Source organism: Acidobacteriota bacterium, assembly GCA_020349885.1.
Classification (GTDB): Bacteria; Acidobacteriota.
In genome coordinates this window covers 1,604,846-1,720,188 of the sequence record CP070701.1, presented here as the reverse complement: position 1 = coordinate 1,720,188, position 115,343 = coordinate 1,604,846, and the positions used below count along the sequence as shown (strand labels likewise).

The 115,343-nt window shown below is 63.4% G+C and carries 90 protein-coding genes and 1 pseudogene (1 of these 91 cut by a window edge); 43 read left to right on the top strand and 48 right to left on the bottom strand.

What is annotated here, in order from left to right:
- From panB to JSV08_07370, 3 genes are all read right to left on the bottom strand, one after another.
- Positions 1–708: the 5' portion of a 3-methyl-2-oxobutanoate hydroxymethyltransferase gene (gene panB, locus JSV08_07380; protein UCF80325.1), read on the bottom strand. 183 nt of this gene lie to the left of the window's left edge; the window shows 708 of its 891 coding nt (coding positions 1–708); the start codon lies at positions 706–708; the stop codon falls past the left edge of the window.
- 98 nt (positions 709–806) lie between these two features.
- The gene (locus tag JSV08_07375; protein UCF80324.1) at positions 807–1,445 is read right to left on the bottom strand and encodes a deoxynucleoside kinase; all 639 of its coding nucleotides are present in this window, start codon (positions 1,443–1,445) and stop codon (positions 807–809) included.
- 171 nt (positions 1,446–1,616) lie between these two features.
- Complete coding sequence (locus tag JSV08_07370; GenBank protein UCF80323.1) at positions 1,617–2,987, bottom strand: sigma-54-dependent Fis family transcriptional regulator; 1,371 nt, start codon at positions 2,985–2,987, stop codon at positions 1,617–1,619.
- A 93-nt stretch (positions 2,988–3,080) separates the two neighbouring features.
- Here JSV08_07370 and uvrC point away from each other — a divergent pair, with 93 nt between their 5' ends.
- The 3 genes from uvrC to JSV08_07355 all read left to right on the top strand — a co-directional run bounded on the left by uvrC (position 3,081) and on the right by JSV08_07355 (position 9,028).
- Entirely contained in the window at positions 3,081–4,916 is a 1,836-nt protein-coding gene (gene uvrC / locus JSV08_07365) for an excinuclease ABC subunit UvrC (protein UCF80322.1), read from the top strand.
- 116 nt (positions 4,917–5,032) lie between these two features.
- Positions 5,033–7,111 (top strand): PEGA domain-containing protein, encoded by a 2,079-nt coding sequence (locus JSV08_07360; GenBank protein UCF80321.1) that lies wholly within the window; start codon positions 5,033–5,035, stop codon positions 7,109–7,111.
- Positions 7,112–7,255: 144 nt separating this feature from the next.
- Positions 7,256–9,028: an OmpA family protein gene (locus tag JSV08_07355; GenBank protein ID UCF80320.1), complete on the top strand. Its 1,773-nt coding sequence runs from the start codon at positions 7,256–7,258 to the stop codon at positions 9,026–9,028.
- Positions 9,029–9,131: 103 nt separating this feature from the next.
- On the opposite strand, the gene JSV08_07350 is transcribed toward JSV08_07355, so the two are convergent.
- Together JSV08_07350 and JSV08_07345 are read right to left on the bottom strand one after the other, a co-directional pair.
- A complete protein-coding gene (locus JSV08_07350) occupies positions 9,132–10,427 on the bottom strand; it encodes an N-acetylmuramoyl-L-alanine amidase (protein UCF81860.1) in 1,296 nt (431 codons plus the stop codon).
- Positions 10,410–10,591: pseudogene (locus JSV08_07345) on the bottom strand (lectin). The gene JSV08_07350 and the pseudogene JSV08_07345 overlap by 18 nt, the downstream one beginning before the upstream one ends.
- Before the next feature lie 463 nt (positions 10,592–11,054).
- On the opposite strand from JSV08_07345, the gene JSV08_07340 reads away from it, so the two are divergent.
- A complete protein-coding gene (locus JSV08_07340) occupies positions 11,055–12,383 on the top strand; it encodes a glycosyltransferase family 39 protein (GenBank protein ID UCF80319.1) in 1,329 nt (442 codons plus the stop codon).
- A 15-nt stretch (positions 12,384–12,398) separates the two neighbouring features.
- On the opposite strand, the gene JSV08_07335 is transcribed toward JSV08_07340, so the two are convergent.
- The 6 genes from JSV08_07335 to JSV08_07310 form a co-directional block, all read right to left on the bottom strand.
- Positions 12,399–13,343: a methionyl-tRNA formyltransferase gene (locus JSV08_07335; GenBank protein ID UCF81859.1), complete on the bottom strand. Its 945-nt coding sequence runs from the start codon at positions 13,341–13,343 to the stop codon at positions 12,399–12,401.
- Positions 13,344–13,366: 23 nt separating this feature from the next.
- Positions 13,367–14,965: a DUF3552 domain-containing protein gene (locus JSV08_07330; GenBank protein ID UCF80318.1), complete on the bottom strand. Its 1,599-nt coding sequence runs from the start codon at positions 14,963–14,965 to the stop codon at positions 13,367–13,369.
- A 194-nt stretch (positions 14,966–15,159) separates the two neighbouring features.
- A complete protein-coding gene (locus JSV08_07325) occupies positions 15,160–15,456 on the bottom strand; it encodes a cell division protein ZapA (protein UCF80317.1) in 297 nt (98 codons plus the stop codon).
- A 3-nt stretch (positions 15,457–15,459) separates the two neighbouring features.
- Positions 15,460–15,699 (bottom strand): hypothetical protein, encoded by a 240-nt coding sequence (locus tag JSV08_07320; protein ID UCF80316.1) that lies wholly within the window; start codon positions 15,697–15,699, stop codon positions 15,460–15,462.
- A complete protein-coding gene (locus JSV08_07315) occupies positions 15,696–17,774 on the bottom strand; it encodes a phenylalanine--tRNA ligase subunit beta (GenBank protein UCF80315.1) in 2,079 nt (692 codons plus the stop codon). The genes JSV08_07320 and JSV08_07315 overlap by 4 nt, the downstream gene beginning before the upstream one ends.
- 213 nt (positions 17,775–17,987) lie before the next feature.
- The gene (locus tag JSV08_07310) at positions 17,988–19,388 is read right to left on the bottom strand and encodes an ankyrin repeat domain-containing protein (GenBank protein ID UCF80314.1); all 1,401 of its coding nucleotides are present in this window, start codon (positions 19,386–19,388) and stop codon (positions 17,988–17,990) included.
- A gap of 320 nt (positions 19,389–19,708) precedes the next feature.
- On the opposite strand from JSV08_07310, the gene JSV08_07305 reads away from it, so the two are divergent.
- The 5 genes from JSV08_07305 (at position 19,709) to hemG (ending at position 25,862) form a co-directional block, all read left to right on the top strand.
- Positions 19,709–21,214 (top strand): leucyl aminopeptidase, encoded by a 1,506-nt coding sequence (locus JSV08_07305; protein ID UCF80313.1) that lies wholly within the window; start codon positions 19,709–19,711, stop codon positions 21,212–21,214.
- 7 nt (positions 21,215–21,221) lie between these two features.
- Positions 21,222–22,268, top strand: coding sequence for a bifunctional oligoribonuclease/PAP phosphatase NrnA (locus JSV08_07300; protein ID UCF80312.1), 1,047 nt, complete (start codon positions 21,222–21,224; stop codon positions 22,266–22,268).
- Positions 22,269–22,369: 101 nt separating this feature from the next.
- Positions 22,370–23,407 (top strand): uroporphyrinogen decarboxylase, encoded by a 1,038-nt coding sequence (gene hemE, locus JSV08_07295; protein UCF80311.1) that lies wholly within the window; start codon positions 22,370–22,372, stop codon positions 23,405–23,407.
- Positions 23,404–24,378 (top strand): ferrochelatase, encoded by a 975-nt coding sequence (hemH, locus tag JSV08_07290; GenBank protein ID UCF80310.1) that lies wholly within the window; start codon positions 23,404–23,406, stop codon positions 24,376–24,378. The genes hemE and hemH overlap by 4 nt, the downstream gene beginning before the upstream one ends.
- A 20-nt stretch (positions 24,379–24,398) precedes the next feature.
- Complete coding sequence (gene hemG, locus JSV08_07285; GenBank protein ID UCF80309.1) at positions 24,399–25,862, top strand: protoporphyrinogen oxidase; 1,464 nt, start codon at positions 24,399–24,401, stop codon at positions 25,860–25,862.
- Positions 25,863–25,892: 30 nt separating this feature from the next.
- On the opposite strand, the gene JSV08_07280 is transcribed toward hemG, so the two are convergent.
- The 5 genes from JSV08_07280 to pilB all read right to left on the bottom strand — a co-directional run bounded on the left by JSV08_07280 (position 25,893) and on the right by pilB (position 33,227).
- Positions 25,893–27,272 (bottom strand): sigma-54-dependent Fis family transcriptional regulator, encoded by a 1,380-nt coding sequence (locus JSV08_07280; GenBank protein UCF80308.1) that lies wholly within the window; start codon positions 27,270–27,272, stop codon positions 25,893–25,895.
- A 2-nt stretch (positions 27,273–27,274) separates the two neighbouring features.
- Positions 27,275–28,969, bottom strand: a complete 1,695-nt coding sequence (locus JSV08_07275) for a hypothetical protein (protein UCF80307.1) — start codon at positions 28,967–28,969, stop codon at positions 27,275–27,277.
- 101 nt (positions 28,970–29,070) lie between these two features.
- Positions 29,071–30,267: a type II secretion system F family protein gene (locus JSV08_07270; protein UCF80306.1), complete on the bottom strand. Its 1,197-nt coding sequence runs from the start codon at positions 30,265–30,267 to the stop codon at positions 29,071–29,073.
- Between the two features lie 26 nt (positions 30,268–30,293).
- Positions 30,294–31,460 carry a type IV pilus twitching motility protein PilT gene (locus JSV08_07265; GenBank protein UCF80305.1) on the bottom strand — a complete coding sequence of 389 codons (1,167 nt, stop codon included), beginning with the start codon at positions 31,458–31,460 and terminating at the stop codon, positions 30,294–30,296.
- Positions 31,461–31,472: 12 nt separating this feature from the next.
- Positions 31,473–33,227, bottom strand: a complete 1,755-nt coding sequence (pilB, locus tag JSV08_07260) for a type IV-A pilus assembly ATPase PilB (GenBank protein ID UCF80304.1) — start codon at positions 33,225–33,227, stop codon at positions 31,473–31,475.
- Between the two features lie 176 nt (positions 33,228–33,403).
- On the opposite strand from pilB, the gene JSV08_07255 reads away from it, so the two are divergent.
- Positions 33,404–34,606 (top strand): bifunctional 3,4-dihydroxy-2-butanone-4-phosphate synthase/GTP cyclohydrolase II, encoded by a 1,203-nt coding sequence (locus JSV08_07255; GenBank protein UCF80303.1) that lies wholly within the window; start codon positions 33,404–33,406, stop codon positions 34,604–34,606.
- Positions 34,607–34,678: 72 nt separating this feature from the next.
- Here JSV08_07255 and JSV08_07250 read toward each other — a convergent pair whose 3' ends face one another.
- From JSV08_07250 to ndhC, 3 genes are all read right to left on the bottom strand, one after another.
- Positions 34,679–35,326 carry a hypothetical protein gene (locus JSV08_07250; GenBank protein UCF80302.1) on the bottom strand — a complete coding sequence of 216 codons (648 nt, stop codon included), beginning with the start codon at positions 35,324–35,326 and terminating at the stop codon, positions 34,679–34,681.
- On the bottom strand, positions 35,323–35,949 hold the full coding sequence (locus JSV08_07245; GenBank protein ID UCF81858.1) for an NADH-quinone oxidoreductase subunit B: 627 nt from the start codon (positions 35,947–35,949) through the stop codon (positions 35,323–35,325). The genes JSV08_07250 and JSV08_07245 overlap by 4 nt, the downstream gene beginning before the upstream one ends.
- A 96-nt stretch (positions 35,950–36,045) precedes the next feature.
- Positions 36,046–36,402, bottom strand: coding sequence for an NADH-quinone oxidoreductase subunit A (gene ndhC / locus JSV08_07240; GenBank protein ID UCF80301.1), 357 nt, complete (start codon positions 36,400–36,402; stop codon positions 36,046–36,048).
- Between the two features lie 696 nt (positions 36,403–37,098).
- On the opposite strand from ndhC, the gene JSV08_07235 reads away from it, so the two are divergent.
- Positions 37,099–37,899 carry an ankyrin repeat domain-containing protein gene (locus JSV08_07235; GenBank protein UCF80300.1) on the top strand — a complete coding sequence of 267 codons (801 nt, stop codon included), beginning with the start codon at positions 37,099–37,101 and terminating at the stop codon, positions 37,897–37,899.
- Between the two features lie 163 nt (positions 37,900–38,062).
- Here the strand turns inward: JSV08_07235 and JSV08_07230 are convergent, their stop codons facing one another.
- The 3 genes from JSV08_07230 to JSV08_07220 form a co-directional block, all read right to left on the bottom strand.
- Positions 38,063–38,839, bottom strand: coding sequence for a hypothetical protein (locus JSV08_07230; GenBank protein ID UCF80299.1), 777 nt, complete (start codon positions 38,837–38,839; stop codon positions 38,063–38,065).
- A gap of 4 nt (positions 38,840–38,843) precedes the next feature.
- Positions 38,844–39,827, bottom strand: coding sequence for a WG repeat-containing protein (locus JSV08_07225; GenBank protein ID UCF80298.1), 984 nt, complete (start codon positions 39,825–39,827; stop codon positions 38,844–38,846).
- Between the two features lie 118 nt (positions 39,828–39,945).
- Complete coding sequence (locus JSV08_07220; GenBank protein ID UCF80297.1) at positions 39,946–41,667, bottom strand: electron transfer flavoprotein-ubiquinone oxidoreductase; 1,722 nt, start codon at positions 41,665–41,667, stop codon at positions 39,946–39,948.
- Positions 41,668–41,963: 296 nt separating this feature from the next.
- Between JSV08_07220 and JSV08_07215 the strand changes: the two genes are divergently transcribed.
- Positions 41,964–45,209 carry a fused MFS/spermidine synthase gene (locus JSV08_07215; protein ID UCF80296.1) on the top strand — a complete coding sequence of 1,082 codons (3,246 nt, stop codon included), beginning with the start codon at positions 41,964–41,966 and terminating at the stop codon, positions 45,207–45,209.
- Here JSV08_07215 and JSV08_07210 read toward each other — a convergent pair.
- Together JSV08_07210 and JSV08_07205 are read right to left on the bottom strand one after the other, a co-directional pair.
- Positions 45,193–46,875 (bottom strand): formate--tetrahydrofolate ligase, encoded by a 1,683-nt coding sequence (locus tag JSV08_07210; GenBank protein UCF80295.1) that lies wholly within the window; start codon positions 46,873–46,875, stop codon positions 45,193–45,195. The genes JSV08_07215 and JSV08_07210 overlap by 17 nt on opposite strands.
- A gap of 215 nt (positions 46,876–47,090) precedes the next feature.
- On the bottom strand, positions 47,091–47,843 hold the full coding sequence (locus JSV08_07205; GenBank protein ID UCF80294.1) for an rRNA pseudouridine synthase: 753 nt from the start codon (positions 47,841–47,843) through the stop codon (positions 47,091–47,093).
- Positions 47,844–48,231: 388 nt separating this feature from the next.
- Between JSV08_07205 and JSV08_07200 the strand changes: the two genes are divergently transcribed.
- The gene (locus JSV08_07200; protein ID UCF80293.1) at positions 48,232–48,888 is read left to right on the top strand and encodes a hypothetical protein; all 657 of its coding nucleotides are present in this window, start codon (positions 48,232–48,234) and stop codon (positions 48,886–48,888) included.
- Positions 48,889–48,967: 79 nt separating this feature from the next.
- Here the strand turns inward: JSV08_07200 and JSV08_07195 are convergent, their stop codons facing one another.
- The 5 genes from JSV08_07195 to JSV08_07175 all read right to left on the bottom strand — a co-directional run bounded on the left by JSV08_07195 (position 48,968) and on the right by JSV08_07175 (position 58,138).
- Positions 48,968–50,935, bottom strand: a complete 1,968-nt coding sequence (locus tag JSV08_07195) for a glycosyltransferase family 39 protein (GenBank protein UCF80292.1) — start codon at positions 50,933–50,935, stop codon at positions 48,968–48,970.
- A 121-nt stretch (positions 50,936–51,056) separates the two neighbouring features.
- Entirely contained in the window at positions 51,057–52,058 is a 1,002-nt protein-coding gene (locus JSV08_07190) for an undecaprenyl/decaprenyl-phosphate alpha-N-acetylglucosaminyl 1-phosphate transferase (GenBank protein ID UCF80291.1), read from the bottom strand.
- 73 nt (positions 52,059–52,131) lie between these two features.
- Positions 52,132–53,505 carry a tRNA (N6-isopentenyl adenosine(37)-C2)-methylthiotransferase MiaB gene (miaB, locus tag JSV08_07185; protein ID UCF80290.1) on the bottom strand — a complete coding sequence of 458 codons (1,374 nt, stop codon included), beginning with the start codon at positions 53,503–53,505 and terminating at the stop codon, positions 52,132–52,134.
- Positions 53,506–53,803: 298 nt separating this feature from the next.
- A complete protein-coding gene (locus tag JSV08_07180; protein UCF80289.1) occupies positions 53,804–54,460 on the bottom strand; it encodes a lytic transglycosylase domain-containing protein in 657 nt (218 codons plus the stop codon).
- A 159-nt stretch (positions 54,461–54,619) separates the two neighbouring features.
- The gene (locus JSV08_07175; GenBank protein ID UCF80288.1) at positions 54,620–58,138 is read right to left on the bottom strand and encodes a protein kinase; all 3,519 of its coding nucleotides are present in this window, start codon (positions 58,136–58,138) and stop codon (positions 54,620–54,622) included.
- Positions 58,139–58,295: 157 nt separating this feature from the next.
- On the opposite strand from JSV08_07175, the gene rpmH reads away from it, so the two are divergent.
- The 6 genes from rpmH (at position 58,296) to JSV08_07145 (ending at position 63,179) form a co-directional block, all read left to right on the top strand.
- Positions 58,296–58,430, top strand: coding sequence for a 50S ribosomal protein L34 (rpmH, locus tag JSV08_07170; protein ID UCF80287.1), 135 nt, complete (start codon positions 58,296–58,298; stop codon positions 58,428–58,430).
- Between the two features lie 80 nt (positions 58,431–58,510).
- Positions 58,511–58,978 carry a ribonuclease P protein component gene (gene rnpA / locus JSV08_07165; GenBank protein ID UCF80286.1) on the top strand — a complete coding sequence of 156 codons (468 nt, stop codon included), beginning with the start codon at positions 58,511–58,513 and terminating at the stop codon, positions 58,976–58,978.
- Complete coding sequence (yidD, locus tag JSV08_07160) at positions 58,975–59,241, top strand: membrane protein insertion efficiency factor YidD (protein UCF80285.1); 267 nt, start codon at positions 58,975–58,977, stop codon at positions 59,239–59,241. The genes rnpA and yidD overlap by 4 nt, the downstream gene beginning before the upstream one ends.
- Positions 59,238–61,130 carry a membrane protein insertase YidC gene (yidC, locus tag JSV08_07155; protein ID UCF80284.1) on the top strand — a complete coding sequence of 631 codons (1,893 nt, stop codon included), beginning with the start codon at positions 59,238–59,240 and terminating at the stop codon, positions 61,128–61,130. Before yidD ends, yidC begins: the two co-directional genes overlap by 4 nt.
- A gap of 54 nt (positions 61,131–61,184) precedes the next feature.
- Entirely contained in the window at positions 61,185–62,471 is a 1,287-nt protein-coding gene (gene hemL, locus JSV08_07150; GenBank protein UCF80283.1) for a glutamate-1-semialdehyde 2,1-aminomutase, read from the top strand.
- A gap of 216 nt (positions 62,472–62,687) precedes the next feature.
- Complete coding sequence (locus JSV08_07145; protein ID UCF80282.1) at positions 62,688–63,179, top strand: Rrf2 family transcriptional regulator; 492 nt, start codon at positions 62,688–62,690, stop codon at positions 63,177–63,179.
- Positions 63,180–63,215: 36 nt separating this feature from the next.
- Here JSV08_07145 and JSV08_07140 read toward each other — a convergent pair whose 3' ends face one another.
- Positions 63,216–63,953, bottom strand: coding sequence for an SDR family oxidoreductase (locus JSV08_07140; GenBank protein UCF80281.1), 738 nt, complete (start codon positions 63,951–63,953; stop codon positions 63,216–63,218).
- 155 nt (positions 63,954–64,108) lie between these two features.
- Between JSV08_07140 and folK the strand changes: the two genes are divergently transcribed.
- Complete coding sequence (gene folK / locus JSV08_07135) at positions 64,109–64,600, top strand: 2-amino-4-hydroxy-6-hydroxymethyldihydropteridine diphosphokinase (protein UCF80280.1); 492 nt, start codon at positions 64,109–64,111, stop codon at positions 64,598–64,600.
- A 124-nt stretch (positions 64,601–64,724) separates the two neighbouring features.
- Here the strand turns inward: folK and JSV08_07130 are convergent, their stop codons facing one another.
- From JSV08_07130 to mqnE, 11 genes are all read right to left on the bottom strand, one after another.
- The gene (locus JSV08_07130; protein ID UCF80279.1) at positions 64,725–65,267 is read right to left on the bottom strand and encodes a heavy-metal-associated domain-containing protein; all 543 of its coding nucleotides are present in this window, start codon (positions 65,265–65,267) and stop codon (positions 64,725–64,727) included.
- Positions 65,268–65,454: 187 nt separating this feature from the next.
- Positions 65,455–66,354, bottom strand: a complete 900-nt coding sequence (locus JSV08_07125; protein UCF80278.1) for an ABC transporter permease — start codon at positions 66,352–66,354, stop codon at positions 65,455–65,457.
- On the bottom strand, positions 66,351–67,046 hold the full coding sequence (gene ftsE, locus JSV08_07120) for a cell division ATP-binding protein FtsE (protein UCF80277.1): 696 nt from the start codon (positions 67,044–67,046) through the stop codon (positions 66,351–66,353). Before ftsE ends, JSV08_07125 begins: the two co-directional genes overlap by 4 nt.
- 110 nt (positions 67,047–67,156) lie before the next feature.
- Positions 67,157–68,353 carry a PLP-dependent transferase gene (locus tag JSV08_07115; protein UCF80276.1) on the bottom strand — a complete coding sequence of 399 codons (1,197 nt, stop codon included), beginning with the start codon at positions 68,351–68,353 and terminating at the stop codon, positions 67,157–67,159.
- A gap of 256 nt (positions 68,354–68,609) precedes the next feature.
- Positions 68,610–70,202 carry a thrombospondin type 3 repeat-containing protein gene (locus JSV08_07110; GenBank protein UCF80275.1) on the bottom strand — a complete coding sequence of 531 codons (1,593 nt, stop codon included), beginning with the start codon at positions 70,200–70,202 and terminating at the stop codon, positions 68,610–68,612.
- A gap of 492 nt (positions 70,203–70,694) precedes the next feature.
- Entirely contained in the window at positions 70,695–72,431 is a 1,737-nt protein-coding gene (locus JSV08_07105; GenBank protein ID UCF80274.1) for an amidohydrolase family protein, read from the bottom strand.
- 118 nt (positions 72,432–72,549) lie between these two features.
- A complete protein-coding gene (locus tag JSV08_07100) occupies positions 72,550–73,875 on the bottom strand; it encodes an ankyrin repeat domain-containing protein (GenBank protein UCF80273.1) in 1,326 nt (441 codons plus the stop codon).
- Positions 73,876–73,880: 5 nt separating this feature from the next.
- The gene (locus JSV08_07095) at positions 73,881–74,444 is read right to left on the bottom strand and encodes an ankyrin repeat domain-containing protein (GenBank protein ID UCF80272.1); all 564 of its coding nucleotides are present in this window, start codon (positions 74,442–74,444) and stop codon (positions 73,881–73,883) included.
- Between the two features lie 118 nt (positions 74,445–74,562).
- Positions 74,563–75,660: a dehypoxanthine futalosine cyclase gene (gene mqnC / locus JSV08_07090; GenBank protein UCF80271.1), complete on the bottom strand. Its 1,098-nt coding sequence runs from the start codon at positions 75,658–75,660 to the stop codon at positions 74,563–74,565.
- An 8-nt stretch (positions 75,661–75,668) separates the two neighbouring features.
- Positions 75,669–76,532, bottom strand: coding sequence for a menaquinone biosynthesis protein (locus tag JSV08_07085; GenBank protein UCF80270.1), 864 nt, complete (start codon positions 76,530–76,532; stop codon positions 75,669–75,671).
- A 34-nt stretch (positions 76,533–76,566) separates the two neighbouring features.
- The gene (mqnE, locus tag JSV08_07080; GenBank protein UCF80269.1) at positions 76,567–77,694 is read right to left on the bottom strand and encodes an aminofutalosine synthase MqnE; all 1,128 of its coding nucleotides are present in this window, start codon (positions 77,692–77,694) and stop codon (positions 76,567–76,569) included.
- Positions 77,695–77,875: 181 nt separating this feature from the next.
- Here mqnE and JSV08_07075 point away from each other — a divergent pair, with 181 nt between their 5' ends.
- The 7 genes from JSV08_07075 (at position 77,876) to JSV08_07045 (ending at position 89,026) form a co-directional block, all read left to right on the top strand.
- Positions 77,876–79,303, top strand: coding sequence for an MBOAT family protein (locus JSV08_07075; GenBank protein UCF80268.1), 1,428 nt, complete (start codon positions 77,876–77,878; stop codon positions 79,301–79,303).
- Positions 79,303–80,259 (top strand): hypothetical protein, encoded by a 957-nt coding sequence (locus JSV08_07070; protein ID UCF80267.1) that lies wholly within the window; start codon positions 79,303–79,305, stop codon positions 80,257–80,259. The genes JSV08_07075 and JSV08_07070 overlap by 1 nt, the downstream gene beginning before the upstream one ends.
- 133 nt (positions 80,260–80,392) lie before the next feature.
- A complete protein-coding gene (locus JSV08_07065) occupies positions 80,393–82,942 on the top strand; it encodes a HEAT repeat domain-containing protein (GenBank protein ID UCF80266.1) in 2,550 nt (849 codons plus the stop codon).
- An 88-nt stretch (positions 82,943–83,030) separates the two neighbouring features.
- Entirely contained in the window at positions 83,031–84,476 is a 1,446-nt protein-coding gene (gene der / locus JSV08_07060; GenBank protein ID UCF80265.1) for a ribosome biogenesis GTPase Der, read from the top strand.
- A 94-nt stretch (positions 84,477–84,570) separates the two neighbouring features.
- The gene (locus JSV08_07055; GenBank protein ID UCF80264.1) at positions 84,571–85,752 is read left to right on the top strand and encodes a M48 family metallopeptidase; all 1,182 of its coding nucleotides are present in this window, start codon (positions 84,571–84,573) and stop codon (positions 85,750–85,752) included.
- 28 nt (positions 85,753–85,780) lie between these two features.
- On the top strand, positions 85,781–86,215 hold the full coding sequence (locus tag JSV08_07050) for a cytidine deaminase (protein ID UCF80263.1): 435 nt from the start codon (positions 85,781–85,783) through the stop codon (positions 86,213–86,215).
- Positions 86,216–86,290: 75 nt separating this feature from the next.
- Positions 86,291–89,026: a pyruvate, phosphate dikinase gene (locus JSV08_07045; GenBank protein ID UCF81857.1), complete on the top strand. Its 2,736-nt coding sequence runs from the start codon at positions 86,291–86,293 to the stop codon at positions 89,024–89,026.
- 57 nt (positions 89,027–89,083) lie between these two features.
- On the opposite strand, the gene JSV08_07040 is transcribed toward JSV08_07045, so the two are convergent.
- Complete coding sequence (locus JSV08_07040; GenBank protein ID UCF80262.1) at positions 89,084–90,661, bottom strand: NAD(P)/FAD-dependent oxidoreductase; 1,578 nt, start codon at positions 90,659–90,661, stop codon at positions 89,084–89,086.
- Between the two features lie 394 nt (positions 90,662–91,055).
- Between JSV08_07040 and JSV08_07035 the strand changes: the two genes are divergently transcribed.
- From JSV08_07035 to JSV08_06995, 9 genes are all read left to right on the top strand, one after another.
- Complete coding sequence (locus JSV08_07035) at positions 91,056–92,633, top strand: NAD(P)/FAD-dependent oxidoreductase (GenBank protein ID UCF81856.1); 1,578 nt, start codon at positions 91,056–91,058, stop codon at positions 92,631–92,633.
- A 2-nt stretch (positions 92,634–92,635) separates the two neighbouring features.
- Positions 92,636–94,222 carry an NAD(P)/FAD-dependent oxidoreductase gene (locus tag JSV08_07030; GenBank protein UCF80261.1) on the top strand — a complete coding sequence of 529 codons (1,587 nt, stop codon included), beginning with the start codon at positions 92,636–92,638 and terminating at the stop codon, positions 94,220–94,222.
- Between the two features lie 4 nt (positions 94,223–94,226).
- Positions 94,227–95,816, top strand: coding sequence for an NAD(P)/FAD-dependent oxidoreductase (locus tag JSV08_07025; protein ID UCF80260.1), 1,590 nt, complete (start codon positions 94,227–94,229; stop codon positions 95,814–95,816).
- Between the two features lie 42 nt (positions 95,817–95,858).
- Entirely contained in the window at positions 95,859–97,442 is a 1,584-nt protein-coding gene (locus JSV08_07020) for an NAD(P)/FAD-dependent oxidoreductase (protein ID UCF80259.1), read from the top strand.
- Between the two features lie 92 nt (positions 97,443–97,534).
- The gene (locus JSV08_07015; GenBank protein ID UCF80258.1) at positions 97,535–99,118 is read left to right on the top strand and encodes an NAD(P)/FAD-dependent oxidoreductase; all 1,584 of its coding nucleotides are present in this window, start codon (positions 97,535–97,537) and stop codon (positions 99,116–99,118) included.
- Between the two features lie 134 nt (positions 99,119–99,252).
- Positions 99,253–100,839, top strand: coding sequence for an NAD(P)/FAD-dependent oxidoreductase (locus tag JSV08_07010; GenBank protein UCF80257.1), 1,587 nt, complete (start codon positions 99,253–99,255; stop codon positions 100,837–100,839).
- Positions 100,840–101,061: 222 nt separating this feature from the next.
- Positions 101,062–101,787, top strand: a complete 726-nt coding sequence (locus JSV08_07005) for a hypothetical protein (protein UCF80256.1) — start codon at positions 101,062–101,064, stop codon at positions 101,785–101,787.
- A 23-nt stretch (positions 101,788–101,810) separates the two neighbouring features.
- Entirely contained in the window at positions 101,811–102,308 is a 498-nt protein-coding gene (locus JSV08_07000; protein UCF81855.1) for a ribonuclease HI family protein, read from the top strand.
- A gap of 7 nt (positions 102,309–102,315) precedes the next feature.
- Positions 102,316–103,011, top strand: a complete 696-nt coding sequence (locus JSV08_06995; protein UCF81854.1) for a YggS family pyridoxal phosphate-dependent enzyme — start codon at positions 102,316–102,318, stop codon at positions 103,009–103,011.
- A gap of 4 nt (positions 103,012–103,015) precedes the next feature.
- Here the strand turns inward: JSV08_06995 and JSV08_06990 are convergent, their stop codons facing one another.
- From JSV08_06990 to JSV08_06975, 4 genes are all read right to left on the bottom strand, one after another.
- The gene (locus tag JSV08_06990) at positions 103,016–103,654 is read right to left on the bottom strand and encodes a hypothetical protein (protein UCF80255.1); all 639 of its coding nucleotides are present in this window, start codon (positions 103,652–103,654) and stop codon (positions 103,016–103,018) included.
- A gap of 106 nt (positions 103,655–103,760) precedes the next feature.
- Positions 103,761–104,525 carry a type III pantothenate kinase gene (locus JSV08_06985; GenBank protein UCF81853.1) on the bottom strand — a complete coding sequence of 255 codons (765 nt, stop codon included), beginning with the start codon at positions 104,523–104,525 and terminating at the stop codon, positions 103,761–103,763.
- An 11-nt stretch (positions 104,526–104,536) separates the two neighbouring features.
- Entirely contained in the window at positions 104,537–105,409 is an 873-nt protein-coding gene (locus JSV08_06980; protein ID UCF80254.1) for a biotin--[acetyl-CoA-carboxylase] ligase, read from the bottom strand.
- 51 nt (positions 105,410–105,460) lie between these two features.
- Entirely contained in the window at positions 105,461–106,087 is a 627-nt protein-coding gene (locus JSV08_06975) for a threonylcarbamoyl-AMP synthase (GenBank protein ID UCF80253.1), read from the bottom strand.
- 126 nt (positions 106,088–106,213) lie between these two features.
- On the opposite strand from JSV08_06975, the gene thiL reads away from it, so the two are divergent.
- The gene (thiL, locus tag JSV08_06970) at positions 106,214–107,209 is read left to right on the top strand and encodes a thiamine-phosphate kinase (protein ID UCF80252.1); all 996 of its coding nucleotides are present in this window, start codon (positions 106,214–106,216) and stop codon (positions 107,207–107,209) included.
- Positions 107,209–107,430, top strand: a complete 222-nt coding sequence (locus JSV08_06965) for a DUF167 domain-containing protein (GenBank protein ID UCF80251.1) — start codon at positions 107,209–107,211, stop codon at positions 107,428–107,430. The genes thiL and JSV08_06965 overlap by 1 nt, the downstream gene beginning before the upstream one ends.
- On the opposite strand, the gene JSV08_06960 is transcribed toward JSV08_06965, so the two are convergent.
- Together JSV08_06960 and JSV08_06955 are read right to left on the bottom strand one after the other, a co-directional pair.
- Complete coding sequence (locus tag JSV08_06960; GenBank protein ID UCF80250.1) at positions 107,427–108,902, bottom strand: phosphoglucomutase/phosphomannomutase family protein; 1,476 nt, start codon at positions 108,900–108,902, stop codon at positions 107,427–107,429. The genes JSV08_06965 and JSV08_06960 overlap by 4 nt on opposite strands.
- Positions 108,899–110,311: a polysaccharide deacetylase family protein gene (locus JSV08_06955; GenBank protein ID UCF80249.1), complete on the bottom strand. Its 1,413-nt coding sequence runs from the start codon at positions 110,309–110,311 to the stop codon at positions 108,899–108,901. Before JSV08_06955 ends, JSV08_06960 begins: the two co-directional genes overlap by 4 nt.
- Before the next feature lie 145 nt (positions 110,312–110,456).
- On the opposite strand from JSV08_06955, the gene JSV08_06950 reads away from it, so the two are divergent.
- From JSV08_06950 to JSV08_06930, 5 genes are all read left to right on the top strand, one after another.
- Positions 110,457–110,963 carry an NADH-quinone oxidoreductase subunit J gene (locus JSV08_06950; GenBank protein UCF80248.1) on the top strand — a complete coding sequence of 169 codons (507 nt, stop codon included), beginning with the start codon at positions 110,457–110,459 and terminating at the stop codon, positions 110,961–110,963.
- A 5-nt stretch (positions 110,964–110,968) separates the two neighbouring features.
- The gene (gene nuoK / locus JSV08_06945) at positions 110,969–111,268 is read left to right on the top strand and encodes an NADH-quinone oxidoreductase subunit NuoK (GenBank protein ID UCF81852.1); all 300 of its coding nucleotides are present in this window, start codon (positions 110,969–110,971) and stop codon (positions 111,266–111,268) included.
- A 46-nt stretch (positions 111,269–111,314) separates the two neighbouring features.
- Complete coding sequence (gene nuoL, locus JSV08_06940; protein ID UCF81851.1) at positions 111,315–113,429, top strand: NADH-quinone oxidoreductase subunit L; 2,115 nt, start codon at positions 111,315–111,317, stop codon at positions 113,427–113,429.
- Between the two features lie 42 nt (positions 113,430–113,471).
- On the top strand, positions 113,472–115,106 hold the full coding sequence (locus JSV08_06935; GenBank protein ID UCF80247.1) for an NADH-quinone oxidoreductase subunit M: 1,635 nt from the start codon (positions 113,472–113,474) through the stop codon (positions 115,104–115,106).
- A 9-nt stretch (positions 115,107–115,115) separates the two neighbouring features.
- The coding region (locus JSV08_06930; GenBank protein UCF80246.1) for a hypothetical protein at positions 115,116–115,343 on the top strand (228 nt) is incomplete at its 3' end.

The window sequence follows — 115,343 nt, the reverse complement described above, 5'->3', positions numbered from 1 at the left end:
CAGGCCGAGCACGTCGTGGAAAACAAGTATTTGCCCGCCGCAGCCGGGGCCGGCGCCGATGCCGATAGTGGGGATGGAGACGGCCCGTGTGATGTCGCAGGCAAGCTCGCGCGGCATCCCTTCCAGAACGAGCGAAAAAATTCCCGCCTCCTCAAGCGCGCGCGCGTCGTCGAGGAGCGCCTGCGCCTCCGGAGGCACTCTGCCCTGCACCTTGTAGCCGCCCATGCGGTGAAGCGACTGCGGCGTCAGGCCGATGTGCCCCATGACGGGCACCTCGGCGTCGAGGATGGCGCGTACCGCGGGCAGGCGTTTCCGGCCCCCCTCGATTTTCACGGCCTGGGCGCCGCCTTCCTTCACGAAGCGCCCGGCGTTCCGCACGGCCTCCTCGACGCTGGCGTGGTAGGACATGTAGGGCATGTCGGCCACCAGGAGCGCGCGCTTCGCGCCGCGCGCCACGGCGCGCATGTGGTGGAGCATCTCGTCCACGGTGACAGGCAGCGTGTTCTCGTAGCCGAGCACGACCATCGCGAGCGAGTCGCCCACCAGGATGATGTCCATTCCCGCCTCGTCGGCGAGGCGAGCGGAGGCGTAGTCGTAGGCCGTAAGGGCCGCGATGGGCCGCTCGGAGGTTTTCCGCTCGCGGATGCTTGACACGGTGACGCGCTGGCCTGCTCCGGCAGCCGCCGCGTCGCCTGAGTGTGCGTTCATCGTTCGATACTCCTTTCTCCCTGTCCCGATGCCCCGGGTGCGGGTATCGCGGATCAAGGGAACGGGTTTTCGGGGCTAAGCCGTGGACATGGCGGGCGCTACGCTCCACATGGCACGTAGTAGCGCGTGCCCCCGTCCATGACTTCAATTTGCTTCAACAAATCTTCGAGGTCTTCCTTTCGGTGCACGAAATCGATTTCCGACGTGTTCACCACCAGAAGCGGTGTCCGGTTGTAATTAAAGAAGTAATTGTTATAGGCGTCGTTCAGGGCCTTCAAATAGTCCTCCGAGATGCGCCGCTCGAACTCCCGGCCGCGCGCGCGAATGCGCTTCACGAGCACGGAGGTGTCGGCCTGAAGGTAGATGACCAAGTCGGGCCTAGGTACCTCCCGGCTCAAGATGGCGTAGAGGCGCTCGTAGAGCATCAGCTCGCTGTCCGAGAGGTTCACGTACGCGAAGATGCGGTCCTTGTCGAAGAGGTAGTCGGCGACCGTGAGGCGGTCGAAGAGGGGCTTCTGCCGGAGCTTTTGCTGCTGCTGGTAGCGGCTCAGGAGAAAGAAGAGCTGCGTCAGAAAAGCAGCCTCGGCCTCGCCTTCGTAGAAGCTCTCCAAAAAGGGATTGTTGTCCACCTCGTTAATTTTCTCCGCTCCCAGCCGCTCGACCATGAGGTTCACAAGCGCCGTTTTCCCGACGCCGACGGGCCCCTCGACGGCAATGTGATGAAAGCGCACGTTCATCGCTGGTGTTTCTCCCATCCACGCTGCGCGAAAGCGCCCCGCGTGGCTTTAGCCCTTTATGATAGCACGAAGCAAAGTCGAGCAAAAGAGAACTTTCCTAATCCCGACTCAGCAATCAAGGAAACGGCAGGCCGGGTACCGTCCCCGCCCACGCCGGAATGTCGTCTCCGCTCACGAAATCCCGTGGGTCCGGCACTTTGTGGCGAAAGTCTTCGCGCCGAGGCCGAGCGCCTTGGCGGCTCGCGCCGCGTCGCCGTCCGCCGCACGCAGGGCACGCACGATCTTCTCCTTCTCGACGGCGTTCTTTACGCGCTCGACCGCTTCCTTGAGCGCTCCCTCGAGGGGCGCCGAGGCGAGCCAGGACTTCTCGCCGAGAGACGAGGCGCTTTCGAGCATGAGGTGCGCGGGCTCGATGTGCTCCCCGTCGGCGAGGATCACGGCGCGCTCCACGGCGTTTTGAAGTTCTCTCACGTTCCCCGGCCAATCGTAGGCGAGAAGCACCTCCTCGGCGGCCCCGGACAGGGAAAGCCCCTTCTTTCCCGCCTGCCGCGCCGCGCGCTCCAGAAAATGCGCCGCAAGGAGCAAAATGTCGCCGCGCCGCTCGCGCAGAGGGGGAACGGTCAGGGGAAAAACGTTCAGGCGGTAGAAGAGGTCTTCGCGGAAGCGGCCGGCCTTGGTCTCCTCCTCGAGGTTTCGGTTCGTGGCCACCACGAGCCGGACGTTCACCTCGATGGAGGCGAGGCCGCCGATGCGCTCGAACGTTTTCTCCTGGATGACGCGCAACACCTTTCCCTGCAGATTGGGATGGAGCTCCGATATCTCGTCCATGAAGAGCGTGCCGCGGTGCGCGAGCTCGAACTTTCCGATGCGCGCCTCGTGCGCGCCAGTGTAGGAGCCTTTTTCGTGGCCGAAGAGCTCGTTCTCCAGAAGCGCGTCGGGAATGGCGGCGCAGTTGAGCGCGACGAAAGGCGCGTCCTTGCGCGCGCTCAGGGCATGGACGGCGTGAGCAAACAGCTCTTTCCCCGTGCCGCTTTCTCCCTGGAGGAGCACGGTGGCGTCCGTGGTCGCGGCCTTCTGGAGCGCCGCCGCCACCTCCTTGAGGCCCTCCGATTCGCCCACAATCCGCGGCAGGTCGTAGCGCTCGGCCATCTCCTCCTTCAAAAGAAGGTGCTCGTACAGGAGCGCCTGCTCGCGCATGGCGCGCCGGACGACGGCGAGGAGGCGCTCGATGTCCACGGGTTTTTCCAGGAAATCGACGGCGCCGCCCTTGACGGCGCGCACGGCGTCGCCCACCGTGCCGTAGGCCGTCATCACGACCACGGCCGAAGGGGGGTCTACGCCGCGCGCCGCCTCGAGCACTTCGAGGCCGTCCTTTTTGGGAAGCTTCAGATCGGTGAGCACGAGGCGGAAGCGGCGCGCCTTGAGGTGCTCGAGCGCCGCCGCCCCGTCGGCCGCCTCCTCGACGCTGTAGCCCTCGCCCCGCAGCGCCTCGACGAGCGCCTTGCGCAGGCTCGCCTTGTCCTCGACGATGAGAATGTCCATGGGCTAGCTCGATTGTAACATGCGCGGGGGCGCTACGCAGTCCGCCGGCGGCTCCTTTTGCCTCGCCCCCCGGAAACCGCTACATTAAGCAGCATGGAGGCCGCACAGGCGAAGACCCTTCCCGCGGAGCCGGGCGTCTATCTCTTCAAGGACGGCCGGGGAAAGATTCTCTACGTCGGCAAAGCCAAGAACCTGCGCGCCCGCGTCCGCTCGTACTTCACCGGGGGGGCGGCGTCGCCGCGCATCGAGAAGATGCTGCGCGGGGCGGCGGACGTGGAGTGCGTCGTGACGGACAGCGACGTCGAGGCCCTGGGGCTCGAAAACAACCTCATCAAGGAGCACCGCCCGCCCTACAACGTCCTCCTGCGCGACGATAAAACTTACCCTTACATCAAAATCACGACGGGCGAGGCGTTTCCCGAGGCGGTCATCACGCGCCGCGTCGAGCGGGACGGCCACGGCCACTTCGGCCCCTACATCCCGCCCGCCTCGGCCAAGCGGCTCCTGCGGTTCCTGCACACCCACTTCAAGATTCGCCAGTGCACCGGCGACATTTCCAAAAAACGCGCCCGGAGCTGCCTCTACTACCAGCTCCACCAGTGCGACGGCCCATGCTCGAAACTCATCCCGAAGCGGGCCTATCGCCGCCAGGTGGAGGACGCCGTCATGTTCCTGCGCGGGCGGCGCGGAGAGCTCGCGAAGGCGCTCCTTAGGCGCATGGGCGAGGCCTCCGCCGCCATGCGCTACGAGGAGGCGGCGAATTTGAGGGACCTCGTGCGGACGCTCGAAACCACGGCCCCCGGCGTCCAGAAGGCGGCGACGGCCACGGAGAAGGAGGCCGACGTGTTCGGCTTCGCCCGCGAGGCCCAGACTCGCCGTGGGCGGGGCCGCCGGGCGGCGCTCCACGTATTCGTCATCCGCGGGGGCGACATCGTCCACCACCGGCGTTTCGTCTGGAAAAGCCTCGACGGCGCGCCCGCACGGCCGGGAAGCGAGGCGGCTCTAGTCGAGACGGCGGTGTCCCAGTACTACAACCTGACCGACGACGTGCCGCGCGAGGTTCTTCTGCCGTGCCTTCCTCCGGCGCACGAGACCCTCGAGGCATGGCTTCGGGAGAAGCGAAGCCGCCTGCGGCCTAGGCGCACCGCCCTCCGCGTGCGCCTCGTCGTTCCCGAGCGCGGAGAAAAAAAGAAATTGCTTGTGCTCGCCGAGCGCAACGCGCGCCTCTGCCTCGAAGACCCGGCCGTCGCCCTGGCGCAGGAGACTCCTTCCGAGCCCTGGGCCGTGCTCGGGCTCGAAGCCGCGCCGCAGCGCGTCGACGCCTTCGACGTGTCGCACTGGCGGGGCGCCGAGACGGTGGCGTCCATGGTGGTCTGGAAAAACAAAAAGTTCGCCAAGGGCGAGTACCGGCGCTACGGCGTTCGGGAGGCCCCGGCGAGCGACGACCTCGCCGCGATGCGCGAGGTCATCGGCCGCCGCTTCCGCCGCGCCATCGAGGAAGCTTCCGAGATGCCCGACCTCGTGCTCGTGGACGGGGGCGCCGGTCAGGTGGGCGCGGCGCGCGAGGCTCTGAAAGAATTCCACCTCGACCGCCTGCCGCTCGTTGGGCTCGCGAAGCGGGAGGAGCTACTGTATTTTCCGGAGCGCAGGGAGCCGCTTCACCTGCCGCGCACCTCGCCCGTGCTGAGGACGCTTCAGCGGCTGAGGGACGAGGCGCACCGTTTCGCCGTTGCGTACCACCGCAAGCGCCGCGCGAAGCGCACGTTCCAGACGGCGCTCACGGAAATTCCCGGCATCGGCGAGAAGCGCGCCCGACGCCTCCTGAGAATCTTCGGCTCCGCCGAGGCCGTCGCCCGCGCCGAGGAAAGCGCGCTCACGCCGGTGCTCGGCAAGAAGCTGGCGAGGAGGATCAGGGAGGTTTTGAAATGAGGCCGCCGAAAAAGGCACTTTTTCGAGCCCGCGAGGCTTGCCCCGGCGGTCCCGGTCCCTGCCGTGCCGGACATGTGGCAAGATGCCCTCACTTGAGGTAAAATAGGCGCGAAAGTATGCGCATTTTTTGTTGCATTCTCGCCTTGGGCGTAACATGCACGGCGGCAAGCGCCGAAATCCCGCAGACGGGCGATGCGGCGCGCCTGGAAGGGCTTCTCGCCCGCGCGGCCGAGCAGTACGAGGCCCTCGCGCTGGAGGACGCAGCGGCCCTCTTGGGACAGATTCTCGACGACCCGTGGAGCAAGGCGTATCCCGAGGAGGCGCGCCCCATCCTCGTGCGCGCCCACGAGCTGCGGGGCGCGTGCTTCTACAACATGGGCCAATCGGAGCGGGCCGAGAAGGATTTCACCGCTTTGGCGGAGCTGGCGCCGGCCCATGTCTTCGACGCGGCGCTCCCTTCGCGCGCCGCCGACCTTTTCGAGGAAATTCGAAAGAACCGCGTCGCGCGCCTCACGGTACGGAGCGATCCGGCGGGAGCGGCGGTGTTTGTGGACGGCGTGCACGTTGGCGCGGCACCCCTCGAATCGGTGCCCGTTCTTTCGGGGCACCGCGTTGTGCGCATTGAGCTGGAGGGCTTCAAGGAGCACGAGGAGGCGCTTGAGCTCGAAATCGGCGAGCGCGCCGACCTCAAGCCCGTGCTCTCTCCCACGCACCGAAAAGCCCTGTTTCTGACCGCGCCCTCCGACGTCGAAATCCTGGTGGACGGAGAGCTCGCGGGGCGGACCGAAGGACACGCCGCGATGAAATTCGCGGAAGCGGCGGAGAAGCGCGGCATCGCCCTGGAAGAGCTGTCCGCCCCGTTCATCACGCCTCCCCTCACGGAAGGGAGGCACGCGGTGCGCTTCGAGCGACCGTGCTACGAGCCGGCGTCGCTCGACGTGGACATCTCGATCGACCCCGAAGCGCGCCTCGCGCCCGCGGAATTCGACCCCGTGGTGCTCAAGCGAAGCACCGCGGCGCTTGAAATCTCCTCGAAGCCCGAAGGGCTGGAAGTCGCCGTGGACGGCAGGACGCTCGGAAGGACGCCGTTTCGGGCGGAGGACATATGCAGCGGCGAGCGCCGGGTGCGCGTCCGCGACCCGGAGGTGGAAAGCGCGTGGTTTGAAACGGTCACCTTCGCCCGCGACTCGGTCGTGACGCTCGACGTGAGCCCGCGTCCAACGCTTGCTTTCCTAGGAATTTTCCGCGAGGGAACGCTTGAGCGGCAGGAGAAAAAGACAAAAACGCTCGCCAAGGAGCTGCGTGCACTCGGGCGTTACAACCTTCTGGACGTTCCCGGCGAATTCGTCCCCTGGGACAAGGAGAATCCCGAAACGTTCCTCGGACGCGCGATAGGGAAGTTTTCAGCAGCCGAGCTCGCCCTGACGGCGCTCGACCGGGGGCACGAGACCCGCTTTTTCATAGCCGCCGCTCCCAACGCACCGCCCGACGAGTTTCACTCGCGCAGAGCCCTCAAGGATGTGCTTAAAACCGACGTTTCCGTCTTCTCGGCATCGCTCGGAATGAGCGTCATGGACGTCCGCTTCGCCGAAGGGGTCTACGTCTATTACGTGGCGCCGAAGGGGCCGGCGGCAGAGGCCGGAATTGCCCCCGGCGGCGTGCTGCTGGCCGTCGACGGACGCTCCCTCGGTTCCGCGGAGGACTTCCACGCCGCGCTCGAAGCGCTCAAGCCGGGCGAGGAGGTTTCGCTCAGCATGGCGGGCCAAGAGGAGCCGCTGCCCCTGCGCCCCGTGGCCACGCCCACGCTTACAATTCTTTCCGAAACCCACGCGTCGCTCCACTCTTTCGTCTCCCATATGCGCTTCCTGGCGCGAACGGCGCGGGATCCGCTCGAGCGCGAGGTGGCGCTTTTGAACCTGGGCGCCGCTCTCTGCCGCCTCGATCGCCCCGACGAGGCCCTCGAGATTCTCTCCGAGGTGGAGATTCCCGACGCGGCGGACGGCACGAGGCGCGCGGGCATCGGGCACGGGACGCTCCAGTACCTTTTCGGTCTTGCCTACCTGAAGCGCGGCGACACGTCCTCTGCGCACGACGCCCTTCGCGCCGCCGCTTCAAGCGCTTCGACGCTCGAGAGCGACTTCGACCTGCCCGTCGCCTCCCTCGCCGAGCGCCTCCTGCGCCACCTGGAGCCGTAGGATCGCTCCATATTGAGCTATTTCGGCAAAATCCCGGTTTTTCCATTTTCGGCTTGACAAAGTCCCAAGCTTATGGATATACTGCGACCTGTTTTTCGTTGAAGGTATGTGGGAATACATAGCCCCTTCCGAGAGGATAATCTGATGCAGAAGCAACGGGTCTTCTGGTGTGTCTCGGTTTGGCTTGCGTTCTCGTGTATTTTGTGGGCGCGAGAGCCTTTCGAGGAGCGCCCCACGCCAAGCCTTTCCGGCGAAACCGGCCTCTATAAGGTGCTCCGCGCCGACACGCTGTGCGCTCGCCAGCTCACGGTGCAGGTTTCCCTGGAAAACTGGGACCGCGACCCGGGTGATATTTCCTACGACGAGTACGCCCTCTCGTTCGGCTACGGCCTCACGGACAAGCTGGAAGTGAGCCTCAGCCTCCGGGCCGTCGAGCTCGACATGCGCAACCCTACGCCGGAAACCGGTTCCCTTATACCCCCCTTCTTCCGGGGCAAATTCATCACGGAACCCGAGGAAAACGAAGGGACGGGCAATCCCCACATGGGCGTCAAATACAATTTCCTCCCCGAGCGAAAAGGGCGCATCGGCCTCGCCGTGCATGCCTACTTTGAGCTTCCTCGCGGCGACGAAGAACCGAACGCTTGCACCGACAACATAGACAACGACGGGGACGGCATGGTGGACGAATCCGATGAGTGCCTGGGCGGCTTCAAGGGCACGGGCAAGACCGAGTACGGCGGGACGCTCATCGCCACGAAAAAACTCGGCCTCCTGGAGGTATCCCTTAACGCAGGCTACGTCGCGTTTGACAAGACGAGCATCCCGAACCGCTATTCCATGAACGACTGGATTACCTACGGCCTAGGCCTGCGGGTGCCTATAAGGAAGCCTTTCCAGGTCCTCGGCGAGATATGGGGATATTCGCTCGCGGAGGACAAAAAAGTGACGCCCGAGATAGCGGCAAACCTGGAAACACTCCTTGCCCTGACCGCTGGCACCCTGAGTTCCGAGATAGGAAAAGAGATTCCGGACGACGACCGCATCTATTACCATCTGGGCGCCCAGTGGCAGTTCCGAAACGGCGTCACGCTGAGCTGCGCGGGGCGCTATACGAGCATGGACGACATTCTGGACGGTGCCACGATAGACGGCAGAATCAAGGATATTGAAGGCTGGGGCATAATCGCGAAAATCTCCTACACCTCGGGCTGCAAGGTGCGCGAGGTGAAGAAGCCGCGCCCCGACATCATCGCCGAGCGCGAGCTTGCCGAGAAGGAGGTGCGGCCGGAGGTGGAGATGGCCAACCTGCCGCCGCACCTGCGCCTCGAGCCCGAAGTCGAAATCGTCCGCCCCGGCCAGACGGTGCGCATCCGGGGGCTCGGCGAGGACCCCGAGGGCGAGGACTTGGCCTACGCGTGGGCGCCCGAGAAGGGCCGCATCATCGGCGAGGGCCAGGACGTCCTCTGGCAGGCGCCCGAGGACTGCGACGAGCCCGTCGTCATCCGCGGGAGCGTCAGCGACCCCCACGGGGCATCGGCGGGCGCCACTACCATCCTTAAAGTGTTTTGCCCCGAGATTCCAACACCTATCGACCGCGTGTTCTTCGAGTTCGACCGCTACAGCATCACGGAAGAGGCGACCGTCGTCCTGAACCGCATCGCGAAGCAGCTTCTGGACAACCCCAGACTGTGGGTGTACATCAATGGATACACCTGCAACATCGGCAGCGACGCCTACAATTTGGCCCTCTCGAAACGGCGCGCGGAGATGGTCAAGCAGGACCTAGTGCGCCAGGGCGTCCCGCGGGGCCGCATTACGGCGATTGGCCGCGGCGAATCGAATCCGGCCTTCGACAACTCGGTCGAAGAGACGCGCCGCTTCAACCGCCGCGCCGAGTTCCAATTCTCCGAATAAACCGCCGCCCCGCTCTTGAAGAAGGCCCCCGACTTTCGGTCGAGGGCTTTTTTGTCACCGCGAAGCGTCAGCGCACAAATACATACTCCGAAGCACCCGCCCGCTAGGCGGCGCGCTTGCCCCTGCCGCCCGCGTAGTGCGCGCGGAGCGCCTCGACGATGGCCTCGGCCATCGCCTCGCGGAAGGACGGCTTTCGCATGAGCTCGGCGTCCTTGCGGTTGGCGAGGTTGACGGTTTCAAGAAGAATTTTCGTGGGCACGGTGTTGTTTCGAAGCACCGCCGGCACCCACGGGCGGCCCCGCGTGCGGACGATGGCGTCGCGCACGGGATTGTGGGGATGGACGCGGAGCTTGCGCCGGCGCAGCTCGCGCACCAGCGTCTGCGCGAAGCCGTTCGAGTAGCCCTGCGATTTGACTTTGTCCTTGTGGTTCACGCGGACGTAGGGGTGCGAGCGCACTTCGCGGTACTTCGAATAGGGCCGCCCCCGCTTGCTGATCGTCGAGGACACGTAGCGCGCACCCGGAATGTAGACCATTGCTCCCCGCACCGCGGTGTGAAGCGCGTCGGCGTGAAGGCTCAGGAAGACCAAGCGGTCCTCGGAGACGCCGCGCTTGCGGAGCGCCCGGGCGTGGTCGTTCGCCACGTACCACCGCAGGTTCACGAACATGGAGCGCTCCGAGCGGCTAGTGTAGCGGAACGGAGGCGTCGTGAGCACCTCCGTCGCCTTGCTCCTCGACAGGCGCTCCCGGTCGACGGGACGGTATTTGCGCTCGCGGTTTCGGACGACGGGGATGACCGTGGCCTTCGCCGTCTCGCCCAAGAGGCGGTGGACGCGGCACATGATATCGTAAACGTAGTCGCTTTCCCACACGCCGTGGTGCGCGGCCCCGCTGTCAATGCCCCCGTGCCCCGCGTCGAGGAAGACGTAGACGCCTTCGAGGTTCTCCGTGACGGCGCGCGAGCGGTAGCGCGCGGCGCTTGTTTGAATCTCTTCGTATTCGGCGCGGCGGGGATGGCCTTCGGGAAGATACTCGGCGAGGAGCAGGTCGAGCGGAATCTTCACGGCGAAGCCGACGGGGATGGCCGTCACGTCCTCGATGCCGCTCCGCCTGGCAATTTTCAAGGCCGTCTGGTTGACCTCGTCGGCGGAAAGGAGCCCCGTGAAGCGCACCACGACGGCGGAATAGAGCGCCTCGCCCTGCTTGAGACGATAGACCGCGAAAGGCCCACGCGCGTCCTCGCCGTAGCCGAGCTCTGGGTGCCCCTCGCCCAGGACGAGCGGTTCTTCCCCGGAGGGCGCCGCCTCCTCGTCCACGAACGCCGCAAGCAGCAGCGCTCTCGGGACGCGCACCGTCTGCCCGGGCGCGAGGGCGTCGCTTCGCATGTCGTTCGCTTCCATGATCCGGCGGTAGTTCTTCCCGTCGCCCGTGAACCACTCGGCGATGCGCCAGAGCGTCTCGCCGCTCTCGCGGTACGGGACGTCGCGCACGTGGTGCACCCAGGCGCCGTCCCGGTAGCCGTCCCGGGGGAAAAGCGCCTCGACGACCTTGCGCTTGTATTCATTTTTCAGGATCGTGTAGGCGATGCGGACCCTTGTTCCGGCGCGGAGCGTTCGTTGCTTCGAGTCGGCGCGAATTCTTTTCCAGTTCCTCTTGGAGCCGGTGTACCGCTCGGCCAGCCCCTGGTACGTGTCGCCGCGCTTGACGTGGACGGAGAGGAAAAACTCCTTGCCTTCATGAACGGCCTTGAGGGTCTCGTCGATGCGCACCGTGCGCTCCGCGCCGCGCGGCCCGGCCAGGACCCCCGTGAAGGCAAGGGCTATGAGCAAGAGCGCACAGCGCCGCGCACTCTTCCCGCTCCGCCTTTCCTGCCGCATGCTTCGCCCGCTGCAGTTCCTCACAATGGCATCGATTTTACCGCACTGCACGCCTTAGCATAGGCGCAGGCACCCGCAAACGCAACGCTTTTTCTGCAATTCCCCTGCACGGAGGCAAGCCCTCGCTCCGTTCGGCTATACTGAGCATTCATGAAAACGTGGTCGCGGCGAGACAAGAGACTGGTGGCGCTCGTCCTCGCGCTGGGGCTCGTGCTCCGGCTCGTCCCCGCCCTCACGCTCCCGCCGCCCCCCATCGGCGGTGACGCAGTGGTGTACGAGGCCGTCGCATGGAACCTGGCCAACGGGCGGGGCTACACCATGGACGAAGCGCCACCCCACCGCCCCAACCTCTTCCGCCCACCCTCGTACCCCTTTTTCATAGCCTCGGTTTACGCGCTGGCGGGACGCCAGCCCAAAGCGGTATGGATCGCCCAGGGCATTCTCGACGCGATAACCTGCACGCTGGTGTTCGCCATGGCGCGGCGGCTGTTCGCCTCGCGGCCGCTCGCGCTCGCGAGCCTCGCCCTCGCCGCCTGCCTCCTGCCGTCGCAGGTCTACGCGCGCTACCTCATTCCGGACACGTTCGCCGCGTTCCTCTTGGCGCTTCTCGCCTGGCTGTGGCTTCAAGGCAAGCGGAAAGGCCCGAAGCACGGCCTCGCCCTCGGACTTGTGAGCGGCGTTCTGGCCTACGCGCGTCTGGAGTTCTTGCTTTTTCCCGTCGCAATCGGCGCATGGCTGTGGATAGAAAAGCGCCAGTGGCGCTTTCCGGTGTGGCTCGCCGTCGGGTGGCTCGCCGTGGTCGTCCCCTGGACGGTGCGAAACGCCTGGAGCGCAGGGGCATGGACGCCAGCCGCGCGGGGAAACGTGGGCGCGGCCCTCTGGGTGGGAACCTGGGGCGAGGAGGGACGGCTGTGGACCGAGGAAATGCGCGGTGGCGCCATGACCTATGTTCTTCCGCCTGAGGCGTACGACAGCCCCGGGGAAGGGCGGCGGGCCCGTGCGGCCGTCCACGCCTTTAGAAAGTTCGTTTGCGAAGATCCCGACGCGAAGTTCGAGGGGCGCAACCCCGGCGCCGTGCTTCGGGACATGGCGCTCGAGCGCATCCGCCGAAACCCACTCAAGTGGCTTCGCCTGCGCTTCAAGGAAGCGCCTCTCCTCTGGCGGCCTCCTTTCGCCAACTGGGGCGACTGGGTGGCCAACCCCTTCGCGCTCAACGCGTTTTTCGGCTGGACGTTCTTTGCGCTCACTGTCGGATGCATCGCCCTCGCTTGGCGCGACCCGAAGTATCACCCCCTCTGGGTGCCCGTCGTGTACTACGCCCTTGCGCACTTCCCCTTCCACACCGAGTTCCGCTACGGCGCGACCATGTATCCGCTCGTGATGCTCCTGAGCGTCGGCTTCTTCCACGAGCTCCGGGAGCGTCGAGCCCCAGCATGGGCCTACGCCCTGACGGGCCGAAAAAACCGCGCCAAGGCCTAGAGAGCCCCGCTCCCCTTACGAAGGCGCTTTTCCCTCAAAGCGCTGGCCTATGACTTTCGGGCGGCCAGCGAGAAATTCGCGCCCCGACATCGCCCTGCGCCCCTCGGGCTGTATCTGCTCCACCCGGTATGCGCCCTCGCCGCAACGGACGAGAAGGTCGTCGGCCTCGAGGGCGAGAATTTCGCCCGCCGCGGACGGCCCCGACGCTTCCTCTATCGCACGCTCGGCGGGCAGACCGCGTAAAATTTTGACGATGCGGCCTTCGAGATAGCCGAAAGCGCCCGGCCAGGGCGTCATGGCGCGCACGTGGCAGTCCACCGCGCGGGCGCTTCGGTCCCACGGCACGAGGCCGTCCCGCTTCGTGAGCTTAGGGGCATAGGTGGCCTGCGAGTCGTCCTGCGGCTTGGGCGCGAGCGCGCCCGCCTCCCACTGCCGAAGCGTTTCCACGAGAAGCCCCGCTCCCGTCTCCGCCAGGCGGTCGTGAAGCTCCCCCGCCGTTTCGCGGGGAGAGATCTCGCACTCCTTTTGAAGGAGGATGTCGCCGGTATCGAGACTTTTCGCCATCCGCATCGTGGTGACGCCCGTGACGGATTCCCCGTTGCGAATCGCCCAGGAGACGGGCGCGGCGCCCCGGTACTTGGGCAGGAGCGAGGCGTGGACGTTGACGAAGCCCCGCCGCGGGATTTTCAGAAGTGACTCGGGAATAATCTTTCCGTACGCGACCACCACGGCGGCGTCGACCTGCCCCGGCAGAAGGGATTCATCCAGCCCCGCTGGCTGGAGCACGGGAACGCCCGCCTCCTGCGCCGCTACCTTGACGGGCGGCGGCGCGAGCCTGCGCCCCCGCCCCTTCGGCTCGTCGGGCTGCGTGATGACCCGGACGACCGCATGGCCGCTTTCGAGCAGGGCTCGAAGCGAGGGGACGGCAAATTCGGGTGTGCCGAAAAAGACCAGCTTCATCGCCACCTGAGTTTTTCCGTGCTTCACAACGCCGCGCTTGCGGCGCGCACCTCGCGGAATGCGCTTACGCGGATGGGGCGGAAATCGGGGAACTGCTCGCCGAGAGTCCGGGCGACCGTGTTCGCGAGTACGGGCAGGTGAGCATCGCTGAGACGCTTCGGGGCCACGAAAAGATGTATCTCGTGGCCGGTGCGGAAGGCAAAGGCCTCGACGCCCTTGCCGGCGACTTCCCGCGCGGCGGCCTCCATGGCCTGCATGCGCTCAAAGCACTTTTGCAGAGCGTCGTCGGTCGCCCCGGGGCGTCCCTCGACGAGCCCATGCGCCGTCCGGACCACCGCTTCCTCCACGCCCAGGAGAGGCGCGTCGCGGTCCAGCACGTTCGCGACGGCCCGCTGAATTCTTTCCGGCTCGCCGCAGCGCCGCAGCACCTCCACGGCCCGCTCCGCGGCCGTGCCTCGCAGCGTCCGCTCGCCCGACACCTTGCCGATGTCGTGAAGGAGTGCGACCCGCCGCGCGAAGGAGGCGTCTGCACCCAGCTCCGTCGCCATGCGGGAGGCCAGGCGTGTCACGTCCCACGTGTGAGACGCCAGGTCGCAGCCGTGCTCGAGGTAAAACCGAAGTTCCCCGAGTAGCCGTAGCGCCTCGGAAGGCACGTCGTCCACGCCGAGTCTTTCGGCGAACACCTTTCCGTCCTCCTCCACGCCCTCCTCGACGGCGCGGCGGGCTTCCTCAACCGCCTCTTCAATGCTAGTCGGATAGATTCGGCTGCTCTCGATGAGGCGCTCCATGGCGCGTTGCGCCACGGCGCGGCGCCGCGGATGATAGCATGAGAGCATGACGGCCGGACCCGGCGTCGGAGGGGCGTGCGGAAGGTCGTTAACAAACACCTCGACGCCCGTCAGTCTCTCAAAGGTGCGGACGTTCCGCCCGTCGCGGCCGACGATCCTCGCCTTCATCTCCTCGTTCGGAAGAGGCAACGTGAGCGTCGCATGGTACACCGCTGCTTCGGGTGCTTCCTGGGCCAGTGCTGAAGCAATGATTTCGCGCGCGCGGGAGCGCGCTTCGGCGCGCACCTCGCTCCCCCACCGCTCAAGGACCTCGTCCAGGGTTCGGCGCGCGTCGCGCTCCATATGCCGAAGAAGCTCCTGGTGCGCCTGCTTGGCGCCAAGCCCCGCGGCCTGCTCAAGACGGGCGCGCAGTTTCTCCGACTTCGCACCCTGGGCCGCCTCGCGCGCCCCCAGGGCATCCTGGCGCGCCGAGAGAGTCTCCTCCTGATTCTGAAGCGCCGCCTCTTTCTGCGCCACGAACTGGGCGCGAAGCCGCAGGTCCTTCTCCCGGCGCGCGAGGGCTTTCTCCTTCGCGAAGAGCTTATCGCGGCGCTGCCGGATGTCTTCGAGCATGCGCTCGCGCGCCTGCTGAAGCGCCGCCTTCCCCTCTTCCTCCATCCTCGCCAGGAAAGCTTGTCCTTCCTCCATGGAGCGGCGGCGCTCCTCTTCCATGAGGCGGCGATCGCGGGCCAGCGCGTCGCGCTCCCTGAGCCAGCGGCGCACATACCACACGCCCAGATAGGCCGCGGCGAGCAACACCGCAAAGCCCGCACCGACTATAAATGCTTCCGCCATCGCAACACCCTTTTCCTTGTTGACAGCGCTACGGCTCGCTTGCACGAGTCCCGATCCCGCCAAGGCGGGATCGAGGATCCTCGCTCTGCGGGACAAGGCGGACGGGAAACTTTCAGAGGAAAGAATTCAGGAAAGGCGGCCGATTCGTCCCAAAGCCTCGGGACGGCGTCGGAGAAAATCCAGATGTCTCACAGCTATTCTTCCAGACAAGAATCCAAAATGTGGTTAATTTCCTCGATTTTTTCCTCGACGGCTTGGGCGTCCTGCGGTTCGCCGGAACGCTCAAGCGCCTGAAAGTATTCGTCCGCAATGTTCAAAGCAGCCAAAATGGCAATTTTAATCGTGTCGCTAACCTGCATCTGGTCGGCGACGGCGTTCATCTTACCGTCCACGTAAGAAGCAAGGCGCTCGAGCGCCTCGGCGTCATGCACGCCGCGCAGCCGGTACGTCTGTCCAAAAATCTCGACCGTCACCAAGCGTCCCTCTGGCATGGGCTACTCCGGGGTGTTCGCCCCCTCCTCGGCAAGCGCCTGCTCCAAAATCTGCACGCACCGCTCAATGCGCTCCGCCACGGCCTTCCGGTCCACGCCGCCCGCTTCGGTTTCCTCCATGCGCCCGCGCAGGAGGCGGTTCTCCTCAATGACGCGAGCGTTTTCCTCTCGCAGGGCGCGCGCCCGCCCGGCCACCTCGCGGGCCTTCGCCTCAAGCTGCTCTATGGCTTCGCTTACATTCACAGCATTCCCCGCAATTCGAGCCCCAGCTCTTTCTCAAGAGCCTCCGCGATGCGGCGCATCACGCCCGCGACGTCCGCCTCGCTCAGGGTTCTCGCCTCCGGCTGGAACTCCACCTCAAGCGTAAGGCTTCTCCTGCCTTTCGGAAGACTCGATCCTTCATAAACATCCACCACGTCAATGCGCCGCACGTCCGGCCAGCGCGTAGACTTCAGCATAGCATCCACGCGGGCGAAAGGCAACGCGGCGTCCGCCAGGAACGACATGTCGCGCCGGAGCGGATTGAGCCTCGACACGGGAGCGAACACGACGGAAGGCCACGCCCGCTCCCACACGCGCGCAAGCGCCACATGAAAGGCGTACACGGGAACTTCGATGTCCCACGCCCGCGTCACGCGCGAGGCGAGCTCGCCGCACTCGCCCACCCGCTCCTCTCCAGATCCCTCCGGCGCGGAGGAGAGAAAAATCTCGGCGCAGCGATGCGGGTGGTAAAGGGGGTGGGAGGCCCGGCGAAACCCGACCGCGGGGGAGAGGCGCAGACGCTCGAAGAGGCGCTCGACCACGGCCCGAACGTCGTAGAAATCTATCTCTTCAGGCTCGCGGCGCCACTGCCGGGGGGCGCTTGCGCCGCAGGCCACCGCCGCAAGCGCCGGCGACTCGTCGGCCAGGTCGTCGCTGCTCTTCGGCAAGGAGAACGTCGCGCCCATCTCGAACAGCCGCACGTCGCGCGCCCCCCGGTTGAGATTCCGCGCAAGCGAATCGAGGAGCCCCTGGTAGAGGCTTCGGCGCAGAACGGCGATTTCTTCCGAAAGCGGATTGGCGAGAGACACGAGGTCTCGGGAATCACTTCCAAGAAGCTCTTCCCTCTTCGCGTCCACCATGCTGTAGCTCACGACTTCCTGGTAACCGGCCTCGACCACGGCCTGCCGGGCGGCGCGCTCCAGCTTCTCCTCGCGGAGAACGCCGGCGCCGGGCTCGGCGAGGGCGGGAAGCTCGGGTGCAATGCGGTCGTAGCCGTAGTGCCGCGCCACCTCCTCGAAGAGATCTTCTTCCCGCTCCACGTCGCTCCGGAACGTCGGAACGCGCAGGTGCATCACGTCGTCTTTTTCTTCGAGCACCTCGAATCCGAGCCTCCCGAACAATTCCCCCACCCACCTGCGCTCAAGGCCCGGGGCGGACCCGAGGAACGCCTTCAAGCGCTCGCAACGCAAGGAAACCTCCCGCGCGGAAAGGGATTTTGCGACGACGTCGGCCTCGCCGACCACTTCGCCGCCGAAGTTTTCCAGAAGAAGCTCGCAGGTCCGGTCTAGCGCGTGCATCGTGATGCCAAAGTCGGCACCGCGCTCGAAGCGGAGCGAGGCTTCGGTTTTGAGGCCGAGCGTCCTCGCAGTGCGGCAGACGGAGAGCGGATCGAAATGGGCGCTTTCGAGAAGGACGTCCGTCGTCGCCGCCCCGACTTCCGACTCCGCTCCCCCCATCACCCCCGCAAGTGCCACGGGGGCTTTCGCGTCGGCGATGACGAGCGCCGAAGAGGAGAATTTCCGCTCCTGCCCGTCGAGCATAGCCATCGCTTCGCCCTCGCGCGCCCGGCGGACGACGACGCGCCCCTCGCGCAGGCGGGAAAAATCGAAGGCGTGAAGCGGTTGACCCAGCTCGAACAGGACGTAATTGGTCACGTCCACGACGCCGTTGATGGGGCGCATCCCGGCCCGCTCGAGCCGCTCGCGCATCCACGCGGGAGCGGGAGCGTTCCGCAGGCCGCGCACAAGGCGCGCCGAGTAGCGCGGGCACAAATCGGGGGCCTCAACGGTGACCGAAACATTATCCTTCGGCTTGAAAGAGCGCGGCGACGGCGCCTTGAGCGAAAGCGCGTACTTCGCGGCGATCTCCCGCGCGAGCCCCACGTGGTTCATCACGTCGGGGCGGTTCGTCGTGATGTCCACATCGAGGAGCGCGTCCCCGCCGTCCGCCTCCAGCCCGTCGAGAGGAAAGCCCAGCATGGTGAGCGCCTCTCCGAGGGCGGGCGGCGTCGCGGAAATCTCGACGTACTCTCGAAGCCAGTTGTAGCTAAAGCGCATCGGTCATCGCTCCGGTGATTCTCGAAGCCGTGTAGGATAGCACAAAAAGCCGGGGCTGCCGAAAGCGGACACGACTCGGGCAGGCTTGCCCATGTCGGGACTTCGGCGGATTTTCACCGGTGGGGCGGCCTTGCGCAACCGCCCGAATTCACCCCCGAAAAAACAGGGCACCCGCACAGGGGCGCCCCTGCTGGAAACCCGCCGGCCTCCCCGTCACTCCTCTGCCACGGCCTGCTTGAGAATCTCCACAACCTCGGTGTGGCCTTTCTGTGTCGCAGCCATCAGGGCGGTCCGGCTCCATTTATCCTTCGCGTTCACGTCCGCGCCCGCCCCCAGCAAGGCTTTCACTATATCGGCGTGGCCCATCCATGCCGCCCACATCAGGGCGGTCCGGCCGAATCCGTCCCTCACGTTCACGTCCGCTCCCGCCCCCAGCAAGGTTTTCACCATATCGGCGCGGCCCATCCATGCCGCCCACATCAGGGCGGTCCGGCCGAATCCGTCCTTCACGCTCACGTCCGCTCCCGCATCCATTAGGGTCTTCACCGTCTCGGTGCGGTTCTCCTGTACCGCAATCATCAAGGCGGTCTGGCCGTCTTTGTCCTTCGCGTTCACGTCCGCGCCTTGTTCAAGCAATCGTTCCACTTCGGTGGTACCGCCGGCCTTTGCCGCTCCGAGCAGTTTTGAATTAATATCAGCATGTTTGAGAAGCCCCACAATCGCGGTGTGGCCCGAAGATTCAGCCATCATCAGGACGGTCGAGCCGTATTCGTATTCTTTCGCGTTCACGTCCGCTCCCGCGTCAATCAAGGCCTTCGCAATCTCGGCGTGGCCCCCTTTTGCCGCAATCATCAGGGCGGTCCAGCCATTCTTGTCCTTCACGTTTACGTCCGCTCCCGCATCCATCAGGACCCTTACCTTCTCGGCGTGGCCCCCTTTTGCCGCAATCATCAGGGCGGTCTGGCCGTCTTTGTCCTTCGTGTTCACGTCCGCTCCCTGTGCAAGCAATCGTTCCACGTCGGTGGTACCGCCGGCCTTCGCCGCTCCGAGCAGTTTTAAATTAGTATCAGCATGTTCGAGAAGCACCACAATCGCGGTGCGGCCCGAAGATTCCACCATCATCAGGGCGGTCGAGCCGTGTTCGTATTCTTTCGCGTTCACGTCCGCGCCCGCGTTAATCAAGTCCCTCGCAACCCCGGTGAAGCCTGTCACTGCCGCACCCATCAGGGCGGTCCAGCCATTCTTGTCCTTCGCGTTCACGTCCGCTCCCGCATCCATCAGGGTCTTTACCATCTCGGCGTAGCCCTCCATTGCCGCAATCATCAGGGCGGTCCAGCCATTCTTGTCCTTCGCGTTCACGTCCGCTCCCGCATCTACTAGGGTCTTTACCGTCTCGGTGTAGCCCTCCATTGCCGCAATCATCAGGGCGGCCTGGCTGTCTTCGTCCTTCGCGTTCACGTCCGCGCCTTGTTCAAGCAATCGTTCCACTTCGGCGGTATCGCCGATCTTCGCCGCTTCGAGCAGTTTTTCATTGATACCACCGTAGGCCGTCTGCGCGAAAAGCAAGGGGATCAACAACAGAACCATCTTAAGTAAAGGTTTTATGTTCATCATTTGTTGCACTCCTTATTTTCCGATGCTTGCCCCGACCATGTCGGGAGGGTAGATCCGGATGGCGGATAAGCCGCTAGCAGATGGCAGTCATCCGACACCCGACGTCCGTTTGACCATAGACCAATTGATATGCCATTGTGAATCCACAAGAAGATTATCAGAAACGACCTAAAAACGCCAAATCCGATGGATGACCCCGCCGACCGGGGGCAGAATGCTCAGTTTTCACTTGCATTTTCTTGTTCCTGCTCTATAATACTGCCTAACTGAGCATTCATTTTCTGAATACCCCGCACAGGAAAACACACTCGGGGGATTCTATGAACTACCGACTGGAGCCGAATACGCCGCGTAAAATTCAAACGGAGCTCTTGTGCTTCGCAAGGGCGGAAGGCCGTGTGCTCGAAGACAAGCGCCTGGAGCAGGAGCTCAAACGGCGCTCCTTCCAGCCGGGGCTCGGCAAAAGCGTTCTTTTGCCTTCTCCCAGGGGCTACGCGGCCCGGAACATCCTGGTGGTCGGCTTGGGAAAGCCCCGCGAGCATGAGGCGGGCACCTACGCCACCGCGGCGGCGGTCTGCGCGCACCGCGCCGAGGAAATTACCGTTAAAAAGGTTGCGCTCGCCTTTCCCCCCACCGGCGGGACGGAGCACCGCTGGCTGCAGGCCGTCGTCGAAGGCTGCGAGCTGGGCCTGTACCGCTTCAAAAAATACCTTTCCAAGGACCACGACGCGGCCTCGCTGCACGAGGTCAAGATTCGCTTCGAGGGAAGGGGGCGCAAAGCGGCGGGGGCGGCCGTTGAGCGCGGCCGACTCTTTTCGGAGTACACAAAGCTCGCGCGCGACCTCGTGTGCGAGCCTTCGGGGTATCTAACGCCCGAGCGGATGGTCGAGATCGCCGCCCGCGAGGGCCGGAAGGCCGGCCTCAAGGTGAAGGTCATCGACGAAAAGCAGGCCGGGCGCATGGGCATGGGATGCCTCCTCGGCGTCGGACAGGGAAGCGCCCACCCGCCGCGCCTCATCCATCTTTCCTGCCGCGCGTCCCGAAAGGACGCGCCGCGTCTCGGCCTTCTGGGCAAGGGCATCACGTTCGACAGCGGCGGCCTCTCGCTCAAAAGCGCCAAGCACATGGAAACCATGAAGGAAGACATGGCCGGCGCGGCCGCCGTGCTCGCCACGCTCCTCGGTGCGGCCCGCCTGCGGCCCGAGGTGCACCTCGAAGGCGTCATGTGCATGGCCGAGAACATGCCGGGCGGCCACGCCATCCGCCCTGGCGACGTCTTGCGCTCGATGAGCGGCAAGACCGTCGAGGTCGTGAACACGGACGCGGAGGGGCGCCTCGTCCTGGCCGACGGCCTAGCGTACCTGCACCGCCTGAAGGTGAGCGCCGTCATTGACTTGGCCACGCTGACGGGCGCCTGCGTGGTCGCGCTTGGAGAGAAGTGCGCCGGTCTTATGAGCAACGACGCCGAGCTCTCGGAGAGCCTTATCGAAGCGGCCCGCCTCGCGGGCGAACGCATCGCCCCGCTTCCGCTCATCGAGGAATACCGCGAAAGCCTCCGCTCCCCCATCGCCGACATCAAGAACTGCGGCGCCGGCTGGGCAGGGGCCATCACGGCGGCGCTCTTCCTCTCGGAGTTCGTGGAGCCCGGAGTGCGCTGGGCGCACCTGGACATCGCCGGGCCGGCCTACGCGACGAAGGACACGCCGCTCGCCCGCACGGGCGGCACGGGCTTCGGCGTGCGGACCCTTTTGACTTTCCTGACGAGCGAGGCGGCGCTCGCCTCGTTGCGCAAGAAACCGAAGCGGGCGAAAGCGCGCCGCGGATGAAATCCCCATGACGAAGGCACGGAAACGCAGGAAAGCCATGCCGCGCGACGTAACCATGGGAGACGTGGCCCGTCTCATTCGCCAAAACCGCCGCTTCGTCCTCACGACGCACTCTAAGCCCGACGCCGACGGCCTGGGCTCCGAGCTTGCGCTTCATCGCTTCCTGCGACGCATAGGAAAAATTTCCCACATCGTGAACGTATCGGACACGCCGGTCAACCTGCGGTTTCTCTGCTCAAACCAGGACGTGAAGCGCTACCGGCCCCACGTTCACAAGAAAATTCTCCAGCAGGCCGACGTCATAGCCGCCATCGACATCGGGTCCGTGGAAAAGATTGACAAGATGGGCGAGGCCATCCTCACGAGTCCGGCCAAAAAGCTTCTCATCGACCATCATGTCCGGCGCGACCGGACGTTCGACTGGCGCTGGGTGCGCGAGAACGCCTCCTCGTCGGGCGAGATGGTTTACGACCTCATTACCACCTTGGATCCCCGCGCCGTCACGCCCAGCATCGCCCAGCCGCTCTACGCGGCCATCGTCCACGACACCGGCGATTTCAACTACGACCGCACGAACGCCCGCACGTTCCGGGTGGCGGCGGATCTCGTCGAGCGCGGTGTGCAACCCTACCAGGTGTTCAAGGCCACGCGGTGCTGGCGCAGCGTGGAACAACTGCGGCTCATCGCGGAGACGCTCGCCGGTGTTCGCACCACGCCCTCGGGACGCGTGGCATGGTGCACCGCCCCCCAAACGCTCCTTCGAAAGCACCGCGTCAAGCCGCTCAATCTTCCACGCATCATCGACCACGTGCTCACGCTTCAATCCATAGAAGTCGCCGTCCTGTTTGTAGAATTGGCCCGGCGCGAAATCAAGGTGAGCCTTCGCTCCAAGAACTTCGTGGACGTGAGCGCGCTGGCGTGCGAGTTCGGCGGAGGCGGCCATCGAAAAAGCTCCGGTTTCAACATCGCCGCTTCCCTTCCCGGCGCCGTCCGCAAGGTGGTTGCCGCGGCCGAGAAGGCGGCGTCGCGAAAACGGCGCGGGACGCGTCGATAATCGCTCGGGAGGGGCGGCTCCGAAAAAGCCGAGGGAAAAACTGGGGCGCTCAGCCGCCGAACAGCTTGCAAGCTTCTTTCCGAGCCGTTACTCTAAAGTCGGTGCAAGAAACGCCCATCTTCCTGAAGGCATGCCGGCGCGAGCCGGTTTCGGTGACGCCCGTCTGGTTCATGCGCCAGGCGGGGCGTTACATGAAGAGTTACCGCGAGATCCGCAAAAAGACCCCTTTCCTGGAGCTTTGCAAAACCCCGGAGCTCGCGGCGGAAGCAGCGGTTTCGGCGGCGGAGCGCCTCGGCGTGGACGCGGCCATCCTCTTTTCCGACATCCTGCTTCTTCCCGAAGCCATGGGGATGCAGCTCGAGTTTCCGGACAAGGCGGGACCCGTCTTCCACAACCCCATCCGGGAAGCCGACGACCTCAAGCGCCTGCGCGAACCCCGCGTCGAGGAATCCATGGCCTTCGTGTACGAGGCGGTCGAGCAGACGCGGCATGCGCTCCCGGCCCGAACGCCGCTCATCGGCTTCGCGGGTGCTCCCTTCACCCTCGCGGCTTACATGCTCGAAGGAAAGTATTCCCGCTCCTTCGGGCAAGCGAAGTCTTTCATGTACCGGGACCCGGGCGCATGGCACGCCCTGATGGAGCGCCTCTGCGCCGCGCTTGCGCCCTACCTCTGCCTTCAGGTCAAGGCCGGCGCGCAGGCTTTGCAGCTTTTCGACAGCTGGGCCGGACACCTCGGGCCGTCGGACTACAAGGAATTCGTGCTGCCGCATGTGAAGAAACTCGTCGCCGCGCTTCCCGAAAAAATTCCCGTCATCTATTTCGGCGTGGGGACCGGGCCGTTCCTTCATCTCATGAAGGACTGCGGCGCCCAGGTCATCGGCGTCGACCACCACGTGGAGATCGGCCCCGCCTGGAAGGTCATCGGGGACTCGGCCGTGCAGGGCAACCTCGACCCCTGCGTTCTACTCTCGAGCCGAGAGTATCTGCAGAAGAGGGCGAAAGAGATTCTGGAGCAGGTCGGAAAGCGCTCCGGCCACATCTTTAACCTCGGCCATGGCATCATGCCCCAGACGCCGGAGGAAAACGCCGTAGCGCTGGTGGATTTCGTCCACGAGATTTCAGAAAAGCTCCGGCAATGAGCGCCTGCGACAGCGTCCTGCTCGTGGGCTATGGAGGCCCGACCCGGGAAAACGCATGCCGCTGCGAGCCGCCGTGTCCTAGCGCCGCCTACTGCTTCGTCCGGAGCATCCTGCAGTCGGTTTCCCCCCAACCCCCCGACCCCGCGCGCATCGAGGAGGTCGCGCGCCACTACGAGGTCCTCGGAGGGTATTCGCCTTACAACGACCATACTTTCGCGCTGGCCGAATCGCTCGAAAAGAAGCTTCGGGAAAAAGGAAGAACGCTTCCCGTCTACGCGGGCATGCGGTACTGGCCTCCGTGGCTCAAGGACACGCTCCGCGAGATGGGCGTGAAGGGGCACCGGCGCTGCGTCGGGGTGATTCTCGCGCCGCACCAGAGCGCCGCGAGCTGGGACAGCTACATCGAAACGGTCGAAAAGGGAAGACAAGAACTCGGCGAAGCCGCGCCCGCCGTGGACTTTCTTCCCCCATGGTGGAACGAAAAGGGCCTTATCGAGGCCATCAGCGATCTCGCAAGGAAAACATTGGCGCAAACGGATTCCGCGCGGCGGCACAAGGCGAGATTGATCTTCACGGCCCACTCCCTACCGGAATCGGTCGCTGCGCGCAGCCCCTACGTGCAGCAATACGGCGAGACGGCCGCGCTCGTCGCGCAAGCCCTGGGCGTGGGTCGCTACGAATTAAGTTACCAGAGCGCGCCCGAAGGGGTGCGCATTCCATGGCTCGGCCCCGACGTGCGCGACGCCATCCGGCGCGCGGGAGAAGAAGGCGTCGCGGACGTCGTGGTTGCACCCATCGGGTTTTGGTGCGACCACGTCGAGGTGCTCTACGATCTCGACGTTGCGGCGAAGGAGGCGGCCGCGGAGTGCGGCCTGGGCTTCTACCGAGTGCCCACCGTCGGAAACCACCCGGCCTTCGTCGGCATGCTGGCCGAACGCGTCGCCGCACGGGCCGAAGCTTCCTCGATATAGCGCAGAGGCGCTGATTTCCCATGCAAGAGCGCTCCTCTTCCAGCCCTGCCTCCAAGCCGCGGCGCGTTGCCGTCGTGGGAGGCGGCGTCACGGGCCTCGCCGCGTGCCACTTTCTCGAAAAGAAAGCCCGCGAGACCGGCTCGCCGCTCGACATCACGCTCCTGGAAGGCTCGTCGCGGTGGGGCGGCGTCGTCGAGACGACACGGCACGGGGATGTCCTCATGGAGCACGGCCCCGATTGCTTTCTTTCAAGCAAGCCCGGGGCGAAAGAGCTGGCCGAAGCGCTCGGCCTCAAGGAGGAAATCCTGGGCACCAACCCGGAGCATCGCCGAAGCTTCATCCTAAAGAGGGGAAGGCTGCAGCCCATCCCGGAAGGATTCTTTCTGCTGGCTCCGATTTCGCTGTGGGCGCTTGTGCGGGCGCCGCTGTTCAGTTTTCCCGGGAAACTCCGCATGGCCATGGACCTCGTCATTCCCCGGCGAGGCGGGGACGACGACGTGAGCCTTGCGGGTTTCGTGCGGCGGCGCCTGGGACGGGAGGCGCTGGAGCGCTTCGCCGAACCCATGGTGGCGAGCATTTACACGGCGGATCCGGAGAAGCTGAGCCTGTCGGCGACGTTTCCGCAGTTTCTCGAAATGGAACGCGAGTACGGAAGCGTCATTCGCGGCCTTTCGGCGCGAAGCCGCGCCGCGCGCAAAAGCGAGGGCGAAGGCGAGATGCGGCACGCGAGCGGCCCCCGCTACAGCCTCTTTCTATCGTTCCGGCGCGGCGTGCAGACGCTGACCGACGCCCTGGCCGAATCGCTCCGCAAGCGCCTCGGGGCGGCAAAAATGAGGCTCGGCGCGAGGGTCGCCTCGCTCGAGCGCCGCGCTGGGACGTGGCGCCTGACTCTTCAAAACCGCGAGGCGGTCGAGGCGGAGGCCGTGTGCCTGGCACTGCCCGCCTATGCCGCCGCCGCGCTGCTCGAGTCCGCCGCGCCGCCCCTGGCCGAAGAGCTCCGAACGATTTCCTACGGCTCCTGCGCGGTCTTAAACGTCCTGTGCCGGAGACGGGACATCGCCCATCCGCTTGACGGCATGGGATTCGTCGCGCCGAGCGTGGAAAAGCGCGCACTCATGTCCTGCTCCTTCAGCCACGTCAAGTTCGAGGGACGCGCCCCGGAAGGCCTCGCCCTGCTGCGCGCCTTCGTGGGCGGCGAAGCCCATGCCGCGCAGCTCGAAGCATCCGACGAAGCGTTGCGCGAGAGCGTGTTGGGCGAGCTTAAAAGAATCCTCGGCCTCTCGGCGGCCCCCATCGAGGTGCACATCCGCCGTTACCCGAAATCCATCGCGCAATACCACGTCGGCCATTTGAGAAAGGTGGAAAGAATCGAATCGCTCGCGGCCCGGCTCGGCGGCCTCGCCCTGGCCGGCAACGCCTACCGCGGCGTTGGGATTCCGGACTGCGTCAGCTCGGCGAAGCGGGCGGCGGAGGCGCTGGTGTAGGGGGGTTCGCTGGCGGCTCGGGCGGCGCGCTCAGCCGACACCGAGCCGCTTGGCATGGTAGCGGAATGAGCGCAGGCTCATGCCGAGCATTTCCGCCGCCTTGGTCTTGACGCCGCCCGAGCGCCTGAGGGCCGCCCGCAGGTAACGGCGCCACACTTCCTCGGAATGCTCTTCGAGCTTGAATCCCTCGGGCAGGGTAATCTCGTCCTCCGAGGGTAGATGCCATCCCTCGCCCCGAAGCGCGTCCGGAAGACTTTCGGGCAGAACCACGTCGGTGCTCTCAAGCGCCACGGCGCGCTCCACCGCGTTTTTAAGCTCTCTCACGTTGCCCGGCCAAGGATACCGTTCCAGGAGCACCTTGGTCTCGCCAGAGAAGTCCCGAAGCTTCTTGCCCGCCGACCCGCAAAACTCTTTCAGGAAGCTCCGGGCCAGCGGAAGAATGTCTTCCCGTCGCTCCCGCAGGGGCGGGATGTGGACGGCGATGACGTTGATGCGGTAGTAGAGGTCTTCCCGGAACATTCCCTCCTCGACCAAGGTTTGCATGACTTTGTTCGTGGCCGCGATGACACGCAGATCCACCTCGGTTTCCTCCTCGCTTCCGATGCGACGAACGGTCCGCTCCTGAAGAGCGCGCAGGAGCTTGACCTGCATGGCTGGGGACATTTCACTGATCTCGTCGAGGAAGATGGTCCCACGGTGGGCCACCTCGAAAAGCCCCTTCTTGTTTTCCACGGCTCCAGTGAAGGAGCCCTTGAGGTGGCCGAACAGCTCGCTTTCCAGAAGCGTCTCGGGAAGCGCGCCGCAGTTGATGGAAACGAAAGTATGAGGACTCCGAGGGCTTAGCTTATGCAGGGCCCGCGCCACAAGCTCCTTCCCAGTTCCACTCTCGCCCTCGAGGAGCACGGTGCTGTCCGTCGGGGCCACGCGCCGCGCCAGGTCGAGAACGTCGCGCATCTTCCCGCTCACCGCGACGATGTTCTCGAGCGAGGTTTCCATGGCGAGCGTCTTGCGAAGGTAGACGTTTTCCTCCCGCAACAAGCGGCGCTCGAGGGCCGCGTCCAGGCGAAGCCGAAACTCGTCCAAATCGAAAGGCTTAATGAGATAGTCCGACGCGCCGAGCTTCATGGCCTCAACGGCGTCCTCTGTTGAGGAGTAAGCCGTCATCATGACGAAGATCGTCTCCGGCGAAGCATTGCGGCCGTGGCGCAAAACGTCGAGGCCGTTTCCGTCGGGCAGCCGGACGTCGCACAGGGCAATGGTATAGGCGTCGCGCTCAAGCGCGCGGCACGCCGAATCGGCCGTTTCGGCCGAGACGGGGTGATGGCCTTCCTTCCTGAGGAAAATGGCCAGCCATTCCTGCATGGCCGGCTCGTCGTCCACGATGAGAATCTTTTGAGCTTTCTCTGGCATGGTCAGCACCCTCCTCCCGCAAGCTGGGCCGGAGTCTTCTTCGCTTCCACGCGCGGAAGGCGCACGCGCACCACGGTTCCCTCGCCCTCAGCGGCATCGACGTGAATGCTCCCCCCGTGGCTTTCAACGACCCGATAGGCGATGGGAAGCCCAAGCCCGAGCCCCCGCGCCGAGCCGCTCCGAAACGGCAAGAAGATGTTCGAGATCTCATCGCGCGGGATGCCCCTGCCGGCGTCGCGGAAGAGAATCTCGATCTCCGATCCGTTTTCGCAAGCGGAAATCGAGAGCGGGCCTCCCTGCGGCATGGCCTGGAGGGCGTTCAGGGATAGATTCCAAAACACCTGCTTGAGCCGGTCCGAATCGCCCCGGCACCAAAACGGTCCGCCGCCCTCGCCCGAAACGGTTATCACGTGCTCAGGGCGGCATTCCCCGCTGTGGCGCAGAAGGGACGTCGTGTCCTCAAGAAGCGCCAACACGTCCACGCGTTCAAAGCGGGTGGAGCGTCCCCCACGGGCATAGTGGAGGAAGGCCTCTATGGTCCGGTTGAGGCGCTCGGTTTCACGCACCAGGACGTCAAACAGGCGCCCCTCCTCCTCGCGGAGGTTGAGGTCGCGCTGGAGCATCTGCGCGGAGCCGCGGATGGACGCGAGCGGGTTGCGTATCTCATGCGCGAGGCCCGCCGCCATCTCTCCCAGTGCGGCCATCCGGTCCTTCATGCGGAGCTCCCTCTCCATGGCCTTGAACTCGGTCAAGTCCTCGAAAACCAGAATCCAGCCCGCATGCTCTCCACCGGGGGCTTTCAAGGACGACACCCCAAACCCCAACACCTTCTCCCGCCCCGCGGGCGGCCGATACGTCACTTCCGCGCGCCTTATGCGGGAAGACGGCGCGGCGTCAACATCCACAGGAAAGGAGGGAAAACATTCTCCCACGGCGAGATTTTTTAGAGAATAAAAAGGCTGTTCCAGGAGTTCCAAGCCGGCCTTGTTGACGAACTCGATTCTCCCTGAAGAGTCCGTCGTCATCAGGCCGCTTCCCATGCTTTCAAGAACGTTCTGGTGGAGGACTTGAAGACTGGTAAGCTCGTGCGAGGCCCTCTCAAGCGCAATGTCCTGGTGCCGCAGGCGCTCCGTCAAGTAGCCGCTCATGAGGGCCACAAGAAAAAACCCCGCAAGGTTGACGAGGAGATAATAGTAGAGCATTGGAAGCGAATGCAGGAAATGAGCCGCGCGGAAAGGGGACACCACGCCGTAGTAGACGAGGTCCACGAGGCCGCCGTAGGCTATGGCGCTCGCGGAAGCCACGGCCAGCGCGCCGCGCCGACCGAGAAGCACGCTCGCCACGATGATGGGAATGTGGTAGAGAAAGGAAAACGAGCTTTCCGCTCCGCCGGTCAGGTAGACGAGCCATGTCGTCGCCGCCGCGTCTCCCACAAGCTGCGTGTAGGCAAACACGCGGTGCTCGGCAAAGCGCGGCAGCGCGACGAAGGCCGCCAGGTAGAAAATCGAAATCCCATAGACGACGCCGATGAAGTAGATGAGGGGCTTGAGCAGGGGAAAAGGGACTTCGATGAGGAACTGCAGGATGAACGCGGCGATGAACAGCGTGCTGACGACGACGATGCGCAGGGACATCAGCCACATCACCGACTGACGCTTGAGCTTCGAGGGAAGGCGCTTTGCTTTCTCCGGCCTCATGCGTTATGCCTCCAAGCGGCGCAGAAAGCGAAAAAGGCAGCGTTGCCAATCTTGCACGATCGCCAAGCTGCCTTTCCCGTTAATGTGTATCCAAGCAAGCGTTAGAGCGTCTGAATGAGTTTGAACATGGGCAAGTACATCGCAATGACGATGCAGCCGATGATGCCGCCGAGGAAGACAATAATCACCGGCTCGAGGAGCGACATCAGGTTCTCCACCGCCTCGTCCACCTCGTCCTCGTAAAAGTCGGCCACCTTGCCGAGCATCGTGTCCAGGGCGCCCGTTTTCTCCCCGACCGAAAGCATCTGGCACACCATCGAGGGAAACTGCTTCGTTCTCTCGAGCGGCTCGGAAATGGTTTTTCCCTCCTCGACCGCTTTGCGCGTGACCATGATGGCATCCTCGATGATGGCGTTGCCGGACGTTTTGGCCGTAATCTCCAATCCCTCGAGAATGGGAACGCCGCTCGTCGTCAAGGTCGCAAGGGTTCGGCAAAACCGGGCCACCGCAATTTTGCGAAGAAGCTCTCCCAGGATGGGCGTTTTGAGCAGAATGCCGTCGATCACGCGCCTTCCGTTGTACGTCTTGTAGTAGCGGTTAAGGAAAAACCCGAGGGCAATAAACACGAAAATGAGAGGCAGGAAAAAGGTCTTCAGGATATTGCTGGCGGCAATGATGATTCGGGTCAGAAGCGGCAGCTCCACCCCCAGCCCCGCAAACAAATCGGCGAACGTGGGAATAACGAATCTCAAAATCACCCCGACCACGATGCACGCCACAACCACGATCGCCACGGGATAGATCAGCGCGCTTTTCACGGCACTCTTCAATTTGACCGCTTTCTCGATATAGGCGGAGAGACGCCGGAGAATGGTGTCCAGGATACCGCCCGCCTCGCCCGCCTTGACGAGGTTGCAGTAGAGGTCGTCGAAAATCTTGGGGTGCTTACGCATGGCGTCGGAGAGCGAAGCGCCACCCTCAACGTCCGTTCGAATCTGCAGAAGCGCCTTCTGGAAGGCGGGATTGGGCTGCTGGCCGCCCAGGATTTCAATGCACTGCACCAGAGGAAGGCCGGCGTCGACCATGACCGAGAACTGGCGCGTAAAGACGGCTATTTCCTTGGGCGTGACTCCGCCCCCGAACTTGGGCAGCGCCAACTCCTTGCCCTTTTCCTTGATGCCGCTTACGACAATCTGCTGGCGGGCGAGCATGGCGCGCACGTCCTCTTTCGCGGCGGCGACGATGGTGCCTTCCTTGATGATCCCCGCCTGCGTTCCCTTCCAAACAAACGTTGGCATGGCTATACTCCCTTAGCGTGTATGGATTACCCCCTGCGTGCGGAGTGAGCGGCCCCCGCTGCTACTTTCGCCGCAGACCGCGCGGCCGTGCGCGCCCCCAGCGTTCCCACCCCGCGGTTGATCAACTCTTGAAGCTCATCCGGCATCGACGAGCGACCCAACGCCGTCTCAAGCGTAATCTTTCCGTCCAGGTAAAGCTGCGACAAGGATTGGTTCAGCGTCTGCATGCCGCTTACCTCCTGGCCCGTCTGCATGGCTGAATAAATCTGGTGAATCTTGTCCTCGCGGATCAGGTTGCGAATCGAGGAGTTGGGAACCATGAACTCGATGCCGAGGACGCGCCCCTTGCCGCTTCGATGGGGAAGGAGCGTCTGGCACAGGATTCCTTCGATCACCATGGAAAGCTGCGTGCGAATCTGGGACTGCTGGTGCGCCGGGAAGATGTCAATGATACGCGTGATGGTCTGGGCGGCCGAGTTCGTGTGCAGGGTGGCAAAGGTCAAGTGGCCGGTTTCGGCGATCTTGAGGCAGGTTTCCGTGGTTTCAAGGTCGCGCATCTCTCCGATGAGGACCACGTCCGGGTCCTGGCGCAGAATCGAGCGCATCGCGTTCTCAAACGAGTGCGTGTCGCTTAGGACCTCGCGCTGGTTGACAACGCAGGACCGGTGCGAATGCAGGTACTCGATGGGATCCTCGATCGTGATGATGTGTTTCTTGTACTCCTGATTAACCTTGTCGATCATGGCCGCGAGCGTCGTGGATTTTCCCGAACCGGTCGGCCCCGTCAAGAGGATAAGGCCGCGCGGCAGATCGCACAGCTTCGGAACCGCCGAGGGAAGCCCCAGCGTTTCAAAGCCCAGAATTTGATGGGGAATGGTGCGGAACGCCGCAGCCACCGCTCCCCGCTGCATGAACACGTTCGTTCTAAAGCGCGCCAAGTCCTTGATGCCGAAAGAAAAATCGATCTCAAGGTTTTCCTCGAACATGTGCTTCTGCTGATCGGTCATCACGCTGTAGATGAGCTTCTTGGTCTGCGGGGCCGTGAGCACGACCTCCTCATAGCCCGGAAGCGCAAGCAGGTCACCGTGGATGCGAATCGTGGGGCAGGTGTTGACGGTGACGTGCAGGTCGGTCGCCACCCCATTGTCGACCTCAAACATTCGGGTGAAAAGCGAGTGCAGACTTAAGCTCATCGTTACGCTCCTTTACACAACCATCGTGGTCCGAAGGACTTCCTCAATCGTGGTGACGCCGCTTTTGATCTTCGCGAGGCCGCTTGCGCGGAGCGAAATCATGCCTTGCTCCAGCGCCAGGCGGCGCAGCTCGTTCGAGTTGGCGCCGCAGAGGATGAGGTCCTGCATCTGCTCCGTGTTGCGCATCACCTCGAAGAGCGCGATGCGCCCCTTGTAACCCTTGTTGAGGCACTTGGAACATCCCTCCCCCTTGTAGAGCGTGGTGCTTTCGGCTTCCTCCGGCGTGAAGCCGATGTCGATAAGGCTCTGGGCCGGGGGCCGCTCAATCTCCTTTTTGCAGTTCGTGCAAATCTTCCGCGCGAGGCGCTGTGCCACGATGCAGAGCACGGAGGTGGCCACCAGGAACGGCTCGATCCCCATGTTCATAAGGCGGCTCACGGTCGAGGGGGCGTCGTTCGTGTGAAGGGTCGAGAGCACGAGGTGCCCCGTGAGCGCGGCCTTGATAGAAATCTCGCCCGTCTCGAAATCGCGAACCTCCCCCACGAGGATGACGTCGGGGTCCTGGCGCAGAAACGAGCGCAGCGCCGCGGCGAAGTTCAGCCCGATGCGGTCGCGCATCTGCACCTGGTTGATGCCGTGGATGTTGAACTCGACGGGATCTTCGGCGGTCATGATGTTGACCTCGGGCTGGTTCACGGTGGCCATGGCCGAGTACAGCGTGTTCGTCTTTCCGCTTCCCGTGGGGCCCGTGACGAGGATCATGCCGTAGGGCTTCATAAGGCACTCCATGAAGAGCTCAAGTGATTCCGGCTCGAAGCCGAGCTTCGTCATGTCGAGCATGAGGCCCTCTTTGTCGAGGATGCGCATGACGATCTTCTCCCCCCAAAGCGTCGGAAGGACCGAGAAGCGGAAGTCAATTTCTTTCTTCGCCCCTTTGATGGTCATTTTTGCCTTGATGCGGCCGTCCTGCGGCAAGCGCTTCTCGGCGATGTCGAGGCTGGCCATGATTTTGAGGCGGCTCGTAATGCCGTCCTTCATCTTCATCGGCAGACGCATCTCCTCGAAGAGGACGCCGTCCACGCGGTAGCGCAGCCTGTAGTCCTTCTCGTAGGGCTCGATATGGATGTCGCTTGCGCTCTTCTCGAGGGCCATGCGGATGATGTGGTTGACCAGCTTGATAACGGGCGCCGTCTCGGCCGCTTTCTCGGCGTCCTGGATGTCGAGATCCTCGATGTCCTCCACCACCTCCATCTCGGTGTCGTCCAAGTCGTCGATGTCGGGCATGCCCGAGGTGGGCGAAGCCTCCATTTCCTCCATCAATTCCTTGAGCTGGAGCGCCGAGGATTTGCCGTAGTACTTGTCAATGGCCTCGCGGATGGCCATCTCGGAAGCCACCACCGTCTCGACGTCATAGCCCGTCATGAATTTGATGTCGTCCACTGCAAATACGTTGCCCGGATCGCTCATGGCCACCGTGAGCGATGCGCCGCTTCGGCTCAGGGGAATGGCGTTGTATTTTTGGGCCACTTCACTCGGGATGAGCTTGAGGATGCTTTCATCAATCTCGAAGTTCGCAAGGTCAACCGCCGGCACGCTGTACTGCTCGCTCAGAAACTGGGTGATGTCCTCATCCGTGATGTAGCCCAGTTTAACGAGGTTGAAGCCCAGCTTGCCGCCGTTCTCCTGCTGGTACTCGAGCGCATGCTCAAGCTGCTCCTTCGTGATGAGATCCTTGTCGAGGAGCATTTCGCCAAGCTTGAGAGCCATATTCGTCTTCTTCTCCAGTTTAAGTGTAAGAAGTTCACAGGTGCTTGTCAAGTCCCGGGCGCCTAATCCCGATATAGACCCGCCGCGCGCCTCGGCTCAAGAACCACCAGCGGAAACGCCCCGTTGCGCCGGCCCCCGTTTTCTGCTATTGTTAGCTATAGGATAGAACATTCGCCATGCCTTTCACCAGCGCTGAAGAAGCAGCTCAATCCCTTCGAGAAGGACGGATGGTCATTCTCGTGGACGACGAGGAGCGCGAGAACGAGGGTGACCTCTGCATCGCGGCGGAGCACGTGACGCCCGAAGCGATCAACTTCATGACCCGCCACGGGCGGGGGCTCATCTGCCTTGCCATGACGGAGAAGCGTCTGGAGGAGCTCGATCTCGAGCTCATGGTCGATGAAAACACGTCGCCTTACGGCACGGCCTTCTGCGTTTCGGTGGACGCCCGCTCGGGCACCACGACGGGTATCTCGGCCGCCGACCGCGCCCGCACCATTCAGGCGGCCGTCCATCCCGACACCAAGCCCGACGACCTGGTGCGCCCGGGCCACGTCTTTCCCCTTCAGGCGGCCCGGGGAGGCGTGCTCCGGCGTGCGGGCCAGACCGAGGCGTCGGTGGATCTGGCGCGCCTCGCGGGACTCCGCCCCGCGGGCGTCATCTGCGAGATTATGAACGAGGACGGCACCATGGCCCGCATGCCGCAGCTCGAGGAGTTCTCCGAGCGGCACGGCATTCCCATCCTCACGGTGCAGGCCCTCATCGAGCACCGCATCCGGAACGAGCGGTTCGTGCAGCGCATTTCCGAGTCCGAGCTTCCCACGCCCAACGGGAAGTTTCGGCTCTTCGGCTACGAGAACGAGCTCGACAAGCAGATTCACCTTGCCCTCGTGTACGGGGAGGTCGACAAGCAGAGCGCGGCGCTCGTGCGGGTGCACTCGGAATGCCTCACGGGGGAGGTGTTCCACTCGCTTCGCTGCGACTGCCGCGAGCAGCTCGACCTGGCGCTCAGGCACATCATGGACGAGGGGGCGGGCGTCCTGGTCTATCTTCGCCAGGAGGGGCGCGGCATCGGCCTCAAGCACAAGCTGCAGGCCTACGCCCTCCAGGACAAGGGCAAGGACACCGTCGAGGCCAACGAGGCGCTCGGGTTCAAGCCAGACCAGCGCGATTACGGCGTAGGGGCGCAAATCCTGAGCGACCTCGGCCTCCGCAAGATTCGCGTGCTTACGAACAACCCGCGCAAGCAGGTCGCGCTCAAGGGCTTCGGGCTCGAAATCGTCAAGCGGCTGCCGCTGGAGGCCAAGCCCACGGGCGAGAACATCCGCTACCTGCGGGCCAAGAAGAACAAGCTGGGCCACATCCTGTCGAAGGTGTAGGGGCCTGCGCGGCCGCTTTCCCCCGGGCGCGAGGGAGATTGCGGCGCCCACCGGAGGGCCGCCTAATGCTGGTCATTTGTCTCCCTTCGTTTTCAGAATTTCCCAGGAGGACTCGACTTTCCGCGTGCCCCTTTTGCGGTGGACGACCTGGAAGCCCATGTCCCTGGCCAGGCCGAATCCGGAATACATCTCGCTCGCCGCCCTCGCCGGGGACAGGCGGACGGAGCGCTTGGTTCGGGGAACCCCGGAAAAAACCCAGTTCCAAAAGAGCAGGTCGAGCGCCATGCTCTCGAGCCAGGGGATCTCCCGCCGGTAGGCCGCGACCCACTTCACGTTCGAGGATTTCAGCAGTTTTCTCGAAAAGCGCTGCTTGGCGAGATTGCAGCTTCCGAGGTGGACGCCCGTGAGGCTTCTGGTGTGCGCGATGATCGAAAGAAGGCGGCTTGCGGGGATCTTCGTTTCTATCGTGTGCAAAAAGCCCGAGGAGCCGTGGGCGGCGATGTAGACGATTTTCTGGCAGCCGGGGCGGCGGGTGTGGTCGAATTCCCTGATCCAGAGGCGAATGTCGTCCGCGCTGTCGAAGAACCGGTGGAAATATTCCCATCCGTACGCGTCGCACAGCCCCTTGACGAAGGGGCGGACCGTGGAATCGTCCTCGATGTCCTTCTCCCAGTACGCCTCGAGCACGAGAAAGACCGGCTCGCGCTTGTCGACTCTCATGCGCGCGGCGGCGGAAGGAACTCCCTCTCCGGCCGGTCCATGTGCGCGGCCTCGCGGCGTTTCTTGGCCGCGTCGACCTGGCGGTCGATGTCAGCCCGCACCTCCTCCGGCGGATACGGCCTCTCCCTGCCGAGGATATCGCGCAGGGGGCTCCCCTTCTTCTGAACCTTTTCCTGGATCCTCATGAGGGCGTAAAGGATGCTCTCGGGCCGCGGGGGGCATCCCGCGATGTAGACGTCCACGGGGATGGCCAGGTCGATGCCCTGGAGCACGCTGTAGACGTTGAACATGCCGCCCGAGGTGGCGCAGACGCCCATCGAGATGACCCACTTCGGGTCGGGCATCTGGCGGTAGATCTTCTCGACCGCGGGGGCCATCTTCTTCGTCACGGTGCCCGCCACGATAATCAGGTCGCACTGGCGCGGGGTGAAGCGCATGGCCTCGGCGCCGAAGCGCGCCAGGTCGTAGCGGGAGGCGGCCATCGCCATCATCTCGATGGCGCAGCACGAGAGGCCCATGGGCATCGGCCAGAGGGAATTCTTCTGGCACCAGCTGACGAGCGCGTCGATCGTCGTCGTGAGGATGTTGTCGCGTGCGGCCCGCTCGTCCAGCGTGGCCCGCATGGCCGCCCGCTGCTCGGCCACCTCCGACCTCGACCGGGTCTGTACATTCGGTGCCTTGCTCATGTATGTTTCCTTTCTATCGTGACCGGAGCCGCGCTACTGCCACTCCAGGGCCCCCCGCCTCCATACGTAGACGAAGCCCGCCAGGAGCAGCCCGATGAAGACGAGCATCTCCACGAACCCGCCCACGCCGAGGTCCCGGAACACGAGCGACCACGGAAAGAGAAACGCGACCTCGATGTCGAAGAGGATGAAGAGCGCCGCCACGAGATAGAAGCGGACGGAGTGGCGCTTGCGCTGCTCGTCGAGAAGGGGCATGCCGCTCTCGTAGGGAAAGGCCTTCTCCGCCGTCATGCGCTTCGGGCCGAGGAACCACGAGAGGATTAACATCCCCGCCGCCGCTCCGGTCGCGATGACCGCCACGATGGCCACGGGAAGGTAATGTTTCAGCATGGGCTTGACCTCGGCGCATTGTAGCACACCCCGCGACGAAATGCCAGATGACAGATGACCAATGACCGAAAATCCCATACGTTCTATCGTTCTACGTCCTTCGATTCGTAGGTTCGTTCCTAGGTGTAAATTAAAAAATCCTTTGTTTTCGCGCACTTGGTAGGTTCGTTCTGTAAATTGAGGGGGGAGGGGGGTGCCCCCTCCCTGGGGTTTCTCTCCACGGTCCTTCGCCTGCGGCTCGGAACCGGATAACCGATGACAAAGGGCCGTTGGCCGTTAGCCTTTGGCCGTTGGCGAGCGGAATTTAAAATTTTCCAGTCGCTAACTGCTAACTGCCAACTGCTAACGGCTTGCCCCAACGCGTCGGGGGCGGTGCCTTCATACGCTATACTCCATACGCGACACTCCATACTTCTCCATGTATGCCGCTCCGGCGATTTGTCAAGCATTTTGCCGCTTTTGCCGGATTTGCCGATTTCCCTGTTTCTCTGTTCGGGGTAACGGAGTAACCGAAAAACTGAATAGCTGGCTACAGGCTACTTGCCCCTGGCTACACGCCGCGACAAGCGCTTGGCGTTGCGGGCTGGAAGCTTGCCTTCCCCCCCGGGGCCGGTGGTAGACTCTCGCGCTGAGACGAATGTGTTTTTCCCCCGGCCCCGGCGCGCCCGAATACCGCCGGTGAAAAAGGAAGCCGCGATGAACCAGCCGAACAAACTGCTTTTTTGGATGGGCATCCTGCTATTAACAACCGCCTGCGGCGGGGGCCCGGAGGACGCCCGCAAGGAGCTGGCGCGGATGAATATCTCCTACAGCGAGGCCGGTTTTCTGGAACGGGTGAAGGAAAACGACCTGGTTGCAGTCGAGTTGTTTCTGGGTGCGGACATGAGCCCGAACACGAAGAACAAAGACGGCCTGACCGCGCTTATGTCCGCCGCAAGAGGGGGCCACACCGATATGGCAAAGGTCCTGATTGACGCGGGCGCGGACGCGGACGCGAAGGACGGATACGGCGGGACCGCCTTGATGTGGGCGGCGGCGGGGGGCCGCACCGAGACGGCGAAGTTCCTGATTGACGCGGGCGCGGACGTGAACGCGGCGGCCGAAGACGGTATGACCGCGCTGATTTCCGCTACGGGAGGGGGCCGCACCGGGACGGTGAAGGCCCTGATTGACGCTGGCGCGGACGTGGACGCGGCGGCCGAGGACCTCGGGACCGCACTGACGGTTGCGGCGCGGAACGGCCGCACCGGGACGGCGAAGATCCTCATCAACGCGGGCGCGGACGTGAACGCGAGGGACGGACACGGCAGGACCACCCTGATGTGGGCGGCAACGGGGGGCCGCACCGAGATTGTGGAGGCCCTGATCGACGCGGGCGCGGACGTGAACGCAAAACACCAGAATCGAACCGCTTTGTTTTTTGCCTCCAGGCAAGGCCATACGGAGATAGAAAATCTTCTGCTCGAAGGCGGAGCGGAGGACCTAAGAAATGATTAATGAAAAATGTAAAATGATTAATGAAAAATCAGTCATTAAACATCAGTCATTAATCATCGGCGGCTGTGCCGCCGCCCAAACCACTACGAGGAAGACTTGCCCCGACTCTAGTCGGGGTTGAGCCCGACGGGGCGGGGCTCCTACCGCGCCCCTCCCTTGCAGGTCATCGGCAATGTGCTATGCGAACGTCCATAATCTCCAAGGTTTGACTATCGAAGAAAATGTACACTTCCGTGGGGTGCCAGATGACTAATTCTTTCCATTTCTTTTTCTTGGTGGGGACAAGATAAATTCCCCCTTGCTGAAGGAGCACATGTCCAATGTAGTACTTCGTGTGGTGGAAATAGCCTGCGGAATGAGGAACCGTGGAAAGGTTTAGATCCTCCATCACATCCACCATTTGCTCGGCGAGAAGCATTGTAAGGTCTGGATCTTGGAGAGCATTATCTTCATTCAATACCATGTATTCGTACACATCCAGGTCAAATTTATCGGGGTCCTGAAGCTCACCGACCTCACCATCGTCTCCAAATGTAGCCACGTGAACAAATCCGTCAGAGTCGAGCGCGAAAATATATTCTTCGCTGACGACCAATTGGTCGAGTTGAATCTCGAATTCCTTGAGCATTCCTGCGCGCTGCATATCGGCATACGTGGGACCGGAATACCCTTTATCTCCTAAACCACCGTGGGCGTGGTAATACGCAAGTACTTGCTGTTCACGCTTCATTTCGGCGTAAAGTTTATTGTCCCGGGTATTAAGAAAGAAATTGTACTGAACGCCCGTACACCCCTCCTTCCGGATGTCGTCGAAGAGAGAGGTCTCCCCGGCCGTTCCGTCCTCCTCCGGGCCGGATGCTTTCTCCTTCGCCTCGGCAGCCACTCCCCACGAGGCAGCAAGAACTGCGAGGCAGAGAATCACCAGGATGGTGTTTTTCATCCCTCTACTCCGCCGCCTCATCCACGAACTTCCCCGTGCGGTCGATTGTCCCATAACCATTCTCTGTAGTAATAGTTGCCTTGCCGTCCTTGAACGGTCCTGGATTGGTATACTCGCCATAGACCACAGGAAATTTAGGGGGAATGACAAATTCCCCCGTCTTGTCAATAAACCCCCACTTATCGTTGATCTCAACAGCGGCCAAGCCTTCCGAGAAACTCAGTGCCCATTCAAACTTCGGCTCTATAACGACGTTGCCCTCGCGATCGATGTATCCGGCTTCCCAGTCCATGACACGTCGTCCGCTTTCATCCTCTTCGTCCTTCACGAGGTTGATGAAGGGTGCAAGGCCATCCGAGAACTTCCCCGCTTGAGTGAACTTCGGGCCGATCACGAATTTTCCGGTCTTGTCGATAAAGCCACACGCTTCCTCCGTGTAAACAAGCGCGCGGCCTTCCGAGAAATACTCAAGCTCTGGGTCGGGACCGCAAGACTCAAGCGCATGAGGAATGAATTGAGGCTCGACCACCCAGTTGCCTTTCTTGTCGATAAATCCCACCTTCTCGTTTTCCATTGACACGACACGGGCCAACCCCTCTGAAAAATCTCCCGGCTGATAGAACCTTCCGTCTATCACAACTTCCCCGTCTAAGTTCACGTAACCCATTCCGATTTCAATGCCACTATCAGGATGATGGGCTATCAGTGCTGGAGCCAGGCCTTCGGAATACTTCCCACGCAATTCGATGCGTGGTGTGTCCGTGGAATTTGTGTCCTTGTCGGCGTGGTCGTGCCCCTCGCATGGCTCTTCCTTCTCGTCCACCGCACCCTCCGCGTGCGCCTCTGGAAGCGCATTCCCTGTTTTCTTCTCGACGCAACTGATCGTCAGGAATGCGATGCAAAGCACGCAAAGAACGATTTGCAGCACGTTCCGTGGCCCAAGGCCCACAATTGTAGAATCGATCCCGATCCCTTTGAGCGTATTCATGTTGTCCTAATCGAAATTATACGCCTTTTCTACTGAAGTAAACAGCGATTGTGCTGATTATGGGCTACCCCCTGTCCCCTATCCCCTAACCCCTGTTCGGCTTTGCCGCCTCCGGCGGCTAAAGCACGCTGTACCTCGGGCCGCCGCCGCCCTCGGGCGTCACCCAGGTGATTATCTGGTAGGGGTCCTTGATGTCGCAGGTCTTGCAGTGGACGCAGTTCGAGAAATTAATCTGCAGGCGCAGGCCCCGCGGCGCGCCCGCGTCCTCGACGATCTCGTAGACCTTCGCCGGGCAGAACCGCTCGCAGGGATTCTTGAATTCCTCGCGGCAGCGCGTGACGCAAACCTCCGTGTCGGCGACGTGAAGGTGGGCGGGCTGGTCCTCGCTGTGAATGGCGCCCGAGAGATAGACGCACTTCGGCTTGTCGAACGTCAGGCGGTCGTCGTACTTGTCCACGGCGCACGCCGGGTCGAAATCCCCGGCCCTGCCGTAGTACGAGGGGTCGGGCCTCGTAGGAAGGCGCTTTAGGAAACCCCGGCCCCCGAGCAGCGAGTGGAGCGATGAGCGGACAATTCCCTGGAGCAGGCCGCCCTTGAAGCACTGGTGGAAGTTGCGCACGGGCCAGAGTTCCTCTTTGATCCAGCTCCGCTCGACGCGCCCGGCGTAGCGCGAGAGCACCCGGGCTGAGGAATCCTTCTCGACGAGCGTCTCGAACGCCGTCTCCGCCGCGAGCATGCCGCTCTTCATGGCGAGGTGGATGCCCTTCAGGCGACGCGAGTCGAGAAGACCGGCGCTGTCGCCCGCGAGCATGAAGCCCTCGCCGTAGAGGCGCGGCACCGAGAACCACCCGCCCTCCGGGATGGTCTTCGCGCCGTACTGGACGCATTCCCCCCCCTCGAGCACTTTCGCGATGCGGGGATGGCGCTTGAGGCGCTGGAGCTCGACCTGCGGGTCGAGGTAAGGGTTCGCGTAGTCGAGGCCGACGACCAGGCCGAGCGAGACGAGATTCTTGTCCATGTGATAGACGAAGGCGCCGCCGTAGACGCTCCCCCCCAACGGCCAGCCCATGGTGTGGAGCACGCGGCCCTTCTCGTGGTTTTCGGGCCTGACCTCCCACACCTCCTTGACGCCTATGGAATACACCTGCGGGTTTTTCCCCGCGTCGAGCTTCAGCTCGTCCGCGAGCACTTTCGTAATCGTGCCGCGCGGGCCCTCCCCCACGACCGTGACCTCGGCGTGGATGTCCACGCCCGGCTCGAAGTTCGCCTTGCGCTTCCCGTCGGCGCCGACGCCCTTGTCGCCCGTGCGCACGCCGATGAGGCGCTTGCCCCCGACGCAGGCGTCGGGACAAGTTTCGAGAAGGGGCCGGGCGCCCGCGAACTCCGGAAAAACCTGGACGTCCATCGCCTCGGCCTGCTTGGATAGCCACGCCGCCACGCGCGAGAGCGACACGACGTAATGGCCGCGGTTGTCCAGAAAACGCGGCACGAAGGGCAATTTCCACGCGCGCCGCTTCGTCAGGTAGGCCACGTCGTCGGAGGTGACCCTGCTTTCGAGGGGAAAGCCTCTCTCCATGTGGTCGGGAAGAAGCTCCTCCAGCGCCCTCGGGTCCATGACGGCGCCCGAGATGCCGTGCGCCCCCATGTGCGCGCCCTTCTCGATGACCAGGATAACGGGGTCGAGGCGCCCGCCCTGCTTCTCGCCGCCCTCGACGGCCGCGTTGTGCGCGTCCACCAGCTGCTTCAGCCGCACTGCCCCCGCGAGGGACGCCGGCCCCCCTCCCACGAACAGCACGTCCGCGTCGAGGACTTCGCGCCGGACGTCGTTTCCCTTGCTCATCGTCCAGTATGTTGGGCGTAAGAGGAGGTGTCAACCCGCGACTTCGTCGGGGCAAGCCCGCCTGTGTCGGGCAAGCCCGCACTCAATTACAAACCGAAAACTCCGATAAAGCCTCAATTCTTTCTAACGCCGTGACACGCTGCGCTCGTCGCGCAAGCGAGTTCCCCAATACCAAAACTGGCGACACATCGGATCTTAGCATAGTTGCAAACACTTTTCGGCTGCCGTATACTGAAATTGCTCTTATGTGAAACAAGCGGATTCCTACACCCTAGGGTGAAGGACGGTATTTCTGCATGAGCATTCGCGAGAGGTGGCTGCTTGGTCTGTGCTTCTTCGCCTCGGGAGCGACGAGCCTCGCTCTCGAAGTCGTCTGGGCCAAGGAGCTCTCCTACGTTCTCGGCAACACCCTCTGCGCCGTCTCCACCGTCGTAGCCGCCTTCATGGTCGGCCTCTGCCTCGGAAGCGGCCTCGCCGGACGCTACGCAAAGCTCGTCCGCACCCCCCTGATGGCCTACGCCGTGATGGAGTGGGGCATCGCCCTCTGCGGAATGGCCTCCATCCCTCTGTTCCGCTCGACCGAGCCTCTGTTTCGGGTGCTCTACAACGCCCTGGAGCCCGGGCACGGAACGTTCCTGCTGGCGCGCTTCGCGGTGGTGTTCGTGGTGATGATGGTGCCGGTGACGCTGATGGGGATGACGCTCCCGGTGGTGGTGGGGGCGTACGGTAGGAGGAAGAAGAGGTACGATTTCGAGGCGGGGATTCTCTACGGGGTGAACACGCTGGGAGCGGTGACGGGGACGCTGGCGGCGGGGTTTGTGCTGGTGCCGTGGCTCGGGTTGTGGAAGACGTGCGTGGCGGTGGGGATGACGGACGGCGTGGTGGGCGTGGCGGCGTGGTTGATACACCGGCGGGTGGGAGCCATCACGGATGTGCGATCACGGGAAGCCGCGGAGGCAAAGGGAATCAAGCAGAGGAAAAAGCCTGAAGGAGAAAGAGGGGAAAAGGCGGGGCAAAAAGGGTGGACGGGAATGCAGAAATTGATCGGGGGGGTATTTCTGGTGTCGGGAGCGGTAGCGATGGTGTACGAGGTGGGGTGGTGCCGGCTGCTGGCGCTGGTGCTGGGGCCGAGCGTGCACGCGTTTTCGGTGATGCTGGCGATGTTCCTGGCGGGAGTGGGACTGGGAAGCGTGGCGGCCGCGAGGTGCGTGCAGAAAGTGAAGAGGCCGTTGATGGTGATGGCGGGAATGGAGGCGGCGATTGGACTGACGGCGCTAGGGACGATGGCGTTCTACAACGAGTTGCCGAAGTGGTATTTTACTTTGTTCCGGACGATGGTAAGCGGAAAGGGAGTGGAGTGGAGCATCGTCGCGCAGGGAGTCATCGCGGGGATGGTGGTCCTGTTGCCGACTTTGGGTATGGGTGCGCTGTTTCCGGTGGTGGTGAGGGTGTTTCGGGAGGCGGCGAGAGAAGGAATGAGGCCGGAGAGCAACGTGGGAGGGTTGTACGTGCTGAACACGGCGGGAGGGGTCGTGGGAAGTTTGGTTGCGGGGTTTTGGCTGGTGCCTGGGATAGGGATGTGGAGGACAGTGCTGATAGCGAGCGGGTTGAGCGTGGTGTTGGGGATCATCCTGTGCATGGCCGCGCATGAGGTGAGGATAGTTCCCAAGACAGCGTTCGCCTTTACCGCCGCCCTCGCCACGGTTGTGGGCATTGCGATTCTTCCCGGTTGGGACGCGCTTCTTCTCAACCAAGGATTCTATCGTGAAATGCGTCGTGCGAAAGAATTCGACAAAAGGAAAATACTTGAGGGACAGTCGATGCTTTATTACCGCGAGGGCATCAACACGACCGTGGCGATTCTAAGATTCCCGGGCACCGTCAGTCTGAGGATATCGGGTAAGGTGGATGCCAGTTCACACGCCGCAGATCTTTACACGCAATTTCTCAGCGGGCAGCTTCCGATGCTGTTCGCCCGCAATCCCCGCCGCGTAGCCGTCATCGGTTTCGGAAGCGGCATGACTACCGGAACCATGCTCCGCTATCCCTTCATCGAATCGCTCGACATCGTGGAGATCGAGGAAAGCGTCATGGAAGGCTCGACCCTGTATTTCAAGTTCCTCAACCACGATCCCGTTGCCGATTCCCGCACGCGCCTGATACTCGAAGACGGGCGCATCCAGATGACTTACACGGACAAAGTGTACGACGTGATAACGTCGGAGCCTTCCAATCCGTGGATTGCAGGAATTGCCAATCTCTTTACGGTTGATTTTTACAAGCTGGTACGCGCGCGGTTGGCGCCCGACGGCGTCTTCTGCCAATGGTTTCAGCTTTACGAGGTCTCCGAGGAAACGTTCAAGGCCGTACTGGCAACCCTGCATGAAGTCTTTCCGCACGTAGCCGTCTTCATGACAAGATCGGGCGATTCGCTGACCCTCGCTTCGCGTGAGCCGATCGCGATCCCGTGGGAGACTCTCGAGGAGCGTTTCAACCGGGAATATGTCCGCGAAGCGTTTTACGACTTCAAGATTCAGAATCCCCTCGAACTTCTCTTCTTCTTTCTCGCCGGTACGGACGGGGTGGAAAAATACATAGCCGATACGGTGGAGCGCAACACGGACGACAACGCGTGGCTGGAGCACCGGATGCCTTACGACTTCTTCAATATGGGATTGCAGGACATAGGGTCGGAACTTGTCAAGCGGTTCGCAAAAAGCAGGGCGGCCGATCTTAAGAAGACGGTACCCGGCATACCCATGGAGGAAGCCGTGGAGGCAATCATCAATTTCATGTATTTATCCGGATTCGAGGTGCGTGGCGACTCCGAGATCTTCGACTACTGGCAGTATTGGCGCGGGCCGATTGTCTCGGGATTCCATGATGCTTTTGAAGAAGAAGGCAACGAGGCGATGGTGGAAAACATAGGTGCGTGGAAAGAGGAAGGCGAAAAGCGAAGGAAGGCTTTCTTGCGTGCCACAATCGCCGTTGCACGGGCGCTCAAGAATCTCCAATTGCAGCAGAAGTCGGTGCGGCCCAAAACGCTCGTAAAAGAAGCCTTAGCCATGGTGCCCGATCTTCCGGATGCCTTGCTTGCCTCGGGAATATTCGCTCTCGAGGAAAAAGATTACGCGCAGGCGGAAGAATATTTTCGCAGAACGCTGGAATATCGCTGGAGCAACTCGTACCATAGCGCGGCAATCGGACTGGCCGAGGCGCTTGAAAAGCAGGGGCGTTTGAATGAGGCCCTGATCTACGCGCGAATCGCGAAGAAAAAGAATCCGTACTACCCGCAAGCCTTCGAGCTCGAAGCCCGCCTGCTCCACCGCCAGGGCGAAACGGAATCGGCCTTGAAGCTTCTGAAGGAGGGGCTCTTCTACAATCCGGACGAAGTCACGTTGCTGAAGGCACGGAGGGATTTCGGCGCCAGGCGCCCCCTCGCAAGCAACCTTCGCAAACACGCAACCCCTCGCTACGACGCCTTTGGCTCGGGAGCGCGCGAAGAGGACTCCGGGATGGCCTCTGCTAGAACAGCCCTTTGATCCGGCCCTTGTCGTCGAGGTCGATGGCCTCGGCGCACGGGACGCGCGGAAGGCCCGGCATGGTCATGATTTCGCCCGTGAGGGCCACCAGGAAGCCGGCGCCGGCGCTCGGCCGGATGCGGGGGACCTGGATGGTGAAGTCGGTCGGGCGGCCGAGAACCTTCGGGTTGTCGGTGAGGCTGTACTGCGTTTTCGCCATGCAGACCGGGAGCTTGTCGAGGCCGAAGGACTCGAGGCGGGCGATCATCTTCTTGGCGGCGGGGCTGATCTCGACGCCCGAGGCTCCGTAGATCGCGGTGGCGATCTTGTTGATCTTGTCGGGAATCGATTCCTTGACGTCGTAGATGGGGCTGAACTTCGACTTTTTCTTCGTGGCCTCCATGACGCTGCGGCCGAGGTCGAGCCCGCCTTCGCCTCCCTTTTCCCACACTTCCGACAGGGCTATTTCCGCGCCGAGGCCCTTGACATGGGAAAGCACCCATTTGATCTCCTCGTCGGTATCCTGGGTGAAGCGGTTGAGGGCGACCACGCAGGGGACGCCGAACTTCCCGATGTTCTCGATGTGTTTCTCGAGGTTCACGATTCCGCGCTTCACGGCGTCGAGGTTCGGCTTCAGCACCTCGTCGCGCGCGGCGCCGCCGTGCCAGCGCAGGGCGCGCATGGTGGCCACAAGCACCGTGGCGCGCGGCTTGAGGTTCCCGGCGCGGCACTTGATGTCGAAAAATTTCTCGGCGCCCAGGTCCGCCCCGAAGCCGGCCTCCGTGACCACGTAGTCGGCGGTCTTCAGCGCCAGCCGGGTGGCGATGAGGCTGTTGCAGCCGTGGGCGATGTTGGCGAACGGGCCGCCGTGCACGAAGGCGGGCACGCCCTCGAGCGTCTGGACGAGGTTGGGTTGGAGCGCGTCGCGCAAGAGGACCGCCATGGCGCCGTGCACCTTCAACTTATCCGCGGTGACAGGCTCGCCCTTGCGGTTGTAGGCTACGAGGATGTTCCCCAGGCGCTTCTTGAGATCCGGCACATCCGAAGCCAGGCAGAAAATGGCCATCGTCTCCGAGGCCACCGTGATGTCGAAAGCGTCCGCGCGGGGGACGCCGTTCGTGGTTCCCCCCAGGGCGACGACGACGTTGCGCAGGGCGCGCTCGTTCATGTCCATGGCCCGATTCCAGAGAACGTACTTGAGGTCGATGTCGAGGGCGTTGCCGAAGTGGATGTGGTTGTCGATGAGGGCCGCAAGAAGGTTCGTCGCGGAGGTGAGGGCATGCAAATCGCCCGTGAAGTGGAGGTTGATGTTCTCCATCGGCACCACCTGGCTATTGCCGCCGCCCGCCGCGCCGCCCTTGATGCCGAAGACGGGGCCCATCGAAGGCTCGCGAATCGCCACGAGCGTCTTCAGCCCCAGCTTGGTGAGCGCCTGCGCCAGCCCGATGGTCGTAAGGGTCTTGCCCTCGCCCATCGGCGTGGGCGTCATGGCCGTAACAAGAATAAGATTCCCGTCGGGCTTGTTTTTCCGTTTCTCGATGGCCGAGAGCCGCACCTTGGCTATGTGGTGGCCGTAGGGCTCATATTCGTCCTTGCCGAGATCCAGCTTCGAAGCCACCTTCTCGATGGGAAGTAATTTCGCCTTCTGGGCTATTTCAATGTCTGATGGAAGCGTTTTTGGGCTCATGTCTTGACAAACTCCAGGTGTAAACGTTCGTGAGCATGGATTGTTTTTTCGTCTATTACAAGACCCGGCTTCGCCGCCATATAGACGGGAAGCCGTCTCGTCTTCCGGGCGGTTTCGACGCCCGTAGGAAGTGTACGTGCCGTGGTCATGGCTTGGCGCAACGCAAGCGTAGACGTTCGTGAGCGGACGTAACCTTTGCCATCACCATGGCGCGGCTACGGTAGCACAGCCTTTCCTGGTTTGCAAATTCCGCTCATGCAGGCGCGGCGGAGCGCCTCGACCTCCCGGCGCCTGAGCGAGCGACGCCCGCCGGGCTCAAGACGCGCGAGCGCGACGGGGCCGACGGCGACGCGCCTGAGCTTGAGCACGGGATGCCCCGCGGCGCCGAACATGCGCCGCAGCTGGCGGTTGCGCCCCTCGCGCAGGGCTATCTCGAACCACGTGTGCTCCTTTTGCCGAAGGCGGCGGATGCGGCAGGGCCGCAGGCGGACGCCGTCGAGGCGGATGCCACGCCGCAGGCGGTCGAGCGTTTTCTCGCCTGGCCTGCCCTGCACCTTCACGTGATAGATTTTCTCGACCCCGTGCCGAGGGTGCATGAGCGCCCGGGCGAGCTCGCCGTCGTTCGTGAGAAGAAGCGCCCCCTCGCTCGCAAAATCGAGCCTTCCTACCGGGTACACGCGCTCCCTGACGCGCTTGAGGAAATCCCGGACGCAGGGCCGTCCGCGCGGGTCGTCGAGCGTGGTCACGACGTTCCGCGGCTTGTGAAAAAGAAGATAGACCTTGCGCTCCGGCCTGCTAACGAGCTTTCCGTCCACCTTTATGGAATCGCGCGCCGCGTCGGCCTTGGCCCCGGGCGTGCGCACGACGCGGCCGTTCACCGTGACCCGTCCCTCCGAGAGAAGCCGCTCGGCGCGCCTCCTGGAGGCGACGCCGGCGCGCGCAAGAATCTTTTGAAGGCGCTCTTCCATGGCAGGGCATGATAGCACGCGGCGGTCCGGCGGGCCCGCCCAGCCGCGGGGGGGTTGACATCCAGCCCGTCCATCCTGTATATTATATTCCTGTATATGTATATAAAGTGATACTGCCATTAACACGGTCGGGATGGTACCCAGAAGATGGTTATGTTCCCTTTCGACGCAACGAAACAACGCCGCAGCGTTTTCGGGTTTTCTTCCGTTGCCTTTCGGCAAACGACCCGTACCGTAATTGCGGCACACCACCACACAACGACCCATTAAAAAAACCTCTCTCCTAAAAACTAAAACGACCCGACGCTTCTCGTCCGCCTCGAGCGGCGGCTCCCTCGGCGAGCGCATGCGCAGCTTTCGCAAAAGCCAGAACCTCACGCAAGAGAATATGGCCCATCTGCTGGGTATTCACTTCCAGAGCGTGCTGCGCTACGAGAAGGGGATCATGACGCCGGGCGCCGACATCCTGATGAAGCTCACCGAGCTTTTTCAACTCAACCCAAGCTGGCTGCTCTTCGGGCACGACCCACAGTATCTGCCCAAGGACGATGAGCCGAGCACGGCAGTTTACGATGCTTCTTCCGCTATTTCACCCAGCGTGCGCGCGCCCTTCGCGGACTACCGCACGACGCCTCCTCCCAACGCCCTGGTAGAAGCCGCGGCGGTGCCGCTCCTCAAGCGCATCGCGGCGCTGGCGAATCTGCCTCCCAAACGGACCCAGATCGAGCGTCGGATTCTCCTGCCCAAAGCCTGGCTCATGCACCCCGACGAGACGTGCCTCGTGACGGTGCAGACGAAGGCGCTCCGCTCGAGCCTTCGCCCGGATGACATGCTGGCCCTCGACTGGAGCGACCGCGGCGCCTCGACCGCCGAGGGAAACATCGTGGCCGTCCGCCTCGGACAGCGCATCGCCCTCAAGCGCTTCGTGCTCACGCCGTTGTATTACCTTTTCGAGGATGACGAGTCCCGGAAGCCCGTTCGGGTCTCGAAGAACGAGGGCTCGCCCGTCCTGGCGCGCGGTCTCTTTACCCTGCGGCAGACATAGCAGTTCCAGCGCTTTGCGGAACCACGAGCGTCCCGAGTATTTAAGCGTGTTCTCCGGCTAGACGCGCGGACGCTTCCCTTCAGGGAAGCTGAAGAAGCTCCACGCCGTTTTCCGAGCAGACGGGGGCGCACTGCGCGAGAAGCGCCTGAAAAATCTCCAGGTGCCCGCCTTCGTGAAATGCCATATAGCCGTACTGGCGGTGCAGGCGCTCGACTTCCCGCGCATGGATGAGGAGATGGGTAAAACCTTTTTCGCGCAGGACGCGGGCCAGCGTCTCGGCGGAGTCCGCCTCCGCCGCGTATTCCACGATCGCCGTGCGGTCGTAGGCCGTGTCCGATTCGTGGGGAACGCGAAGATAATAGGTGCGGGTTTCGCCGACCAGAAGAATTTTGTCCGAAGGCGCGAGCTTCTCGTTGGCGCACTGCGCCGCGGGGCGGTAAGGGACATGGCGCGCGAGCCATTCCTCGCGCTCGTGCGGAGCGCCGAAGAGCGGCACGGCCGGCTCGATAACGGCGTGGTGGTACACGGCAAACGAGAACAAATTGACGGCAACGCACCAGCCGGCGAGCCCCCCGAGCGCCCGGCGGAGCCACGGCCGACCCTCGCCCGCCCGCCGCATGCCCCACACGGCCGCCACGGCCCAGACCGCAAGCGCCGGAAACAACAGCCGCAGCCACACGAGGGTCGCCGCCCACAAAACGTACATGAGCGCCGACCACGCGAGAAGCCAGCGCAGGGACCGCATCCTCGCCGCCGCGAAAAGCACCAGTGGAACGGCGGCCAGATAGAACACTCCGGGCTCGCCGAAGTGGCCGTAGCGGCGGCTTTCCATCGTGAGCCGCCAGGGAAGAAGAAAAAATTCCGAAACCCCGCGCGTGCTCAGGATATCATGTTCGTACTGAGTTCCCGCAAACGGCGGCATGGGAAAAACATGGCCGAAGGCGGGATAGACGGGGTTCCCCGTGCGGACGGCGGTTCGAACGTACCAGGGCGAAGCCACCAAGACCGCCACCGTGCCGAAGACCGCGGCGGCCTTCGCAGCGGCCCCGAGCGAGCGGCGGCGCCATCCGGCGCTCAACGTGACGGCAACCCCCAGCGCCGCGCCGAACACGACGGCGGAGTATTTCGCCCCCATGGCCCAGCCCGCGAGCACGCCGCTCAGCGCAAGCAGCGCGCCGCGTCGCTCCGTTAATCCGCGCTCGGCAAAGGCGAGCGACAAGACGCAGATAAAGGCAATGGTCGTATCGTTTTTAAGAATACTTCCCAGGCCCAGCACGGCGGGCGTCGTGATATAGAGGAGGGAAGCCGCGAACGACCACGCGCGCGGGAGCCATATACGCGCAAGCGCGTACACGGCCGCCGCGGAGAAGACCGCCGCCAGCGCGTTCCACGCCTGCGCCAGCTCGTAGGAGGGAAAAAGCAGGAGAAAGAACGTGATGAGCATCTCGGTGTTCTGAGGAAAAAACGTGTGGTGGTTGTAAGGGTAGGTTGAAAGACCGCCCTCCAGCACGTAACGGTTTGAAAGGCCCAGATTGAGCGCCAGCGTGTCGTAAAAGGTGGGCGGCACGAAGGACAGCACGACGGGGACGAGGAGCACGCCGGCGAGCGCGAGGCCGAGCGCCGCCTCCGCGGCGCTCAGCGAGCGAATCCACGCTCCGCCTCGCTCCCATGCGGCCAGGACAAAGCGGCGAGTCCGCCCCGCCGTCGCGGCGAGCGCCACCGCCAGCGCGCCGTAGGCCGTCCAGGGGTTGTACAGGCCAGCGAGTCCCAGAAAGAACATGAGAAGACTCAGCACTCCCATTCCCACCCCGACGGCCGCAAGCGTTCTCAGGAGAAAACCCTCTTTCCATTCTCCAAGGGCGGCGTCGAGAACCACTTCGCCTACGCCGCGCATCGCCAGCACGGCCGCGCCGAGCAGCACCCAGACGCCGAGGGCTTCCGCCCACACACGAACATGGGCATGCGCTTGCACGAGCAGCATCCCCACACCCCACAGCGCCGCGGCGGCGGCCGCGCCGCGCCCCAGCGAGCGGCTCTCCCACATCATGGACAGGGCACCCCTCGGGAATCCCGGGCCATGCGTTTCGAGAAATGGCTCCTGAGGGCTTCCAGGAAATCGCCGCTGACCTTCTCCAGGCTCACGTACAGCCATCCCATAGCGGTACGCCCTACGCCTCCTCGTCCCCGCGCCCGCCCGCAAGCCAGACGCCCACGCCCGAAAAGAAAACCAACACCCCGCCGAGCATGACGAGGCTCGTCCGCGGCGAGACGAACATATTCGCAACCCCCAACACGCCCCCCGCGATTCCCACCAGGCACGAAACGTTCACCACGGCGGGAACGGAGGGCCATTTCCCCTGGAGGCGGAGCGCGTAATGGTCCTTGCTGCCAAAATAGAAGGGGCGTCCTTTAAGCGTCCTCAAAAGGCTTACGTAAGCCATGTCGAACAGGGGAACGCACAGGATAAAAAGGGGACTAAGGAAGCCCAAAGGATTTCGGTCCGAGTAGTCGGCGACCAGGGCGAACGTGGCCAGTACGAGGCCCAGGAACATGCTTCCCGTGTCGCCCAGGTAAATGCTCGCCGGATGATAGTTGTGGCGCAGGAAGCCGAGAAGGCTTCCAAGAAGCGTCGCCGCCACGAAGCTCATAAAAGAGGCGTTCGTGAGCACGGAGATACCCATGAAAAACGCGGCCGCGACCAGGGCCGTACCGCCGGCGAGGCCGTCCATGATGTCGATGATGTTGAGTGCGTTCATCATGCCTATGACCCAGATGACGGTGAGCGCCGCGTTGAGCCACGGCGGCAGGATGGCGAGCTCGATGACGATGTCGCTGCGCACCAGCACGAACGCGGCAAGAAGCTGGCCAAGGAACTTGACCTTGGGTGTGATGGCCCCGAAGTCGTCGAGAAGACCCAGCGTGACCACAATGTTCGCGGAAAGCAGAAGTCCCAAAATTCGCGGCTCGTAGTCGAATACGACGCCGTAGGAGAGAAGAAAGGCGATGTAGACGGCGAGGCCGCCGAGGTAGGGAACGGACTCGGTATGAACCTTCAGGTGTCCATCCGGCCGGTCCACGATGCCGAAGCGGCGCGCGGCCGCCGCGGCCAGCGGCGTCCCGTAAAGGGAGAGAAGAAAAGAAAGCGCGAAGGCGAGGAGCAGGAGCAGCATAGGCGCTTTAAGGTGCGCTCTTCGTGAGCTTTCTCATGGACCCGGCACAATTCCCTCCAAGGTGAGCCTCCTCCTAAAGGCCCGCCTGTCCGTGCGGCCGGGCGCCGCCGAGGAGGGACCGCGACGCGGAGTTGGAAACAACTTCTCCCCACAGGCTGTTCGGGTTGGCTCGCTCGATGCGCACCGGCACGAGCCGCCCGACGAGCGCGGCGTCGCCCGGGAAATTCACCACGTAGTTCGCCTCGGTGCGGCCGGTGAGGGCGCCCCCGCCCCTCTTGCTCGAGTCCTCCACGAGCACCTCCTCGGTGCGTCCCTCGCAGGCGCGCAGCGCCCGCTCCTGCATGGGTCGATGCATGGCCTGGAGCCGCTCCAGGCGGTCCCGCTTCGCGGCCTCGGGCACCGTGTCCTCGTAGCGCGCGGCGGGCGTGCCGCGGCGCGGAGAATACTTGAACGAATACATCCACTCGAAACCCGCCTCGCGCACGAGCGACATCGTCTCCTGGAAATCTTCCTCCGTCTCGCCGGGGAAGCCCACGATGACGTCGGTCGAGAGGGCGATTCGGGGCATCTTCTTGCGAAGAAGCGCCGCCTTTTCGAGATACTCCTCGCGCGTATAGAAACGCTTCATGCGCCGGAGCACGCGGTTCGAGCCGGCCTGCACGGGAAAATGCAGGGCCTTGGCGATGGTGTCGTAGGCGGCCATGACGTCCATCGTCCGCTCGGTGAACTCGCTCGGGTAGGACGTGACGAAGCGCACCCGCTCGAGCCCCTTCACCCGCGCCACCGCTTCTAGCAAGTCGGCAAAATCCCTGCCGCCCGAGCTATAGGAGCTGACGTTCTGCCCGAGTATCTGCACCTCCTTGTAGCCCCGCTCGGCGAGCAACCGGGCCTCGGCGAGAACGTCCTCGAACGGGCGGCTCACCTCGGCGCCGCGCGTCACGGGCACGATGCAGAAGGTGCAGACCTTGCTGCAGCCTTCCATAGCCGTTATGTACGCCTTCACCTTCGAGCCGCGCCGGATGTACCGCGGATCGTAGTAGAGCGCATCGGCGTAGCGTCGCATATCGACCTGCGGGGTCTGCTCCTCGATGCGGCGGTCGAGGAGCTCGGGCAAGTGGTTCGTGCCGCGCGTCCCCAGGACGACGTCCACGTAAGGCGCGCGCTCCAGAACGCGCTCCCGGTCGTGCTGGGCCACGCACCCGCAGACGACGAGGAGAAGGTCGGGGCGGCGGCGCTTGAGGAGCTTCAGGCGGCCAAGGTCAGAGTAGAACTTCTCGGCGGCCTTGCCGCGCACAGAGCACGTATTGAGCAGGATGACGTCGGCCTCCTCGGCCGCCGCACAGGTGCGGTAGCCGCGCCGCTCCAGATGCCCGGCCAGCTTTTCCGAGTCGTGGTCGTTCATCTGGCAGCCCCAGGTCTCGACGAAATAGCGTTTCGGCGCTTCCATACTTTTTTAAGTATGGGCCATCTCCGACGCCGCGTCAACGTCTCCCTGCCCTCCCCCATCCCGATATACAAGCAAGGAAGCGGCGGGGCGGACAAGGCCTTGTTTTTCAATCCTCTTCCTCTATATCGGGATTGGGGGCCCGTACACACGCTTGACAACGGGCACCCCCCGTGCTATTCTGGGGGCACCCTAGACAGCGCAGTTTCCACAAACTGCGCACAGTCCCTCCTCAAAAAAGGGGCGCTTATGCGCCCCTTTTTGTTTACGGTCTCGGGCCGCGGTGCGCAGGCCCCGTCCTCTATCGCAGCGGGGCGAGCGCGCCCGGCCAATTCTCTCGAAGAACTTTCTTCGGATAGCTGTAGGCGCGGGGGGAAAAATCGCCGCTCTCGATTCGGTAGGCGATTTCGGTCGGGCCGTAGTTGTAGGCGACGAGGGCGGTCTCGACGCTTCCGAAGCGGCGCATCAGGTCTCTCAAGTAGTAGGCGCCGCAGTCGATGTTGAGCCAGGGATCGGTGAGCCTCTCCGTGTCGCTCTCCAGACCGAATCCCAGCCCCGCCGCAAGGTACTGCCCCGTCGAGGGCATAATCTGCATGAGTCCCACGGCGCCCTTGGGCGAGACGGCCTGGGCATTGAAGGAGCTTTCGGTGGCTATCACGGCGAGAATCATCTCCGGCGAGAGGTTGTACTTGAGGCTTGCGAGGTACACCGCGTAGGCAATGGTCTCCGCTTCTTGCTCGGACAGGGGGGCCGGATAGCGTTCGAGGTAGTGCTTGATTTGGAACACCTCGTGCCAGTTGAAGCCGTCCATCATCAGGACCGGCTCGGCGTGGCGCGCCTGGTGCTGCGGAACGGGGGAGCGCACAGAAGGGCCGTCGCTCGGCGCGAGGTTAAGGCTCACCCCCATGCCGAGGCACAGCGCGGCTCCCAAGGCGCATCGAACTTGTCTCCCTTTCATATGCCCCCGCCCTTAGGCGGATAATTCCCTTGATTACGCCATCAAAGAAGTGAGTATACCACATTTTGTAGCGTTTGTCAAGTCCCCCCATAGATTGGGGCTGATTTGCGGTGCTTACGCCCTGAATCCCTCCCTTGCGTCTTTTTGGCCGGAAACCGACTACCGTTTTCTCTTTCCGAGCCCACTGAGAAGGTCGGCGGCTTCCTGCGACTTGGGGATGTGACGCATGAGCTCCTCAAGTTCATGGCGCGCGCGCGTCTTCATGCCCTTCTCGATGTAGAGCTTTGCAAGCTCCAGGCGGGCCTCCTCGTTCACGAGATCAAGCGAGATGGCCTTTTCGAGCGAGGTGATGGCTCTCTTGATCCATTTCGGGTTCTTCCTTTGCGCTCGCCCCATGAGGATGTAGAACTCGGGGCGGCCGGGGTTAGCCGAAACGGCGGCTTCGCAGAGTTGGATGCACGGCCAGTAATCGTTTTTCTTGAAGGCCGCTTGCGCCTGATGGTAGTAGCTCTCGGCGATGCGCAGCTTATCCTCCTGCTCTTTTTCCTTGCTCGTTTTGATCGTGCTCACGCGCACCCTGTATTTCTCGTCGTCAAGCAGCTCGGCGTCGTCATGCACCGGCGCCTGGTCGGGCGCGCGCGCCTTGCGATTGAGCATGAGAAGATAGGCCTCCGAAAGGCGCATCCCGATCATGGCAAGCTCGTGCGAGAGGGCCTTGCGCACGGCCGGTGAGAAGCGCTCCGCGGCGTACTCCTGCGCGAGGGCCGCGTGGGCGCTCTCCACATGCGCGTCGATGGCCGTCGAAGAAACACCCAAAACGTCCGCGGGCCCCGGCGCCTCGCGCAGCTTTTCGTAAAAGGACAGTATCTTCTGCTTCTCGGCCTCCTGCTCTTTCGAGACGAGTGTTTCGGCGTTGAGGGCATGCTCGAAAAGATCCGCGTCGAGCCACTGGGGCTCTTCCGAGGCGACGGGGATGGCGCCCATCCACACAAGACACGCAACCAATCTCGCCGCGTCATCGGTCTCCAGGGGACTGCTTGCCAAGAGCTCGCGGAACGAGGACGCGGCCTCCACCATGCCCAAAAAGTACGCCTCTTCCGACGTGAGCGCAATGTGCTTGGCAATCTCCATGGAGGACATCGTCAGCGCGGGACTTGCCTTGATGTCGCGCATGACCTCCGCGGCCTTGGCCACGTCTTCCGGCTGGCAGACCTCCCACATGAGCGCCGCGAGCGAAAGGGAAAAATCGTGCGGCACGGCCGACGGGCCTGTCGCGCCGAAGGCGCACTTGATTTCGGGATTCTGCGTGAAGAAGCGCAGCGGCGAAGCCAGCCCCCGCAGGTCCTTCACGAAGGCCGCGCCGTCTCCCGCGATGTTGACGACCGCGCCGGCGTGGGCGTACACGTCGAAGCGGTGCGCGCCGAAGGAGAAGCACAAGGCGCCGGTTTTCTTCTGGCGAAACATGTTTCCCAAAAGCGCCGGAAGCGAGACGTGCTCCAAATTAATTCTCGCCGTCTCCCGCAGGAGGGGCGGGCGGAACGGCGTGCGTTTTTCGGGAATTTTTTCCTGCCCCGTGATGGGGCGCAGCCGCGGAGGAGGCACCGGTTTGGCCGGCGCCACAGGGCGCGGCCTGGGAGCGGCGCGCTCGGCCGCGGGGGGCGCGGGCTCGGGTTCCGCGGGCTCGGGTTCCGCGGGCTCGGGTTCCGCGGGCTCGGGTTCCGCGGGCTCGGGAGCCTCCTCCTCCGACGGGGCCGGCTCCGCGAACGCCTGATTCATCACATGCAAAAACTCTTCGGTAAATTCCTCCATCGAGGCGTAGCGCGCGTTGCGGTCGGGCTGGACGGCGCGCCGCACCACCGTTTGCAGCGCTTCGGGCACCGAGCCCGGAAACGCAAGGCTCGAGGGGTCCATGAGCGCGAGCTCCTTCATGTAAGGGAAAAAGGCGTTGGCCTTAAAGAGCCGCTGCCCCGCGAGCAGCTCGTAGAGCACGGCGCCGAGAGAGAAGACGTCGCAGCGCCCGTCGAGCACCTCTCCCGGTTTGAGGTTTCCTATCTGCTCGGGCGCGCTGTAGCCCACTTTGCCGAGGAAGTAGCGGTAGTCGGTCTGGACGTTCTCGTCCTCGCCGCGGACGAACTTGGCGATGCCGAAGTCAATGACCTTTACGCGGACGGAGCCGTCCTCGGTCGCAAGCAGAATGATGTTGTCGGGAGCGATGTCGCGGTGGTAGATGCCCTGTTGATGGGCGGCCACGAGTCCCCCGGCCACCTGCCATACGATTTCGGCGGCCTCCTGGGGCAGAAAGGGCTTTCCCGCTCCAAACCGTTTTTGAATCGTGTCCCCTTCGACGAACTCCCAGACGGCGTAGATGAGGCCGTCATCGGTCTGGCTGAAATCGTGCAGGATCGCAAGGCTCGGGTGGGAAAGACGCTCGGCGATTTGGGCCTCGGCGCGGAACCGCTCGTAGAAATTGGGCTGCTCCCCCAGTTCCCTGCGGATGACCTTGATGGCGCGGAAGCTCCCGAGGCGCGTGTGGCGGGCCTTGTAGACCGAGGCCATGCCGCCCTCGCCCAGAAGCTCCACGATTTCGTAGTCGCGAATCGTTCGGCCCACCATGCCCGCCTCCGCGGGCGCCTGCCCCGGGACTTGCGGCGCCTCGGAGGGCCGGGGGACGGCGCGGTCTAAATCCTTGAGCAGAGCCGAGGGATTCCCGTAGCGGTCCTCCGGGTTTTTGTCCAGGCACTTCAAGACGACCGATTCGAGAAGGGGGGAGATGTCCGCGTTGGGATTCTTCTGGGACGGCGGCACGGGAATTTCCTTCAGGTGCTTGCGCATGATGTCGAGGGGCGTTTTTCCCGTGAACGCGAGCCGGCCGGCGAGCATTTCGTAAAGCACCATGCCCAGGGAGTAGATGTCCGACGCGGGGCCGACCCTGCCGTCGCTAATGTATTCGGGCGCGATGTACTCGATCGTGCCCAGAACCGTGCCGGGGCGCGTCAAGCCGCCCTCGCCCATGTCGTCGAGCACCTTGGCGATGCCGAAATCGGTGAGCTTCACTTCGCCGTCCTCGTTGAACACGATGTTCGCGGGCTTCAAATCTCGATGGTAGACGCCCATGCCGTGCGCGCACTCGAGGGCTTCCGCCACCTTGCGGGCGATGTCCACGGCTTGCGGAACGCCAAGGGCGCCCTTCTTGTCGAGCACATAGCGGAGGGATTGGCTCTGCATCCATTCCATCACGAAATAGGGCGTGTCTTGGGCCTCGTCGACCTCGAACACGCGGACGATGTGGTCGTGTTTCAGCTTTTGGCAGATGGCCCCCTCGCGCAGAAACCGTGCCTTGGCTTCCTTGTTTTCCGCCTCGTCGAAAGGAGTAAAGTCCAGAACCTTGACGGCCACCGCCTCTCCCGTTCGCTGGTCGCGCGCTTTCCAGATGGAGGCGTAGGTGCCGGAGCCCGAGACCTCCAGGAGCTCGTAGCGCCCGCTCAGGACCGAGCCCTTCGCAAAAGGCGTCGCGGCCTCGACGGGAGGCTCCGGGGCCGCGCGGGACGCTCCCGAAGAGGGCGCCGAGGCGGGTGCGAGGCTGTCCCCCTCCGCCGCTTCCTCAAGCGATGCTCCGCAGCCCGAGCAGAACACGGCGCCGGGGGGGTTCTCCACGTCGCAAAAGAGACAGTAGCCCATGACTCCCAAGACTCCCTTGTTATATTACCGTATTACTTTAGCAACGTTATTACTGTAGCAACGTTCGCAGGGAATGTCAAAGAAGCGTTTCAGGCCCGTCGCCGCTTGACAGGCGCCACCGCCGCCTGTAGGATAGAGTCTCTGCGGAAAGAAACCCATGAGCATCACCTACCGCCCCAACAACCGCAAGCGGCACAAGAAGCACGGCTTCCGAAAGCGCATGAAGACGAAGAACGGTCGCAAGATCATCAAGCGCCGCCGCCAGAAGAGCCGCCATCACCTCGCGGTGTGAGGGAGGTGCTCCGCTCCGTTCCGAGCGCTGACCCTTCCATCGGGAGGACAAGGCGCCGGCCTCCTAAAAAGGGAAACGCTGTGCGCGAAACCTCGGAGCGTTCTTCCAGAAAGTCCGGATTCCCAGTTCCCCCGTCGAAGCGGCCCGCCGCCCGTGCGGGCGCCGCGGCGCGGCAGGCGCCGGGCGCCGGGCGCCGCAAGAAGGAAGCGTTTCGCCCCTCCGAGCGGCTTAAAACGCCCGCGCAATTCAGGCGGGTCATGCGCCAGGGCAAGCGGCACGCCTTCCCCTGGTTTGTGGCCCATGTGCTTCCCACGAAACAGCCAGCGAGCCGCCTGGGACTCGTCGTTTCGCGCCGCGTCGGCAAAGCCGTGCGCCGCAACCGCCTCAAGCGCCTTCTCCGCGAGGCCTACCGCCGCGAAAAAGGCGTCCTTTGCGACTCCTTTGACATTGTTCTGCGCGCGCGCGACGGCGTGGACGCGTCGAGCCTTCGCTACGCGGAGATCGCCCAGGCGCTCGGCAATCTCCTGAAAAAACTAGCCGAACGATGAAGCAATTGTCCGTGCTGGCGGTTATTCTCGGGGTGCGCGCTTACCGCGTGCTCGTCTCGCCGCTCCTTCCGCCTTCGTGCCGCTTTCTGCCGACATGTTCGGAATACGCGGAAGATGCCTTTCGAACACAAGGCCTTGTGCGCGGAGCGATGCTGACGCTCGGACGCCTGCTGCGGTGCCATCCCTTCTGCGCCGGGGGCCTTGACCCGGTGCCGCCTCCGGGCGGCGCGGAGAGCCCGCGGGAAGAACACACACCGCGATGAGCCACGAACAGCGCCTGCTCCTTGCGTTGGGACTCTCCATGCTCATCTTCGTGGTGTGGATCAAGCTCTTCACGCCCCCCGAGCCCGTCCCTCCTGAGCCGGAGTCCGTGCAAGAGCCTTCCCCTGACGGGGCCCTCCCGTCGCCTGAGGGGGGTCAAGAGGACGCACCGCCGCCAGAAGAACCCTCCCCTGACCAAGCGGAGGAAGCGGGCGAGAGGTGGAAAGAATTCTCCGAAGTATACCGCGCCGGCGTCCCGGAGCGCGAGCAAGGGGTCGTCCTCTCCACGGACAAATTCCACGCCAGCTTCACGACGCGCGGCGCGCGCCTGGAAAGCTTCGTGCTGAAGGAGTACCTGGACGCCGGGGGCAGGCCACTCGAGCTGGTCTACGACGGCATGAACACCAAGCCGATGGGCTATCGGCTGCCGCTCGCCGTGGATATCGACGGACGTCCCGGGCGCACCGAGGAAGCCAACCGCGCCCTCTACCTGTCCGAGGTGGAGGAGCAGGACAAAGAAATCCGCGCGACGTTTCTCTACGCCTCCGAGGACGATTTCTACGTGCGCAAATTTTTCCGGTTTCACAAGGATGCCTATCCCTTCGAGGTGGAGGTGGAGGCCGCCGAGGGCGGCGTGCGCCTTCCCGTCTACGTCAGGCTCGGCCCCGGCTTCGGCACCGACGAGGAGGCCGAGAGCAGCCGTTTCTACAACATCCGCGAGTTCGTGTTCGGCTTTTCGCAGGGAGGCGCGTGGCGCGTGGAGCGCGCCTCCAGAGATGACGTTCTGGAAGCGGCGAAAAGCAGCGAAGCGGGCATGCTCTCGAGCTTTCTCCTTGTTTTTAAGAGCCTGCCCTACGCGCCCGTAGCGGAAGGTTCGGTGCGCCTCGTCGAAGCGCCCCGCTGGGCCGCCATGGGCGACAACTACTTCTCGGCCGTCGCCCTGTCGGAGCAGGGCTTTCCGGAGGCACGCCTCCACACAGCGGTGAAAGAGAAGAAGATTCCCGGCGAGGAGGAGCCCCTTGTGGAAGTCGAGGCGGCGGGCCTGGGCGTTCCGGCCGACGCCCTCACGCAACTGGCTTTCATTCCCAAGGACTTCCGCGTTCTGCGCCCAATGGAGCAGAAGCTCTCGGACCTGGTCGATCTGGGCTTCCTCTGGTGGCTCTCGCTCCCGCTTTTGTGGCTTCTCAATTTCTTCCACGGATACGTGGGAAACTACGGCATCGCCATCATCCTGGTGACCGTTGTCGTAAAAATCCTCTTCCACCCGCTCACGCACAAGGGCATGGTCTCCATGCGGCGCATGCAGAAGCTGCAGCCCAAGATGAGCGCCCTCCGGGAAAAGTACCGCAAAAAGAAAGACGCGGAATCGCGGCAGAAGATGAACGAGGAGATGATGGCGCTCTACAAGAAGGAGGGGGTGAATCCGCTCGGGGGGTGCCTGCCGCTTCTCCTGCAGATGCCGGTGCTCTTCGCCTTCTACAGCCTCCTTATGGTCTCGATCGAGATACGGCAGGCACCGTTCTATCTCTGGATTAAAGACCTCTCCCAGCCCGACCCTTACTACGTCACGCCCATCGTCATGGGAATCACGATGTTCCTTCAGCAGCGGATGAGCCAGCCCCCCGCCGCGGCGGGCAGCGAGTTGCAGATGCGGTTGATGAAGTGGATGCCCGTTTTCTTCACCTGGCTTTTCCTGAGCTTCCCGAGCGGCCTCGTTCTCTACTGGCTCACGAACAACGTCTTGTCCATCGTGCAGCAGCGCTGGATTAACAAGGCCACCGACGCCTCGGCCCCTCCGAAGCCCGCCAAGGAGAAGGGGCGCCGCAAAAAGGATGCCGAGAAGAAGGACGCGGAAAAAGAAGATGCGGAAAACGCCGAGAAGAAGAAGTAGAATGTACTCGAAACCTTCTATAAACTTTGTTGGAGACTTCCTATGACTGACGGCATGAATTCCAAAGCGTGGTTCGAGAAAGCACAGGCGCTCCTTCCGGGGGGCGTGAACAGCCCCGTGCGCGCGTACAAGGCCGTGGGCGAGACTCCCCGGTTCATCGCCTACGCGAAGGGCGCCTTCGTCACGGACGTGGAGGGGCGCTCCTATCTCGACTGCATGGGCTCCTGGGGGCCGATGATTCTGGGGCACGCCCATCCCCGCGTGGTGGACGCCGTCCAGTTGGCGGCTTCGAACGGGACGAGCTTCGGGACGTGCTCGCCGCTCGAGGTAGAGCTCGCGGAGCGCGTCGTCGCGGCGTTCCCCGGCATAGAGAAGGTGCGCTTCGTGAACTCCGGCACCGAGGCCGTGATGAGCGCCGTGCGCCTCGCGCGCGCCGCGACGGAGCGCTCGAAAATCCTGAAGTTCGCGGGCGGCTACCACGGCCACGCCGACCACCTCCTCGCGGAGGCCGGCTCCGGCATCGCCACGCTGGGAATTCCCGCTACACCCGGCGTCCCGAAGGAGTTCACCCAGCCCACGCTCACCGCGCCCTACAACGACCTAGCCTCGGTCGAGCGCCTGATGGAGGAGCACGGGCGGGACATCGCGTGCATCCTCGTCGAGCCCGTCGCGGGCAACATGGGCGTCGTGCCGCCCGAGGAGAATTTCCTCGGCGGGCTGCGCGCGCTCTGCGACCGCCACGGCGCGCTTCTCGTCCTCGACGAGGTCATCACCGGCTTCCGCGTCGCCTACGGCGGCGCGCAGGAGCGCTACGGCGTCCGCGCCGACCTGACGACGCTCGGGAAAATCGTGGGCGGCGGCCTTCCCGTCGGGGCCTACGGCGGACGGCGGGACCTCATGGACATGCTCGCGCCCGAGGGCGCGGTCTACCAGGCGGGGACGCTTTCCGGCAACCCGCTCGCGATGGCGGCCGGCGTTGCCACGCTCGACGTCCTGCGCGAGGAGTCCCCCTACGAGCACCTCGAGCGCCAGGGGAAAACGCTGCAGGAGGGCTTTGAAAAGGCCGCGAGCGCGGCGGGCGTTCCCGTGACCATCAACCGCGTCGGCTCCATGTTCACCGTGTTCTTTTCCGAAGCGCCGGTCCGCGACTACGCCTCGGTGCAGAAGTCGGACGCGGCGCGCTTCGTGGCGTTCTTCCGCGCCATGCTCAAGAGCGGCATCATGCTCCCTCCCTCGCCGTTCGAGGCGTGCTTCCTCTCCACGGCCCATTCGGACGCGGACATCAAGCACACCGTTCGCGTGGCCAAGCGGGCCTTTGCCAAGGCCGCCGGCGCGTCCTAGCGCCGCCGCAAGTCGCACTTCCCGAAGCTTTCAAAGAAACCGTGCCCCTGAGGCTTGGCCCCGGCTACGTGGGCGCTTGCCCTGAACCTGCAGACGGGGGCACGGTTTGGGGACTTTTTTCGGCGGCCCCGGAGCTTGCTATTTCCGCCGGAATATATTAAACTCCTGCTTTCTCAATACGAAGGCTTCGGAAGACGAAAATTTCCTTGAGGACGCATGCTTTACTCGAAATCGTGTGAATACTCGTTCCGGGCGCTGATTCACATCGCGCTCCAGGGGGACGGTTTCTGCATGGCGAAAAACATCGCCAAAGCCGAGAACATCCCCCTGTACTTCCTGGCGAAGCTCCTCCAGGATTTGGTGAAATTCGGTCTCCTGCACTCCTTCAAGGGGCCGACGGGCGGCTTCAAGCTCGCAAAGCCCGCCTCGGAGATTTCCCTCTACGACATCATGCAGCTCATCGACCGCGAGAACCTCGAGGAGCGCTGCGCCGTGGGACTCTACGGGTGCTCCGATAGCAATCCATGCCCCATCCACGAATCGTGGAAAGAACTGCGAGAGCAGATGCTGACCTATCTCAAGTCCATGACCGTTGAAGACCTGGCGCGGGGATTGACGGACAAGAAACGCAAGCTCGGCCCTTCGGAGCCGCTCCCCGGCGGAAAAAAACCCGCCGCAAGACGCAGGAAAGCCCCTCAAAAAAAGTAAGGGCTCCGAGCCCGCCCCCCCTTCGGCTGGTACTCCCTACGCGGTATGCACCGTGATCTTCGTGTCGGTGCCGCCGTAGACGTTGAGCGACGCGCCGGTGATCGCGGGCGGGTTTTGCGTGGCGAGGAACATGACCGCCTGGGCGACGGCGTGCGGCGGCACGAGCGACTCGAGCCCTTTCTTGGTCGCGGCCGCGTCACCCGGCTTTGCCGTGGAGAGGGCGCCCGGACAGATGGCGTTCACGGTGATGTTGTAGGAGCGCAGCTCCTTGGCGAGCGACTGCGTGAAGCCGATGAGGCCGAACTTCGAGGCGCAGTGCGCGCTCAGTTTCTCGTCCCCCACGAGGCCATGGATGGACGAGATATTGATGATGGTGCCGCGCCCCGCCGCAATCATGGCGGGAAGAAGGGCGCGCGTCACGAAGAAGGCTCCGACGAGGTTGACGCGAATGACGCGCTCCCACTCCTCGGGCGGGAAATCCACCGTCAGGTGGCGCACGTAGGTGGCGGCGTTGTTGACGAGAATGTCCGCGCCTCCCAGTTCGGCCGCCGCCTCAGCGATGCGGTTGGCGTCGGCGTAGCTCGAGATGTCGGCCTCGACGGCCGCGGCGCGGTGGCCTTTGGCGCGGATTTCCTCGACGGTAGCCTCCATGTCGCTTCGCGCGAGGTCCGCGACCACCACGCTGGCGCCTTCCTCGGCCAGGCGAAGCGCGAGCGCGCGGCCCAAGCCGCGGCCTCCGCCCGTCACCACAGCAATTTTGTCCTTCAAGCGCATTGGAAAGAGGTCTGCTTCGACGCAGTGTGCGCGAGCGACACAGCCTATCAGAAGCACGCGGACGGGGCAAGCCCCGACGGATCTCCCGTCGGGGCGGGCGCCTTGGCAGGCGTTGAACGCCTCAGCGGCGGCGTGCTACCGTAGGAAGAAATCAAATGGAAAGCATCTTTCTCGGACTGGGCGGAAACGTGGGTGACAGGCGCGGATTTATGAGGCGGGCGGTCGAAGCGCTTTCCGAAGACCGTATCCGCGTGCTGAGCCGCTCGTCACTCTACGCCTCCGAACCCGAGGGATCGGACGATCAGGAGCCCTATCTCAACGCCGCCGTCGAGGCGCAGACTCCACTTGCGCCGCTGGAGCTGTTGAGGCACGTCAAGGACATCGAGCGCCGCCTCGGGCGCGTCGTGCGCGGACGCTGGGCGGAGCGGGAGATCGACCTGGACATCCTTCTCTACGGCGCGCGCACCGTCGAAGAAAAGGACTTAACGATTCCCCATCCCCGCCTCCACGAGCGGCGCTTCGCGCTGATGCCGCTTGCGGAAATTGCTCCCGAGATTCGCCATCCCGTTATTCAAAAGACCATCGCCGAGCTTCTGAGGGATTGCACGGACGAAAAGCGCGTCGTGCGCCTGGACGTGGAGTGGTGAGCGGCCGGGGCGCGGAGCCCCTGCCGGCCGCCGACTCCTGGAAACGGGCGACTGAGAAAAGGCGCGCTCGAACGTTTCTCCGGGACTCGAGGCGCCTCGGCGGGAAAGCGCGCTACTTTTCCCCTTACTCTTTTTCTTTCGCTCGCAGTCTGGTTGCTGCGAGCGCTGCTATCAGCTCTTCGGGAGAAGTCTCGTCGGCGTCGTATTCAACGACGGCCTCTTTGTCCGGGAAGCTGACCTTGGCGCTCTTTACGCCTTTCACGCCCTCGAGCGCGCGCTGGCCCCGGACGGCGCATCCGCCGCAGTGCATTCCCTGCACGTCGAGGCGGCAGGTCTTCACGGCGCCTTCCGCTTCAGCTTCTGCTTCCTCTACGGGGGCTTCCTCCGCGGGTTCAGCCTCTTCCATGGCGGCTTCCTCCGCGGGCTCAGCTTCTTCTGCGGCGGCTTCCTCCGCAGGCTCAGCCTCTTCCGCGGCGGCTTCCTCCGCAGGCTCAGCCTCTTCCGCGGCGGCTTCCTCCGCGGGCTCAGCTTCTTCCACGGCGGCTTCCTCCGCGGGCTCAGCTCCGGCCGTTTCCAGGGCCGAGTCGGACTCCGTGGCGGCAAAGGCGAAACCCGCGGCCACGACCAGCACAAGCACTGTGCTGAGGGCTACGTTTCTTTGTTTCATGATTTGTTCGTCTCCTTTTGTCATGGATAAGTATTATTTAACTCCAGGCGGTATGTAGGCTTAATGAAGGATGATTATACTCCAGCGGGCGGCGGGCTATCAATCTGTCGAATCACGTCATATAGAATCTTATAGAATCCTACCGAAGGAAGTATCGTCTTGTCATGCACGTACGCCATCGCCCCGGCTAAACGGTCGGAAGCCGCCGAAGGGCGAGCATGCTTCCCGCCATTCCCATGGCGGCCGCGGCAGCGGCCAGCGCGGCGATCGAGCCGGCGGAGAGGAAATCGTGCGCCATCGCCCCGGCCCAGGGAAGGCGCGAGAGTCCCAGCGAGGCCACCTGGTGGGCGCCGTAAAGCGCCGCGAGCCCGAGCACGGCACCGGCGGCTCCTTCGGCGGCCGCTTCGAGAAGGAAAGGCCCCTTGATGAACGCGTTCGTCGCGCCCACCACGCGCATGATGGCGATCTCGTCGCGCCGCGCGTAGACGGTGATGCGCACGACGTTCGAGAGCGTGAAGGCCGTCGAGATCAGAAACACCGACGCCAGGGCGTAACCCAGGCACCTCGCCCACCAGAGCGCACGCTCGACGCGCTCCATCCACGGGAGGTCGTACTGGAGGTCGGTCACGCCCGGAAGGGCGCGACCCTCCTCGACGAAGCGGCGCACCGAGTCGGGCGTCCCGTACTCGGGCCGGAGCGTGACCTCGAGGCTGGCGGGCAGGGGGTTCGCCTCGAGGAGCGAAAGGCTTTCGCGCAGCGCGGGAAAAAGCGTTTCGAGCTGCCGCACGGCATCGTTCTTTCCGATGGCGTGCACCGCCTCCACGTCGGGGCGCTCGGAGAGCGTTTCGACCAGGGCGGCCGTTTCGCTCGGTGTGAGCGCGTCGTCGAGAAAAAGGTTCACCTCCGCGCGCTGGGCCCAGAGGCGCAGCCCCTCCGCGGCGGTCTGGTTGAAGAGCAGGAGAAGCCCCGTGATGAAGAACGCCACGGCGGTCGTCGCCACGGCGAGCCCGGTCATCACGCGGTTCGCCATGAGGTGGTGCGCCGCCTCCTCGAAAAAATACCAAAGCGCGCGCGCCAGCGTCTTCATCCGAAGAACCCTTCCTGCGAGGCGTAGCCGCCGGGGCCGGTGTCGTCCGCGAGCTGTCCGTGCCGGAGCACCAGAACGCGCTTCGGGTGGCGGGCGATGAGCGCGCGGTCGTGCGTGGCGAGGATGACCGTCGTGCCGGCCGCGTTGATGCGCTTGAAAAGCTGCAGAATTTCTTCGGCGAGCTCCGGGTCGAGATTACCCGTGGGCTCGTCGGCAAGCAGAAGCACCGGCTCCGAGGCGAGCGCGCGGGCGATGGCCACGCGCTGCTGCTCGCCGCCCGAAAGATGAAGCGGGTATTCGTCGGCCTTGTGCTCGAGCCCCACCAGCTTCAGGTAGTAGCGGGCGCGCTCGAGGCGCCTCCTTTTCGGCACGCCGAGGATGCGGTGGAGGAACGAGACGTTTTCCATGACGGTCTTCTTCGTCAGGAGGCGAAAGTCCTGAAAGACGACTCCCAGCTCGCGCCGCAGGTACGGGACCCGGTGCGGCGTCAGGGAGCCGACGTTGCGGCCGTTTACGAAAACCTGCCCCATCGTGGGGCGCTCCTCGGCGAAAAGAAGCTTCAAGAGCGTCGTCTTGCCCGCGCCGCTCGGGCCCGTGACGTAGACGAACTCTCCCTTCTCCACCTCAAAGGACAGGCTTCGAAGCGCGGGGAGACTGTCGTAAACCTTGGTAACGTGGTAGAGGTGAACCATGGCGTTTCGGCGACCTCGGCGCTCCCTGCTATTAAGTTCGCTCCGCTGTAGGGCTTTCCACGCCGCCCCCTTTGGCATTGGGGAAGAAGCGGCCTTTGCAAGAGAGCATTTTAAAGCTTCGCAAGCGCCTGCTGCAAATCCTCCTCCAGATCCTCGACGTCCTCCAGGCCCACGGAGATGCGCACGAGGCCCTCGGTGATGCCCAGGCGTTTCTTCTCGGCGGTCGGAACGAAGGCGTGCGACATCGTGGCGGGTTGCGAGACAAGCGTCTCGACACCGCCGAGGCTCTCGGCGAGGATGCAGAGCTTGAGCGAATTCAAGAACCGGGCGGCGCGCTGCTTGGAGCCGAGGTCGAACGTGATGATCGCGCCGAACCCCCCCGCCTGGCGCTTCGCGAGGCTGTGCTGCGGGTGCGAGGCGAGGCCGGGATAGATGACGCGCTTGACCTTGCGGTGGCCGTCGAGAAACTTCGCCAGGCGCCGCGCGTTTCGCTCGTGCGCCGCCATGCGCGGCACCAGGGTCTTGAGGCTCCGGAGCACGAGCCAGCAGTCGAAGGGGCTCAGAACGGCGCCCGTGGACTTTTGGAGAAAATGCAGCCAGTCCGCGAGGCGCTTGCTCGAGGTGACCACGACTCCGCCCAGCGAGTCGCTGTGGCCGTTGAGGAATTTCGTGGTCGAGTGAATGACGATGCTCACACCGAGCGAGAGCGGCCGCTGAGAGACGGGCGTCATGAACGTGTTGTCCACGGCGTGCAGCCAGCGGTGCTTGCGGCAGACTTTGGAGACGGCGCGAAGGTCCACGAGCCTGAGAAGCGGATTCGTGGGCGACTCGACGTAGACCATCCGGGTCCGGGGCGTCGCCGCCCGCTCGATGTTCTCCGGGCGCGACACGTCCGCGTACGCGAGGTCGAGCCCCCGGCCGCGCAGGATGCGCTCGAACAGGCGGTACGTGCCGCCGTAGATGCTCTCGGATGCGATGACGTGGTCGCCCGGCTTGAGAAGGCCCATGACGGCCGCGACGGCGGCCACGCCCGAGGCGTAGGCGCTGGCGTACCGGCCGCCCTCGAGCGACGCCACCGTCCGCTCGAGCATGACGCGGTTGGGGTGCTTAGAGCGCGAGTAATCGTAGCCGTCGCGGTATTTTCCGAGGCTCTCCATCTCGAAGGTGGAGGTCAGGTAAAGGGGCGGTATCACGGAGCCGGTCACGGGCTCGGGCCTGTAGCCCGCGTGAATGGCGCGGGTCGAGAAGCCGGGAGCGCGCTTGGGTTTGGGCTTGTGCTTTACGGGCTTGATGGACTTGGAGGTCATCGCTGAGAGGGCATTATGCCATGTCCTCTCGAAGCAAGCGAGGCGTCTTCCTCACTCCTTCCTTGCGAGGAGCGGGGGGGTCTTCCGATCCTTCGCCTGCGGCTCAGAACCGAATAACTGAAGGCGCCGTTGGCCGTTAGCCTTTGGCCGTTGGCGAGCGGAATTTAAAATTTTCCAGTCGCTAACTGCCAACTGCTAACAGCTATTTTGCTTGCTGGTCTCATCCCCTGCAACATGGCGCCGCCCCGGCGGCTTGTCAAGGAGATGGCAAGAACCACTTCTCGATCACTTTCCGCTCCTCGATTGCTTCCCGCATAGCCCGAATCATCATCAAATAATCTGGGTCGCACGCGTCGCCGACGTCGTCGCCGTCCGCATCTTCATCCTGATTGTTCGGCACCATCGGGCAGTTGTCCGTGGCATTGGGCTCGCCGTCACCGTCGAAGTCCGGGTTCGCGCATTGCTCAAAGAAAGTGACCTCGGAATCCACGCTCGTCACGTTGCTCTCTTCGGACATCATTGTAGATTTCGTCCACCACCTGGAGGCGTCGCGGGTCTCAATCGTGGAATTCGCGCTCGTCACGAAGGTATCGGAATAAAACGTGCAGGACGGGTCAATCTCTCCGTTGGCGTCCAGCTTCAGTACCCAGAAATCATAACCGCCCGCGCCAACAGAGTCTGTATATCCTGCCACGACGTAGCCGCCGTCCCCGGTCTGCTGGATGGGCTCGCCAATCTTAGTAGGAGACCCGTTGTAATAGGTCTTCTGCCACGTGACGTTGCCGCAGACGTCCAGCTTCAGTACCCAGAAATCATAACCGCCCGCGCCAACAGAATCTGTATATCCTGCCACGACGAAGCCGCCGTCCGCGGTCTGCCGGATGGAGGCGGGCCACTCATCCATAATGATTCTGCTGTAGGTCTTCTGCCAAGAGACGTTGCCTGAGGCGCCAAGCTTCAGCACCAAGACATCAAAAGATTGACTGTCATCAGACCAAGTTGCTCCTGTCACGACGAAGCCGCAACACGTTGTTTCCTCGATGGAGGCGGTAAATTCCCAGTTGCCACTGCCATAGCTCTTCGACCAATAGACATTTCCCCAGGCATCCAGCCTCAGAACCCAGATATCATTATCAAGCCATCCATCAGGCCATGCAGGAGTGTCGGTGTCGATATACCCCGACGCGACGAAGCCGCCGTCCATGGTCTGCTGGATGGAGGTGACTTCGTCCCCGCCGTAAACCTTCTGCCATATTACACGCCCATAGGGGTTCAGCTTCAATACCCAAGCATTCCGGCGGGGCCCGCCGAAGCTCCACGTATACCCTGACACGATGAAGCCGCCGTCCGCAGTCTGTTGGACGGATCTGGCTTCATCCCAATCATCCCCCCCATAGGCCCTCCGCCATGTTCCAGGAAATAACGGGCCAACATTCCCATCAGCGTCCAGTTTCAGAACCCAGATGTTCATGTAGCCAGGCCAGACGCCGCCGCCAACGCCGAAGGAGAACGTATATCCTGCCACGACGTAGCCGCCGTCCGTGGTCTGCTGGATGGAGTAGGCGCAATCGTCCGAAGCACCGCCGTAGGTCTTCTGCCACCGGATTTTTCCCAAGGCGTCCAGCTTCAACACCAAAATATCATAATCGTCATCATAATAGTCAGCGCCGAAGGAGTTGGTAATTCCCGCCACGACGTAGCCGCCATCCCTGGTCTGCTGGACGGAATAGGCAACATCACTACCACCGCCGCCGTAGGTACGCGCCCAGGTTATCTCGGCAAAGGCAGCGGGGTGGAAAAGCGCGAGAAGGATTCCCGCGAGGAAAGCGATTTGAAGCGATTTTTTCATGGTTTTTCTCCTTGGGTTGTAGCTGGTGTCCTGTCCCGAAACGACTTGACAAAACGGTGTACCTGAGGCTTGCCCTGAGCAAGGTCGAAGGGAGCGTCACGCCGCCTCAGTTCCACGAAGGGGGGAGCAAGGTATAGCGCTGTGCTGTGTCGTATGGCCATGCTGTTTTCTACTTTTTCATGAAAAAAACATAGTAGATAAGATGGCCGTTGTCAAGTTAATAATCAAAACATGAAATAAATTAACGTTGGGGGGCCTTCGCTTTGTCGGGCAAGTCCGAGCACTTCGGCGGAGCGAGGAAGGGGGAACAAGGGGGATTATTTTGATGCCCTTTCCGTAATTCTGTAATCCCCCCAACCCCCCTTTACGAAAGGGAGGTTCCGGCCATCGGATTTGCCGAATTTTAGACAGGAGCAAGAGTCAAAAAAGGACTATTGACTATCGGCCGTTCACGTCACTCCTCCGCCCCGGCCTGTTAGCGTACCGCCATCATCATGGCAAGGCGCCGTGCAGGAGCTCGCCCTCCATCATCACCGCCGCGGGCTCGATCTTGTGGATCTCGTAGCGGTCCATTTCAAAGAGGTTTTCATCGAGCACGACGAGATCCGCCAGCTTGCCGGCCTCGATGGAGCCGATCTCATCTTCCATTCGGAGCTGGTAGGCGCCGTTGATCGTGTAGCCCCGGATCATCAGCTCGAGATCCAGCTGCTCGGAGGCGGGTCCCCTGATCTCCTCGATGTCGAAGCCCGGCTCCTCCCACTCTTCGGGATACTGACGGGTGTGGCCGATTTGCATTCCAAGGAAGGGGCTCATGTATTCCAGGTCCCAGTCGTCGCTGCCAAACGTGACGACGGCGCCCATGTCGAACAGCGGCTTCAGGATCAGGGTGCGCGCGTAGCGTTCCTCGCCGAGGGCGTGCTTTACGGTGTCGTCGTAATTGACGCCGTGCCACCACGGCGTGTAGTTGCAAACGACGCCCAGTTCCTTGATCCGGGCATAGTCGGGCGGGTCGATGATGTCCAGGTGGCAAACGGTCACCCTCGGATAGAGCTCGCCCCCGGCCGAGTCCCTCACCGCCTCCACCGCGTCAAGCACGGTGCGCACGGCGCGGTCGCCCACGGTGTGAAGGTGCAGGTCGAGCTTTTCCTCGTTCAGCTCGAGAAGGAAATCCCGCAGCTCGTCCGTGGTCATCATGGTATTGCCGCGGTTTCCCGGATCGTCTTCGTAGGGCTCGAGCATCGCGCCCGTGCGGTTCTCGTTCACACCGTCCATATAAATCTTCATCGTATTGAAGCGGAGCCTGTCGCCGCCGTACGCATCACGCAGTCTCAGCAACTCCGCGATGGCGGTATCCTTTTGCCGGGGGACGAAAATGGGATATGTGCCTTCGTAACGAAACGGCAGCCTTCCCTCTCTCTCGAGCTTCGCCATGAACGCGTAGACGCGATCATTATGCAGGAGATTGCCGCCGTCGTAGACGGTGGTCACGCCGTGCCGGCTCATGTAGTCCAGCATCGCCGTCGTCCCCTCCTCGTGGGCTTCCGCATCGACCTCGAAATAATCCTCGCCGAATATCCTGTAGGCGCCTTCCTTGATCCACCCGGTGGTCTCTCCGTCCTCGTCCCGGACGTAGACCGCGACTCCCGGCAAAGGATCGGGCGTGTCCCGGTCCACCCCCAGCACCTCGAGCGCCTTGGAGTTGACCCAGATGCTGTGCCCCGCGCTGCTGGTCAGCCAGACCGGGCGGTCGGGCACGATTCTGTCCAGGTCATTCTTGTTGGGCCCGCTTGTGCCGTACAAGTCGACCGGCCAGCAGCACATGCGAACCCACTCGAGCTCGGGATTGCTTTCCGCGTACTCCTTGACGGCGGCCAGTATGTCCTCCTTGCTCGTCTCATCCATGGGGGCCGCGTACGGAGCAAGATTGATGCGGGCGGGGTGGGTATGGCTGTCCACGATGCCGGGGATGACGAGCCTTCCGCCCAGGTCGCTCTTGCGCGTGGCATCCGAAGCGAATTTCGCGGCGCCCGCGTCATCGCCCACGTAGACGAACTTTCCGTCCTTGACGGCGACCGCCTCCGCCCAGGGGTTCTCATCGTCCACGGTAAATATCTTGCCGCCGGTGAGCACCCAGTCAGCTTTTTGACAGGCGGGCCCGCAAGCGGCAGAACACACCATCAACAGAAGAGATATAGAGGAGAGCCACAGGCATTTTTGCATGTTCGCCATTTTTTTGTGCTCCTTGTTTTGAATTAATGACCGATGACCAATGACCGATAACCGATTGAATTGGTCATCGGTGATCGGTAACTCGCCTGCTGATTGGCGAGCAGGTCGATTATCATGTTTACTCCTTCGCCCCGGCCTGCTTCAGAATCTCCATAATCTCTGTGTAGCCTTTGGATGTCGCAATCATCAAGGCGGTCCAGCCGTCTTCGTCCTTCGCGTTCACGTTCGCGCCTGCGGCAATCAAGGCCTTCACCGTCCCGGCGTGGCCTTCCTGTGCCGCAACCATCAGTGCTGTAAGACCCAATATCTCATCTTTTGCGTTTGCGTCTGCGCCAGCGTTAATCAAGATCTTTACCGTCTCGGTGTGGCTCAACTCCGCCGCGATCATCAAGGCGGTCCTGCCGAATTTGTCTTCTTTCATGTTCACGTCCACGCCCGCTCCAATCAGGGCTTTCACCATTTCGGTGTGACCACTATCTGCCGCAAGCACCAGGGCGGTTTGACCGTATCCGTCTTTCGCGTTCACGTCTGCCCCCGCATCAATCAGGGCCTTCACCGCCTCGGTTTGGCCCCCCCTTACCGCAAACATCAGGGCGGTCCATCCGTCTTCATCCTTCACATTCACGTCCGCACCTGCGTTAATCAGGACCTTCACCGCCTCGGTTTGGCCTGTCACAACCGCGAGAATCAGGGTGGTCGTCACGTTCGCGCCCGCGTCAATCAGGATCTTCACCGCCTCGGTTCGGCCTGCCATAGCCGCAACCATCAAGGCAGTCCTATCCTCTTTGTCATTCGCGTTCACGTCCGCGCCCGCATCAATCAAGGCATTCACCATTTCGGTGTGGCCCTTCTGTGCCGCAAACATCAGGACTGGCCAGCCTTCTCCGTATTTTGCATTCACGTCTACGCCCGCATCAATCAGGGTCTTCACCGTACCGGTGTGGCCCCAATATACCGCAATCATCATGGCGGTCTTGCCGTCTTCGCTCTCCGCGTTCACGTCCGCACCCGCGTCAATCAGGACGTTCACCGTCTCGGTGCGGCCCCCCCATGCCGCAGCCATCAAGGCGGTCTTGCCGTCTTCGCCCTCCGCGTTCACGTCCGTACCTGCGTCAATCAGGACGTTCACCGTCTCGGTGCGGCCCTTCTCCGCCGCAAGCATCAAGGCGGTTAAGCCGTCTTTGTTTTCCGCGTTCACGTCCGCACCCGCGTCAACCAGTGCCTTTGCTATCTCAGTGTGGCCTCCAAATGCCGCCCTCATCAGGGCAGTAGAGCCGTCGTTGTCCTGTGCGTTCACGTATGCGCCTTGCTCGAGCAATTTTTCCACTTCGGCGGCATCGCCGGCCTTCGCCGCCTCGATCAGGTCTGAATCGATGTCTCCGTATGCCGCCTGCGCGAAAAGCAGCGGGAGCAGAAATAGAATTGCCTTAAAGGAAAGCCTCATTTTTTTCATTCCTTCGCCCCGTCCTGTCCGAGAATCTCCACGATCTCGGTGTGCTTCATCTTTTCCGCAATCATCAGGGCGGTCATGCCGTTCTCTTTGGTTTTGATGTCCATGTCCGCGCCGGCATTTATCAGGACCTTCGTCGTCTCGGCGTGACCTTTAAAGGCCGCAATTATCAAGGCGGTCGCGCCTCTTTCGTTCCTCGCGTTCACGTCGGCATCCGCGTCGATCAGAACCTTCGCCATTCCGGTGTAGCCATCCTCGGCCGCAATCATCAGGGGGGTAATACCACTAGCGTTCATTACGTCCGGGTTCATGCCCGCGTCCAGAAATAACTCGACCGCGACCGGGTCGTTTCCCTTCACCCGCTCCAGAAAACTGGTCTCGCTATAGGGGATATCCAACTGTTCCAGTTCCTTGCGAGCGTCCTCCGGACTCCTGCCGCCGGCTTCGCTACGGGGGATATCCATCTGTTCCGGCTCCTTGGGAGCGTCCTGCGGGCTCCTGCCGCAGGCGATTGTTACCAGTAAGAGGCTAATCAAAAAAAGCAGCTTGTTTGGTTGTTTCATCGTTGCGTCCCTTCTCTTTGGTGTTTTTTCGGTTGTGCCAAGGCAATTCTACGGCGGCGCGGCGGGCGTTGCAAGCGGATTTCCGCCGAACGGAGAGCGGCGACGAAGGGTTCTTCCCCTAGTTCAACACCTCGTAGAACATGTTCCGCCGCTTCGGGGTGTAGCCCGTGTCGAGGATGAGGTGCTCGAGATATTCCAGGCTCATGCAGTAATCGACGCCGGCCCGCGAGACGACGTTCTCCTCGATCATGAGCGAGCCGAAGTCGTTCGACCCGAACTGGAGCGACAGCTGCCCCACGCCGTGCCCCATCGTGACCCACGAAGATTGGAGATTCTCGAAATTGTCCAGGACGAGGCGCGCGAGGGCCAGGGTCTTCAGGTACGTGTGCGCCGAGGTGTCGCGCGCCTCGAGGTCGAGGCCGAGGGCGTGGTTCTCCGGGCCGGGACGCTGGTAGGCCCAGCAGATGAAGGCCGTGAATCCTCCCGTGCGGTCCTGGAGGTCCCTTAATTTAAGAAGATGCTCGACGCGGTCCTCGACGGTGTCAACCGAGCCGAACATCATCGTGGCCGTCGTCCGGAGGCCCTTCCTATGCGCCGCCTCCATCACGTCGAGCCACTCCTGCGCCGTGGCCTTCCTGGGGGCGGTGACCTCGCGCACGCGATCCGTGAGAATCTCCGCGCCGCCCCCGGGGATGGAATCGAGCCCCGCCTCGATGAGCCGGTCGAGCGCCTCGTCGAGCGTGATTTTGGAAACTTTCACGATGTGCATGACCTCGGGCGGCGAGAGCGCGTGGAGGTGGATGGGATGGTTCTTCTTTATGTAGCGGAAGAGGTCCTCGTAATAGTCGATCTTCAGGTCCGGGTGGTGGCCGCCCTGGAGGAGAATTTGAGTTCCCCCGAGCGCCTTCGTCTCGTCGATTTTCTTCCCGATCTCCTCGTGCGGCAGAACGTAGGCCCGCTCGCCGCGCGCGTCCTCCTCGACGCCGGGCCGCACGTAGAAGGCGCAGAAGGCGCAGTCCACGTAACAGACGTTCGTGTAGTTTATGTTGCGGTCGATGACGTAGGTGACGACGGGCTCGGGGTGTTTCCTCAGGCGCACGGCGTGCGCCGCGCGGCCGAGCTCGAGAAGCGGCGCTTCGTTATAGAGCGCCACGGCCTCGTCGAACGAGAGGCGGCGGCCGGAGGAAACTATGTCCTGCAAGGCGGCGTGTCCCATGCGCTCTCTCACTCGTAAAACGACAGCCGGGGCGCCTTCGGAATCACCTCGTGCTTCTCGGCGAGGCGCCAGAAGGCGGCGAGGCCCTCCGTCTCGCGCGGCGTCCAGTCGTAGCGGATGGCGTCGCGGAGGTAGTGCTCGTAGAAGTCTGCGCCGCGGCTGTGCGTGCGGGCGTAGCGCTCGGCCAGCTCGCGCAGGTGCCCGCGCCCCTCCTCCTTCGCTTTTTGAAGGAGACGGACGACGTGCACGGGCAAATCCTCGCGCCCCGCCCAGAACGCGAAGACGAACGGCAGGCCCGTGAGCGCCTTCCACTCCGCCCCGAGGTCGTACACGTGCGGGAAGGGAGAATTTCCTCCCGATCCCTCGACGGGCGAGCCGCCTTCGCGCAGCGGGAGATGGAGCGCCGGGTCGCCGATGACCAAAACGCCGTCGAACGTCTCGTCCTCCACGGCGCCCTCGGCCGGCGCCTCGACGTAGTCGGGCTCGCTCCCCCAGCGTTCGCGGAAGAGAACCTTCACAAGCGCCGCCGCCGTGCGCGAGGCCGTGTCGAGCGCCACGCGCTTCATGTCCGGAGCCTCGGCGCGGCCCGCGAGAAGGACGCTTTCCGCGGCCCCGTCCGACGCGATGGCGACGTCCGGAACGGCGCGCCAGCGCCCCTCGTATCCCGCGGAAGGAACGAGGCCCACGTCGGCGCGCTCTTCCCGGAGCGCCGCGAGACAGCCCGCGGGGCTTTCTCGCTTCACGATGATTCCTTCGCCCGTTTTCCGCTCGAGGCCCCACTCGAGGGGCGCGGCGTTCAGGTAGCCGACGGAGCGGACGCGTACGAGGGAGACGAGGTTGGACACGGCGTTTTTCTTTTCTTGAGTTTTCATTGATAGGGACGAGTTTTTCGGAAGGCTCAAACCATCATGCCGAATGCCGGCGCACCACGTTGTACACCGTGTCCCGCTCGACGGGCGTCCGGCCCGCGTCGCGGACGAGTTTCACCAGGCCGTCGAGGGAAAGCTCCTGCGGCGACGCGGCGCCCGCCATGTGGGCGATCTTTTCCTCGACGATGGTGCCGTCCAGGTCGTCCGCGCCGAAGGAGAGCGCCGTCTGGGCCACGTTGATTCCGAGCATGACCCAGTAGGCCTTGATGTGGGAAATATTGTCCAGGAGGAGGCGGCTTACGGCGATGGTTTTCAAAGAGTCCCACCCCGTGGGGCCGGGAAGGTTCTTTTCCCCGAGCTCCTTGACGAGCGGCGTGTGCTCGGGGTGGAACGCGAGCGGGACGAACGCCAGGAACCCGCCCGTCTCGTCCTGCAGGGAGCGGAGGCGCAGCAAGTGGTCCACGCGGTGCTCGTATGTTTCGATGTGCCCGTAGAGCATCGTGCACGTCGAGCGCAGGCCGCGCCGGTGGACGGCGCGGTGGACGTCGGCCCATTCCTTCCAGTCGAGCTTGTAATCGCAGATTCTTTCGCGCACCTCGGGGTGGAAAATCTCCGCCCCCCCGCCGGGCAACGAGTCGAGACCCGCCTCCACCAGGTCGTCGAGCACCGCCTCCAGCGGCTTGTGGGCGATGCCGGAGAAAAAATCGATCTCGACCGCCGTGTAGGCCTTGAGATGGACGTCGGGGCGCTCCTTCTTGACCGCGCGCAGGACGTCGAGGTAGTACGAGTAAGGCAGGCCCGCGTGCATGCCGCCCACGACGTGGATTTCGCGAACCCGCGCGCCGAGTGCGCGCACCTTCTCGCGGATCTCGTCCAGCGTGTAGGCGTAGGCGCCGTCCTCGCCCCCCTTGCGCGCGAAGGCGCAGAACGCGCAGGAGTACACGCAGACGTTCGTGGGGTTGAGGTGGCGGTTCAGGTTGAAGTGGGCGGCGTCGCCGTGGAGGCGCTCGCGCACCTCGTTCGCGAGCGAGCCGAGAGTGAGAAGGTCGTTCGACTCGAAAAGGCGCACCCCGTCCTCGAACGAGAGGCGCCCGCCGGCGCGGACTTTTTCGGCGATGTCCGCGAGATTGTTCCGTGAAAATTTTCGTGCGGCTTGGATGCTCATGGCCCTAGGAGATACGAAAAATATTTTATCACACCACGGCTGGGGCGACAATTGACTCCGCCTTCGGGACGGCGCGGGAAAAAACTTTGGAACGGCATGGAAGCATTTTTCGGAGGTTTCTTTCGCATCATGGTAGTAAAATAGCAGGTCGGCGGAACGCCGCCGCTTCGCTCACGAAGCCATGCTGTTTAACTCTCTGAGCTTTCTCGTTTTCTTCGTCCTGTTCTTCGTCGTCTACTTCGCCCTGCGGGGAACGGGGCGGACGATCTTTCTCCTTGCGGCCAGCTACGTGTTCTACGGATGGTGGGACTGGCGTTTCCTTGCGCTCATCGGCTTCACCTCGACGCTGGACTACGCGATGGCGAGAAAACTGGAAAATTGCGCCTCGCCGGAGAAAAGGAAGCGCTTTCTTCTCACCAGCATCGTTTCCAACCTTTCCATCCTGGGTTTTTTCAAGTATTTCAATTTCTTCGTCGACAGTTTCAAGGACGCCGCCCGCGCCGTCGGCGTGGACGTCGCCACCCCCGCTCTCGAGATAATTCTTCCGGTGGGAATCAGCTTCTACACCTTTCAATCGCTCGGCTACGTGATCGACGTCTATCGGGGGCGGACGGCGGCCGAGCGGAGCTGGCTCCGTTACGCCTCCTACGTGGCTTTTTTCCCCCAGCTCGTCGCGGGTCCCATCGAGCGCGCCTCCCATCTTCTGCCCCAGTTCTCCCGCGAGCATGCCCTTGACGCGCACCGCTTCGTCTCGGGGTTCCAGCTCGCCCTGTGGGGCTTCGTCAAGAAAGTGGTCGTGGCCGATTCGCTGAGCATGCTGGTGGACCTCCGCTTCTCGTCCCCCCTTGCGCATTCCCCGCTCGATCTCTGGCTGGGCATGTACTTTTTCGCCCTCCAGCTCTACTGCGATTTCTCGGGATATTCGGACATCGCCGTCGGCACGGCGCGCATACTGGGCTTCGATCTCCGGATGAACTTCGACCGCCCCTATTTCGCCGGCTCCTTTCGCGAGTTCTGGCAGCGGTGGCACGTCTCGCTGTCCTCCTGGTTCCGCGATTACGTGTACATCCCCCTCGGGGGCAACCGCCTCGGAGGGTTCCGAGCGTTTCAAAACCTCATGCTCACGATGCTCGTGGGCGGGCTGTGGCACGGGGCGAAGTGGACGTTCGTGTTCTGGGGCTTTCTGAACGGAATCTACATCGCGGCGGAAAGGCTCGTCGGAGATTCCCTCCGCGGCCTCGCCCGGGCGCTGGGAGTGCCCGGCCCGGTCCGGCTGCTTCTGGCGCGCGCCGTGGTGTTCCATGGCTTCTGCGCGAGCCTGATATTCTTTCGCGCCCCCTCGTTCCATGACGCCGCCGTGTACCTTGGCGGCATGGCGGCGCTGGGCGCGCCCGCCGCGTTCCAGGTCATGCACGCCGTACTGACGGCCAAGGCGCTCGTCCTCTGCGGGTGCGTGCTCGTGCTGGAGGCGGTCTCCTTCCGCTTTGATTTCGAATCATTCCTCGACCGGCATCCGGGGGCGAGGCTTCTGGCGCTGGCCATGGGAATCTGGACTCTGGTGTTTCTCGGCAATCTCACCGGGCAGCGTTTCATTTACTTTCAGTTTTGATGGCATACATGAAAGACAGGCGGCGATTCATAGGAAACCCGTTCCCTCGTAAACAGGGCGTGGCCCTGCTGCGCTTCCTCGTGCTGCTCGCCGTGGTCGTCTTCGCGGGAGACTTCGTGCTGGGGCAGTTTGCGGACTTTCTCCTGCTGAAGAGCCGGAACCGCTTTTCCCGCCTCTACGCCGGACGCGCCGAGGCGGAAATCCTGGTCGTGGGAGACTCCCGCGCCGTTAACGCCTTCTACGCTCCCGAGGTCTCGCTCCGGACCGGCAGGCCGTGCTTCAACCTGGCCTACAACGGCGTCTCGGCCGAGGTCGCCGAGAGCCTGCTCCGGGACTACTTCGAGCGCCATCCGCCGCCTCGCCTGGTGATCTCGGAGGCCACCGCCCTGATGTCCTGTCATTCCGTGGCGGCGAAATTGAACGCCTTTCGGAAAATTTCGCCCCGCGTCTCCAGTCTCGCGGACCGCCATTTCCCCTCGATGGGCCTTCTCTCCAAGACGCTTCGCCTCTCTTCCTTCAATTCCGAGTTCTTTATCCGGTCGCTGGCCTACCTCCGGCGCGACGACCAGACGTGGATCAACCCGAAAAAACTGACGCCGCGCAAGCTGGAAGCCATCCGGCGCTCGCGTAGCCAGAAGGCCCGCACACTTCCGGAGAACCTCGAAGCGATGGAGCGCACGGTCCAATTCTGCAAGCGTGAAGGCATCGCGCTCGCTGTGGTCATGACCCCCATGCACCCCGAGATGCGCGAAAAGAGAACCGGCCTTGCGGACTGGATTCGGGAAACGGAAGATATCTGCGCACGGGGAGGGGTGCCGTTCTTCGACTACAGCCGCGCCCTCGACGGAAGCGATTCCGGTTTCGCCGACGGCATCCACGTCAACCCCGAGGGGAGCCGCGCCCTTCTTGAGCGCATGATGGACGACGGACTTTTCGAAATAGCTCCTGCGAAGTGAAAGGAGTTTTTTCCATTCCGTTTCTCAGTTCCTCGGCTCTAACCGGGCGACCGAACACCAATCCCCTCCCTTAGGCATGTTACAATGCGTTCTCCGGGTGCTCTATGTCAAACCGATGCAGGAGGTGAACCGCATGAGAAAGCGCCGCGTCCTGGCGCTGTGTTTGCTGGGAAGTTTTCTCGCGCTCCGCGCGCCCCTCTTCGCGGACGAGGCGAAGAACGCTCCGCCGCGCAAGACGGTGGACTTCGAAAAGATTCGCCTGGACGTGACGCTGGACGAGAAGGAAGGGAAAATCCGGGGCGCGGCGACGCACACGTTCGTCCCCCTCTGGGACGACGTGGACACCGTCGTCCTCGACGCCGAGGACATGGAGATCAAGAAAGTCGTGCTTCGCGGCAAGCGCCTGAAGTTCGAGCACGAGGGGCGCAGGCTGACCGTCCGCCTCGGCAGGGAGTACGGCCGCGGCGACCGCCTCGACCTGGCCGTCGAGTACGAGGCGAAGCCCCGGCGCGGCCTTTACTTCGTCCGGCCCGACGAGGGCTACCCCTCGAAGCCCTACCAGATCTGGACGCAGGGCGAGGACGAGGACTCCCACTATTACTTCCCCTGCTACGACTATCCCAACGAGCTCGCCGAGTCGGAAATTAACGCCACGGTGCGGAAGCCCTACATCGTCATCTCGAACGGCGAGCTCCTCGGGGTCGAGGAGTCCGGGGACGGCAAGTGGAGAACGTTCCGCTGGAGGGAGCGCGTGCCGCACGTGAGCTACCTCGTGAGCCTCATCGTGGGGGAGTTCGAAGAAATCCGGGCCGAGTGGGACGGCGTTCCGCTCAGGTACTACGTCCAGCAAAAGGACGTCGAGCACGCGATGAACTCCTTCCGCAAGACGCCCGAGATGATGCGATTCTTCTCGGATAGAATCGGCATACGATACCCGTACGAGAAATACGCGCAGACGCCCGTCGAGGAGTACATGTGGGGCGGCATGGAAAACGTCTCCGCCACGACGCTCACGCAGCACACCATACACGACGACCGCGCGCACCTCACGGAGGACAGCGAGGGCCTCGTCGCGCACGAACTCGCGCACCAGTGGTGGGGCGACCTGCTCACGTGCCGCGACTGGTCGCACCTGTGGCTCAACGAGGGGTTCGCCACGTACTTCGACGCCCTCTTCAAGGAGCACGACCGCGGCGCGGACGAATTCAAGCTCGACATGCTGCGCAACAAGGAGTGGTACCTCGAAGACCACGGCTGGCGCCCGCGCCCCGTCGTCTGGAGGGAGTACGAGATTCCGGGAGACATGTTCGACGGCCACTCCTACGAGAAAGGCTCCTGGGTGCTCCACATGCTCCGCTATCACCTGGGGGAGCGCGACTTCTGGCGGGGCGTCCAGCTTTACGCCCGGCGCCACCAGAAGCAGAACGTCACGACGAACGACCTGCGGCTCGCGTTCGAGGACGCCGCGGGGAAGAACCTCGAATGGTTTTTCGAGCAGTGGCTTTACCGCGCGGGCCACCCGGAGTTCGACGTCGAGTGGAGCTGGGACGAGGGCACCGGGATGGTCGAGCTCCGCGTGAGGCAGACCCAGGAGGGCGAGCCGTTTCGCGTGGCCGTGGGCGTGGAAATCGCGGCGGAGGACGGGGCGCGCCTCCACCGCGTCGTGCTCGACGGCGCGGAGCAGAGGATTTACCTCCCCGCCCCGAAGAAGCCGCCGGCGGTGCGCTTCGACAAGGACGGCTGGGTGCTCAAGGAGCTGAGCTTCGAGAAAGAGGAGGAAGAATGGCTCCGCCAGATAGAGAGCGACTCGGACATGCTGGGGCGCATCGAGGCGGCCGAGGAGCTCGCCGCCTACCCGTCGCCCAAGGCCATCGCGGCGCTCGCGAAAGCGCTTCGGGAGGATTCCTATTACGGCGTGCGCGCGGAGGCGGCGAAGCTGCTCGCGGACATCGCTACGGACGAGGCGCGCGCGGCGCTTCTCGACGCGACGGAGGACCCGGACGCGCGCGTCCGCGTCGCGGCCGCGCGGGCGCTCGGGGAGCACAAAGGGCCGGGAAGCGGGCCAGCTGTCGCGCGTCTCAAGGCGCTCTTTGAAAAAGACCTCTCCTACCGCGTGCAGGCCGAGGCCGTTAAGGCGCTCGCAAAGCTTTCTCCTGAAAAAGAAAGCAAAAAGGAAGACCGCGGCGGCGAAGCCGAGGAAGGCGAGAAAGAAGAGGAAGAAAAGGAAGAATCCTCCCCGGAGGCGCTCCCGCGCGAGGAGCTTGAAGAAATTCTGTCCAAGGCTCTCGAGATGCCGTCGCACCTGGAAGTCATCCGCCGCGCCGTTTTCGACGCCTACGTCGAGATGGATGACGAGGAAGCCGTCCCGACGCTCAGGGAGTGGATGGCGTACGGGAAGCCGACGTTATGCCGCACGGCGGCCCTTCGCGCCTTCGGAGAACTCTCGGAGGACGACCCGGAGGAGGCGGCGCGCACGGTGCTCGCGTTCCTCGAGGACAAGAGCCACCGCGTGCGCGGCGCCGCCTGCTCGGTTCTCGAGGAGCTGGGCGAGCCGCTCGCCGTTCCCGCCCTCGTCGTCGCCGCCGAAGAGGACCCGATCGACTACGTCCGCGAAGCCGCGAAGGAAGCGGTAAAAGAACTGCAAAAAGAAAAGGAGAAGCGCCGGGAAGAGGAGAAAGATTAGCCGTCAAGGGCCGGTGGTCCGTGCGATGCTCCCATGAATTTTTTTCCTTTTTCCTGATTTCCTGAACCTGTCCTCGTCGAGATAAGTTATGCCCGCCGCTTCATCCAAGGCCAAAGCGCGCGGCCCGCTCCTGCCGCGGGTCGCCATTGCGGGGCGCCCGAACGTGGGCAAGTCCACGCTGTTCAACCGCCTGGTCGGCTCCCGCAAGGCCATCGTGCATCCCGCGCCCGGCGTCACGCGGGACTACCTTTCCCAGACCGTCGAGCGTGAAGGGCGCCGGTTCGAGCTGATTGACACGGGCGGTCTCACCGAGCCCGTCGGGGACGCACTGACCCCGCTCGTGTGGCAGGCCGCCGAGGGCGTGCTGGAGATGGTGGACGTCGTGGTCTTTATGGTGGACGCCAAGCAGGGGCCCACCGCGGCCGACGAGATGCTAGCCGAGCGGTTGCACCGGCTCGACAAGCCCGTGCTCTTGGTCGCGAACAAGGTGGACGGGCGGCGCGACGAGGCGGCCGTCCACGACTTCCAGGCCCTGGGCTTCGGCGCGGCGCAGCTTCTTTCCGCCGAGCACGGGCGCTTTATGGACGAATTCCTCGAGGCGCTCCTTGCGGCACTCTCCGCGTTCGAGCCGGCCTTTTCCGGCTCCGAGGAGCCGGAGGAACGCATCGCGGTCGCCATCGTGGGGCGTCCGAACGTGGGAAAATCGTCGCTCCTCAACGCCCTCCTGGGCGAGGGGCGCGCGCTCGTTTCCGAGATTCCCGGCACCACCCGCGACGCCGTGGACGCCGGGTGCGTGCGCGACGGCGTGCGGTACGTCTTCATCGACACGGCGGGCATACGGCGGCGGGCGCGCGTCAAGGCGCACCTGGCCACGCTGTCGGTTCTTCGCGCGCGGGCGGCGCTCGAGCGCGCGGACGTGGCCCTCCTGGTGCTGGACTCGGTGCGCGAGCTCGCCCGCCAGGACCTGGCCATCGGGCGGCTCATCAAAGAATCGGGCGCCGCCACCGTTCTGGTGCTCAGCAAGTGCGACCTCATTGAAGGAAGCGCCGACGCGGAAGCCATGCAGCGGCACCTCCGGCGGCACATGCCGTTTCTCGACTACGCGCTCGTCGCGACGACCTCGGCTTTGCGCGGGCGGGGCATAAAGGCGCTTTTTCAAAAAATCGTCCGCGCGGAGCGCGCGCGCCGGTTCCGGGTCCCCACCGCCCGCCTCAACCGCGACCTGAAGCGCATCGTCCTCAAGAACCCGCCTCCCTCGCGCGGGCGAGCCGCGTTCCGTCTCCTGTACGCCACCCAGCCACTGGCGCCGCCGCCCACCATGGTGCTCTTCGCCAACCGCGCGGGCGGGCTTACCCAGGCCTACCTGCGCTACATGGAGCGTGAGCTGCGTGCTTGCTATTCGCTCGATGGAACGCCGCTCCGGCTTCTCGTCAGGGCGAAGCCCGCCCGCTACGGCAAAGGCCGTGCCGCGGCCGGGAAGACGCGCGCGAAGGCATCTAAGAAAGGTCGTTCAGGGCGGCGTCCGCGCCGATAGCGGCCGCCCTTGCGGGGTATGCCGCAAAGCCCGGCCACGCCGGTTTTTCCGATTCTTGCGCCGCCGCATGCACTCGCCTATCATGAGGAAAACAATGCGCAAACGACTGGCTCGTGCCGCAGCGCTCGCCCTCGGGCTCGCTCTGCTGGCGTTCGGCGCGGAGCGTTCCGTTTCGCTCCGCGCGTTCGTGGAGGCCGTAAACGTCGAGAGAGCGGTGCTGCGGGTTGATTCCTACGACGTGCACGTCGGTGAATCGGGCGTGAGGGGGCACGTCCGCTCGCTGGAGGAGGTGCAGCCCGGCCTCTTCGCCCGCGTGCGCGGCGAGATTCTTCCCGACGGAACGGTCAAAGCAAGCTCGGTGCACATCAAAAAGGCCAACCCGGGCGTCTCCTTCCGCCGCAAACTGGAAAAGGCCTCCCGGAGGGCCGAGGAGGAGATTGCCAAGGACAAGAACAAGAAAATGAAGCTCGTGGAAGACGAGGAGCTGAACGCCTACGTGGGGGGGCTCGGGATGCGTCTTGTGCCCGAGTGGGCCGGGCCCCAGATTAATTTCAGGTTTCGCGTTCTCGACCATCCCGAGGTCAACGCCTTCGCCATGCCGGGCGGCCAGATCTACGTGTTCACGGGGCTCCTGGGGCGCGTCGAGAACGAGGCGCAATTGGTGACCATCCTGGGACACGAGATTGCCCACGTCACCGAGCGCCACTCGGAGCGCACGTATAAAAAATTCTATTTTCCGAGCATCTTTCTCAACGTCACTACGATTTTCGTGAATCCGGGACTTTCCCAGGCCGAGTCGCTGCTCATAGGGCTGGCCCTCAACGCGGCCGTGAACGGCCACGGCCGCAACCAGGAGGACCAGTCCGACCGCGTGGGCCTGCGCTACTCGACCGCGGCTGGCTACGACCCGCGCGAGGGCCCCAAGGTCTGGGACCTCTTTAACGCCGTCTACGGCGACACACCCAAGGCGATCAACTTTTTCTACGGCAATCACTCCACGAACAAGGTGCGCAAGCGCAACCAGGAGGAGGAAATCGCGTGGCACTACCGCGATTTCTCCGCCCTGCCCATAGACACAGGAGGCTATCAGCAGCGCATGGTGGCGTGGACGCTCAAGGCGGCGGAGCATGATTTCGAGGAGGGGCGCAGCAAGGTGGCGCGAAAGGAATTCGAGCGGGTGCTGCGCGTCCGCCCCGACGATGAAACCGCGAGGGAATATCTTGCCAAGCTCGACAAGAAAAAAGAAACCAAAGAAGCCAAAAAGAAGGGCTCGTAGCGCACGCGCGCCGGCGGGTTCGGGACGGGTGAAAGCTCTCCTCGAAGCGGCGCGCGCGGCCCAGGCGCACGCCTACGCGCCCAAGTCGGGATTCCCCGTGGGCGCGGCCGTGCGCGTCGAGGGTGGAAGAATTTTCTCGGGCTGCAACATCGAGGTCGGCATGAACGAGCTCGGCCTCTGCGCGGAGCGCACCGCCCTGTACAAGGCCATCTCCGAGGGCTTTCTCCGCATCGAGGCGGCGGCCGTCGTGACGAACGGCCGCGAGGCCGTCACGCCCTGCGGCGTCTGCCGGGAGGCGCTCTATAAGTTCGCATCCTCCCCCTCGATGCCCGTCTACCTTGCCCGTGCGTGCGATCTCTCGCGGCCCTCGGGCCGTCCCGTGCGCCTGAGCATTCGCGCCCTCCTTCCCCACACGCGCAGCCGCGCCCGGGCGACAGCGGAAAAGAGCCGCCGGAAACGTTGACAAAGTCGAAAATGGTGTTACCTTATCGTTTTGGCGGACCGGTGACGTAGAGTGGGTTTTTCGCGGTCCAGTAAGATTATGGAAAAGAACGTCTACTTTTTCGGAGCGGGGCGGGCCGACGGCTCCTCCCAAATGAAGAATCTTCTCGGCGGCAAGGGAGCGAACCTGGCGGAGATGACGAACCTGGGCATCCCCGTCCCTCCGGGCTTCACCGTCTCGACGCACGTCTGCGTCGAATATCTCAAGAATCCCTCGGTGCTTCAGTCCCTGGAGCCGCGGATTCAGGAGAATCTCGCCCGCGTCGAGAAGCTCATGGACAGGAAATTCGGCAACAAGAAGAACCCGCTTCTCGTCTCCGTTCGCTCGGGCGCGAAGTTTTCAATGCCCGGCATGATGGACACCATCCTCAATCTCGGACTGAACGACGAGACAACGGAAGGCCTCGCGCGCCAGACCGGCAATGAAGCGTTCGCGCTCGACTGCTACCGCCGCCTCGTCGAAAAGTTCGGCGAGATCGTGCACGGCGTCCCGCACGAGGCGTTCGACGAGATTCTCACCGAGGCCAAGAGCCGCCGCCTGGCCGAGCACGATTACCAGCTGGAAGCGGGGGACTGGAAAAAAGTTCTCGAACGCTACAAGGCGCTCTATCGGGAGCGGACGCGCGCGGATTTTCCGCAGGACGTTTTCACCCAGCTTCGGCAGGCCATCGAGGCTGTTTTTCGCTCCTGGAACAACGACCGCGCCCTCACCTACCGCCGCCTCCACGGCATTCCCCACGATTTGGGCACGGCCGTGACGGTGCAGGCCATGGTGTTCGGCAACGTCGGCATGGATTCGGCGACCGGCGTCGCCTTCACGCGCGACCCCTCAACGGGCGAGAACCGCTTCTACGGCGAATTCCTTCCCAACGCGCAGGGCGAGGACGTGGTGGCGGGAATCCGCACGCCCTACCCTCTCGCCAGCGCACCGGAGGGAGGAGAGGAAAGCCTCGAGGCCAAGCTGCCCGAGGTCTACGAAGAGCTCTGCGGCATCCGCGAGCGCCTGGAGAAGCACTACCGCGACATGCTCGACATCGAGTTCACCGTGGAGTCGAAAAAACTTTTCATGCTTCAGACGCGCGTCGGCAAGCGCACGGGCACGGCGGCGCTCCGGGCGGCCGTCGAGATGGTCGACGAGGGATTAATCAGCCGCGAGGAAGCGGTGCTGCGCGTCGAGCCGGCGCACCTGGAGCAAATTCTCGGCTCCGTCTTCGACGCCGCGGCGAAAAAGAAGGCGCTCGCCGAGAAGAAATTTCTCGCGAAGGGACTCGCCGCCAGCCCCGGGGCCGCCTCGGGCCGTATCGCCCTTTCGGCCGAGGAGGCCGTCGAGATGGCCCAAGGCGGGGACGGGCGGGTCGTCCTGGTGCGCGTCGAGACGTCGCCTGAAGACGTGGCCGGCATGAGCGCCGCGAAGGGGATCCTGACTGCGCGCGGGGGGATGACGTCCCACGCCGCGGTCGTGGCGCGCGGCATGGGAAAGCCCTGCGTGACGGGATGCAAGGCGGTCGACATCGACCATAAGAAAGGGGAAGTTCGCGTCAGCGGCCGCACCTTCAAGCGGGGCGACTACCTTTCGCTCGACGGCTCGGCGGGCGAGGTCCTGGCGGGAGAGCTCGCCACGAGCCCCTCGGAGGTCGTGCGCGTCCTCGTCGAGAAAAGCCTCGCGCCCGACGAGGCGCCTCTGTACCGTCTCTACGAGCGCTTCTCGGCGTGGGTGGACGAGGCGCGCGACATGAAGGTTCGCGCCAACGCCGACACGCCCGAGGACGCCGCCAGCGCGCGCGCTTTCGGCGCCGAGGGCATAGGCCTCTGCCGCACGGAGCACATGTTCTTCGAAGAGGAGCGCATTCCGGCGGTGCGCGAGATGATTCTCTCACGCACGGAGGAGGAACGCCTCCGCGCGCTCGAAAAACTCCTTCCCTTCCAGCGCGACGACTTTACCGGAATCCTGCGCGCCATGGCGGGGCTGCCCGTGACGATCCGGCTCCTCGACCCGCCGCTTCATGAGTTCCTGCCCCACGATAAGGCCGCGCTTGAAGCGCTCGGGCGCCGCATGAATCTTCCGACCGACGAGGTGCGGGCCAAGGTGGAATCGCTCCGCGAGGCCAACCCCATGCTCGGCCATCGCGGCTGCCGCCTCGCGATCACCTATCCCGAAATCTACGAAATGCAGGCGCGCGCCATCCTGGAGGCGGCGGCGTCCCTCAGGAAGCGGGGCGTCGACGCGCGGCCCGAAATCATGCTTCCGCTCATCGCGAACCCGAACGAATTTTCCTTCCTGCGCTCGCGCGTCGAGGCCGTCGCGGCGGCCGTCTCCAAGGAAGCGGCGTCGTACCCCATCGGCACCATGATGGAGGTTCCGCGCGCCTGCCTGCAAGCCGGGGCGATCGCCCAGGAGGCCGACTTTTTCTCTTTCGGCACGAACGACCTCACGCAGATGACCTACGGGTTCAGCCGCGACGACACCGGCTCGTTTCTTCCCGAATACATCGCCAAGGAGATTCTGGGCGTCGATCCATTTTCGCAGCTCGACGTGGAGGGCGTCGGCGAGCTCGTCCGGATGGGCGTGGAGGGCGGCCGCGCCGCCAAGGCCTCGCTCAAGATCGGCATCTGCGGCGAGCATGGAGGCGACCCCTCGTCCATCAAATTCTGCTACAGCGTCGGCCTCGATTACGTCTCCTGCTCGCCCTACCGAGTGCCGATCGCCCGCCTCGCCGCCGCGCAGGCGGCGCTCGAGCGCAAGGGCGCCGTTAAGAAAAGCGACACGCGGTAGGCCGGCCGCGACGAAGCCGTCGCGAGCCGCCGCCAGCACCCGTCTCCTGAAAAATCTTTAAGAATCCTTCAGGATTGCGTGGGCGGCAAGGCGTCCCGGGGCTCCCATGATGCCGCCTCCGGGATGGGCGCCGTGGCCGCACATGTAAAGGTTCTTCAACGGCATGCGGTACTGAGCCCAGCCGGGAACGGGGCGCAGCATGAAGATTTGATCCGGCGTAATCTCGCCCGCGAAGATGTTGCCTTCCGTGAGGCCGAACTCCTGCTCCATGTCCCAGGGCGTGACGACCTGGCGGTGCAGAATGATGTTCTTCAGGTTGGGCGCGTACTCGCTGAGGGTGTCCACCACCGTGTCGCCGAGCGCCTCGCGGTGGTCGTTCCAGTGGCCGGCCTTTAGGTCGTAGGGAGCGTACTGGACGAAGATGGACATCACGTGCTTTCCGGGCGGCGCCACCGAGGGATCCATGAGCGAGGGGATCACGGCCTCCAGGAAGGGCCGCCTGGAGAATTTCCCGTACTTGGCGTCGTCGTAGGCGCGCTCCAGGTATTCGGTGCTCGGGGCCACGAAGATGTCTCCGCTGAGGTGCGGGCCGTTACCGGGAAGGCACGTGAAATTCGGAAGCCCGTCCAGGGCCATGTTGACCTTGGCCGTTGAGCCCCGGATTTTGTATTTTCGAATTTTTTCCAGGAAATCCGCGGGCACGTGCCCGGGCTCGAGAAATTTCAAGAACGTGCGCTTCGGATCGGTGCTTGCGGCCACGATGTTGGCGCGAATCTCGTCGCCGTTCTCGAGGACAACGCCGGCGGCCGCGCCGTTTTTGACGAGAATCTTCGCGACGGGGGCCTCCGTGCGGATTTCGGCGCCGTGGTGCCTCGCGGCGCCGGCGAAGGCCTCGCTCACCGCCCCCGTGCCTCCCCGCGAGATGCCCCACGCCCGGTACGCCCCGTCCAGCTCTCCCATGTAGTGGTGGAGCAGCACGTACGCCGTTCCGGGAGAGCGGATTCCGAGGTACGTGCCGATGATGCCGCTGATGGACATGGACGCTTTCAGGACATCGCTCTCGAAGAACATGTCGAGAAATCCGAGCGCGCTCATGGTCATGAGTTTCGCCTGAAAGTGCGGGGCATCGTCGCCCAGCCCCTGCAGGCGCTTTCCCAGCTTGAGGAGCTTGAAAAGCTCGCGGGGGTCGAGGGACGCCGGGTCGGGAGGCGTCATGGCGAGAATCGGCTTCACGAACCAGGCAAGCTGCACCATGAGCCTTCCGAATTCCCGGACGGCTTCCGCGTCGCGGCGGGAGAAGCGGCTGATTTCGCGGTAGGTTTTTTCACGGTCGCCCCAGCGGGTGAGGTAGTTTCCGTCCGGGAGCGGAGTGAAGGCGCAGTCGAGGGGAATGATGTCGAGGCCGTACTTCGTAAGCTCGAGCTCGCGGATTACCTCGGGCCGGAGCAGGCTCACCACGTAGGACAGAACCGTGTACTTAAAGCCCGGATAAATCTCCTCCGTCACGGCGCAGCCGCCCAGGACGTGCCTTCGCTCCAGCACGAGCACCTTTTTCCCCGCCTTCGCCAGGTAAGCGGCGCACGCGAGGCCGTTGTGCCCGCCTCCGATTATGATGGCGTCGTAGCGTTCGGCCATGCTCCGCTCTTTTGCCTAACCGGAAGAACAACGCGACCGCATCGGCCCGACCCTCACTTTCGACCGCGGCGACTTTCCGCTGAAACGTTCCCTCTTTTTCTCTGTCCCTACAATTTGAGCCGTTCCGATGGACGAACCAAGTACAATTTACTCCGCGAAAGAATGTCGTGTCAAGAATCTTGGAGAAAGATGCCTCGGAAAAAACGCGTTCGACCGGCACCGCTCTGCCAAATCTTGATTCTCAAGGGGTTTTCCCCTATCCTTACCTTTTCCATGACGAAGCGAAAGATTTGCCTTAAGCAAAAGCGTTGCCGGCAAATCCCTCGCTTCCAGCACCGCGCGCGGCACCCCCGTTCCTGAACACCACTCCAAGAGAAAATAGACTATGGCCAAAATCTACGACGCAATTATCGTGGGAGGCGGACACAACGGTCTCACGGCCGCCGCGTACCTGGCGAAGGCGGGGAAAAAGGTGCTCGTGCTCGAGCGGCGGTACGTGTTGGGCGGCTGCACCGTGACGGAGGAGATTTATCCGGGGTTCAAGTACACGGTTTTATCGTACGTGGTGAGCCTGATGCGGCCCGAGATCATCCGGGAGCTTGAGCTTGCAAAGCACGGCTACGACGTCATCCCCATGCACACCAGCCTGTCTCTGCTGCCGGACGGAAACCGCCTTTTCCTCTCGGAGGACGAGAAGGAAAACCACAGGGAGATAAGCCGCTTTTCCCGGCGTGACGCGGACGCCTATCCGGAATTCCATGAATTCCTGACAAGGCTTGCGAGTTTCGTTCACCCTTTCCTTTCCATGGTCCCCCCCGATCCGATGTCGTTCAGTCCGCGCGAGCTCCTCAAGCTCTTCCGCCTCTGGAAGGGCTTCCGTGAGCTCGGCGAGGATTCCCTGTCCTTCGTCAAGCTCATGAGCATGAGCGCGCTCCACCTTGCCGAGATGTTCTTCGAGTCGGACGTTATGAAGGCCCAAGCGGCAGTCGGGGGAATCTTCGGCAAAGGGAGCATACGCGCTCCCGGAACGGCCTACGTGCTACTTCACCTCGGTATGGGGGACGTGGACGGGACCACCGGCACGTGGGGCTTTCAACGCGGAGGCATGGGGGGCGTGGCCGAAGCCATCGCAAAGGCCGCAAAGAGCCACGGCGTCGAGATTCGCACGGAGGCGCCGGTTTCGAAAATTCTCGTCCGGAACGGCACGGCGACGGGCGTGGTGCTTGAAAGCGGCGAGGAGATTCGCGCGAAGTCGGTCGCCTCGGGCGTCGACCCGAAGGTCACGTTCCTGAAGCTGCTCGACCCGGGGGACGTTCCTACGGAGTTTCTGGATAAAATCCGCAAATACACCGTGGTAGGCGCATCGTGCAAGGTCAATCTGGCCCTGGACGCTCTTCCCGATTTCACCTGCATGCCGGGCGACGGCCCGCACCTGCGTGGGACCCTTATGGTGGCCCCGAGCCCCGACTACCTGGTGCGCGCCTTCGACGAAGCCAAGTACGGAAACTTTTCGCGCAGGCCCTTCCTCGACATCGTGATTCCTTCCTTGCTGGATCCCTCGATGGCGCCGCCCGGCAAGCACGTGATGTCCATCTCCGGCCGGTACACTCCCTTAAATCTCAAGGCCGGACACTGGAACGACCACCGCGAGGCGCTCGGCGACACGGTGATAGACACCCTGAGCGAGTACGCGCCCAATTTGAAGGACATCATTCTCCACCGCCAGGTCGTCACGCCCTGGGATTACGAGAACGAGTTCAACCTCACGGGCGGCAACATTTTCCACGGCGACCTCACGGTCGAGCAGACTTTCATGTTCCGCCCCGCGCCGGGGTGGGCGCAGTACCGCATGCCGGTGAACCGCCTTTACATGTGCAGCTCCGGCGCCCATCCGGGGGGAGGGGTGATGGGAGCGCCGGGACGCCTGGCTGCGCTGGAAATGCTCAAGGATTTTAAAAGCGGGAGGCTCTGAAGATGGGCAAGCAGTACGACGCCGTTATCATAGGAAGCGGCCACAACGGCCTCATTGCCGCGGCCTATTTGGCGAAGGGCGGGAAAAAGGTGCTCGTGCTCGAGCGAAGGCACATCGTGGGCGGCTGCACCATTACGGAGGAGGTTTTTCCCGGATTCATTTATTCCGTCTTGGCGTACGTGGTGGGCATGATGCGGTCCGAGATCGTCCGGGAGCTGGAGCTCGAGAAGCACGGCTACGACATCATCCCCATTGAGAGCAACTTCTCTCCGCTGCCGGACGGAAATTATCTCCACTTCACGGAGGACGAAGAGGAAAACCGCAGACAGATAAGCCGTTTTTCCAAGCGCGATGCGGACGCCCACCTTGAATTCAACCAGCTCATGACGCGCCTTGCGGAGTTCGTTCATCCGACCTTTTCCATGGTCCCTCCCGATCCGAGGTCGTTCCGTCCGCGCGACCTACGCAAGCTCCTTCGTCTCGGAAAGCGATTCCGGGCGCTCGGCGAGGATTCCTTCTCTTTGGCAAAGCTCATGACCATGAGCTCGCTCGACTTCGCCGAAAGGTATTTCGAATCGGACGTGATGAAGGCCCTGACGTCCTGCGGCGGAGTCATCGGCACGTTCCTGGGCATCAGTTCTCCCGGAACCGCCTACGTGCTACTTCACCACCACATCGGGGAAGTGGACGTGGGCAGCGAGTGGGGCATTCCCCGAAAGGGCATGGGGACCGTGAGCGGCGCCATCGCCGGGGCGGCGAGAGAATTCGGCGCTGAGATCCACACGGAGGCGCCGGTCTCGAAGATTCTCGTCCGGAACGGCGCGACGACCGGCGTGGTGCTGGAAAGCGGTGAGGAGATTCGCGCGAAGGCGGTAGCCTCGTCCGTGGACCCGAAGCACACGTTCCTGAAGCTGCTCGACCCCGGGGACGTTCCTCCGGAGTTTTTGAAAAAAATTCAAAAATACAAGATTCGGGGTGCCTCGGCCAAGGTCAACTTTGCCCTGGACGGGCTTCCGAACTTCACCTGCAGGCCGGGCGACGGACCGCACATGAAAGGGTTCTTTAACATCGCCCCGAGCACCGACTACCTGGAGTGCGCCTACCTCGAAGCCAAGTACGGAAGCTTTTCGAGCAGACCCTACCTCGAGTGTGTCATTCCCTCCATGGTGGATCCCTCGCTGGCGCCGCCGGGCAAGCACGTGATGTTCGTCTCCGCCCGGTACACTCCCTTCACGCTCAAGGACACCCACTGGAACGAACAACGCGAGGCGTTCGGCGACGCCGTGGTAGACACCCTGAGCGAGTACGCGCCCAATCTGAAAGACATCATTCTCCACCGCCAGGTACTCACGCCCTGGGATTTTCAGGAGGAGTACGGCCTCACGGACGGCAATATTTTCCACGGCGACCTCGCGGCCGAGCAGATTTTCATGATGCGCCCCGTGCCGGGGTGGGCGCAGTACCGGATGCCCGTGCATCGTCTTTACCTGTGCGGCTCCGGCGCCCATCCGGGAGGCGGGGTGATGGGAGCGCCGGGGCGCCTGGCCGCGCTGGAAATGCTCAAGGACTTCAAGAGTGGAAGGCTCTAACTATATGGGTAATAAGTACGACGCAATCATCATAGGTGGAGGCCACAACGGCCTCACGGCCGCCGCGTACCTGGCGAAGGCCGGAAAAAAGGTTCTGGTCCTCGAGCGGCGGTACGTGTTGGGCGGCTGCACCGTGACGGAAGAGATTTATCCGGGGTTCAAGTACACGGTTTTATCGTACACGGTGAGCCTGATGCGGCCCGAGATCATCCGGGATCTGGATCTTGAAAGCCACGGTTACCACGTCATCCCCGTTAACAGCAACTTCGTTCCGCTGCCGGACGGGAATCACCTCTTCCTCGCGGAGGACGAGGAGGAAAACCGGAGACAGATCAGCCGCTTTTCCAAACATGACGCGGACGCCTATCCGAAATATCATGAATTCATGGCAACCCTTGCGAGGGTCGCCAATCCCTTCCTTTCCATGGTCCCCCCCGACCCGTTGTCGTCTCATCCGCGCGAGCTCCTCAAGCTCTTCCGCCTCGGGATGCGTTTCCGGGGGCTCGGTAAAGACGCCTATTCCTGCGCCAAGCTCATGACCATGAGCTCGCTCGAGCTTGCCGAGATGTTTTTCGAGTCGGACGTTATGAAAGCCCAAACGTCCGCCAGCGGAGTCATCGGTTCGTTCCTGAGCATCCGCTCTCCCGGGACGGCCTACGTGCTCCTTCACCACTACATGGGGGAACTGGACGGGGACACCGGCTCGTGGGGCTTCCTCCGCGGAGGCATGGGGGCCCTGGCCGACGCCCTCGCCGGGGCGGCGAGAAAATACGGCGCCGAGATCCGCACGGAGGCACCGGTCTCGAAGATTCTCGTCCGAGACGGCGCGGCGGCCGGCGTGGTGCTGGAAAGCGGCGAGGAGATTCGCGCGAAGGCGGTCGCCTCGGGCGTGGATCCGCCCCTCACATTTCTGAAAATGCTCGACCCCGGGGACATGCCGGCGGAGTTTTATGAAAAAATTCGACAATACAAGGTCCGGGGCTGCTCCGGCATGGTCAACCTGGCCCTCGACGGACTTCCGAACTTCACGGCTCTTCCCGGAGACGGCCCGCACCTGCGAGGGTTCATCACCATCGCCCCGAGCACGGACTACCTGGAGCGCGCATACGACGACGCAAAGTACGGAAAATATTCGCACAGGCCCTACCTCGACGTCGTAATTCCCTCCCTGGTGGATCCCTCGATGGCGCCGCCCGGAAAGCACGTGATGTCCGCCTCCGTCCGCTACGCTCCTTACCATCTCAAGGCCGGTCCCTGGGACGACCACCGTGAGACGTTCGGCGATAACGTGATAGACACCTTGTGCGAGCACGCGCCCAATTTGAAAGACATCATTCTGCACCGCCAGGTGCTCTCGCCCTGGGATTACGAGCAGGAGTTCGGCCTCACCGGCGGCAGCATTTTCCATGGCGACCTCTCGGCCGATCAGCTTTTCATGATGCGCCCCGTGCCGGGGTGGGCGCAGTACCGCATGCCCGTGAACCGCCTTTATATGTGCGGCTCCGGCGCCCATCCGGGAGGCGGCGTCATGGGAGCGCCGGGATGGCTGGCCGCGCTGGAGATGCTCAAGGATTTTAAAAGCGGAAGACTTTGAAACCGGAAACGATAGAGGATACCTAGCAGGAGACTTAAGAAAATGAGCAGCCAATACGACGCAATCGTTATAGGAGGGGGCCACAACGGCCTCACGACCGCCGCGTACCTCGCGAAGAGCGGAAAGAAAGTTCTGGTCCTCGAGGCCCGGAACGTCCTGGGCGGCGCGGCGGTGACGGAGGAAATTTATCCGGGGTTCAAATACGACTGCTGTGCCATGATCTGCGATTGGCTATCCGACGACGTCGTCCGCGACCTGGAACTCGTAAAGCACGGCCTGGATATGCTTCCCCAAACCAGTACGACATTCTCGCCCTTGCCCGACGGGGGATATTTCTTCCTCCGGGAAGACGAGATGGAGGAAGCCCAGAAAGAGATTGCAAAATTTTCCAAAAAAGACGCGCAGAAGTACCCCGAGTATATAGATTTCGTTGAACGCGTGTCCGATTTTATCTCTCCGTTTCTTAATGTGCCGGCGCTGGACATCACCGATACCAGCTTTTCCTCGACGTGGCAGATGCTGCGCACGGCGCTTCGCTTCCGGAGGCTCGGAAAAGAAGACATGTACGAGCTCATGAGGCTCACTTCCATGAGCATATCGGACTATCTGGACGAGTGGTTTGAGTCGGACGTTTTGAAGGGTGTGCTCGCCTCGACTCTTTCCGGCTGCCCGATGATAGGCCCGAAATCTCCGGGCACGGGCCTTTTCCTGCTAGGTTACCACGCGGCCGTCGAGTGGTCGGGCTACCCGCGCGGGGGCATCGGTGCCGTCAGCGCATCCATCGCAAAGTCCGCAAGGAGCCACGGCGCCGAGATCCGCATGGAGGCGCCCGTGGCGAGAATTATCGTTAAAAACGGCGCGACAACCGGCGTGGCCCTCGAGAGCGGCGAGGAGATTTCCGGGAAAATTGTTGCCGCAAGCACCGATCTGCATCGAACCTTCCTGAAGCTGCTCGACCCCGGCTCTCTCGACCCCAAGTTCCTGTGGCACGTCCGCAACTTCAGGCTGAACGGGGCTTCGGCCAAGGTAAATCTGGCCCTGAGCGAGCTTCCGAACTACACGTGTCTTCCCGGAGACGCGCACCAGCGGGGATTCACGCTGAGGTACCCCAGCGTGGATTTCTGGGAGCGCGCCTACGACGACGCCAAGTACGGCCGCTTCCCGAAGGAGCCCTGCTTATACGCGCTCATCCCCTCGCTCATGGATCCGGGCCTCGCCCCCAAGGGCAAGCACGTCATGAACCTCTTCATCCATTACGTACCGTACCATCTCAAGGAAGGAAACTGGAACGACCGGCGCGAGGAGCTGGGCGACCTGGCCGTCGACCTGCTTACCCAGCACGCTCCCAACTTCAAGAAATCCATCCTGCACCGTCAGGTGTTGACGCCGCTCGATCTCGAAAACATCTACGGCCTCACCAATGGGGATAACAGCCACGGAGAGTTTACTTTAGACCAGCTTCTGTTCATGCGTCCCGTGCCAGGCTGGACGCACTACCGCATGCCGATCAAGAATCTCTACCTTTGCGGCTCCAGCGCGCACCCCGGGGCCGGCATCTCGGCCAGGCCGGGCCACTTCGCCGCACGCCAGATTCTCGAGGACTGGCACGGCGTCACCGCCGCGTAAACGGCCGCGACCTGAGATGCTAAAAGATTTTGGAAATGGTAGACTTTAAAATTGGAAACTTCTATATGCCTTGAAACAGGAGATTCTAAGAAATGAGCAACCAATACGACGCAATCGTCATAGGAGGAGGCCACAACGGCCTCACGACCGCCGCATACCTTGCGAAAAGTGGAAAGAAGGTTCTGGTCGTCGAGGCGCGGAACGTCCTGGGCGGCACGGCGGCGACTGAGGAAATTTGCCCGGGGTTCAAATACAACACCTGCGCCTTCCTCTGCGACTGGCTCTCCGAGGCCGTCGTCCGCGACCTGGACCTCGAAAAGCACGGCCTGGAAATTCTTCCCCGCAGCACTTCGATGTTCACGCTCATGCCGGACGGAAGATATTTCATTTTGTGGGACGAGATGGAGGAAGCCCAGAAAGAAATAGAGAAGTTTTCCAAGAAGGACGCGCAGAAGTTCGCCGAGTATCACGATTTTGTGACCCGTCTTTCCAGTTTCGCCGCTCCGATTCTCGCCGCGCCGGCGCCGGACATCACCGATACCAGCTTCTCCTCGACGTGGCAGATGCTGCGCACGGCGCTTCGCTTCAGGAGGCTCGGAAAGAACGATATGTACGAGTTCATGCGGTTCGTTTCCATGAGCGTATCGGACTGTCTGGACGAGTGGTTCGAGACGGACGTCTTGAAGGCCGTGATCGCCTCGGACATCTCCGGCGGCCCGATGTTGGGCCCGAAATCCCCAGGCTTGGGCTATTTCCTGCTGGGTTACCACATGGCCGGCGAGTGGTCGGGCTTCCCGCGCGGAGGCATAGGCGCAATCAGCGAAGCCATAGCGAAGTCCGCAAGGAGCCACGGCGTCGAGATACGCACGGAAGCGCCCGTGGCGAAGGTTCTCCTCAAAAACGGCGCGGCCGCCGGCGTGGTCCTCGAAAGCGGCGAGGAAATTCTTGGAAAAATCGTTGCCTCGAGCGCCGACCTGCACCGGACCTTTCTGAAGCTGGTCGATCCCGCTTATCTCGAGCCCAAGTTCCTGTGGCACGTCCGCAACTTCAGGATGAACGGGGCTTCGGCCAAGATAAACTTGGCCCTTAGTGAGCTTCCGAACTTTACGTGTCTTCCCGGAGACGGGCCGCACCTGCGGGGAATGATACTGGGGATCAACAGCATGGAGCAGTTGGAGCGCGCCTACGACGACGCCAAGTACGGCCGCTTCCCGAGGACGCCCTGTTTCGACGCGGCCATCCCCTCGCTCGTCGACCCGAGCTTCGCCCCAGAGGGCAAGCACGTCATGGACGTCTTCCTCCAATACACCCCGTACCATCTCAAGGAAGGGAACTGGAACGACCGGCGCGAGGAGCTGGGAGACCTGGTCATCGACGCCCTCGCGAAGTACGCCCCCAACATCAAGAAAGCCATCCTTCACCGCCAGGTGCTGACGCCGCTCGATCTCGAAACCATCTACGGCATCACCAACGGGGATATCTGTCAAGGAGAGATTACTCTCGATCAGCTTCTGTTCATGCGGCCCGTGCCGGGCTGGGCGCACTACCGCATGCCGATAAAGAACCTTTACCTTTGCGGCGCGAGCACGCACCCCGGAGGCGGCATCTCCGCCACGCCGGGCCGGCTCGCCGCACGCAAGATTCTCGAGGACTGCCGCCTGGGCATCGCCGGGTAAACGGCTGCGGCCTGACGGCGGTCGCACGCGCCGAGAGCCCCCGCGCCGGAGGTGCTCAGGGGCTGCGGCAATGGTAGACTCTATATTCAATACAGGAAACGCCCAAGAATCATCAACACAGGAGAATCTGGAAAATGAGTAAACAGTACGATGCAATCGTCATAGGAGGAGGCCACAACGGCCTCACGACCGCCGCTTACCTTGCTAAAAGCGGAAAGAAGGTTCTGGTCGTCGAGGCGCGGCACGTCCTGGGCGGCGCGGCGGCGACGGAGGAGATTTTTCCGGGATTCAAATACAACACCTGCGCCATCCAATGCGATTGGCTGTCCGACTCCGTCGTCCGCGACCTGGATCTCGTAAAGCACGGCCTGGAATTCCTTCCCCGCAGTTCCGCTGCGTTCGCGCCCATGCCGGACGGAAGGTATCTCATATTGCATGACGAGGTGGAGAAAGCCCAGAAAGAGATAGAGAAATTTTCCAGGAAGGACGCGAAGAAGTACCCCGAGTATATGGATTTCGTTGAACGTCTCTCCGGTTTTGTCTCTCCGCTTATCGGTGCGCCGGCGCCGGACATCGCCGATACCAGCTTTTCCTCGACGTGGGGGTTGCTGCGCACGGCGCTTCGCTTCCGGAGGCTCGGCAAAAACGACATGTACGAGCTAATGCGGCTCACTACCATGAGCATATCGGACTATCTGGACGAGTGGTTTGAGTCGGACGTTGTGAAGGCCGTGATCGCCTCGCTCATATCCGGCGGCCCGATGTTGGGCCCGAAATCTCCGGGCTCGGCCTTTTTCCTGCTGGGTTACCACACGGCCGTCGAGTGGTCGGGCTTCCCGCGCGGAGGCATAGGCGCCATCAGCGAAGCCATCGCGAGGTCCGCAAGGAGCTACGGCGCAGAGATACGCACGGAGGCGCCCGTGGCGAGAATTATTGTCAAAAACGGCGCGACCGCCGGCGTGGCACTCGAAAGCGGCGAGGAGATTTCCGGAAAAATCGTTGCCGCAAGCACCGACCTGCACCGAACCTTTCTGAAGCTGCTCGATCCCTCTTCTCTCGATCCCAAGTTCCTGTGGCATGTCCGCAACTTCAGGATGAACGGGGCTTCGGCCAAGATAAACCTTGCCCTGAGCGAGCTTCCGAACTTCACGTGTCTTCCCGGGGACGGCCCGCACCTGCGGGGATACATGACGGGGACTCACAGCATGGAGCACTGGGAGCGTGCCTACGACGACGCCAAGTACGGCCGCTTCCCGAGGACGCCTTGCTTCGACTTGGCCATCCCCTCTCTCCTCGACCCGAGCCTCGCTCCCGAGGGCAAGTACGTTGCGGACCTTTTCGTCCAGAACACCCCGTACCATCTCAAGGAAGGGAACTGGAACGACCGGCGCGAGGAGCTGGGAGACCTGGTCATCGAAGCCCTCTCGAAGTACGCCCCCAACGTCAAGAAAGCCATCCTTCACCGCCAGGTGCTGACGCCTCTCGATCTCGAAACCGTCTACGGCCTCACCGCCGGGGATATCTGCCACGGAGAGATTACTCTCGACCAGGATCTATCCATGCGACCCGTGCCCGGCTGGGCGCACTACCGCATGCCGGTCAGGAACCTTTACCTTTGCGGCTCGAGCGCGCACCCCGGAGGCGGCATCTCGTCCGTGCCTGGCCGGCTCGCCGCACTCCAGATCCTCAAGGACTGGAGCAGGGGCATCGCCGCCGCGTAGACGTCCACGACCGGACGGCGGCCGCACGCGTCCAGAGCACCCGCGCCGAGTCCGCGCACGTGTTGCATGGCGCGTTTCTTTTTGGCATACTGCACTGATGCAACGCATGAGGCCGAACGAGGTGAGCCGAGGCGGGCGGTGTAGAAGCCGCCCGAAGCGCAGCACGGGGACGTTCTCAAGGGAATGTCCCCTTTTTCGTTTCTCAGGAAAGAGCGGCGGACGATGAAGGAAACCATCGCGCGGCTGATTCGCATGCAGGAAATCTACACGGCGCGCGCTGAAACGGACGAGCAGCTGGCGGCGCTCCCGGCCAAGCGGGCGGCCCTGCAAAAGGAAAGCGAAGCGTTCGAGGCCGAGCTCAAGGCGTTCTCCGAGGGCGTCGCGTCCGTCCGCAAGGTAATTCATTCGCTCGAAGTTGACGTGGAGGCGCTGAACGAGCAGAAGAACAAGTACGATTCGCAGCTTCTCGAAGTCAAAACCAACGAGGCTTACAAGGCGCTTCTTGGTGAGATTAAGTCGGTTCGGGAAAAAATCCACGGCATCGAGGAGCAGATTCTCGAATGCATGACCGAGGAGGAGGAGACGCGCAAGAAGGCCGAGGCGAAGAAGCGCGAGGAGCCTTCCTTCAAGCAGCGGGTCGAGTCGGAGCTTCGGGCGTTCGACGAGGAGGAAAAAGCGCTCAGCACGCGCCGCGAGGGCCTCGAAGCACGCTGGAGCGAGGAAAGCGGCGCGCTCGACTCGGAGCCTCTCGATATTTTCATGCGCCTGGTCGAGAACCGCCACGGCATTGCCGTCTCCCGCATCGCGGGCGAGGTGTGCGAGGCCTGCGCCATGCTCGTGCGGCCGCAGCACATCCAGGAAGTGCGCCAGTGCGAGAAGCTCCTTCTCTGCGAGCACTGCAGCCGGATCCTCATCTGGAGCGAGGACGAAGAAGCGGCCTCCGCGTGAACCCGCCGGGACGGACGAAAACCCTGACAGCTTACATCGACGGCGCTTCGCGCGGCAATCCCGGCGAATCGGGCTTCGGCGTCATCGCCATGCTTGCCCCGGATGCCCCGGCGGGGGAAGACGGAAGCCCCGCCCGCGCCGACTCGGGCGCCGGTACGGACAGGGAGGTCGAATTGTACGGTTATCTCGGCCGCGCCACGAACAACCGCGCCGAATACTGCGCGCTCCTCGCGGCGCTCGCCTACGCCCGGGCCGCTGGGGCGCGGACGCTTCTCGTGCGCTCCGACTCGGAGCTTCTGGTCAAGCAGGTGAAGGGCCTCTACCGCGTGCAGAACGAGCACCTCAAGCCCCTGCACGCCGAGGCCGTCAAGCAGGCGGCGCGGTTCGAGCGCTTCGAGATTTCCCACATCCCGCGCAAGGAGAACAAGCGCGCCGACCGGCTGGCGAACATAGCCGTGAACCTGAAGAAAAACTCCTTCCCCGGAATTCTCCCGTTCGAGAAACTTCCGTTTGTCCCCTGACCCGGCCGTGGAGCTTTCAAGGCGCATCGAAGAGGTTCGAGAGCGCATCGGGCGCGCCTGCGACCGCGCGAGGCGCCGCGCGGAGGACGTGGAGCTCGTCGCCGTGTCGAAAACCTTTCCTCCCGAAACCGTCCGCGCCGCCCACGCGGCGGGCCTGCGCGTCTTCGGAGAGAACCGCGTCGAGGAGGCGCTCCCCAAGATGGAGGCGCTTCGGGAAATTTCCGTCGCGTGGCACATGGTGGGGCAGGTGCAGACCCGGAAGGCGCGCGACCTCGTGGGGCGCTTCGCCCTGGTGCACTCGCTCGACCGCGAAAAGCTTGCGAAGGAACTTCAAAAGCGCGCCGAGGCCGCGGGCGTGGAGCACGTGCCCGTCCTGGCGCAGGTGGATTTTTCGGACAGGGCGGAGCGGGCGGGCGTCGCTCCAGAGAATCTCCTGGCGTTCCTCGAAGCGCTTGCCTCCTGTCCGCGCGTCGCCGTCGAGGGACTCATGACGCTTCCTCCCTACGACCCCGACCCCGAAAAGACGCGCCCCTTCTTCGTCCGCCTGCGCGAGCTCGCGGAGCGGGCGCGAGAAAGAAATTTTCCGCACGTTTCGATGCGCCACCTCTCGATGGGCATGACGGAGGATTTTCAGATTGCGATCGAGGAAGGTGCCACGCTTGTCCGGGTTGGGCGGGCTATCTTCGGGGAGAGGCAGGGCTAGCGGGTCACCCCGGTATCTTCGGAATCCCCGCCTCCTTCCACACCGCCTCCAGAGTCTGGTGCTCGAGCGCCTCGCGGTAGACGGCCTCGTCCATGCGTGGGCGGTAGGGGGCGAGCGCCTTGGCGATTTTTCGGCGCGCGCGGTCGAGCCGCTCCTTCGGGGCGCGGGCCTTGAGGAACTTCAAGACGCGGCGCTCGAGGCGCGCGGCGAATTTCTCCGCGGTCGGTATTTTCTTTGAGGCGAGCGCCCTTTCCGCCTCGCCGCGCAGTTCTTCGAAAAGCGGCGCCGCCCAGTCCGCCTTCGATTTCTTCCGGGCGCGCTTGAGGCGGTTCAAAAATTTTTCAAGCGTTTTCTTCGGGGATTCCTTTACCTTGCGAGGCCGCGCCGCGCCCCGCGAGCCCTGCGCACGCATGTTTTCCCACTCGTCGAGGACGGCGTTCTCGCAGAACGCGAGCACGACGGCCTTGCGGCGGCGCGAGGGGTCGAGGCGCTCGAAGTGGCGGTCGATGCCGCGCTTCACGGCGCGCAGGGGAACGCCCATCGCGTGCCACTCCTCGACCTTGGCGACGTCGCGCGGCGAGAGAAGGAGCGGCCGCCCGAAGCGCAGGCTGAAATGCTTTTCCGCCTCTGAGAAGTAGCGCACGGCGGAGCCCGCCTTCCCGGCTTCGGCGGTTTTTTTCCCCTTCTTTCTCGTTCTGCTCTTTTCAGCCTTGCTCGTGCGAGCGAGTTTTGGTGTCCGGCGAGCGCCCTTAGGAGCGGTTCTTCTCATAGAGGATGCGCAGCCCCTGAAGCGTCAAGTCCAGGTCCACTTTCTCGATGGCCGACACCGAGGGGGCGATGAGGGAAGCCTGGCCGCCCGTGGCGACGACGAAGAAATCCTCTTTGCGCTCCTCGCGAATTTTTTCGAGAACGCCCTCGACGAGACCGACGTAGCCGTGGTAGAGGCCGGCCTGGATGCTTTCGATGGTGTTGGTTGCGACCGTTTTCGAGGGGGGCGCGATCTCGACGCGGGGAAGGCGCGAGGCGTGCGCGAAAAGCGTCTCCGCCGAAAGCGTGAGGCCGGGCGCGATGATCCCGCCGGCGTATTCATTCTTGGCCGTGATGACGTCGAACGTGGTCGCCGTGCCGAAGTCCACGACGATGGCCGGGGCGCGGTAGAGCTGGCAGACGGCCACGGCGTTCACGATGCGGTCGGCGCCCACTTCGAGAGGGTTGTCGTAGAGGATGGGGACGCCGGTCTTGACGCCGGCACGCACAACGAGCGGCTCTACGCCGAAGCGCCGCCTCGCCAGCGCCTCGAACGCGGGCGCAAGCGGCGGCACGACGTTTGCGATGGCCACGCCCTGTACCTTGCCTTTCCGGTCGCGCTGCGCAAGAAACGCGTCCAGGAGAAGCGCGTACTCGTCCTCGGTTTTTTGAAGGTCGGTCGCCACGCGCAGGGAGGCGGCGAGCGTCTTGCCCTCGAAGACCCCGAAAACCGTCTGCGTGTTTCCGACATCTACGGCCAAAAGCATATTCTTTTCCTTCACGGCGTGCTTGCCCGCCCCTCCGAAGCGGGGCCGGGGCTCGGGCGAAGCGCGTGCGCCTCCCCGTCCGAGTCGAAGGTTTTCACGGAGCCGTCCCCGAAGCGGAGGCGCAGCAGGCCGCCCTCCTCGATGCCCTCGTAGGCGCCGCGCCGGATACCCGCATCCGTTTGGAGCGCGAGCGCGTCGCCGCGCCGATGCGTCGCCACGGTTTCCATAAGATTCTTCAAATGGGAAAAGCCCCGCTCTTGGTATTCGTGGTAGCTCTGGCCGAGCCGGGCGGCCACGGCGGCCAGGATTTCCTCGCGCGGCGGCACATCCCCTTTTTCGAGAGCAAGCGACGTCGCGGGAACGTGCGCGCCGCGCAGTTCCCTGCGCTCGAAAGAAACGTTTACCCCGATTCCCGCGACGGCGTATTCGAGCACGCGGTCGCCCGCCGCCGCCTCGACCAGGATGCCGCCCACTTTCTGCCCGTGAATCACGAGGTCGTTCGGCCACTTGACTTCCACCCGGAGCGCCGTCTCTTCCGAGAGGGCTTCGGCGGCGGCCGCGCCGACGAGAAGGCTCAGCTCCCCCCCGCGCGAGGGCTCGAGGGCGGGCCGCAGGACGAGCGATGCGTAGATCCCCTTGCCCTTGGGCGAGAGCCAGGAATTCTCCCCCCGGCCGCGCCCGGCGGTCTGCTCGTCCGCCGCGACGAGCGTCCCCTCGGGCGCACCGCCCTGCGCCAGGCGCTTCGCCTCGTCGTTCGTCGAGCCGACGCTCTCAAAGACGAAAACATCCTGGATAAAACTCGCGCCGCGCCGCTCGAGCGCCCGCCGGAGGGCTTTTTCAGAAAACGGCGACAGGAACATAAGCCAGACTAGAATAGCACGCACGCGGGAATCCCACAACGCGCGGGCGACACGCCCGGGTCAAGGGACCGCCGTTTACGCCACCGCGGTTCGAAGAACCTCCTCGATCCTCGCCCTGGAAACGGCGCCCTCGCGCAGGAGGGCGGGCGGCTCCTTCGTCAGGTCCAGAATGGAGGAAGGAGGCGTCGGAGGAAGCCTTCCCGCGTCCACGGACAGGTCCACGCCCTGGAGAATGGCTTTCGCCACGTCGTCGAGAGCGTAGGGCTCGGCCCCGCCCGAAGGATTGGCGCTCGTAGAGATGATTCCCTCTTCCCGGACTTTTTCCATGACCGCCTCCAAAAATTCGTTCCTGGGGACGCGCACCGCGAGTGTTCCATCGGACGAGAAAGAAAGTTTTTCCGAACGAACGACCAACGTCAGGGGGCCCGGAACGAGCACGCCGCGCAGGCGCTCGAAGCAGGGCGGAAGGGAGGTAGCAACTCGCTCGAGCGCCGCGACGTCCTTGAGAAGGACGTTGAAGGGTTTTCCCTCGCGGCCTTTCAGTTTCTCCACGCGCCGGATCGCCTCGGCGGCGGCCGCGCCAGCCGAGAGGCCGTAGCACGTATCCGTGGGAATGAGGACGACGCCGCCCGTGTTCACCACCTCGGCGGCCAGCCGCGCCGACTCTTGAAGGGGATGCCGCGGGACGATATGGGACTGCATGCTACGCTGCTCGTGGATGAGCTTCAGGCATTGTCCTACTTTATAAGTAAGCCCCGTGGAAATGTCAAGAAGACGCGTCGCGGGTTCTTGTCCCGCCCACGAGCGGCGTGCTACATTGAGAGTACCATGCGCCGCCTGAGCGAAGACACCGTCATCCGGGAAATGATGCGCCGCCTCCGCAGCGATCCCTCCGTCCGGGTTCCACTCGGCGACGACGCGGCGGCCGTGCGCGTTTCCCCGAAGCGCGTGCTCGTCGCGACGACGGACCACATGGCCGAGGGCGTGCACTTCGAGCGAAAGCTGTGCCCTCCCCTGCTCCTGGGCCGAAAGCTGGTGCTGACGAACCTGAGCGACATGAGCGCCATGGGCGCCGAGCCGCGCTGGGCGCTCGTGAACGCGGCGCTCCCGGGAGATATCGCCTTCTCGTGGGTTCAGGAGCTCCTGCGCGGCGTGCGGCGGGAAGCCCGAAGGCACGGCGTCGTTCTCCTCGGGGGCGACACCACGGCATCGCGGAAGGGGGTTTTCCTTTCGCTCACGCTCCTCGGGGAGGCGGACCCGCGCCGCTGTCTGCGGCGCACCGGCGCGGGGCCTGGTGCGCTCGTCTTTGTTTCGGGCGCGCTGGGGGCGTCCGCCGCCGGGCTTCGCGCGCTTCGCCGAAGCGGCGGCTACGGTCGCCTGCGGGGCGTTCGGCGTCGGCTGGCCGGGCGCCACCTGCTTCCGCCCGTGCGCCTTGCGCTCGCGCGCGCGCTGGCAAGTAAGAATCTCGCGCGCGCCGCCATGGACCTGAGCGACGGCCTCTCGGTGGACCTGGAGCGGTTCTGTGCGGCAAACCGGGCCGGCGCCGTGCTGCGCGAGAGCTCCATTCCCGTGGACCCCGCCGTCCGGTGCGCGTTTCCCGGGGACGCGCTCTCGCTCGCGCTCCACGGGGGCGAGGACTACGAGCTGCTTTTCGCAGCGCCCGCGCGGAAGCGCCGCGAGGTGCTCGCGCTCGGAAAGAAGCTGAAGATTCCACTCGCTGAAATCGGAAAGCTGACCCGCGCCGGGGGCATACTCCTCGTCGGGGAGGACGGCCGCAAGCGGCCGCTTTCCTCCAGGAAGGGCTTCCAGCACTTCGGGAAGTGATGAAAATTTCCCTCCACGTCAAGCCCCGCTCGAAGGAGGAGCACGTCGAGCGCTCGGCGGACGGAAGCTACGTCGTGCGCGTCAAGGAGCCGCCCGTCGAGGGCCGCGCGAACGACGCGGTGCGCCGCGCCCTGGCGCGGCACTTCGGCGTGGCGCCCTCCCGCGTGCGCGTCCTCCGGGGACACAAGGGCCGCCGCAAGGTCGCGGAGATTCAGGCCTAGCGAACGCCGGCCACTCTTTTCAGAACAACCTCCCGAACGTTTTTCTTCCCCGCCTTGATCAGCGCTTCCAATTTCTTCTTCGCCGGCGCCTCGGCATAGACGCGAAGGAGGGGCTCGGTCCCGGAGGTGCGGAAGAGAAGCCATGCGCCGTCATGGAAGAAGCATTTCACGCCGTCAAGGGTCTCGACGCCCGCCATGGGCGCGTCGTAGCCGGGAAAGCGCTTTCCGCCCAGGCGGAACCGTCCCCGGCAGGCCATGATTTTTTCAAAAAGCGCCCGCGAGAGCTCCGCCCCCGCCCCGGCGGGAGCGGGTAAATCCACGCGGCGGTAGTGGAGCGGCCCGTAGCGGCGCGCGATTTCTCCCACGAGCGCGCGAAGCGATTTCCGGCGGCGCGCCATGATCTCGAGGACGAGAAGGGCGACGGCGATTCCGTCGCGGTCGCTCATGTAAGAGGAAATTCCGATGCCGCCCGCCTCCTCGCCTCCCATAAGAACGCGGCCCTGCCGCATGAGGCGCGAGATGTGCTTGAACCCGACGGGCGTCACGCGGCAGCGCCGCCCGAATTTTTCGGCGATGCGGTCGAGGTGCTCCGTGCCCGCGTAGGTTTTCGCCACGTCGCCCGCTTCGCCGCGCACGCGCAGGAGCTCGTCGGCAAGGACGGCCATGACGCTCTGCGGACTCACGAACCCGCCGCGCGCGTCGAGCAGTGCCAGGCGGTCGGCGTCGCCGTCGAGCGCGATGCCGACGTCGAATTTTCCACGACGCACCGTGCGTGCGAGCTCCGCCAGGTTCTCGGGCACGGGCTCGGGCGACCCGCCGCCAAAGAGAGGGTCGCGCCCGGCCCGAAGCGTGGTCACCTCCGTGCCTCCTCCGCGAAGCAGCGTTTCGATGATCCGCTCGCCGGTGCCGTGCATGGAATCGACGGCGACGCGAAGCCCCGCCCGGCGGATGACGCGCATGTCGGCGAATTTCCGAAGCGCCCCGAGGTACGCGGGCATCACGTCCACCCCGGGCGGCGCTTCACGGCTCGGCCGGGGCGGCCGCGTGGGAATCGCACGCTCCACGGCGCGAGCGAACGAGTCGTCGGCGCTTGCGCCGGGATAGACTTTAACCTTGAATCCGCCGAACGACGGCGGGTTGTGGCTCGCCGTGAGGAGCACGGCGCCGAGCCAGCCTTTCCGGTGAAGGAAAAGCGACGCGGCGGGCGTCGGGACGGCGGCCCTCGAAAGGCGGGCGTCGAGGCCCCTGCCGCGCAACACCCGGGCCGCCTCGCGCGCGAACGAGTCGGCCAGGAAGCGGTTGTCGTAGCCCACGAGAATTTTTCCGCCCCCGGCGGGACGGGACGCCGCCCGGCGCTTGAAAACCGCCGCGACGGCCACCGCGACGCGCGCGACGTTCTCAAACGTGAACTCTTCGCCCAGGACGGCCCGCCAGCCGTCCGTGCCGAAGCGGATGGAAGATTTCCGCTTCACGGCCGTCGTCGGGGAAGCAGCTCGCTCGCGAGGCCGAAGCGGTAACCGCGCGCGCGGTAGCCCTCAATCAAATCGGGAAGAATCTCGGGCAGGCGCTCGGGAGGCGAGCGCTCGGTGCCCAGGTGCATCAGAACGATGCTGCCGCTTGCGCCCCAGCGGGCTTCCTCGCCGAAGGAAAGCAGGCGCTCGAGAATACTTCGCATGGGGGCGTAGAGGTGCGAGTCGCGCTTGGCGACCCAGTCGAGCGAGTCGATTGTCCAGCCCACGTGGATGTAGCCGAGCTCTTCCGCCCAGCGCCGGATTTCATGGTTGTGCTCGCCGAAGGGCGCGCGCCACATCTTTTGCATTTCTTGCCCCGTCGCCTCTTCAAAGAGCGCGCTCGTCTTTTGAAGCTGGTCATGCAGGAACGCGCGCGACACCCCGTTCAGCGTCTGGTGGCGACGGTTTGCGGCGAAGGTGGTAAGATGCGGATGCGAGTCGGTGTGGTTTCCGACCTCATGGCCGTCCTGCACAATGAGGCGCACGATGTACGGATAGCGCTCGATGAACCGCCCCGTGAGGAACATCGTCGCACGCACCCGATGCTGCGCCAGCATGCGAAGAGTTTCCTCGGCAACGTTTGCGCTGGAGCCGCCGTCGAACGTCAGGTATACGACACGCACCGCCCGGGAGCCCCGGACGATGTGGTTTGCGGCCCGGGAAATTTCCTCAGGCGTTTCGGCCACCCTCATGGGGCGCGGCTTTTGAGCGGTGCGCCCCCTCGCAAAGACCAGGGCGGCGTTTGAATAGGCGCTCGTGCCGTAGCGGTCGTAGTAGCGCACTTGAACCGTATTGGCGTCCTTCGGGAGCGGCACCTCGTCGAACGAGAACGTGCCGTCCGCCGCGAGCGCCGCGTCGAGAAGCTCGCCGTTCAGGTAAAGCCCCACGATGGCCCCGGCGGGGGCTTCGCCGCGCACGGGAACGAGGGAGCGCGTCGTTTCCGAGCGGTCGGCGGGCTCCGTGAGGCGAATGAGGCCGGGAAGACTCCACCGCGCGTCGTCCACGTCGAGTTCCGGCATGACGGGGACGGCTGCAAGTTCATTCTCGGCGTAGAGCTCACTCGAGCGGAGCACCGTGAGCGAGAGATACGCCGTCACGGCAAGCACCGCGAGCGCGAGGCCCATCGCGGTCCAGCGCGCCGCCGGGTGCGCCGCGACGCGCGCGGCCGTTTTGCGCCAGTGCTCGCGCCGCACCCACCGCTGGTAGCGGTTGTGGCAGAGAGCGCCGCAGAAGATGTGACCCGAAAGGCGAAACTGGCAGCGCGGGCAGAGCGGCCGGCGGCAGAAGTAGCACCGCCTGCGCGCTCGCCGCGTCGGGTGCGTGATGCAGAAAAACTTTTCTTTCTTCGCCTTGGGTTTCGAGGCGGGCATCGGTTCAGGATAGCCTAAGCAAGCTGTCGGGGCAATTCACGAATTGCCACATGACCGTGGGCGGTTCGTAACCACCCCTACATTTTGCTGATACCTGATCGCCGTTTGACCTCCTCTCCTTCTTTTCGGTAGAATCATACTCTCTATGGCGCTCGTTGCTTTCTACGTTCTCGGAATTCTCCTTCTCGCATCCGCCGTGGCCGTGGTGGCGAGCCGCAACCTCATCCACAGCGCCGTGTTCCTCGTGCTCGCGTTCCTCTCGCTCGCCGGGCTGTACCTTACGCTCGAAGCCGAATTCATCGCCGCCGTCCAGGTCCTGGTCTACGCGGGCGGCATCATGGTGCTCTTCCTGTTCGCCGTGATGCTTGTCTCGTTCCGCGGCACGCAAAACATCCCGCATACCCATCCGTACATGGCCGAGTCGGTGTTCCTGGGCGCCCTTTTCTTCAGCGCCATGGGCTGGCTCGTCTGGGGGGCCGTATTCAAAAGCCCGGCGCCCGGCGGGGCGCCGGCGCTCGCCGCGGAGGGCGGCAACGTCGCCACGGTCGCCATGACGCTTTTCCGGAATTACCTTTTTCCCTTCGAGCTCGCGTCGCTCTTTCTCCTGGCCGCCATGATCGGCGCCATACTTTTGGCCAAGAAGGATATTTAATGGAAATCACCGTCACCCACTACCTCACGCTCTCGCTGGCCGTGTTCACGGTGGGCCTCGTGGGCGTGCTCGTGCGCCGGAACGCCATCGTGGTGCTCATGTCGCTCGAGCTCATGCTCAACGCGGCCAACCTGAATTTCCTCGCCTTCGCCCGCCACCTCAACGACATCACCGGCCAGGTTTTCGCGGTCTTCGTCATCTGCATCGCGGCGGGCGAGGTGGCCGTGGGCCTCGCACTTCTCATCGCCCTCTACCGCAACAAGAGAACCGTGGACGTGAGCGCGCTCAACGTTCTGAGGTGGTAGGAATGACGCCTGTGACAAGAAACCGGAAAACCCGTCCCTTGATATGATTTCCTCCCTCGTCGTCTGGATCGTTCTCCTCCCCGCGCTCGGGGCGCTCGCAAACGGCGTAGTGGGCGCGGCGCTCTGGCGGCGCAACAAGACGATCGTCTCGGTCGTCGCGTGCGGCACGGTGTTCTTATCGTTCCTGCTTTCCGTGGTCTGCACCGCGGAGCTCGCGGGATATTCCCCAGAGGAACGCGTTCTTTCCGAAAACACTGACGTCCACGTGGCCACGTTCATTCCCGGAAGTTATCTTCAAATCGCGGACGGGCGCCGGGCGGAGCTTGAGATTGCCTGGGAATTCCGCTTCGATCCCCTCTCCGCCCTGATGGCGCTCGTCATCACGGGCGTCGGCCTCCTCATCCACGTCTATTCCATCGGCTACATGGCGCACGAGAAGGGCTTCTTCCGCTACTTCGCGTACCTGAATCTCTTCATGGCCATGATGCTCAACCTCGTCCTCTCGGCGAACTTCGTGACGATGTTCATCGGCTGGGAGGGGGTGGGGCTGTGCTCGTATCTCCTCATCGGCTTCCTGCACAAGGAAATCTGGACTACGAACGCCGCGAACAAGGCCTTCATCGTAAACCGCGCGGGCGACCTCTTCATGGTCATGGCCGTGGGCCTCGTGCTGATGAGCTTCGGGACGCTCGACTTCGCCGAGGTGAACGCGCGCGCCGTCGAGGCGCACGAGCTGGGCGCGCCCCTCGTGCCCTGGGGCAAGGCCTTCTCGCCGGAGCTTCTCTGCTCGATCGCCGCCCTGCTGGTCTTCGCCGCCGCGACGGCCAAGTCCGCCCAGTTTCCGCTCTACGTGTGGCTTCCCGACGCCATGGCGGGCCCTACGCCCGTCTCGGCGCTCATCCACGCCGCCACGATGGTCACGAGCGGCATCTACGCCATCGTGCGCCTGAACGGCGTCTTCCAGGTGGGCCAGCAATGCGAATACCTGCCCGCGCTCACCCTGGTGGCCGTCGTGGGCGGCGCGACGGCGCTCTTTGCCGCCTCCATCGGCCTCGCGCAGGACGACATCAAGAAGGTGCTCGCCTATTCCACGGTGAGCCAACTCGGCTACATGTTCCTCGCGCTCGGCGTCGGGGCGTTCACGGCGGGGATGTTTCACCTGACGACGCACGCGTTCTTCAAGGCGCTCCTCTTTCTGGGCGCCGGCTCGGTCATCCACGCCCTCTCGGGCGAGCAGGACTTGCGCAGGATGGGCGGCCTCAAGAAGCACCTGCCCATCACGCACTTCACCATGATCGTCGGCTGCCTCGCCATCGCCGGGTTCCCGCCGCTCGCCGGCTTTTTCTCGAAGGATGAAATCCTCTTCAACGCCTTCGCCGGCCCGAATGCCTCGCGCGCGCTGTGGTTCCTGGGCGTCGCCACGGCGCTCATGACGAGCTTCTACATGTTCCGCCTCTACTACATGACGTTCCACGGCGCGCCCCGCATGTCCGAGGACGTGAGGCAGCGCATCCACGAGTCGCCGCAGGTCATGTGGGTGCCGCTCGTCTTCCTCGCGGCGGGGGCGACGGTCGCCGGATTCTTGGGAATCCCGGCGGCGTTCGCCCGCCACGCGCACGTGGTCGAGGCGTGGCTTGCGCCCACGCTCCACGAGGTGCACGGGGTGCACGGCGAGCCCCACGCTTCTCCCCTTCTGGAGCTCGGCCTGATGGCGTTTTCCGTCGCGGTGGCGGCGCTTGGATTCTTTTGGGCGCGGGCATGGTACCGCGACGGCGCGTTCACCGCGCCGCGGGCGCTCGCCGAGAAAATCGGCGGCTTCTACACGCTCGTCAAGCGGAAGTACTACGTGGACGAGGCCTACTATCTCGTTTTTGTAGACGGCGTCAAATGGATGAGCTTCCGCCTGTGGGACGTGGACAAGTGGCTCATCGACGGCTTCTTCGTGAACGGCCTCGGAGGGATTTTTACGAAAATCGTCGCGTGGCTCATGCACTTTTTCGACCTCTTCGCCGTGGACGGCCTCGTGAACCTGTGGGCCTGGCTCACGCAACGCGGAAGCGGCCAGGTGCGCAAGCTGCAGACGGGATTCCTCCAAAACTACGCGTTTCTCTTCGCGTGCGGCGTTCTGCTGCTCGTCGCCCTTTATTGGTATATCGTATAGAGTATCGAGCATGTTCCATACACCAAACGGAGGCCTAATCTAATGTTTATGGACCACATTCTGACCTGGACGACGTTCCTGCCCCTCATCGGCGCGGCGCTCATCGCGTTCCTCGTTCCGGGAACCAAGCACCGCCTCATCCGCGTCCTGGCCACGGTTTTCGTCGTGGCGGACTTCGCGCTCGCGCTCCTCATCTGGCGGGGCTTTTCCCCGGACTACGCGGGCATGCAGTTCGTCAAGCGCGCCCCGTGGATTCCCGCCATCGGCGTCGAGTACCACGTCGGAATCGACGGCGTCAGCCTTCTTCTCATCCTGCTCACGACCCTTCTGGGAATCCTGGCCGTCACCTGCTCCTACACGGCCATCACGGAGCGCGTCAAGGAATATTACGTGATGCTTCTCTTCCTTCAAACCTCGATGCTCGGCGTCTTCATCGCCCTCGACCTTTTCCTGTTCTACGTCTTCTGGGAAGTCATGCTCGTGCCGATGTACTTCCTCATCGGCGTCTGGGGATCGGACAACAAGCTCTACTCCGCCATCAAGTTCTTCCTCTACACGCTTTTCGGAAGCGTGTTCCTCCTGGTCGGCATACTCGCGCTCTACTTCGTGAACACGACTGGCATCCCGATGTTCGGCATCGAGGGGCTCGGAAACGCCCCCTCGCTGAACATTCTCCACTTGCAGGGCATCGCGGCGCAGATTCCCGCAACCCTTCAGTTCTGGGTGTTCTTCGGCATGTTCCTCGGGTTCGCCATCAAGGTGCCGATGTTCCCCTTCCACACGTGGCTTCCGGACGCGCACACGGACGCCCCGACGGCGGGAAGCGTCATCCTCGCGGCCGTCCTCCTCAAGATGGGCACCTACGGATTCTTCCGCGTTGGGATGCCCGTCCTTCCACTGGGTTTCGAGGCGTGGAAAGAGCTTCTCATCGCCCTCTGCCTCATCGCCATCATTTACGGCGCGCTCGTCTGCCTCGTGCAGCGCGACATGAAGCGCCTCGTCGCCTTCTCCAGCGTGAGCCACATGGGCTACGTCATGCTCGGCATCTTCGTCCTGAACGAGGTGGGAATGAAGGGCGGCCTTCTCCAGATGATCAACCACGGCATCACGACGGGCGCCCTCTTCATGCTCGTCGGCATCATCTACGAGCGCCGCCACACCCGCCTCATCCGCGACTACGGCGGCCTCGCGCAGGTGATGCCCGTCTACGCCGCCATCTTCCTGGTCATGGCGCTCGCCTCGATGGGGCTTCCCGGGCTGAACGGATTCATCGGCGAGTTTCTCGTCATCATCGGCGCCTACCAGGAAAACTTCTGGTGGGCGTTCACGGCGGCCGTCGGCGTCATCCTGGCGGCGGCGTATCTCCTGTGGCTTTACCAGAGGGTCTTCTTCGGGCCGCTCGAGAACGAAAAGAACAAGTCGCTCAGAGACTGCTCCGCGCGCGAGGCGTGGCAGTTCGCGCCCCTCATCGTCCTGAGCCTCTGGATCGGCCTCTATCCCAAGCCGTTTCTGAATTACCTCGAAAAGCCCGTCGAGCAGCTTATCCTCCATATGGAGGAGGCGCGGGCCTTCGGCGAGGGAGAGGAGCGCCTCGTGCAGGCCGGGCCCCCGGCGCCGCCCGAGCCCGCCGTCGTGGCGGAGGAAATTTCCTTGGAGCCGGAATCCCTGCCCAGGTGATCTTGAGAAATGGCGCCCTTCTTTAGCCTGCAGGACCTCACCGCGTTCGGAAGCGAGTTCTACGTCATAGGGCTCGCCTTCGTCCTCTTCGTCGTCGACATGGTGCTTCCGTCCGACTGGCGCAGGACGGTTCCGGTCCTCGCACTCCTGGGGCTCGCGTTTGCGATCGCGAGCGTCCTCCTGCTCGACATCGGCGCCGGCGCGGGAGACTATTTCTCCCCCGGCGCGCGCACGGCG

What these genes read in the sequence shown, in the direction of transcription:
- JSV08_07375 (UCF80324.1), bottom strand. Translation starts at nt 1,445, where the DNA reads ATGAACGTGCGCTTTCATCACATTGCCGTCGAGGGGCCCGTCGGCGTC.
- JSV08_07370 (UCF80323.1), bottom strand. Translation starts at nt 2,987, where the DNA reads ATGGACATTCTCATCGTCGAGGACAAGGCGAGCCTGCGCAAGGCGCTC.
- uvrC (UCF80322.1), top strand. Translation starts at nt 3,081, where the DNA reads ATGGAGGCCGCACAGGCGAAGACCCTTCCCGCGGAGCCGGGCGTCTAT.
- JSV08_07360 (UCF80321.1), top strand. Translation starts at nt 5,033, where the DNA reads ATGCGCATTTTTTGTTGCATTCTCGCCTTGGGCGTAACATGCACGGCG.
- JSV08_07355 (UCF80320.1), top strand. Translation starts at nt 7,256, where the DNA reads ATGCAGAAGCAACGGGTCTTCTGGTGTGTCTCGGTTTGGCTTGCGTTC.
- JSV08_07350 (UCF81860.1), bottom strand. Translation starts at nt 10,427, where the DNA reads ATGGAAGCGAACGACATGCGAAGCGACGCCCTCGCGCCCGGGCAGACG.
- JSV08_07340 (UCF80319.1), top strand. Translation starts at nt 11,055, where the DNA reads ATGAAAACGTGGTCGCGGCGAGACAAGAGACTGGTGGCGCTCGTCCTC.
- JSV08_07335 (UCF81859.1), bottom strand. Translation starts at nt 13,343, where the DNA reads ATGAAGCTGGTCTTTTTCGGCACACCCGAATTTGCCGTCCCCTCGCTT.
- JSV08_07330 (UCF80318.1), bottom strand. Translation starts at nt 14,965, where the DNA reads ATGGCGGAAGCATTTATAGTCGGTGCGGGCTTTGCGGTGTTGCTCGCC.
- JSV08_07325 (UCF80317.1), bottom strand. Translation starts at nt 15,456, where the DNA reads ATGCCAGAGGGACGCTTGGTGACGGTCGAGATTTTTGGACAGACGTAC.
- JSV08_07315 (UCF80315.1), bottom strand. Translation starts at nt 17,774, where the DNA reads ATGCGCTTTAGCTACAACTGGCTTCGAGAGTACGTCGAGATTTCCGCG.
- JSV08_07310 (UCF80314.1), bottom strand. Translation starts at nt 19,388, where the DNA reads ATGATGAACATAAAACCTTTACTTAAGATGGTTCTGTTGTTGATCCCC.
- JSV08_07305 (UCF80313.1), top strand. Translation starts at nt 19,709, where the DNA reads ATGAACTACCGACTGGAGCCGAATACGCCGCGTAAAATTCAAACGGAG.
- JSV08_07300 (UCF80312.1), top strand. Translation starts at nt 21,222, where the DNA reads ATGACGAAGGCACGGAAACGCAGGAAAGCCATGCCGCGCGACGTAACC.
- hemH (UCF80310.1), top strand. Translation starts at nt 23,404, where the DNA reads ATGAGCGCCTGCGACAGCGTCCTGCTCGTGGGCTATGGAGGCCCGACC.
- hemG (UCF80309.1), top strand. Translation starts at nt 24,399, where the DNA reads ATGCAAGAGCGCTCCTCTTCCAGCCCTGCCTCCAAGCCGCGGCGCGTT.
- JSV08_07280 (UCF80308.1), bottom strand. Translation starts at nt 27,272, where the DNA reads ATGCCAGAGAAAGCTCAAAAGATTCTCATCGTGGACGACGAGCCGGCC.
- JSV08_07275 (UCF80307.1), bottom strand. Translation starts at nt 28,969, where the DNA reads ATGAGGCCGGAGAAAGCAAAGCGCCTTCCCTCGAAGCTCAAGCGTCAG.
- JSV08_07270 (UCF80306.1), bottom strand. Translation starts at nt 30,267, where the DNA reads ATGCCAACGTTTGTTTGGAAGGGAACGCAGGCGGGGATCATCAAGGAA.
- JSV08_07265 (UCF80305.1), bottom strand. Translation starts at nt 31,460, where the DNA reads ATGAGCTTAAGTCTGCACTCGCTTTTCACCCGAATGTTTGAGGTCGAC.
- pilB (UCF80304.1), bottom strand. Translation starts at nt 33,227, where the DNA reads ATGGCTCTCAAGCTTGGCGAAATGCTCCTCGACAAGGATCTCATCACG.
- JSV08_07255 (UCF80303.1), top strand. Translation starts at nt 33,404, where the DNA reads ATGCCTTTCACCAGCGCTGAAGAAGCAGCTCAATCCCTTCGAGAAGGA.
- JSV08_07250 (UCF80302.1), bottom strand. Translation starts at nt 35,326, where the DNA reads ATGAGAGTCGACAAGCGCGAGCCGGTCTTTCTCGTGCTCGAGGCGTAC.
- JSV08_07245 (UCF81858.1), bottom strand. Translation starts at nt 35,949, where the DNA reads ATGCGGGCCACGCTGGACGAGCGGGCCGCACGCGACAACATCCTCACG.
- ndhC (UCF80301.1), bottom strand. Translation starts at nt 36,402, where the DNA reads ATGCTGAAACATTACCTTCCCGTGGCCATCGTGGCGGTCATCGCGACC.
- JSV08_07235 (UCF80300.1), top strand. Translation starts at nt 37,099, where the DNA reads ATGAACCAGCCGAACAAACTGCTTTTTTGGATGGGCATCCTGCTATTA.
- JSV08_07230 (UCF80299.1), bottom strand. Translation starts at nt 38,839, where the DNA reads ATGAAAAACACCATCCTGGTGATTCTCTGCCTCGCAGTTCTTGCTGCC.
- JSV08_07225 (UCF80298.1), bottom strand. Translation starts at nt 39,827, where the DNA reads ATGAATACGCTCAAAGGGATCGGGATCGATTCTACAATTGTGGGCCTT.
- JSV08_07220 (UCF80297.1), bottom strand. Translation starts at nt 41,667, where the DNA reads ATGAGCAAGGGAAACGACGTCCGGCGCGAAGTCCTCGACGCGGACGTG.
- JSV08_07215 (UCF80296.1), top strand. Translation starts at nt 41,964, where the DNA reads ATGAGCATTCGCGAGAGGTGGCTGCTTGGTCTGTGCTTCTTCGCCTCG.
- JSV08_07210 (UCF80295.1), bottom strand. Translation starts at nt 46,875, where the DNA reads ATGAGCCCAAAAACGCTTCCATCAGACATTGAAATAGCCCAGAAGGCG.
- JSV08_07205 (UCF80294.1), bottom strand. Translation starts at nt 47,843, where the DNA reads ATGGAAGAGCGCCTTCAAAAGATTCTTGCGCGCGCCGGCGTCGCCTCC.
- JSV08_07200 (UCF80293.1), top strand. Translation starts at nt 48,232, where the DNA reads ATGGCCCATCTGCTGGGTATTCACTTCCAGAGCGTGCTGCGCTACGAG.
- JSV08_07195 (UCF80292.1), bottom strand. Translation starts at nt 50,935, where the DNA reads ATGATGTGGGAGAGCCGCTCGCTGGGGCGCGGCGCGGCCGCCGCCGCG.
- JSV08_07190 (UCF80291.1), bottom strand. Translation starts at nt 52,058, where the DNA reads ATGCTGCTCCTGCTCCTCGCCTTCGCGCTTTCTTTTCTTCTCTCCCTT.
- miaB (UCF80290.1), bottom strand. Translation starts at nt 53,505, where the DNA reads ATGGAAGCGCCGAAACGCTATTTCGTCGAGACCTGGGGCTGCCAGATG.
- JSV08_07180 (UCF80289.1), bottom strand. Translation starts at nt 54,460, where the DNA reads ATGAAAGGGAGACAAGTTCGATGCGCCTTGGGAGCCGCGCTGTGCCTC.
- JSV08_07175 (UCF80288.1), bottom strand. Translation starts at nt 58,138, where the DNA reads ATGGGCTACTGTCTCTTTTGCGACGTGGAGAACCCCCCCGGCGCCGTG.
- rpmH (UCF80287.1), top strand. Translation starts at nt 58,296, where the DNA reads ATGAGCATCACCTACCGCCCCAACAACCGCAAGCGGCACAAGAAGCAC.
- yidD (UCF80285.1), top strand. Translation starts at nt 58,975, where the DNA reads ATGAAGCAATTGTCCGTGCTGGCGGTTATTCTCGGGGTGCGCGCTTAC.
- yidC (UCF80284.1), top strand. Translation starts at nt 59,238, where the DNA reads ATGAGCCACGAACAGCGCCTGCTCCTTGCGTTGGGACTCTCCATGCTC.
- hemL (UCF80283.1), top strand. Translation starts at nt 61,185, where the DNA reads ATGAATTCCAAAGCGTGGTTCGAGAAAGCACAGGCGCTCCTTCCGGGG.
- JSV08_07145 (UCF80282.1), top strand. Translation starts at nt 62,688, where the DNA reads ATGCTTTACTCGAAATCGTGTGAATACTCGTTCCGGGCGCTGATTCAC.
- JSV08_07140 (UCF80281.1), bottom strand. Translation starts at nt 63,953, where the DNA reads ATGCGCTTGAAGGACAAAATTGCTGTGGTGACGGGCGGAGGCCGCGGC.
- folK (UCF80280.1), top strand. Translation starts at nt 64,109, where the DNA reads ATGGAAAGCATCTTTCTCGGACTGGGCGGAAACGTGGGTGACAGGCGC.
- JSV08_07130 (UCF80279.1), bottom strand. Translation starts at nt 65,267, where the DNA reads ATGAAACAAAGAAACGTAGCCCTCAGCACAGTGCTTGTGCTGGTCGTG.
- JSV08_07125 (UCF80278.1), bottom strand. Translation starts at nt 66,354, where the DNA reads ATGAAGACGCTGGCGCGCGCGCTTTGGTATTTTTTCGAGGAGGCGGCG.
- ftsE (UCF80277.1), bottom strand. Translation starts at nt 67,046, where the DNA reads ATGGTTCACCTCTACCACGTTACCAAGGTTTACGACAGTCTCCCCGCG.
- JSV08_07115 (UCF80276.1), bottom strand. Translation starts at nt 68,353, where the DNA reads ATGACCTCCAAGTCCATCAAGCCCGTAAAGCACAAGCCCAAACCCAAG.
- JSV08_07110 (UCF80275.1), bottom strand. Translation starts at nt 70,202, where the DNA reads ATGAAAAAATCGCTTCAAATCGCTTTCCTCGCGGGAATCCTTCTCGCG.
- JSV08_07105 (UCF80274.1), bottom strand. Translation starts at nt 72,431, where the DNA reads ATGGCGAACATGCAAAAATGCCTGTGGCTCTCCTCTATATCTCTTCTG.
- JSV08_07100 (UCF80273.1), bottom strand. Translation starts at nt 73,875, where the DNA reads ATGAGGCTTTCCTTTAAGGCAATTCTATTTCTGCTCCCGCTGCTTTTC.
- JSV08_07095 (UCF80272.1), bottom strand. Translation starts at nt 74,444, where the DNA reads ATGAAACAACCAAACAAGCTGCTTTTTTTGATTAGCCTCTTACTGGTA.
- mqnC (UCF80271.1), bottom strand. Translation starts at nt 75,660, where the DNA reads ATGGGACACGCCGCCTTGCAGGACATAGTTTCCTCCGGCCGCCGCCTC.
- JSV08_07085 (UCF80270.1), bottom strand. Translation starts at nt 76,532, where the DNA reads ATGAAAACTCAAGAAAAGAAAAACGCCGTGTCCAACCTCGTCTCCCTC.
- mqnE (UCF80269.1), bottom strand. Translation starts at nt 77,694, where the DNA reads ATGAGCATCCAAGCCGCACGAAAATTTTCACGGAACAATCTCGCGGAC.
- JSV08_07075 (UCF80268.1), top strand. Translation starts at nt 77,876, where the DNA reads ATGCTGTTTAACTCTCTGAGCTTTCTCGTTTTCTTCGTCCTGTTCTTC.
- JSV08_07070 (UCF80267.1), top strand. Translation starts at nt 79,303, where the DNA reads ATGGCATACATGAAAGACAGGCGGCGATTCATAGGAAACCCGTTCCCT.
- JSV08_07065 (UCF80266.1), top strand. Translation starts at nt 80,393, where the DNA reads ATGAGAAAGCGCCGCGTCCTGGCGCTGTGTTTGCTGGGAAGTTTTCTC.
- der (UCF80265.1), top strand. Translation starts at nt 83,031, where the DNA reads ATGCCCGCCGCTTCATCCAAGGCCAAAGCGCGCGGCCCGCTCCTGCCG.
- JSV08_07055 (UCF80264.1), top strand. Translation starts at nt 84,571, where the DNA reads ATGCGCAAACGACTGGCTCGTGCCGCAGCGCTCGCCCTCGGGCTCGCT.
- JSV08_07040 (UCF80262.1), bottom strand. Translation starts at nt 90,661, where the DNA reads ATGGCCGAACGCTACGACGCCATCATAATCGGAGGCGGGCACAACGGC.
- JSV08_07030 (UCF80261.1), top strand. Translation starts at nt 92,636, where the DNA reads ATGGGCAAGCAGTACGACGCCGTTATCATAGGAAGCGGCCACAACGGC.
- JSV08_07025 (UCF80260.1), top strand. Translation starts at nt 94,227, where the DNA reads ATGGGTAATAAGTACGACGCAATCATCATAGGTGGAGGCCACAACGGC.
- JSV08_07020 (UCF80259.1), top strand. Translation starts at nt 95,859, where the DNA reads ATGAGCAGCCAATACGACGCAATCGTTATAGGAGGGGGCCACAACGGC.
- JSV08_07015 (UCF80258.1), top strand. Translation starts at nt 97,535, where the DNA reads ATGAGCAACCAATACGACGCAATCGTCATAGGAGGAGGCCACAACGGC.
- JSV08_07010 (UCF80257.1), top strand. Translation starts at nt 99,253, where the DNA reads ATGAGTAAACAGTACGATGCAATCGTCATAGGAGGAGGCCACAACGGC.
- JSV08_07005 (UCF80256.1), top strand. Translation starts at nt 101,062, where the DNA reads ATGAAGGAAACCATCGCGCGGCTGATTCGCATGCAGGAAATCTACACG.
- JSV08_06985 (UCF81853.1), bottom strand. Translation starts at nt 104,525, where the DNA reads ATGCTTTTGGCCGTAGATGTCGGAAACACGCAGACGGTTTTCGGGGTC.
- JSV08_06975 (UCF80253.1), bottom strand. Translation starts at nt 106,087, where the DNA reads ATGCAGTCCCATATCGTCCCGCGGCATCCCCTTCAAGAGTCGGCGCGG.
- thiL (UCF80252.1), top strand. Translation starts at nt 106,214, where the DNA reads ATGCGCCGCCTGAGCGAAGACACCGTCATCCGGGAAATGATGCGCCGC.
- JSV08_06965 (UCF80251.1), top strand. Translation starts at nt 107,209, where the DNA reads ATGAAAATTTCCCTCCACGTCAAGCCCCGCTCGAAGGAGGAGCACGTC.
- JSV08_06955 (UCF80249.1), bottom strand. Translation starts at nt 110,311, where the DNA reads ATGCCCGCCTCGAAACCCAAGGCGAAGAAAGAAAAGTTTTTCTGCATC.
- JSV08_06950 (UCF80248.1), top strand. Translation starts at nt 110,457, where the DNA reads ATGGCGCTCGTTGCTTTCTACGTTCTCGGAATTCTCCTTCTCGCATCC.
- JSV08_06935 (UCF80247.1), top strand. Translation starts at nt 113,472, where the DNA reads ATGTTTATGGACCACATTCTGACCTGGACGACGTTCCTGCCCCTCATC.